Source organism: Geodermatophilus sp. SYSU D01186 (assembly GCF_054050215.1).
In genome coordinates this window covers 1-115,343 of the sequence record NZ_JBJGYW010000007.1, presented here as the reverse complement: position 1 = coordinate 115,343, position 115,343 = coordinate 1, and the positions used below count along the sequence as shown (strand labels likewise).

Here is a 115,343-nt window from a genome sequence, read left to right as displayed (position 1 = left end):
CGGAACTGTGCTCACCGGCCGGCTCCCTTCCGTGTCAGCGTGTCGATGGGCAGCCATCCGCCGCCGTTGCGTTCGACGTCCGGCAGAGAGCGGCGGACCTCGTCCAGCAGATCGGGGAGGAAGAGCAGGACCTGGTCGGGCCGCGCTGCCAGGAGCTCATCCGGGCAGATCACCGGTATCTCGACGCTCGGGATGACACGGTGCTGCTTGGCTGGTGAGGCGTCCGCCACGGCGGGCAACAGGTCAGGGCCGACCCCGGCGGCCACGAGCAGCGGTACGGCGCGCGAGGCGGCCCCGTACCCGAGGACCCGCCGACCGGCGGCGACCTGCGCCTCCAGGTGAGCGCGGACAGCGGCGACCCCCGCCGTCACCTCATCGGCGAGAGCGGTGAGCGCCTCCCGGGACACCTCCGGGTGCGGAGCGGGCGCACACCCGGGTCGTACGGCGGCGTCGCGACGGGCGGCCAGCAACCTCGTCCCGCCATAGAGGGGGTGCAGCGTGGCGGCAACGACCGTCAGCCCTGACTCCGCCAGTTGCCGGGCCGCCACCGCCGTCGACGGGTAGGCGTGGTGGCCGTGTCGGACGGCGTTCCACTGCCCGTGGGCCACCACGGTCTCCAAGGGTGGGAAGACCAGGAGGAGGACACCTCCAGGGCCGAGGCAGGCCAGCCGCTCCTCCAGCCCCGTCCGTTGGTCCTCCTCGTGCATGAGACCGAAGACGTCCACCACGGCGTCCACCGAGTCCGTCCGGTGCGCGTCCACACGCAGGCCGGCGTCCTCCAGCAGGTCAGCCCAGCTCCCGCCGTGCGGGCTGCCGAACTCCCGGATCGACATCCCCGGCTCCAGCAGACCCTGGCCGAGGGTCCAGGTCACCGAGTCCCGGGCATGCGCACGCAGCGCAGCGGGCTCCACCCCGCGGGGCTCCTCCGGGGCCGGTGACCTGTCGGGTAGCTGTACCAGCCCGCAACGGTGGCAGAACCACAGCCGCAGGGGGTGGACCGCCGCGGGCGGGTCTCCGGGGAGCGGGAAGTGGTCACTGGCGGGCTGGAGCCCCAGGTCCAGCACCACCTCGCCGGCCTCGGATCTGCACCATCGGCAGGGACCCAGGGCCGTCATCGGTCCACCTCGGCCCCGCCGCGCGGCAGACTGCCACCGTGCGCATCGAACGGTCGGACCTCCTCGACGTCGTCAGCCTCCTGCCGGAGGCCCGCCACGAGGACGAGCGCGGTTGGTTCATCCGCACGTTGGACGTGGCCGCCGCTGAGCGTGCTGGGATCGACGCCAGGAGGTTCCTGCAGGACAGCCAGTCGAGATCGCGGGAGGGCGTGATCCGCGGGATGCACGGGCGGAGCGGCGCCGGCGAGGCGAAGCTGGTGCGTTGTGCACGGGGCGCCGTCCTGGACGTCCTCGTCGACGCCCGCCGCGGGTCTCCCACGTTCGGTCGGAGCGCCACCTTCCGTCTCGACGACGAGGAGGGGCGTCATCTGTACGTGCCGCCGGGCTTCCTGCACGGCTTCCAGGCACTCACGCAGTGGGCCGACGTCTGCTATCGCATCGACCGGGAGCACGATCCGTCCGAGGATCTCGCGGTGCGCTACGACGACCCCGACCTGGCCATAGCCTGGCCCCTGCCGGTGGCGGTGGTCTCCGCCCGGGACGCGACCGCGGGTAGCTGGCGAGAGCTGGTGGAACGGCTGCACGCCGACCGCGCGTGAGCGGACTCCGCTCAGCGCCACCGCAGGTCCTCGGTGAGCCGGCCCTCCTCCTGCAGCCGGCGCAACCAGGCGAGTCTGGTGAACTGATCGCGCAACATCGCCCGGGTCAGGCCGAACTCGCGATAGGCGGTCGCGAGCTCACGGGCACCTTCCAGGGTCGTCCAGGTGGGCTTGAAGGACGGCACCGCACCGGTGATCTTGCTGAAGTCGACGCGGTACGACCGCGGGTCCCCACCGAACTCGCCGGTGACACGCACGGTGGACCCCGACACGGCCTCGGCGACCACGTCGGCGATCTCGGCGACCCGCCGGTTCTCGCTGTCCATGCCGACGTTGAAGGCCTGGTCGTGCACGGCCGCGCGGGGCGCTTCCAGGCAGGCGAGGAAGGCCTCGGCCACATCCCGGACGTGCACCAACGGTCGCCACGGCGTCCCGTCGGACCTGACCACGATCTCCCCGTCGAGGACGGCCGAGGCGACCAGGTCGTTCAGCACGATGTCGGCACGCAGACGCGGTGAGAAACCGAAGGCGGTGGCGTTGCGCAGGGACACCGGCTCGAAGTCCTCATCGGCCAGGTCGTGCAGGTCGGCCTCGACGCGCACCTTGCTCTCGGCGTACGGCGTCACAGGCGCGAGGGGGGCCGACTCGTCCAGGGGCTCATCGGTCCCCGAGGCGCCGTAGACGCTGCACGTGGAGGCGTAGAGAAACCGACGGACGCCGGCAGCACGGGCAACACGCGCCAGGCGGGTGCTCGCAGCGTGGTTGATGTCGTACGTGACCTCGGGGGCGAGACTGCCCAGTGGGTCGTTCGACAGCGCCGCGAGGTGGCAGACGCCCTCGAAGCCGCTCAGGTCGTCCACCGTGACGTCGCGCAGGTCGCGGCGGATGAGCGGGGGACGCTCAGGCTCCGGACCCAGGGTCGCCCCGACGAAGAGACCACTGTCCAAGCCGACGACCTCATGACCCGCGGTCGTGAAGACCTCGGCCATGACGGTGCCGAGGTACCCCTCGCTGCCCGTGATCAGGACGCGCACGGAACCTCCCGTCCGGTCGCCTCGGAGCACCGTGGCCCGAGGACGATCTTGTCGCAGTGGAAGGCCTCGGCGTAGCGCTCGTGGCACTCGATGCCCCGTAGTCGCATGAGCCCCAGGAAGGCCTCACGATCGAACCAGTCGCGCTCCCGCTGGGACGCGTAGTGCTCGGCCAGGAGCTCGACCTTGCGCTCCGCCAGGACCGAGGGCACGGGGACGTGGACTGCTGGACGACCCAGGTCGCCGTCCCACTTGGCGATCTCGTATCCCAGCACCAGATGACGGCGGAACACCGTGGGCGCGAGCTCGGCCACGAGCCGGTGGTCCTGGTGCAGGTCGTGCCGTGAGGGGGCGAGGACGAGGTCCGCGTCCCCCTGGGCGCGGGCGCGATCACCGGCGTCCTCCAGGGCCTGCTTGACGGCCGACCAGTGTGACGGCAGCCGACCGTCGGGGAGGTCCAGGACGGTGAGGTGCAGTTCGAGGCCGGCGGTGAAGGACTTCAGCGAGTTCGCGGCCTCGGTCTCACGCTCCGGCGTGGAACTCAGTACCAGCGCGTGGACACGCGCCCCCGGGCACCCTTCGGCCAGCCGGAGCAGCAGGGCGCCGGCCCCGATCTCGATGTCGTCGCAGTGCGCGCCGAGTGCGACCACCAGGGGTGGCTGACCGTCCGGGCGACGGGGCTGGTCGAGGGCGAGCACTCAGACCGCCGGCGCCGGGGCCCGCGTGGGATCGGTCTCCCAGACCATCCAGGGACGGTCGCCGTGCTCGAAGTGGGCCTCGAGGTTGTTGCGCTCCTTGATCGTGTCCGTGGGGTGCCAGAAACCGGTGTAGCGGTAGGACAGCAGTTGCCCGCGCCCGGCCAGCGTATGGCAGGCGTCCTCGACGAGGTCGCCGCCCTTCGGGATGAAGTCGAACACGGCTTGGCGTAACACGAAGAACCCGCCGTTCACCCACAGCCCCATGTCGGCCGCCGCACGGATGTCGCGGATCACCCCGTCCTCGCGGATGTCCACGCAGTGGAAGGACCCACCGGGCCGGGCGGCGAGCAGACTCGCGATCGCGTCACTGCGGACGAACCGGTCGATCATGATGGGCAGAGGCGCGTCGGTGAGGACATCCGAGTAGTTGGCCAGGAACACCTCGTCGTCCCTGACCAGGTGGCGGACGCGGCGCAGTCGCTCCCCGATCGCGGAGTCCACCCCGGTGTCGACGAAGTGGATGGTCCACTCCGCGATGTCGGTCGAGTGGATGTCGATGCGGTTGCCGCCTTCACGCAGCACGAAGTCGTTACTCGCCGTCTCCCGATAGTTCAGGAAGTAGTCCTTGATGTGGTGCGCCCCATAACCGAGGCACAGGATGAACTCCGTGTGACCAAAGTGTGCGTAGTACCGCATGACGTGCCATATCAGCGGACGGTGTCCCACCATGATCATGGGCTTGGGGAGATCACTCCCGCCATCCCGCATCCGCAGCCCGTAGCCGCCGCAGAAGAGCACGACCTTCATGCGTTCATCCCCGATCTCATGTGCTCGTGAATCGGTCGGGACGTGACCACGCGTCCTGTGAAGGACTCGCGGAACTCTCCAGTTCCCGGCCGCTCGGGTCAACCCGGTGCGCTCATCAGCGCAGCATCTTTTTGCGGAACTGCACCGCGAGGCCGGGATCGGCGTCCTCGTCAAGGGACGTTGGGCACCCCGGTCCAGGCCGCCGCCTCTACCGGTCGGCACCTCGGCGGGGACTGGCGTCGGCTCGTCGCCAGGTTGCGCACCCAGGTCGCGTACCGCTCGAGTGCCCGAGCGCCCGTCAGGTGGGTGAGCGCGTATGCCCGGGCGGCGGCCCCCATGCCCTCCGCCGTGGCCGGGTCCGCCGCCACCCGCTCGATCGCCGCGAGGATCGACTCTGCGTTGCCCGCCTGGGCGATGAGTCCCGCACCGGAGGCCGTCATCAGGGCCGCGGCGCCGCTGTGGGGATCGGTTGCCGCCACGACGGGCCGGCCGGCGCGGAAGTAACTGGTCAGCTTGCTCGGCACCGACATCTCCACCACCCCCGGCTTCTCATGGAGCAGCAGGACGTCGGCTGCGACGAGCGCGGTCTCGAACCGGCCGTCGGGCAACGGGTCGAGGAAGGACAGCCGTGTGAGCCCAGCGGCGTAATCGGTGAGGGCCGGCCGGCGCGATCCGTCACCCAGGAGGACGACCCGCACCCGGCTCCCCCGTGCCTCGGCCAAGCGGGCAGTGTCGACCAGGCCCTCCAGGCCCTGCTTGACGCCCATGTTCCCGGCGTGCAGGGCGATGACCTCGTCCTCTCCCCAACCCAGTGCCGCCCGCACGGCAGTCTTGTCCACCGACTGCGGCACCGACACGTGCGTCCAGTTCGGGATGACCTGCACCCTGTCCTCGGGGACGCCGGCGGCGATCAGCCTGGCGCGGAAGACCTCGTGGATGACGACGATGGCGTCGACCCGCCTCAGCAGTGCCGCCTCCAGCCAGGCCGTGACCGTGGTGAGCCGGCTCCCACCGAGTCCGGTCTCGGCCAGGGCGGCCCCGTACAGGTCCTGGACCACGACGCCGAGTCGGTAGCGCCGCAGCCCGCGCAGGAGCACCGCCGGCACCAGTGACAGGAGCACAGGACTCACAGCGACGACGACGTCCGCGCGTCGACGAAGCAGTTGGCCGGTGACGCCGAGCGCGAAGACGGATTCCATCACCATCCGTGCGGAGGCGGTGGGTCGCTCTGGGACGGGGTGCCGCAATCGGCGGAGCAGTACCCCGTGGTCGATCTCCGGCCTTCGTCGCCGCTCGTACCCTGCGTGTAATCGCCATTCCGGATAGTGCGGATAGCCGGTCAACGCCGTAACGGCGAATCCCCTCGTCGCCAGGTGGCGCGCGATCCTGGTCGTGTAGGGAGCATTACCTGAGTGCTCGGGGGCATAGTGCAGCCCTACGACCAGTACGCGGTGTTGCGGCTCGTCTCCACGTCGTCGAGACACTGTCGCTCCTCGTCCGTCTGGTCACCGAGAGTGACAAGTCTCAGAATGGTCGATCGGAGCACCGTAGCGGCCTCGACGCCCGGGTAGTGAGCCTCCGCATGGCCGTTAGTGTGCGAAGTCGCGGACCTGCTGCCAGGCGCTGTTGACTTTCCCGGACTGGATCTCGTCCCTATTCTTCCGCCGTGCCCGGCACCCAGGTCATCGACCTCTCCCGAGCTCCGGGAGCCCGCGAGTCCTGGGATGCGCCAGTGTGGAAGGTCCTGCTCTGGAGCGTGGCCGAACTCCTCCTCGTCACCAACCCGTGGCAGGTCAGCTCCTGGCTGCGCCGCCGTGTGCTCGTCGCCTTCGGTGCCCGGATCGGTACGGGTGTGCTCTTGCGCCCACGGCTACGCGTTCGCTTCCCGTGGAAGCTCACCGTGGGAGACCGGAGCTGGATCGGGGAGGACGTCTGGTTGCACAACCAGGACCAGCTGATTATCGGCTCGGACGTGGTGGTGTCCCAGGGCACCTTCATCACCACCGGGTCGCACGCGCATCGTCGTGACATGGCACTGATCACCAGTCCGATCGTCATCGAGGACGGCGCCTGGATCACGGCTCGCTGCGTGGTCCTCGGCGGCAGCCGGATCGGGGTCTCGGCCCTCGTGACCCCCAACACGGTCGTGAGTGGTGAAGTACCCGGTGGCATGGTCTTCGGTACCAGGGGCGGGACCGTGCTGGGGCCACGGTTCGCCGAGACGGGTGCGTACGGCGGCGGCCCGGTGCAGGGCTGAGGCATGCGCGTCCTCGTCGTCGCCCCTTACGTCAGCGCCGACGGTAGCTACGGCGGGCCGGTCTCGGTGGCACTCGACCAGGCCGCTGCGTTGCAGGCCGCCGGCCACTCCGTCACCGTCGCCGCTGGTTGGGACGGTTCCCGGCAGTGCGCGGACCCCGCAGAGCTCCGCCTCTTCCGTGCCCGCAAGCCCCTGCGGCAGTCCTTCGCCGGGCTGTCCGCCCCCGGTCTGCTGGCCTGGGTGGCCCGCAACGCCCAGGACTTCGAGGTCGTCCACGTGCACGTCACGAGGGACCTGGTCACCCTTCCCGCTGCCTGGCTGGCGGAGCGGCGCGGTGTCCCCGTCGTCCTGCAGCCGCACGGTCAGATCCGACCCGACCCGTCCCGTGCCCAGGCCGGCATCGACGTCCTGCTCACCCGACGGGTCTTCCGGCGCGCCGCTGCCTTCCTCGTCCTCACCAGCCACGAGGAGAAGGACCTGCAGGCTCTGGGCGTTGACCTGGCGCGGCTGCACCGCATCGACAACGGTGTACCTCCTGCCGCGCGCCGCGCAGAGCCGCCGGGGGAGTCGCCCCTGGTCCTGTACAGCTCCCGGCTGGCCGAGCGCAAGCGGCCGGAGGCATTTGTGGCTGCGGCCGCGATCGTGGCGGACCGTCGTCCCGATGTCCGGTTCGAGCTGTGGGGGCCGGACGGCGGGAGGCTGGGGGCGACGCTCGCCGAGATCGAGCGGCGCGGGTTGTCCGGCCGGTGCAGCTACCGAGGTGCCACCACGGTCGAGCAGACCCGCGCGCACCTGGCGGACGCGGCGGTCTTCGTGCTCCCCAGTACCGCCGAGCCGTTCCCGATGGCGCTGCTGGAGGCATTGAGCGCCGGGGTTCCCTCTGTGATCACCGATCAGACGGGATTGTCCGAGGCCGCCCGTCAGACCGGGGCGGCGCGGGTCACGGACGGATCGGCAGAGGAGTTGGCGGCAGAGGTCCTCGAGCTGCTCGACGACCCCGCGGCGTGGACCCGGGCCGCTTCGGCAGCCGAGGCCATGGTGGCGGGCCGGTTCGCCATGCCGCGGATCGTCGACCGTCTCCTGGAGGTCTATCGGGTGGCCGCCGCGCGGCACGGCTGAGTACGGCGATCTCCGCCAGGTCCACCGGTGCCCCGGGGCTCCGGCGGCGTACCGGGTGTGACCCCGATCAACCGTCGATCCGCACCAGCCGACCGGAGCGTTCATCCTCGAGGAGTTGGACGTCGGCATCGACCATGGTCTTCACGAGGTCGGGTACCAGCACCTGCGGCTGCCAGCCCAAGTGCTCCTTGGCCTTGGAGTAGTCGCCGATCAGGGCGTCCACCTCGGTGGGCCTTTCGTATCGGGGGTCGTATGCGACGTGCTCCTCCCAGTCGAGGCCGGCATGGAGGAAGGCCATCTCCACGAAGCTCCGCACCGTGTAGGCGGTGTTGGTGGCCAGCACATAGTCCTGGGGCTCGGGGTGCTGGAGCATCCGCCACATCCCCTCCACGTACTCCGGCGCGTAGCCCCAGTCGCGGACGGCGTCGAGGTTGCCCAGGTAGAGCTTGTCCTGCAGGCCGGCCTTGATCCGCGCGACGGCCCGCGTCACCTTGCGGGTCACGAACGTGGCGCCGCGGCGGGGGGACTCGTGGTTGAACAGGATGCCGTTGACAGCGAACACGTCGTAGGCCTCGCGGTAGTTCCGGGTGGCCCAGTAGGCGTACAGCTTGGCCACGCCGTAGGGACTGCGCGGGTGGAACGGTGTCTCCTCGTCCTGGGGTGGGGGGGTGGCACCGAACATCTCCGAGGATGACGCCTGGTAGATCTTGGTGCGTACGCGTGCGGCGCGGACCGCCTCCAACAGCCGCATCGCGGCCACGCCGGTCACGTCTCCGGTGAAGACCGGCTGGTCGAAGGAGACGCGTACGTGGGACTGGGCGCCGAGGTTGTAGACCTCATCGGGATTGATGTCGCGCAGCAGGTTGATCAGGGTGACGCCGTCGATGAGGTCGCCGTAGTGCAAGAACAGGCGGCGGTCCACCGCGTGCGGATCCTGGTAGATGCCGTCCAGGCGCTCGGTGTTGAAGGTCGAGGACCGGCGGATGAGCCCGTGGACCTCGTAGCCCTTGCTGAGCAGCAACTCGGCCAGATATGAGCCGTCCTGGCCGGTGATGCCGGTGATCAAGGCCGATTTTGCCACGACCGGTCCCCATTCTCCGCGAGATCCGAACCGCTCCAGACCCGAGTGGCGGCTAGCCTAGGGCGCCCTGGGCCGCACAAGGAGGGCTTCTCATGCCGATCCCGCGCCTCGACAGGACGGCTCCGACCTTCATCGCCGGACATCGTGGGCTGGTGGGTGGCGCGGTGCTGCGGCACTTCCGCGAGGTCGGGTTCACCGCGTTGCTGACCCGGACGTCGTCGGAGCTGGACCTGCGAGATCCGGTCGCGGTCGAGGCGTTCTTCGCCGAGCAGCGGCCGGCGACCGTGGTGATGGCCGCGGCCAAGGTCGGCGGGATCCTGGCCAACGACACCTTTCCGGCCGACTTCCTCTCGGACAACCTGCGGATGCAGGTCAACGTGTTCGACGCCGCGGTCCGGCACGGAGTCGCCCGGCTGCTGTTCCTGGGGTCCAGCTGCATCTACCCCAAGCACGCGCCGCAGCCGATTCGGGAGGACAGCCTGCTCACCGGCCCGCTGGAGCCGACCAACGACGCCTATGCGATCGCCAAGATCGCCGGGGTGCTCCACGTACAGGCCCTGCGCCGCCAGCACGGCGTCCACTACATCTCGGCGATGCCGACGAACCTCTACGGACCAGGCGACAACTTCCACCCCACCCACTCCCACGTCCTGCCCGGGCTGATCCGTCGGTTCCACGAGGCCAAGGAGCAGTCCGCCCAGTCGGTGACGGTCTGGGGCACCGGGACGCCACGACGAGAGTTCCTGCACGTCGACGATCTCGCTCGGGCCTGCCTGTTCCTGCTGGACCACTACGACGGGCCAAGGCCGGTCAACGTCGGGGTCGGCGAAGATCTATCCATCCGTGAACTGGCTCAGCTCGTGGCGGACGTGGTGGGCTACCGAGGTGCCCTGGAGTTCGACTCCGGCAAGCCGGACGGAACGCCACGGAAGCTGCTCGATGTCAGTACGCTCCACGGCCTCGGGTGGCGCGCGCAGACCGGCTTGCGGGAGGGGCTTGAGCAGACCTATGCCTGGTACCGGGAACAACTGGTCACCGGTGAGCTGCGAGCAGCCTGATGCCTTCGCTCGCCCCCGGGCGGGAGGACACCACGCCGAGACCGCGTTGTTGGCCGGCTGAGGATGGCGCCCCGTGAGCGGCCCCCCGGTCGTCACCGTCGTGGTGCCCACGCACAACAGGCGCCGTCTCGTCCTGCGCACACTGGACTCGGTCGTGAACCAGCGGGACGTGGACCTGCATGTCGTCGTGGTGGACGATGGAGGGAGCGACGGCACGGCCGACGCGGTGAGATCGGCGTACCCGCGATCGGTGGAGGTCGTCGAGCACGGTCACAGTCACGGCGTCTCGGCTGCCCGCAACGCGGGGCTGGCCAGGGCCGACAGTCCGTGGGTCGCCTTCGTCGACGACGATGACCTGTGGGCCCCAGGGAAGCTGCGGGCGCAGCTCGATGCGTTGAGCAGGTCCCCAGGAGCCCGGTGGTCCTGCGTCGGCGCTCTGCACGTCGACTCGACGCTGTCCGTCATGTCCTCGACTGACGTCCCGCCTTCGGGCGACATCTCGGAGCTGATGCTCCAGAACCAATCGGTGCCCGGTGGTGGATCTGGCGTGCTGGTCGACACCGGCCTGGCGCGCCGGGTCGGCGGATTCGACGAGCAGATCTCGATCCTCGCTGACTGGGACTTCTACCTCCGGCTCAGCCTGCACTCACCCGTGGCCGCGGTCGAGGACCACCTGCTCGCCTACTACGTCCACCAGGACAGCATGTACCACGATCCGCGCGGCATCATCCGCGAGCTGTCCTACTTGAAGGAGAAGTACGGCGCCTCGGACGGTCGTCCCTTACGTGCCGATCCTGCGGCCTGGCACGTGTCGTTGGCCAGGATGGCCTACAAGTCAGGCGACCGACGGGAAGCGGTCAGCATCCTCCGGCAAGGACTGGTCAGGATGGGCGTCACGGGTGCGGTGAGACAGGCCAGGGTGGGGCTGCGTCGACGTCGCACGGTCGGCAGGGCCCAGCCGGTGACGCACCCGCCGGAGTGGCTGTCCCGCTACTGCGACTGGCGGGAGTAGTCGACAAGGGCACGCCGGTCGGGGATGACCCCGGTGCGCGCCTTCGGCGGCGGCTCGTTCACCCGTGGATCTGCCCTCGAGCGGCCCACCGCCGACGCAGGGCAGACGGAGCCCGAGGGGACAGCGTGTACAGGTCTCTCAGCAACTTGCCCGGTCGATAGCGGGGAACACCGACGAGAGAACCGGCACGCGCTCGCCAGGCATCTTCGCCACACGTCCAGAACCAGCCGTCCAGATCCAGGGCGGCGGACCGGAGCCGCGGCAGTCCGGTGCGTTTCTCCGCAGGGAGGTGGGAGACGAGCGCGAGGTGCCTGTTCCTCGCATTCCGGTAGGCCCACGGCTGCGTCCAGATCCTGGCGGCGTGATCGGATGGCAACCGGTACACGTCCGTCGTCGCGTGCGCCACGCTGATCAACTGCGCCTCCTCCCTCAGGTACGGGGCGCCATGCCTCTCGCGATCGAGGTTCCAAGCCCAGAGGGCTTCGTACTCCCGGCGGTCCTCGCGCAGACGGGCGGCCGTGGCGCCGACGAGCTCCCCGCCCAGATACGCGAGGTCCCTCGTCTGCCGGCCCCAGTAGGCGGTGGCGATCTGCTGCAGTTCGTGACGACTGAGGCCGTTCACCCGCACGGAATAGGGGTAGTCGATCTCCAGGGCGGCACGTCCGTGCTGCCGCACGGCGTCGTCCACGGCATCCAGCGGGCCGGTGATGAGGCAGTCGCTGTCCAGCAGGAGGCCCACTTCGTCCTCGGCCTCCAGATGGCGCTCCACGACCTCGAGGCAGTCCAAGACGAAGAACTGGTTCTTCCACGACGTCGGGAAGGACGGAGGGGTCTGGTGCTGGTTGTCCGTCTCGACGACTTGGACGCCCACGCCACGCCACATGTCCATGCGGGACCGGGACAGGGCTCGTGCGCCCGCGGGGTTGAGCACCACCAGGAGTCGTACCTGCGGTGCCCAGCGGTACGCCGACGCCACCAGCAGGTCTATGCAGCGGAGATAGGTCCGCCAATGAGCGATGTCGGTGCTGTCCCCCATGGTCTGCGGGTACGTGCCGGCGTTCGGGGCTTCGTCACCGTGGAACCATGTCGCTATCAACATCGATCGCACCGGGTGTGTCTCGTCCGGTGCGGCAGCCCGTAGCCGTCGACGACCTCACCGCCCCGCCATCCCTCGGCGTTCTCGTGTGCAGGCAGGGAGCCGGAGCCGGCGTGGCGCGTGGACCGCACCGGACCTCCCTACCATCCAGCCCCCGGGAAATCCGAGTCGTGGAGCGCCCCGACTGGGAAGCTTCGGCGTAGTCACCACGGTGCCGCAGCTTGCCAGGAGCGGCCGCCCGGCGGCGCGCTCACGGGCCGTCCTGCGCCGCGGCGTTGATGCCCTTAGGAGCCCGCGGTAGCTCGACACGGGCCGACGGAGTCTTCAGGGAGCGGGTGGAGCCCGTCCGGCGCAGCCAGCACTTCGGCCTCGCCGCGTGTCGACGGACACGTCATCAGGCGCACCGGTGGTGATGGACAGGTCACGCCCGCCAGGGGCAACCGAGCAGCGGCGCTGACCCAGAGGGCGAGGCGGCGAGCGCGCGGCCCTCGGACGTTGGGCCGCCGTCAGCGAGGCAGCCGGAAGGATCGTGCGGCTCATCCGACCGGCACGAACACCCGCTCAGTGCGTCCGGCAACGGTGTCCCACCCGAAGGGCGGGTGTGTTCGTCCTCGTCCTGGCCGTACCGGCGCTGCTGGTCGTCGTCCTCGGCTACGCCGTCGGCCACGCGCTGTGGACGGCGGTCGGTGGCCCGGCGCCCGAGGTCGTCGGCTGGCTCACCGGCCTGGTGCTGCTGGCCGCGGTGACGTGGGCGCTGCTGTCGTGGTGGCGCCGGTCGCGGGCCCGGCGGTTCAGCTGACGCAGACCGCCCCGGTGCCGGCGGCGGTGGCCGCGGCGAGTCCCGCGTAGGCGCGGTGCAGGACCTCGCCGGCCGGGACGCCGGGCTCGAGGACGGAGACGCCGGCGCAGACACCCAGCCCGGTGCTGCCGAGCTCGCTGACCGCGCCCACGACGCGGGCGGCCGCGGCCATGGCGCCCCCGAGACCGCCGCTGAGCACGAGGGCGAACTCGTGCGGGCCGGTGCGACCGAGCCAGTCGTCGCCGCGCACGGAGCGGGCGATGATCGAGGTGGCGGCGGCCAGACTGGCCGGAGCGGCGTCCCCTGGCTCCCGCACCCGCAGGACCACGAGGCAGCCGGGCACGTCGTCGACCGCGGCCAGCCGCTGCGCCAGGTGGGCCAGCACCGCGTCGGGCCCGGGCAGGAGGCTCGTGACGTCGTCCTGCGGAGGCGCGACGGCTGTGAGGTCGATCACCGTGTCCATGTCCGGGACATCGGCAGGTGGGCGCCAGGGCTGAACGGATCCGCGGAATCTCCACCCGAACGGGTGCACGAGGGCCCTGCTACTCGGACGGAGGAGCGCGAGGTCACGACTCGGTCGCGCTCCGGGACGGAACCGCGGGGTTCCGCGACCGCAGGCCATACGCTTCCCGGCGCGAGTGGAGACGGCGCCGCGCGGCGCCGGCACGGGGGCGACGGGGGAGCAGGTGGCAGTCGACGACGACGTCGCGGCGGTGGCGTTCGCGGCCGAGACGGAACTGGGGCCGGCGGCGATCCGCGCGGCCGGACGGCGCGCGGCGGAGGCCGCCCGCCACTACCTGCGGACGACGATCACGGAGGTGCGGGCGACCGGGTCGGGGATCCGCTACCTGGCGCAGGGGCCGGGCGGGTTCGAGCGGCAGATGGCGCTGCGGGTGACGTGGGAGGAGATCGGCGGCGGCCGGCGGCGGGTGCACCTCACCGTCGGCGACTACCTGGTCGAGCGCGGCCGGGTGCTGGGCATCCCGGTCGGGCCCGCGAGCGTGCCGGCGTTGGGCTCGGCCCGCCGCTTCGCGAAGGCGCTGCGGGCCGAGCTGGCCGCCGCGCGCCCCGACGTCGACGGTGGGGGCGCGCCGCAGCCGTGCAGTCCCCGGGAGAGAGAGCCGGCCCGGCCGGTCGGGCGCTGACGGACGGTTCCGCGCGGCGACCCTACGAGGCGTGAGGGCGCGCCGATGCGGGGCCCTACGTCCCTCCTACGACTCCTGACGCCTGCCTAGCGTCCGCGCAACGGACGGGGGCGTTCCGGATCCGGTGCTCGGGCGAGGAGTGCCCGGGCCCTGGGGTGACGTCAGGAGGACCTCGTGGCCCCGTCATCCTCCTGGGACAACACCGTCCAGGAACTGTTCGCGGTCGACGACGTCCCTCCGACCATCGAGCTGGCCGGCACCCCGGTGCTGGTCACGGGTGGCACGGGGTTCCTCGGCGCGTACGTCGTCCCGAGGCTGGTGGCCGCCGGCTGCGAGGTCACGGTGGTCGGGCCGGACGCCGGGTGGCGCGAGCCGCTGCGGCAGTCCATCCGGGACGGCGTCGTGCGTCTCCTCGCGGAGGAGGAGTGGTGGCGGCCGGTGGTGGCGCGCCGACTCGCCCGCCGGGCAGCCGGGGTCGAGCAGCTGGTGCACCTGGCGTCCGCGCCGCCGCGGTCGGGCAGGACGACCCCGACGGCCCGTGCCCGCCACGAGGCGGTGGTGAACCTGGCCGGGACGCTGGAGCTGCTCGCGGCTCTGGGTGACCGGCTCGGGCACGTCGTGCTCGGGAGCTCGGTGGAGGTGTACGGGCACGGCCTCGGCGGTCCGGTGGACGAGGGGCTGCGGCCCACGCCGGACGACGCGTACGGGGCGGCCCGGCTGGCGGTGGAGGACCTGCTGCGGGTCGTCGCCGCCGAGGGCGGACCGGTCGCGACGGTGCTGCGGTTCACCACCCTGTACGGGGCGGGGGAGACGGTGTCGCGGGCGGTGCCGGCGTTCGTCCGTGCCGGGCTGGCCGGGCTGCCGGCGGTGATCGCCGGGGACGGGCTGGAGCGCCGCGACTACCTGCACGTGAGCGACGCGGCGCAGGTCGTGGTGCGGGCACTGGCCCGCCCGCCGGGCGTCGCCGGTGGACCGGTGTTCCGCCTGGTCAACGCGGGCAGCGGGACCGTGGTGCGGACGGTCGCGCTGGCCCACCGGGTGTGCCGGGCGGTGGCCGCGCACGCCGGGGCGGAGCCGCCGGGGCCGCAGCACGTGGCCGGTCCGAACGCTGCGGACCTGGTGTGCCGCACCGACCGGGTGCGCGCGGAGCTGGGTTTCCGGCCGATGGTGACGCTGGAGCAGGGGCTGGCCGAGGAGGTCGCCTGGTTCGCCGCCCACGACGAGTGGTGGCGGGACCTGCGCCCCCAGGCGGCGGTCTGAGCGCGGGGGTGCGCGCTCAGGCCTCGCCGCAGGTCGGCACGGCGTCGGCCCACAGCGCCCACGCCGGCAGGTCGGACCGGTAGGCGGCCCGGATCGCGGGTGTGGCCGTGGCGCGCCAGTCGACGCGGCCGCCGACCTCCTGCTCGTCCTTGGCCCACTCGAACCAGTTGACCATCGCCAGCCGGGGCAGTCGCTCGGCCAGTGCCGGGTCGTGCACCTGGCGCCACCAGGCCTGCTTGACCGTCAGCTCGTCGGGACCGGGGCGGCGGGGTGCGTACAGCGCCGCCGTCTCGGGGATGGCGACCGGCTTGCCGTGCGCCTCGCCGTAGATCCCGTAGAAGTCGGGCACCCGGCGCTCGTCCCCGGCCAGGCCGGCGTACTCCCCGGTCAGCTGGGCCACGAACTTGCCCGGCTCGGGCACCTCGTTCTCGCCCCAGGGGTAGGCGCTGCCCCAGTGGTAGAGCGACATGCCCACCCAGTCCACGGCGTCGTCCCCCGGCCAGTAGGGGGCGTAGGGGTCGTCGACGCCGGTGACGGCGCCGTCCCCGTCGGTGTCCAGGGCGGGGGAGTGCCCCTCGTAGCGGCCGCCGGCGAACGGGTAGCCCCCGCCGTAGTTCGGCGCCCACATGGTCGCCGAGCCCGGCGCCCCGGTGTGGACGGCGGCGGCGACGCGGCGGAACGCGGCGACGTACTCCTCGGGTTGCTGGCCCCACGCGTACCAGGAGCCGTTCATCTCGTGCGCGAACCGCACGACGACCGGCACGCCGTGGGCGTTCCAGCCGGCGAGCCTCTCGGCGAGGTCGCGGGCAGCGGTGTCGGTGACGGCGGCCAGCCCGTCGTGCGGTTCGAGGGTGAGCAGGAGCAGGCCGCCGTCGGCACGCAGCTGCTCCACCGCGCCGTCGAGGTTCCGCTCGTCGTCGGTGCCGAGCGGGAAGCCGGCGAAGCTCACCGCGACCGCGGGGGCCTCCCCCAGCTGCCCGGCGTAGTCGGCGAGCGTCTCGTCGGCCCAGTCGAGGTTCGTGCCCAGGTAGGCGCCGGAGGTGGGCACCAGGTCGGCGGCCGGCGTCGGCGCGCAGGTGGCCTCTGGGTCATCGGCAGCCGGATGGCAGCCGGTCAGGGTCAGGACGGCGGCCGCGGCCGCGCCCACGGCGCGCCTCACGCGGGCTCCAGCACGCCGGCGGCGGCGGGGCGGACGGCGTCCCCGGCGTCGGCGGCCCAGGTGAGCGCGCCGACCCCCATGGCGGTGGCGGACAGCGCGGCCAGGGCGCGCCAGTCGCGGACGCGGAACTGCAGCCGGTGCCGGTCCTCCTGCACGGAGCGGACGGTGACCTCGAAGATGATCGGCTCCTGTCGGTCGGGCACCCACATGGCGAGCAGCGTCTCCGTCCCGACGGCGAGGGGCTCCCCGGGCACGCGCACCTGCGCGCCACCGAGGGAGACGTCGACCATCTGGCCGGGCAGGCCATCGAGGGTGGCCGGGAAGGCGATGGGGAAGCGGTGGCCCTCGCGACGCTCGGTGCCGAAGCGGGAGCTGCGGATCCGGGCGATCGCGGTGGCGACGAACCCGGCGGTGACCAGCAGCCACAGCAACGGGACGACGGCTGTGCCGCTGACCGGGTACTCGGTCGGCGTGAGGCCGGCGAGGGTGAGCCCGGCGTAGACGACGGCGGCGAGGAGCACGACGCCGAGGGCGGAGAGCGTCCAGGGCACCCGGGCCCGGGCCCGCTCGTCGCCGGTGCGGCCCTTGGCGGTGACGGCGAAGGTGCCGGTGCCGCGCCGGAGGAGGGAGAGGGTGGCCGCGAGGTTGGACGGCAGCCGCACCATGTCGAACAGCAGCGAGAAGGCGGCGCGGGCGAAGCCCCGGCCGAGCAGCGTGACCGCCGCCTGCTGCAGCACGAACGACGAGCCGGCGAACACCACGAAGTGCCACGGGTCGGCCGCGACCGGGAACAGGCCGGTGGCGAGGACGGCGACCGGCATCAAGGCCAGGCCGAGGGTGCGCCACGAGTCGAACCACGCCGACAGCGAATAGCCGTAGCTCAGCCGCTGGGCGAGGGTGAGCCCCGGCGCGGTGAGCGGGTTGTCGGTGCGCAGCACCTGCATGGCGCCGGCGCCCCAGCGCTGCCGCTGGGCGTAGAAGGCCGCGGGAGTGCCCGCGGCGAGACCGCTGGCCAGGACCTCGTTGTGGTACGCCGTCCGCCAGCCGGCGCGGTGCAGGCGCATCGTGGTGTGGAAGTCCTCGGTGAGGGTCTCGGTGGCCACGCCGCCGACCTCACGCAGCGCCGAGACGCGCAGGACGGCGTTGGTGCCGCACCAGAAGGCGGCACCGGCGTTGTGCTTGCCGGCCTGGATGACCCGGTAGAACAGCGACTCCTCGTGCAGCGCCGACCCCGGCCGGTGGTGCTCGAAGGACGCGGTGTTGTAGAAGTCCTGCGGGGTCTGCACCAGGGCCAGCCGCTCGTCGGCGAAGTAGGGCACGGTGCGGGTGAGGAAGTCCGGCTCGGGCACGTGGTCGGCGTCGAACACCGCGATCAGGTCGGTGGTCACCAGGCGCAGCGCGGAGTTGAGGTTCCCGGCCTTGGCGTGGTCGTGCACCGGGCGGGTGACGTAGCGGGCGCCGAGCGCGGCGGCCATCTCGGCCACCTCGCGGCGGTCGCCGTCGTCGAGGATCCAGGTCTCGTGGTCGCCGTCCATCGCCAGGACGGCGGCGACGGTGGGCAGCAGCACCTCGAGGCGTTCGTTGTAGGTGGCGACGAGCACGGTGACGCTCGGCTGCCGACCGGTCCTCGGCGCGGTGCGCAGCCGCTCGCGGGTGGGTTCCACGTTCCACGTCGTGACCACGAACAGCACGAGCGCGACGAAGCCGTGCAGCTCCAGGACGAGGAACGGGACGCCGAGCCACAGCGCGTCGCCGTCGGGCATGGTCCAGCCGATGCGCCAGACGAGGTAGACGAGGGTGCAGACGACGGCGCCGACGGCAACCGAGTGCAGGAGCGCGCGGCGGGCGGGGCCCTCGGGCGCGGGCAGCTCCCCCTGCGGCCGGGGCCGCCTGCGGACCGGCGCGGTGGGAGGCACGGCGCGGGGGGCGGCGGCGAGCGCCCGGGGCGTGCGGTGCCGCCCTCGGCGAGCGCTGGACGTCTGCATGAGGGGCGCATCGGCGCCCGGCAGGTGGCGGTGGAGGCGATCGCGTCCTGGGTCACCCGTTGGGGGGACGGCGACGGCCCCGCCCGCTGGTGATCAGCAGGCCGATCTCCGAGAGCAGGGCGGCGGCCCACCCCGTCACCACGAAGATGTCGCCGCGGTGGATCCCGTGGTCCTCGCTGAGCCGCACCAGCACCGCGCCGTCGTTGATGTACTCGCCGGTGAGCAGCAGGAACGCGAACACCGTGAGGATCCCGGCCACGACGATCGCGAACAGCAAGCGGAGCACCGGAGAACGGTATGCGCATCTCCCGGCTGCACCCGTGCCCTGGCGCCCGTGTCAACCGTTGGGGTCACGCGGGCGGCAGCAGGCCCGCACGCGCCTTGGCGGTCAGCGCGGTGCGGACGGCGTGATCGACCCGTGCCGAGAAGGCCACATCGGCCTCGGCGCGCGCCAGGACGGCGTCGACCATGGCCGGCGCCGTGCTGGGGTCGACGGTGAGCACCAGGGTGCCGCCGGCGGCGAGGAAGCGGACGGCCCGCTCACCCACCGGGACGCCCTGCACGGCCTCGGCCGCGCCGAGGTCGTCGGAGATGACCACCCCGTCGAAGCCGAGCTGCTCGCGGAGGAGGTCGGTGACGACGACGGGGGAGAAGGCGGCCGGCGCGGTCGGGTCGATCTGCGTGTAGGTGGCAGACGACGTCATGACGAAGGGTGCGGCGTCGCTGCCGGCCAGGTCGCCGAAGGCTGCCACCTGCTCGTCGCCGGGGGTGGTGACGCTGTCGGTGACGTCCGCGCTCTCGTCGGTGTTCTCCTGCACGCGTCCGAGGCCGGGGAAGTGCTTGAGCGTCGCGGTGACCCCGTGGACGGCCAGCCCGTCGACGACGGTGCCAGCGGGTGGGACGACCTCGGCTGCCGTGCTCCCGTACTGACGGCCGTAGGCGCCGATCGGGGCGTTGCCCGCCTCCGTGCCCGCGGGGACGACGTCGACCACCGGGGCGAGGTTCAGCGTGACGCCCGCCGCCGCCAGCGAGGCCCCCATGCCGTCGATGAGTGCGGACAGCTCGGCGGGCGGGAGCCGCCCCTGGTCCACGGCGGGTGGGAGGTCGGCGAAGCCCGGGCCGGAGAGGCTCTGCACCGCGCCGCCCTCCTGGTCGACGGCGACCCACGGGTCGGCGTCGGCACCCTCCGCCCATCGACCTGTGGTCGCGGCGAGCTCCTCGGCGGGCGCGGAGCTGCGGCCCTGGAGGAACACGCCCCCGACGCCCGTCTCGGTGACGAGGGCGTCAGCGGGGGAGAGATCGGTCAACGAGACGCCGACGACGAGGAGCTGGGCGACCTGCTGCCGGCGGTCGAGGCCGGCGAGGGCGGTGTCCACCTGCATCTGCACGGGGTCCGGCGTTGGGGTGGGGTTCGCGGTCGCCGCCGCCGTCGAGCCGCTCTGGGCCGGGCGCGCGGTGGGTGCGCCACCGGAGCAGGCAGTGACGAGGCCCACCAGAGTGACGAGGCCGGCCGGCACGGTGCGGGGGGAAGCCGTCGAACGCATCGATCCCATTGTGGCGTCAACGCCGCTCTCATGGCCGTCATCGCCTGGTGGGCATCACCGCTGGTGGCGGCGCGGTGACCGCCTCCTGGATTTCTTGCGCCGATCCGGAACTGGCCGGACTCGTCAGGATTACGGCAGCTCCCAGTGGATAGGGGTGGCCACTGTCGTCCTGTTCCGTTCCTGGGGGGACCGCCACCGCACGGGGGTCAGTTGATGTCAGCAGTCGGCATCACCCATTCGCCCAGCCGATCTCACGGCTCCGAGGTCGGCGGGGGGTGGTCGCCCTTCGCCGCTCGGATCAGCGGGGAGGGCACCGAAGCCCGCCGCGCGTGGCGAGCGGACTACGTGCGCCGCGCCGTCCTGCTCGATGCTCTCAGCGCTCTCGCGGCCGGTCTCATCAGCTACCTGGCCTGGTTCGGCTGGAACTCCCCGGGGAGCCCGCCACTGGTCAGCGTGCTGGTCCTGCCGCTCCTGTGGCTGCCCACCATCCTGCTCGCGCGCGCTTACGAACAGCGGTTCCTCTGGATCGGTGTCGAGGAGTACCGCCGGGTGTTCGGCGCGGCGGTCGCCCTGCTGGCCGCCGTCGGCACGTTCGCGTGGGCGATGCAGCTCCACCTCGCCCGGGGGTTCGTCGTCGTGGCGCTGCCCATGACCGCTGCCGTCACCCTCGCCCAGCGGTTCGCGCACCGGCACTGGCTGTTCCGCGAGCGCCGCTACGGTCACCTCCAGCAGACGACGCTGCTCGTCGGTCATCCCGTCGCGGTCGCCGACCTCGACGAGCAGCTCCAGCGGGCGACTCACCAGGGGTACCGGGTGGTGGGGTGCTGCCTGCCCGCGGATCAGGTCTCCCCTGGGATGGACGCGTTCAACGGGTTGCCCGTGCTCGGCGGGCTCGACGACGTCACCGACGTGGTGACGCGGTTCCAGGTCGACACGGTCGCCGTCCTGCCGAGTGAGGGTCTCGACGGTGCGTCCCTGCGGCGCCTGGGTTGGCAGCTAGAGGAGACCCCGGCGGAGCTGCTCGTGGCGCCGGCCATCACCGATGTCGTCGGTCCGCGGGTGCACATCCGTCCGGTCGCCGGGCTGCCGCTGCTGCACCTCGAGCGGCCGGAGCTCACCGGGGTACGCCGGTTCATGAAGGCCTGCTTCGACCGGGTGGTGGCCTCCGCGATCCTGATCTTCCTCTCGCCGGCGCTGATCGCAATCGCGCTGGCGGTGCGGCTCACGAGTCCGGGGCCCGTGTTGTTCCGTCAGGAGCGGGTGGGCCACTGCGGGCGGCCGTTCACGATGTTGAAGTTCCGCAGCATGATCCAGGGCGCCCAGCGCATGGTGGACGACCTCGTCGCGGACAGCGACGGCAACGGCGTCCTCTTCAAGAAGAAGGACGACCCCCGGGTGACGCGGGTCGGCAAGGTGCTGCGCCGCTACTCCCTCGACGAGCTGCCGCAGCTCTTCAACGTCCTCCGCGGGGAGATGTCCCTGGTCGGCCCCCGGCCGCCACTGCGCAGCGAAGTGGAGCGGTACGGCCAGGACATGCACCGGCGTTTCCTCGTGAAGCCGGGGCTGACCGGACTGTGGCAGGTCAGCGGCCGGTCCGACCTGTCGTGGGACGACTCGGTGCGGATCGACATCCGCTACGTCGAGAACTGGTCACTGGCGTTCGATCTCATGATCCTGGCCAAGACGGTGCGCGCCGTCGCCCGGGGAGAGGGCGCGTACTGAGGTCGACGGACGGGCTTCCGTGCCGTGACCTGCCGTTCCGGCCACGACCTTCTACGCTCGGCGCACCCGCCGTCCGGCGGGTCCTCGTCGATGTCAGCTGTGGAGAGTGGATGCCGGCCGTGGAGCTGAGCTGGGGAGCGGCGACCGCGGTCGGCCAGCGTGAGGACAACCAGGACCGCTACCTCACCGAGGCGCCGGTCTTCGCTGTCGCCGACGGCATGGGGGGGCATGCCGGCGGTGCGGCGGCCGCGCAGGCCGTCGTCGACGCTTTGCGTTCACTGACCAGTGGTGAGACCACGACGGTAGAGAAGATCCGGCTGGCGCTGCAGCGCGCGGACGGCGAGATCCGTGCCTTCCGCGGCCCGGCCAAGGAGGGCGCCGGGACGACGGTTGCCGGCGTCGCCCTGGTCGACGAGGGCAGCGGGCCGCAGTGGGCGGTCTTCCACGTCGGCGACTCACGGGTGTACCGATGGCACGACGGTGATCTGGAGCTACTGACGACCGACCACTCGGTCGTGCAGGAGCTGATCGACGCCGGTTACATCTCTGACGAAGGGGCGGCAACGCACCCGCAGCGGCACATCATCACGCGGGCACTTGGCGTGGGGCCGCGCAACGAGCCCGACATCGCGCTGCTGCCACTCGTTCCGGAGGAGCGCTTCTTGGCCTGCTCGGACGGGCTGACCGGAGAGGTGGCTGACGAGCGCCTCACCGAGCTGCTGTCCACCGAGGCCGGGCCGGAGGCGCTCGCCGGGGAGCTCGTGGCCGACGCCGAGGCGGTCGGTGCCCGCGACAATGTCACCGTTGTCGTCCTGCAGGTTGCCTCAACCCCACGCGGCTGACGGACACCGCGTTCCGCGATCACTGTTCGGCGGCGCCTGCCCAGATCGGCCGCGGTCGCCAGCTCGGTCTCGACCATCGTCCTGCTCCCGATCGCAATCGACCTCGCGGTTCTGGCGCCGAGTCTCTCGGCCAGTGGGACCGGATCCGGCCCGCAGGGGCCTCGGGAGCCATCTCGACCGGCAGTCCGGACGCGACGCCGATCCGGCCATCGCGGACCCCTACACGGGAGGTTCCTCGGAAGGCGAACACGGGGAGGCCGGCTGGCCTGCGTGACTCGTGCAGCGCATGCCGGCCGTGAGGAGCAACACCTACGGCGATCCCCGGGTGCACCCGCAGCCGGAGAGCTACTGGGGCCACGTGAACCCGGTGGGAGCCCTTGGGGTGTATGACGAGGGAAGCGCTACGCCGAGGCTCTGACCACGGCCTACCGCACCCACCACGGCAGCTTCTGAGCGCGGGCCGTGACGACCACGGGGTAGGCCAAGTCCTGTGGGGTGAGGCTGCGGACGTCGACCTCTTCGACGGCCAGACCTTGGAGGAAGGTCGTTGCGGCGTACACGTTGCCGTGGCTCTCGACGCTGACCGACTCCGAGCCGAAGACGTCGCCGACGAGTCGCTGGACCGCGGCCGGTGTGAGCGACCAGTACCACTGGTCGCCCCACTCCCCACGGTCGATCTGGCTGATCCCGGGGACGGTGAGGAGCAGGACGCCTCCCGGGCGCAGTGCGGCGTGGAGCTGTCGTATGGCGGCGTGCATGTCCCACACGAGGTGCAAGGTCTGAGTCAGGATGATGCAGTCGAAGGTGTCCGAGGGCAGGACCCCGACGTCGCTTATGTTCCCGACGATCGTCGCGAGCGGATTGCCCGCGTGCACGTGCAGGATGTCCTGTGAGGTGATGCGGTCACCGCCGAATCGGCGCGAGTAGGCGTCGTCGCCGACTTCGAGGACACGGCCGGCGACGTCCTCGCGATTCGTGTTGAGGAAGCCCTCGATGAAGAAGCGATCGACCGGCGTCCCCCGGTCCCAGCCGAAGTCCATGCTGATCGGCTCTGGCCGGTCGAGATCGCCCAGCCGGACCCGGCCGCGTGGTCTCGCGCGGAGGGCAGGCACGCGGCGCGCGAGGGCGTCGTGTGCCCATCCCGGGAGACGGTTCACGAGACGGCGGATCGTCGACCGCACGAGAGCCCGCGCGAACCAGGCGGGTGCGAGTCGGGCCGCTGTCAGCGCAGCCGCTACGCCGGGGTCCCGGGAGCGGTCGAGGAGCTCTCGGGCGTACCAGGCGCGCCAGTTGGCGCGCCCTTCCCACCATGCACGGTGGAGTTCCGCGGACTCTTCTGGGCGGGGGCGGTGTCGCGCGTGCACCCGTAGGGCAGCCATCAGCATGGCTGGTACGTGATTCGACATGTTCGCGTTGTGCCAGCGGTACAGGGCAGTCTCCACCGGGTGTGAGGCGATGAGGTGCCTGCAGGCGAGGCGGAGGTAGACGTCGTAGTCCTCACACCGGGGAAGAGTCTCATCGAATCCGCCGGCCGCCAGCAGCAGATCTCGGCGGTACAGCGCGGTGGCGTGCATGGCGACGGAGTTGCCGCGCAGCAACGTCGACCGGGGATTGCAGCCGGCAGGGATGTAGACACGGCCGCCGAGGGGGGCGGCATCCACGGCGACCCGCCGGTGTGCTCCGTAGACGAGAGCCGCCTCCGAGTGGCGTGCGAAGCACTCGAGTCCGGCGGCGACGGCCACCGGGGTCAGAAGGTCGTCGGCATCGAGGAACAGCACGAATGCAGAGCGAGCCGCATGGAGGCCGGTGTTGCGAGCCGCCGCGAGCCCCTGGTTGTCCTGACGGATGAAGATCGTCCCCGCCCACTGGGCGACCACGGACGCAGGATCGTCGGTGGACCCGTCGTCGACGACGATCACCTCGTCCACCGACCTGGTCTGTGCCGCAACGCTGGCCAGCGCGGCTCCGAGGAAGTGAGCGTGTTGGTAGGTCGTCACGACGACTGAGACCGTGACGGGCTCTGTCATCCGCTCCTCCTCGAGATCACGTGCACGGCGATCGACATCACTTCGTCACGACGGACGGGATGCCCCGCGCGTCGTCGACTGCCTGCCGTCCCGGGGTGGGGACGCAGGCGCAGGGATGGCGCAGCGTGATGATCGTCTCCGCCCCACTGCCACTGCTTGCATCGATCCTCGCGCCCAGTCAGTCACTGTCGACGACGGGCCGCCCACGGGCTGGACGCTAACAAGGGGAGCCGCTCGGACGAGAGTCAAGACGAAATGTCACTCCACCGGGGCGGTGCTTCCGGCAACCGTGCGCTGGCCCACCTGCGGTCGGTAACGTTCCCGGGCGTGTCCGCCGACTCGGGCCCCGTATGGACCGTCAACTCCGCCCGGAGCCGGCTGGTCGACTGGGCCGAGCTCTGGCGGGCGCGCGAGATCATCGGATTCTTCGCACTGCGTGACCTGCGGGTCCGCTACAAGCAGGCGGTGCTCGGCGCGACGTGGGTGGTATTGCAGCCGCTGGTGACCGTCGCCGCCTTCACGCTCGTCTTCGACCGCCTGGCCGGCGTCGACACCCGTGGTGTCCCCTACGTCGCGTTCGCCCTCGCCGGGCTGCTCGGGTGGACGTACGTGTCCCAGTGCATCGGTAGAGGCAGTGAGGTGCTCGTGGGCAACACCTCGCTCGTCACCAAGGTGTATTTCCCGCGGCTGACCGCCCCGCTCGCGTCCTTGCTGCCACCGTTCGTCGACCTGTTCGTCGGGTTGCTCCTCCTCGCCGTCGTGTGTCTCGTCCTCGGTGTCCTGCCGACGGCCGGTCTGCTGTTGCTCCCGCTGTGGCTTCTCCTGCTCGCGCTCACGGCGCTGGGACCGACGTGTTTCCTCGCAGCCGTGAATGTCCGCTTCCGCGACGCCCGCCAGATCGTCCCCACAGCGCTGCAGGTGCTCCTCTTCCTCAGCCCGGTCGGGTACTCCGCCGCTTCCCTCCAGGGAGCCGCCCAGTACGCCTATGCGATCAACCCCGTAGTGGGAGTCTTGGAGCTCGGTCGCTTCGTGCTCGTCGGCGGCCCTTGGCCTGGTGCCGTGCTCGCCATCTCGACGGCCGTGGCCGTCGTGCTCGCGGTCACGGGAGTCCGGTACTTCCTGCGCGCCTCGCGCGCCTTCGCGGACGTGATCTGACGTGGACAGGGTGCAGGTGGACCGGGTCAGCAAGCGCTACCTGCTCGGTGAGCAGCGCAACCTGCGCGAGACATTGACCGCGGCGGTCCGGAGGCGGCGTGACGAGAGCCGCGAGCTGTGGTCGCTCCGGGACGTCAGCTTCACCGTCGCCGACGGGGAGGCCGTCGGGATCGTCGGCCGCAACGGGGCCGGCAAGAGCACTCTGCTCAAGGTCCTCATGCGGATCACCACGCCCACCAGCGGAGAGTCCCGCACACGCGGCCGGGTGGCGGCGCTGCTTGAAGTGGGGACGGGCTTCCACCCAGAGCTGACCGGCCGCGAGAACGTCTTTCTCAACGCCGCTGTCCTCGGTATGAGTCGGGCTGAGACGGCTCGGCGCTTCGACGAGATCGTGGACTTCGCCGGCGTCGATCGCTTCCTCGACACCCCGGTCAAGCGTTACTCCAGCGGCATGTACCTGCGGTTGGCCTTCGCGGTGGCCGCGCACCTGGAGCCCGACATACTCGTCGTCGACGAGGTGCTGGCCGTCGGGGATGCGGAGTTCCAGCGCAAGTGCATGAACCGCATGTCCGAAGCCGAAGCCGAAGGGCGCACGGTGCTCTTCGTCAGCCACGACCTGGCCGCTCTGAGCAGGCTCTGCAGCCGCGCCATCTGGCTCGAAACGGGGCGGATCCGGGACGAGGGCCCGACCGCGTCCGTCGTCCGGGACTACCTCACGTCCGGGTTCAGCGGCGGTGGTCATATGGCTTCCCTCAGCGGTGGATCGGCAGCAGGACGTCTCGTCGAGATCCGGGTCGAGCCCCTCGACCGGTCGAACCGTCCTCTCGTGCGGGAGGAGCCGTTCCGTGTGGTGGTGTGTTTCGAGGTCCGGGAAGAACGCGTGGGTCTCGATCTGAGCGTCATCCTCACCAACCAGGAGGGAGTCCGGCTGGTCGACGAGTCGTTGAGTGACTCACGGCAACAGCGGTTCCCCGTCGGCCACCATGAGGTCAACTGCGTCGTCCCACCGATGTTGCCGCACGGCGACTACACCGTCGGCGCATGGCTCGGCACGGCGCACGAGGACGTCCACTACGAACCTGCGGCGCTGTCCTTCACGCTGCACGGAGCTGATGCCGCCCAGCGGGACCGAGCGGTCGTGCTCGGGCTCCAGTTCGAGATCAGGTAGCCGGGACGGCCGCCCGGAGCAGGAGGAGCGGGACGGTTCGCGGTCCCGGCGTCGTCTGCACCTCGATGCTCACCGCGTCGCTCCCGAAGAGTTGACCGAGTTCCGTCGTGAGCCGGCGTTCCTCCTCGGGTCCGGTGAGTATCAACAGGACGCCGCCCGGACGAAGGACCCGGCGCAGGTGGCGGATCGGCCACGGGCGGCGGACCGCATGTACATCGGGGGTGGCCACCACGCAATCCCATCTCGCGGTGGGCAGCTGCGTCCACTCGTGGTGCGGACCGCCAATCCCCTGAGTATTCGGCCACGGCTGCTCGTGCACGGATGTCATCCACAACCCGGACACGGCTGCTGAGCCTCCCAGGGCGAGGACGTCACCGCGGACGTCGGCGCCATGGCGGGCGAGGAGGGTTGCCGCCCGCTGGGCGTGCACACGCGCGGCGGCCGGCGCGCTCAGCCGCGCCCCGACCCTGCGCTCGACTCCACTCACCACCCTTCGCAGACTCTCAGGCGTTCTTCCCCGGACTATGGTCAGCGACCTTGGGCGACTCGCTTCCGGTAGGTGGAAGGGAACCTCCTCTAGCGCTCGGTCGACCAGTTGCGGCACCTCCGGGTCCCTGGGGTCCAATCGGGCGACCTCGGCTCTCAACCAAGTGAGGTACGCCGTGCGTCCACCGTCGTGCGGCTCGGGCCGCGCTGCGTCACGAGCCGTGAGCGAGTTGGGGTGTTGGCGGTACCAGGCTGAAGCAGAGCCGCTCATGACGGCGGTGCCACGCAACTGGAGGGCCGAGTTGATGACCTGGTCCTCGTACGTGCTCGGGAACTTGTCCAGGTCTGCGATGCACTTCCGCAACAGTGCGGTGCGGACCAGCAGCGCGCACGGCGTTGTGGCCAAGCCGCCATGACGCAGCACCGCTGCCAGGAGCCGGGGACCGGGGACGACGACTCCTGGCGCGAAGGCCAGCGCCGAGAGGGTGTCCCGCGCGGTCCTGTCGTTCCAGCTCCGCCACTCCCAGACGCGACCGCAGACCATGTCCGCCTCGGGGTGAGCAGACAGCAAACTGACCTGGTCGGCCATGTGCCCGGACTCCCAGACGTCGTCGGAGTCGAGGAAGGCGACGAGGTCCCCCGTGCTGTGGCGGATCCCCAACGCCCGGCTGGGGCCGGTTCCGCGATTGGCCCTTCCCTCGTGGTTGATGACCCGGACCCGTGTGTCCGTCGCCGCCAGTCGGTGCGCGAGTTGGTCGCTGCCGTCGCTGCCTCCGTCATCGACCAGGACCAGCTCGAGTGGCTCCCAGGTCTGGTGCAGCACGCTCTGCACGGCCTCGTCGAAGAAGGCGCCAGGGTCCTTGAAGGGCATCACCACGGACACCAACGGAGGCGCAGCGGCGGCGCACGGGGCGGTCATGAACGGGATTTCACCAGCCTTCGGCCGGAGGCCCAGTCAATCGAGGGCAGCGAGCTCTCGCTGTTGTGTACAGATGGGTCGTTCACTCGCGTGTCGACCGCCTGTGGGCTGATCCCTGCGGCTGGCCCGCCTGGGCGGGCCGACGACCAGGCGGGCCAGCCGCGGACGCGGCGCTGGGTCAGCGCGGCATCAGCGTGGAGCACGAGAACCTCCGGGACTTGTGGACTGGATGCCTTCAACGCGCTCCACCCCCGGACGTCCTCACCCCACATGATCGATCAATCAGATCCCGTGGTCACACGCGCGCAAACCAACGTCTCCGCTCAGGGCACCTACGAGGTCGGCAGGCCGACACCACGTGCGTGGCGGGACGCCGGCTGCGGCTCCTGGACGACGACGCCCTCCCCGCTCCCGGCCCCAGTGAGCCGATTCTCAGGCGTCGTGTCGGCGTCAGCCTGGGCTCGGCCCCGAGCGCCGCGGCGCCGAGTTGGGTGGACAGCGGAGGACTCGCGGCGTTCCGCCAGCGAAAGTGCGGCGAACAGGACGATCACGCCGACGGCCACGACACCGACCAGCGACCGCACGAGCCCGGACAACACCGCAGCAGGGGCGCTCGGTTCGGCGACGGGCAGCGCCGTTATGAGTGCCTGTTCGTCGGCTCCGTAGATCGTTTGCATCTCAGCCAGCTCCTGCTGCATGCGCTGAGTGACCAGGTCCATCGTGCGATCGGCTTGGGCGGGACTCGTACCGGTAGCCGTCACGCCGATCACCAACCCCGAGGAGCCAAAAGCCGTGGAAGGGCCGATGGCGTACTGGTCATCGGCCCCTGCGTCGACCAGCTCCTGACGCACGGGGATGGACCCCACTCGGTTGGCGAGGACCTGGCCAACCGTGGAGTCGTTGGTGAAGCGCAGGTAAGGGTTGTTGTAGTTGATCTGACCCAGTGCGGGGTCCTCGGCGATCTGCTCTGCCGTGGGCGGCGCAGGCGGGTAGGCCAGCACAAAGGATGCCGTGGACTCGTACTGCCGCGGCGTAAGGACCACCAGGGCAATGCCGCCCAGGACGGTGAGGGCGATGACGCTCAGGCTCAGGGCCCAGTGGCGTCGTAGGATGCGCGCGATTGTCAGCAGGTCCACGGTCAACCCTTCTGTGGCAGGAAAACCGCTTGGGGTGATGACTGCTCACGACTTGCGAGCACCCAGCAGGCGCCGATCGCGCCGACCACCAAGGCGTGTACCCCTGCGTACATGTTGAATGAGAGAGAGTCGAACGTCGCCGAGCAAACCGCCCCGGACGAGGCAGAACCGGCGAGCGCGGCGGCGAGCGTGCGCAGTCGTGGGTCCCCGGACCGTCGACGGGCTGCGAGCGCGACGAGCGCCGGCACCAGCATCCATGCGAGTAGCCCGGTGACTCCGAGCAAGCCGAGTTCGATGAGGCTCTTGAGGTACTGGTTGTCGAGGATGTCAAAGGCGTTGTCAGCGATGTAGGTACCGCCACCGCTGCCGAACACGGGCCGCATCGATACCAACTGCTCAACCAGTGCGTAGTCGTTCAACCGCGTGGCCACGGAGGGATCGTCTTCGCCTTGCGACACAAATCCTACCAGGGTGCCGAGATAGCCCGGCCGGACGAGGAACTGCGCCAAGGCCCCAATCGGGAGGATTATCAAAGCGGTGATCCGCTGTCGTCGCGGCAGGAGCAGCGCAAAAACGAAAGATCCGACGACGGCCGACAGCACGGCGGAGCGTGACACCGATGCGGGAAGGGCGAGCGCCACGAGGCCGACCGGACCCCACTTGTGGAGGACTGCCTTGTCCGGCTGCTGCAGGGCCAAGGCGATCGCGATGGGCAGGACCATACCTGCTACCACGCCGAGCTCGATCGGATGCAAGGCCGTCCCCGTGACACGGTCAAGGAGACCGCGAGCGGTGAACGTGTTGTAGTCGCCATTCAGAGTGAAACCAGGCATTGCCTCGCGGATAAGGCCCGCGAGGTCGAAACGAAAAAGCCATTGCAATGCCGCGACCACGCCTGAGAACGCCGCCCCCAGCACCAGAGCCCGCAGGACTCGCATGAGGGCTCCCACGGACGGCACCAACTCCGCCGTGACGAGGACGACCCCAGCGGTAGCGGCCAAGAGCATGATCCATCGATCGCCACTGAGGCGTTCCGTCTCGGTGAGCCGGTGAAAGGGCACGAAGGCATAGCTCACCAAACTCATGACCGCCAAGAAGGCCAGCACGCCCCGGGTGGGATGTGGTGTGAGCAATGGATCATGACGGTTGAAGAGCGCAGCCAAGGCCCACAGGGCCAATAGGGCGAGCCCGACCAAGCCGGCTACGTATCCCTGCCCTCCGACAGCGCGGATGACCATGTCCGACGGGAAGATGAACAACGCGAGCGCGTAGCAGACGACGACGCCGACGGCCTGCGGACGCCCTGGTCCTGCCGTTGTCGGAACCTGCGACGGGGGCCGGGTGACGGACGCCGCCGGCACGACCCCGGGGGACAGTTCCTGTCCCCCCGTGAGTGCCGAGTTCGGTTCCGGTGCGCGGTGTCGTCCTCCCCGGCTCACGGGGACCCCGCGGACGCGTGCGTCGGGCGGCGCTTCACCGCGCCCGGGAGGCTCATCCGTCGGTGGGGGGAGACGAGCGCCGCCAGTGAGGCGCGTTCCTCGGGGCGGGTGATCCGGAGCAGCGAGTGCAGGACGGCCGTCCCCCAGAACAGGGCCGTAGCGGGCAGTCCATGCCACTTGCGGAAGTAGCGGACGCGGTTGACATTGAGCAGCGCAACGAGCGCCGGCGAGCTGCCGGACCCGCCTCCGCGGTGCCGCACGACGACGTCCGGGGCGTACACGACCCGGTGTCCCTGCTCCCGAAGTCGGCGGAAGTAGTCGGTCTCCTCCGAGTACAGGAAGAACGAGTCGTCCCAGTCGCCGACAGATGCTGCCGCGTCGCGGGACACCAGGACGGCAGCGCCGGTGGCCCACTCGATGTCGTGCACGACCTCATACGCGGCGGGTTCGCGGACGATCTCCGCCAACCAGGACGGCCGGCTGGCCAAGTGGTCTCCCAGTAGAGCTTCTCCCAATGCACGCAGGACGCTGGGTTCCCTCCGCAGGGAGTGTGCACGCACGCCATGGGCGTCTTCTATGCGCGGGACCACCGCGCCGGCGTGCTGGCGTCTCGCGGTCGTGATGAGGTGCTCGACAGATCCCGACCCCAGAACGAGGTCGGGGTTCAGGACGAGCACCCACGAAGTCGGCGGCAGGTGGCGCGCAGCCAGGTTGATACCGCCGGAGTACCCCAGGTTGCCTCCGGCTCGAACCAGTCGGACGTCCCGGTGGCGAGCGACCACGTCCTCGACGTGGTCCCGCGAGTCGTTGTCCACGACGGTGACATGGGTCGACACCTCACCGACCGCCTCGGGCAGTGATGTCAGGAGCGCGTCGAGGTCGTCCGCGCTGTTGTAGGTGACGACGATGATGGCGCAGTCCACAGCTCCAGGGACCTGTCCAGCCCCGACTGGTGCGACGTCTGTCATCGGCCCACCACATGCTCCATCCGACACCCCCGTGACGTCGGGGCGGCCCCGCAGGTCGCGCCTCAGCACGCTCCCGACACGGTACGACGCCCCAGGTCAGCGCACATCTCTGCCGCAGTGCGCCCTCCCCCGAGGAGTGAAGCGACCGGAGGGCGGGGCTCAACCGGTCTCGAACCGGCAGGACGGCTCACCGTCGACCCGGTAAACATGGACGGCTGTCTCGTCGTCGAAGGAGTCGGTGAACCGGCCCGCACTCATCGACACCGTGCGGGACTCGCCCAGGACCGTGGCGGTGGACGAGTCCTCGAAGCAAGGCATGGAGAAACGGACCTCCGCCGGTCCCTGCCCCCGCGAGGCCGCCAGTACGTACAGGGTGTCGTCGTGCAGCTTCACCAGGGTGTCGACCTCGCCATCCACTCGGACGAAGTCCTGCACGGACGGTGCGTTGAGCACAGGGGCAAGATCCGTCACCTGCTCGTTGACACGCGTGACCTCCTCGCGGACGTCGGCATAGCAGGGATCGCGCAGCACGTGCTGGCTGATGCAGGGCCCTCCGAAGCTGTGGTTGAAGTAGACGATGCCGCGGGCGCCGTGTATGAGGCTGCTCCACACGGCCGCACGTACCTGCTCCGGGGTGATGGTGGGATAGCTGTCGTCCGGGAACGGGTGCCCCACCTCTACGAAGGCCCACACAGGCCGGCTGCCCGGCGGTTCGACCAGGGACCGCACGCGGTCGACCGTCAACCCGTAGTTGGCGGCCCGATGACACTGGTCCGGCGGGATCACGGCCTCGGTGCCGAAGAAGTTGCCTCCTTCACCGAGTCCGCACGTGCTCTCGTCCGTGTACCAGTAGGCATCCACCGAGACGACGTCCTGGAAGTCGTTGACGAACCGGGCCGCCTCCTCGTCGCTCTCCCAGAAGGCCACGCCCTTGCCGTAGTTGCTGTACCGGAGCCGGTCGTCGTCGGGCAGGTCCTCGAGGAGGGTCCTCTGGACCGTGTACCCGCACCGTCCGCCCGCCGGTGTGCAGATGTCCCCTTCCCCTGGGCGGAGGCCGGTCCACTCGTCCTCTCCCGGCCCTCCCCACATGTCGACCTCGTCGGAGACGAGCCAGCCCGCCGTCTCCTCGCCGACCTCACCCTTGAGGTCGTGGATGGCGAGCATCCCGGCGTCACCGACCAGCGAGAGATCGCTGTCCTCGGTGAGCCCGACGTACAGGTTGATCCCGGCAGCGGCGTCCTCCCGGGTGTCCTGCTCCGAGGTGACGCTCTCGAGCCAGACGCCGATGGGGAAGTAGGACTCGTCCGAGGGCAGGGAAGGGGAGAACCTCCCGTAGTAGGCCGGCCCCCCGTCCAGCTCCTGCACGTCGAGGAAGTACTCCTCGCGGTGGTCGCGGAGGACCGCGACGGTGCCGGCGGCAACGGCTGCCGCCACCAGCACCGTCGGGACGACGAGCCGCAGTGCCCGCCGGCCCGTATGCGGCGAACGGTGACCCGTGTCGGGAGTGGTGTCCGATCCCTCCTCGGTCACGCGGGCACCTCCTCGAGCGGGGAACCCCCCAGCGTGGTCCCGCCCACTAGCTCGGGAGGTGCTGTGGCGTCTCATCGGCCCCGGCGTCACCCTGCTCCGCCAAGCTGACGACGACGTCCCCGCGCGACGTCCACGAGTAGTCGAGGACCGAGGCCCGGCGTTCGGTCGGCGTGCTGGGTCCTCCATCCGACAGCGTCTGGCGGATCGCCTCGACGAAGCCGTCGGCGCTGGCCGCCACCCGGACCCGGTCGGTGTAGGTCGCCAGTTCGGCGAAGTCGGTGCTGACCACGGGCAGACCCAGCGCCAGATACTCCTTCAGCTTGATCGGGTTCGACGACCAGATCCACGGGCTGTCCAACCAGGGCATGATGGCCACGTCGAACGACGAGCCGTAGCGGGGGATGTCCGCGTACGGACGGCGCCCCAGCCAGTGCACGTTGCCGTGGCTCGCCAGGCTCTCCATCGGATGCGTCGAGTCGCCGATGAGGACCAAGGAGGCCTCGGGGAGCCCCTTTGCCACGGCCTCGAGAAGACCGAAGTCCACGACGAAGTCGTCGAGCGCGCCGAAGAACCCGATGCGGGGGCGCCGAATGCTGCGGACGTCATCGGGAAGCTCGTGCTCCGGACGGGTCACGAAGTGGCCGACGTCCACCCCGTGGTCGATGAAGTACGCGCGGTCTCCGGTGAGCGACCGTTCCTCGGCCATCAGCGCCCGGCTGACGTACACGACGTGGTCGGCCTCCCGGAGCAGGGACTGCTCGAGGTGCTCCAGCGTCGGTCTGTCGCCCTCCGGGTACTCGGAGTGCCGGTCGGACCGGTTGTAGACGAGGGACCGCCGGTGCATGGGGCGGACCACGTCCCATGCGGTCGGCAGCGTCACGACGACGACCGGTTCGGAGATCCGCAGCACGAGGCACACGAGGCGGACCTGTAGCCGCACCAGGGCGGCGTTCACCCTGCGCATCACGGGGGACCCGTAGAACGGCAGGGGCAGCGGCGACATGACGTGGAACGACGGGAGGTCTGGCAAGGGCCGCCGGACGAACTTGGCGACGCTGCGCAGCTTGCGGCTGATCCTTCGTAGCGTGTGGGTGCTCTTACCGGGGGTCGGCATGCGCATCCCGATGCTGTTGACCACGAGCACCCTGCGTCTCGCCGCGATCGCCCGCATCAGCTGGAAGTCCGAGTGCGCCGTGTTGTGGTACCACCAGTCCTGCGCCGAGAAGCAGACGTAGGCCGGATCCTCAGCCGCTGACATGCCGCCATCCTCCCCGAACCGACCGGCGCTGTCGTCGACCGCAGTGGACCACGGAACGGGACGACCCGCCGCCTGACCTCTCGGTGCACCGTCCTCGGCGGCGAGACGGCGGGATCCTGCCGACGGAAGGTGGCCGGGAGTCCACGCTGGTAACCTGCGGCCTCGCCTGCGCCTCTATCCGGCCGCGGGACGGAAGGACCCCCAGCACAGCGACGGAGCAGCCGACGTGCGCCTACAGGACCGATGGCCGTGGACCCCAGGGCTGTCGCCGCTGCCCCTCGATCAGGTGGTCGAGATGCTCGTTGCGGCATCCCGGGCGGGCACCGGCCACCACGTCCTGACGCTGAACCTCGACATCTACCGGCACCTGATCCACCTGCCGGCTCCTCACGCGGAGGGACTGCGGTCCTCGTACACGCTGCTGCTGGCGGACGGCATGCCGCTGGTCTGGGGAGCCGCGCTGGCGCGCTGTCCCGTGCCTGGCCGGGTGACTGGGGCGGATCTGCTGCCCGCCCTCACGCGAGCCGCGCTCGCGGAGGGGCTCCACGTCCACTACACGGGCGGTCCGCCGGGCGCGGCCGAAGGGGCTGCGGCGGTGGTCCCCTCAGAGGAACGAGGCCAGGGGCGCCTGTCGACCAGTGCCTTCCAACTCGCCCGCGACCCAGCGGATCAGTCGTACCGGCAGGCTGCCGGTGCCATCCTGGCGGAACGGCCCGACATCGTCTTCGCGGCCTACGGATTCCCCAAGCAGGACCACCTGGGGGTCGCCGTCCGTGACCTCGATCCCTCCGTCACCGTGATCGGCTGCGGGGCCTCTTTGGAGTTCGCTGCAGGCATGGTGCGTCGAGCGCCAACTGCCCTGCAGCGGACCGGGCTGGAGTGGCTGTTCCGTCTCGGGACCGAGCCTGGCCGGCTGGGGCGTCGGTACCTCGTCGAGGACCTGCCGGTCCTCGTTCCCCTCCTGCGGAACGCCCTCCGTGCGCGTCACCAGCGTGCGGAGAGTCGGACCGACCGTTGACGGACCCCGAGCGGCGCCTGGACGACCCGCCCGGCTTCCCCGGCTCCCGCAGCGGGACCGGGACGACGATGCGCCGTGGCTTCGCCTGGACGGCTCTCGGTCGAGCGCTGGTCCAGGTGGCTCAGCTCGCCAACGTGGTGATCCTGGCGAGGATCTTGACGCCGGTGGACTTCGGGCTCGCGACGGTCACCGCGAGCATCGTCCTGCTCGCCACCTTGATCGCAGACGTCGGCATCTCCACGTCGATGGTGCACTTCAGGACGGCTGGGTCACGATTCGCGGGGTCCGCACTGTCGCTGAATCTCCTGGCTTCCGTGCTGGTCGGCGCGGCACTGGTCCTCGCCGCTCCCCAGCTCTCGAGCTTCTTCGGGGGAGACGACCTGATTCCCCTCATCCACGTCGCTGCAGCGGGCGTGGCGGCGAGCCCTTGGTCCGTCCCTCTGGGGGAGCTGGCAGCCCAGCAGCGCTTCGGTGCCATCGTGGCCGTCGAGGTCGGCGGGGCGGTCCTCGCCTTCGCCGTCAGCCTGGGACTCGCGCTCGTGGGCGCGGGGGCGGTCTCCTTGGTGGCAGGCCCGGCGGTGTCTGCCGTGGTCCAGGCGGTGGTGTTCTACGTCCTGGCCCGTCAGCGCCTACGTCTGTACTGGGACCGTGCCGCGATCCGCGACATGCTGGGCTATGGCCTGCCGCTGGTCGGCTACGGCCTCCTGTCGACTTTCGCGTCGAACGTCGACCGGCTGTCGCTCGCACGCACCGGCTCGGCGTTCTCCGTGGGGCTCTACAGCAGGGCGGCTCAGTTCGCTGCGCTGCCCAACGCGGTCCTGCAGTCGGTGGTCCATCGGGTGATGCTCCCGAGCCTCGCCCGGCTGGGGCCGAGTATCGCTGCTCAGTTCGCGTCATGGCGACGCACGACACACGACTGCATGCTGCTGTCCTGTGGTGCCATCGGCCTGGGCTGTACCACTGCCCAGTTCGTGGTCCTCGTCGCACTGGGCGACCAGTGGCTCGGGGCGGCACAGCCCTTGTCGGTCCTGCTGGCGGGTGCCCCCTTCCTCATCTACCAAGGTCTCGCCACCGTCTTCCTGCAGGCATGCGGACGTACCCGCCTCCAATTGATCCTCGGCGCAGTGACGGCCGTGACGACGATCGTGGCGGCGGTGCTCGCTGCCCCGGCCGGTGCCCTGACCTTGGCGACAGCCGTGAGCGTCGCCGCGGTGGTGTCGACCGTGTCTTGGGCCTACGTGATGGGACGGGTCGCTGGTGAGCGCCCCTTCGCCGGTGCGAGCGTTCTCCTGCGCCCGCTGGCTTTCGCGGCCGTGGTCGCAGCAGTCACTGGGGTGCCGCTCGTGTTCGGCGACGGTCGCGAGTTCGTGACCTTCCTGATCCAGGTGCTCCTCGGCCTGGCACTCGCGGCCGGCGCGGTGGTGATGACCCGCCGGGGGCACCGCGCTTGAGTCGTCGTGCGCTGGTCAGTCCAGGGACCGGACGATTCGGGCGGGTGCCCCGACGGCGACGGTTCGGGGCGGCACGTCCCGGCTGACCACGCTGTTTGCCCCCACGACGGCGCCGCGGCCGATGACGACCCCTGGCAGGACGACGGCGTTCTGGCCCAGCCACGCTCCGCGTTCGACGCGGACCGGCGCCACGCCCGTGATGCCCTGGTCGCGGATGGGCAGGTCTCCGTGGATCCCGTGGGAGTGGTCTGAGATGTAGACGCCGCGTGCGATCAGCACCGAGTCCTCGATGACGACGGACCGGACTGCTGACACGGTCGTCAGGCCGGACACCGATACACGGTCCCCGAGCTGCAGTACGACCTCCCCAGGCCGGTCGGTCTCGGGTGCGGCCTCGAGCCAGCAGCCGGGGCCGAGGAAGACCCTCGAGCCGATGGCCATGTTCGCCGGCCCGCTCAGCCGAAGCGGTCCGTAGGCAACGCTGTGCTCACCGAACGCAGCGAAGGACCGCCTGATCAGGCGGGTGCGAGCGTGCGCGAGAAGTCGCTGGCCCCTGTTGTGCAACTCAGCCCCATTCGGGGTCCAGCGGCCCTGGCGGCTTCGTTCGAGTGTCTGCTCGACGCCGGCAGCCACCGAGGTCACCGTCGGGACCCCAGGGCCGCTCGGCGGACCTCCAGTGGTGTTCGGGACTTCGCCGAGATCATGACCGCCACGTCATCCGGGCTGATCGCATCGAGGAAGGCCGCTGCCGAGTTGTCGTCCAATGGCTTCTCCTCCCAGTACTCATGGCACAGACTGTCGCCAGACTGAAAGGAGCGTGCAGGTGGATCTGCAATCTCTTCGATGTACACCCCGTATAACGTGTATTCCGAGAAGTGCATCTCGCGACCCACTGCGTCGGTCCAAGCTCTGTTCGCCACCTCCCTGATCCGCTGCAGCATGTTCGACACGAGGACGGGGTTGCAGGCTATGAGCGGTGCGATGTAGTCCGAGTGTGGAGGTGGTGCATGTGGCAGACCCAGCATTTTCCTGGCGACGTCATGCCAAATCACATGACGTGGCAGGGTCTCGTTCACAGCTTTGGGCCGGCGGTAGAAGCGCACGGTGTTGTCCTTGCAGAAGATCTCCGCTGAAAATGGCCGGATGAATTCGACATCTGAATCGGCCACCAGGACGACGTCCGCCTCGACTTGCGCAGCCGCCGTCAACTTCAGGATCTGCTGACGAATCCATCCCCGGACCGGTGGGAACGGGCGTCGCAGATTGATCGTATAGTTCATTCGAGGTAGCGATATGAAACCGCTCGGGAGCATGTTCTCGGCGACGTGCAGCCGAGTTCTAGGGCCGCTGAGTTGGTCGAAGAGTTCGAGGTCGTCTCTGGACACCAGTATGTGGTGCTCGACCTCGGCGGGAGCGTATCGAAGCACTGACCGATGAAGATCACGACAGAGTTCGAAGTCGGGAGCATAACTCGGTGTCAGCACGGCCATCGAGGTCATGTAGCGGCTCCGTGGGTCGACCGGTCGTCCTGACCGTGCGCGGGCACATGCTAGCCGCGGACGGCGAGACCCCATCACACCTCATGAAGGGAGGGACCTCGCCCGGGCCCCTCCCATTCGGCGAGTCGGCCGGTCTCAAGCTCAGTTCCTCACACAGGTAGCCCGACTCGTGGCCTGTGTGCACAGGTGCTACACAGCGTGGTTGTCACACGACGACGGTCCGTCGATCCAGAGACTCCGCCTGGGAAGGCGATGCGCACTAACGAAGGCAGAGCATGGTCGTGCCGCGTGCAGAACGGCTGCGGATCAGAGCGCACCGGACCCCGGGTCGGTGAGCCGACCTGGTCGCCTCCTGCGGCGGGCCGCGGGTGCTTCTCGCGCAGCGGTCGTCCATGGGGTTCTCCGCAAGCTGCGCTGGCCGGTCAGTGAGGACCACGGGTTCGACCGCGGCACCCCGGTGGACCGCACCGTGAACGAGCAGTTCCTGGACCACTGGTCGGGGGACCTGCGTGGCCGGGTGAGGGAGACCTCGGACGACGACTTGTGGCGGCTCCCCCCTTCGGGGCTGCGCTCCCTGCTGGACCGTCACATGCCCCGGGAGGCGGGGGGCACCGTCGGGGGCCGGGGCTACGCCGTCGCTGCGGCCGGCTTCCTGCTGGGTCGGATGGGCGAGGATCTCGGGCCTCGCTCGTTCGCATCGGACGACTGGCGCTGCCCCGTCGTCTCGCTTGCCCACGTAGGGCGAACGGGGTCGGCTGCGTGAGGAGCACCCGCCACGAAGTTCGCGCGCTGAAGCCCGGGCGGCCCGCGCCTCTCGGCCGTCGGCTGGTGGTGGTCAGCCCCCACTGTGACGACGCAGTCCTCTCTCTCGGGGCCACCATCGCTGCGCACACCCGACGCGGCGGCACCGTCACCGTGGCCACCCCTCTGGCGGGAGACCCGTCCTCGTCGGCTGCCGCAGGTCCCTGGGACGCGGCGGCCGGTTTTGCCACCGAAGGCGCGGCGGCGATCGCTCGGCAGGCTGAGGACGTTGCAGCGTGCCGCCTCGTCGGTGCGCGTGCGTACCACCTGCCGGATGTGGACGAGCAGTACCCGCGGCGCCTGGACGATGCTCAGTTGTCGGTCGCCCTGACGCCGCTGCTTGAGGGCGCCGACGAGGTGCTGGTCCCCGGCTTCCCGCTCCGCCACGCCGACCACGCCGCGGTCACCGCCCTCGTCCTCAGGGCTCTACCACCCGACCGGGTCGTGCGCCTGTACGTGGAAGAGCCGTACGCGCTGCGCGAGCGCCTGGCCGACCAGCCGGCGGGTGACCAGTGGCCCCTGCTGTTGCAGTGGGGGCCGGTGCCGGGCAGCCGGCGCGGGGTCGTGCAAAAGCTGCGTGCCGCACAGTGCTACCGCAGTCAGTTGCCGCTGCTCTCGGACCCGAGCCTGCACCGGCGCCTGGGGGTGCGACCCGCCGTCCTGCTGCTCGAGCTCCTGCGGACCGCGGTGTCGCGCGGCGAGTGGGTCAGCGAGCCGGTGTCCGCCGGACGTCTGACCCCGGCGCCCGGGGGCAGTGAGCGGCCCTTTTGACCTGGCCCGAGGGGCGGGTTCGGGAGCCGGGCAGGCCTCGGCGGCACCAGCCCTCCGGTGCACAGCAGGACCGGGTATCCGGACCGACCGGCTTGGGGGTTCGTCTCGAGAGAAACGTGGCCGGACCCCGTGGAGGAGGGCCGTGGCGGCCAGCACGTTGCTCCGGACTTCGCGTCCCGGGCGCCCTGACCAACTCGGCGACCCCGGTGCCCGCCGCTACGGAGAGGACCTCGGCTTGGGTGTCCAGCCCGTCGAGGAACGTCGGGCGGTTGGGATTCGGCAGGTCAGAGGAGTCGTAGCTCCCTCGTAGGGCGACCGCGGAACCGCAGCTGCAGCCGGCGAGGAGGGCCGGGTCCCCTTACCTGCCGGTGAAGACCTTCCCAGCCGCCTGCTGCACGCAGCGCCGACGTCCAGGCCACGGGACGGCACGTGGGGGTCCGCACCGCACCGTTGCGCAGGACCGCCGCCAGGTGCCCGGGCGTCGCTCATGGTGCGACGGGCGCGCCGGGCCGGAACGCGGTCAGCCATGCTTCGGCCTCCTGGCGCCATGCCGGGCTCAGGGCACGTTCGTCCCGGCGGTCGCGGTAGCGCTGCAGTCCGGGCCAGACCAGCCCGGCAGCCGCGTTGCGGATTGCGTGGACGGCCGGCCGCCCCAACGGGACGAGCCGGAGCAGCGCCCTGGCTGCGGCCACTCGCCGGCCAGCCCGCAACTGCAGCGCGGACAGATACCACAGGAGGTTCTCGAGGCTGGGCTCGACGCCGCGGGTCGCGATCTCGGTGCGGTACTTCTGCCGGATGAGGTCCAAGTCCCGCAGGGCGCTCTCGACGTTGCTGGCCATGCTCCCGACATGGGTGTAGTAACCGACGAGCGGCCGTGGGACGAAAACAAGCGGTGAGCGCAGACCCAGCCGGATCCACATGTCCCAGTCGGCCAGGTTGGACATCCGCGTGTCGAAGCCCCCGACCTCGCGGACGACTTCCGTACTGGCCAGCACGCTCGATGCTCCGCCCGGGATGATGTTGTTCTTGAGCAGGACGTCGGCGACGTCGGTGGTCTGCGGTACCGGTTCACCGAAGAGGATCTGCAGGTCCTCGCCGTGTACGCGCACCGAGCCGGTGGTGGCCCACTTGGCCCGGCCGTGAGCCTCCAGGGCGTCCAGTTGGGCCCGTAGCTTGGTCGGCGCCCAGACGTCGTCGTCGTCCGAGAAGGCGATCCACGGCGCGGAGCAGGCCTCAATGCCGCTGTTGCGGGCAGCGGACACTCCTCGTGGCACCTCGTGCCGCACGAGCGTCACGCAGGGGTCACCGAGGCCCTGGACGTAATCAGCCGTGTCGTCCGCCGACCCGTCGTCGACGACGACGACCGTCAGCTCGACGTCCTGCTGGGCAAGGACTCCCCGCATTGTCCGCTCGAGCAGCGCCCGACGGTTGTGGGTGGGTACCACGACGCCCACCGCCGCCGGTCGGTGGCTCACGCTGCCACCGCGTCGTCGAGCAGTTCGATGAGCGCGGTGGCCCGGCGCTCCCAGCTGTGTTGCTCCGCAAACGCCCGCCGGGCCTCGACCAGCGCCGGGTCGTGCGCGTCAGCGACCGCACGGAGCGCGGCATCAGCGAAGGACTTCGGGTCCTCCACCTTCGCGATGAGGTCGGTGCCGAGCCAGCGGGTGGCAGGCAGGTCGGTGCTGACCACGGGCAGGCCGGCAGCTAGGTACTCCAGGGTCTTCAACGGGAAGCTGGCCCAGTTGAACGGCGTGTCCGCGTACGGCGTCAGACCGACGTCGATGGCCCCCAGGTAGCTGGGGAGTTCGGCGAACCTCTTCTGCCCGACCGCCTGAACGTTGGGCCGTCGAAGCAGGCGCCTCATCCGGTCCGGTGCGAACCGCCGGTCCACCGGGCCGAGGAGGAGCAACGACATGCTCGAGGCCGCTACCGCCTCGAGCATGTCCATGTTGGTGCGCGCGCTGATGTGCCCGACGACCCCTGCGATGGGCCCGGTCAGCCGGAGGTCGGTAGGTCGCGGAGCGCTGTCCGTGCGCGAGAACGCCTCCACGTCACACCCGTTGGTGAGGAGGACGGGGGAGCGACCTCCGCCCGACCACCTGTGGAGCAGGCACGGCGAGACGGCCACAACGTCCGTGGCCTTGGCCAGCTGACGCACCTCGGCACGCATCAGAGCCGACCGGCGCAGACCCATGAGCTCGGCGCCGGCGACGTAGTCGTCGGTGCCGTAGAAGACGCGGCGCGGTGCATCACACACGTCGAGCAGGTCCTCGAGTGTCGCGACGACCACTGCGGCGACCCGGACCCCGAGCGCCCGGACGGCCTGCTCGACCTGCCGACGGAGCAGAGACGTGGTCGTTCGGTCGACGAACCGGCGGGTGTGTCCCGGGAGGGCTCGGGGCGTCAGGCGGACCAGAGCGTCATCCACCTGCCGGAGCGTCGGCCCCCATCGGCGGTCGAGGAGTCCACCACGCCCGGGCAGGAGGGGCACCGGCGGGTCGACGTACAGCACGGGCGCATGCCGGGACAGCTGACGTGCCATGTGCACGTCCGTGCCCGCGATGCCCTCATAAGAGGTCCCCGCGCAGTACACGATCACCTCCTCATTCTGGCAAGACCGCCGCGGAACCGTGGCGGGTCTCACCAGTTCGGAGTGGGGGCGACCGCGCTCGACCTCCCCGTCCTCATGCATTGAGCCCCCGTTCACGTGGCTTCCGGTGGTGGGTGAGGTGAGCGGGAGGCTGGGTGCGCGATCCTGGAGCTTGCGGTTTGCCGGGCACTCCACCGCGAGGTGAGGAGCACCCCGATCGCGGTCGCCGCGAACGTCCGCACTCCTGTCACGCGCGGCAGCGCTCCGGCGGGCTGGACTTCGGGCTGGTCAGGACCCAGGACGCGACGTACGCCCGGCCCCGAGACATGCGGCCGACCTTAGGGTCGCGGGTGCGACCGAGCCACCGTGGACCGGCATCGCGTTGCGACGGGCCGGTTTCGTACTGCTCACGATCCCGTCCTCGGGTCCGGATCCCGCGGCTACAGGGGAGCTCGTCCGAGGTCGACTCCGTCGTCCTGCCGCTGTTGCTGTAGGTGTGACCAGCAAAGGGCCGGTCTTCTTCCGGCAGGTGCGCAACGAGCGGTGCGGTGAGCCCTTCACGATGCTGGAGTTCGGCAGAATGGTGCAGGGCGCCGACCGCATGGTGGAGGACCTCGCGGCGGTAGCCCAGGGGTAACGGCGTGCTGTTCAAAGATGCGCCGATCCACGGGTCGCCCGCGTGGGGAGTTCATCTGCCGCTATCGCTCGACGAGCTCCCGCAGCTCGTCGACGTCCTCCGTGGGGACGTGTGCCTGGTGGGCCCTCGCCCACCGTGGCGAAGGAGGTCGCGAGCTACGGCGACGACATACGGCGGCGGCCCCTGGTCCAGCCGGGGCTGACCGGTCTGTGGCAGGTCAGTGGGCGGTCGGACCTCTCGTGGGACGGACTCGGGCCGCATCGACGTTCTCTACGTCGAGAACTGGTCCCTGGGGTTCGTCTCATGCTCGTCGCCAAAACTGTGAGCACGGTGCTGTGGGGTTCGGGCGCCTACTGACGCCCGAACGCACGCCGGCTGGACGCGGTGACCCGACCGGGCGACAGGCCTCAAGCCCGAGCGAGGCCCGGTCGACTACCAGCACGGGAGGTCCGACAGGCCACCCGCGTCGGTCGGTGGGACGGAGTGGCAGTGGCTGGAGTCTTCGCTCAGTGGTCGTCGGTACGGAGTCTCACCGTCCTGGCGTCGGTGGTAGTGCTCGGCGGCGGCTGCGCCCATGGCCCCGCTCCCGTCGGTACGACCGGAACAGCTGCCGCGCCGCGTGCCGGTGACGTGCTGCCCTCCGCCCCCGGCAGTTCCGGTGTCCGGGACGGCTCGACATCGGTTCCCGTGCTCGTCGTTGTCGACGATGACGAAGGCCCTGGTGGCTCGCCTTCGGCGGCGGTGGGCGACCCGGGCCAAGCTCGACCTGCCGGGACCACGGTCGCCGGGATGCCGTTGCCTGCAGTGCCGATGCCCGCGTCATCCCCCTCGGGAGCGGCCACGCCTGCAGACGCCTCGACGGCGACAGTGTCCTCACCGGCCGGGAATGGCGCTGGTCGCCACGGTGTGGACGGGCTGCCGCTGGTTGCGTGGGAGGGCGGACCTGAGTACTACGCGCAGTTCCCCAGTGCGGTGGCAGAGGGTTGGACCGATCCGGCCCGCTTCCCGATCGGCGTCTGGTTGGAGTCCGTGACCGACCCCCGGGACGTCCAGCGCGACCTCGCGGCGGGGCTGAACACCTACGTGGTGCTGACGGACAACACGGACCTCGACCTCGTCCGTGGCAGCGGCATGTCCGCGATCACCTCGTTGACCCAGGACCCCCTGGGTGAGGGTGTCGGCACGTTCCTCGCCGACGAGGCGGACATGTGGGCGGGCGCGGGGGACGGCGCCTGGACCGGCAACTACCCCGGGCAGGGCGACATTTGCTCTCCGGCCACCACCTCCTGCGGCATGACGGTCATGAGCGAGATGGCCCGTCGCGCCGAGGGGAGGTCACCCGCCTACGCCAACTACGGCAAGGGGGTCATGTTCTGGGCCGGCGACGCGGACGCCGCCCGCTTCGTCAACGAGTGGCCACAACTGGCGGTGTCCAGTGACCTGTACTGGTACACAGACCCGCACATCTGCACCTCACCGTCCGAGGGCCCGTCCGTCGGGGCCGGCGGTGACGCTTGCCGCAGGGCTGCGAACTACGGCCTGGTTGTCGACCGGATGCGGTACCTGGACGGCCTGGACGGGCTGCGTCAGCCCATCTGGGCCTTCGTCGAGGTCGGACACCCGTTCATCGAGGACGACGCGCCGACGATCACCGGTCCCCAGGTCCAGGGGGCGGTCATGAACTCGGTCATCCACGAGGCCCGCGGCATCGTCTACTTCAATCACAGCTTCGGGGGTTCGTGCATCTCGCAGCACGTCCTCCGGGATTGCGATCCGGGGCTCCGAGCGAGCGTCGCCCAGGTCAATGCCCAACTGAGCCAGCTGGCGCCGGTCCTCAACACTCAGTCACGCAGTTGGAGCTTCAACCCGGCCCTCGACACGATGATGAAGATCGGTCCCGACGGCGCGGTGTACGTCTTCGCCATGCTGGGTCGGGACACCCCGCCCGGGACCTACCGACTCGACCTGCCCAGCGGCGTCCGCTCCGGAACGGCGGAGGTGCTCTTCGAGGACCGGTCCGTCCCCATGCGCGGACGGCAGATGGCGGACACGTTCGAGACGGAGCACTCGTACCACGTCTATCGGTTGAGCCCCTAGGTGTACCCGGCCAAGACGTTGGTGGCGCGCGGGCTGCTTGAACGAAGAACCTCGGCGGGCGGGGTGTGGCTTGTCGAAGGCCCTCATCCACCCAGAGGTCCTCGTGACCCACGCTGATGCCCGCACCACCGTTCATGGCCGGCTGCTGACCGTCGCGCGGCATCAGGCCGGCTGAACCCAGGCGCCCATCGCCGCGGCGATGGGGATCTCCCGCAAGCGCGTGTGCGGATCTGGCTCACCCGCGTCGCGGCCGAGGGCGAGGCAGGACTGGCCGACCGGTCCAGCCGCCCGCGCACCAGCCCCCGGCGCACCCCGGCTGCCGTCGAGGACCACGTCGTCGAGCTCCGCCGCCCGCAGCGTCGGGGCCCGGCCTTCATCGGCGCCGAGCCCGGCGCGCCAGCCCGCACCGTCTCCCTGGTGCTGACCCGCCGGGGGGCGGGCCCGGCTGGCATGTGCCTGGATGCGGCTGCGGGGCGACCTCAATCACATGGGATGAAGGCGCAGGATGCCTGCTCTGCCTTCATGGCTCCGATGGGTCGCTAGCACGGGATGCGGACCAGGCCCGTACGTGTCTCTGGCAATCTGTCTCCCGTGAGTGAGGTCCGTCGTCTGCTCGTAACCGGCGGTGCCGGCTTCATCGGCGCCAACTTCGTCCACCAGACCGTCAAGCGCTTCCCGCGGTACGCGGTGACCGTCCTCGATGCGCTGACCTACGCGGGCGATGAGGGTTCGCTGGCCGGCGTGAAGGACGCGATCAGCTTCGTACACGGCTCCATCACCGACGCCGCGCTCGTCGACGACCTGGTGCGCGACAGCGACGCCGTCGTCCACTTCGCCGCCGAGAGCCACAACGACAACTCCCTCGCCGACCCCGCGCCGTTCCTTCAGACCAACGTCGTCGGCACGTACACGCTGCTCGAGGCGGTGCGCCGGCACGGCGTCCGGTTCCACCACGTCTCCACCGACGAGGTCTACGGCGACCTCGAGCTCGACGACCCGGCGAAGTTCACCCCCGAGACGCCGTACAACCCGTCGAGCCCGTACTCCTCGACGAAGGCCGCCTCCGACCTGCTGGTGCGCGCGTGGGTGCGGTCCTACGGCGTGCGGGCGACGATCTCCAACTGCTCGAACAACTACGGTCCCTACCAGCACGTCGAGAAGTTCATCCCGCGGCAGATCACCAACGTGCTGGTCGGCCGCCGCCCGCGGCTCTACGGCGCCGGCCACAACGTGCGGGATTGGATCCACGTCGACGACCACAACGCCGCGGTCCACAACGTCCTCGAGCGCGGCCGGATCGGCCACACCTACCTCATCGGGGCCGACGGCGAGGTGGACAACCGCACCGTCCTCGCCACGATCCTCGAGCTGATGGGGCAGCCGGCCGACGCCTTCGACTCGGTGACCGACCGGGCCGGACACGACCTGCGCTACGCCATAGACGCCACGAAACTGCGGGAGGAGCTGGGCTGGCGGCCCCGCTACACCGACTTCCGCGACGGCCTGGCCGCGACCATCCAGTGGTACCGGGACAACGAGAACTGGTGGGGTCCGCAGAAGGAACGCGTGGAGGCCGCCTACGCCGCCCGTGGTCAGTGACGACGGTCGTCCTCGGCGCCGGCGGGCAGGTCGGCCGCGCGCTGACCCGCCGGTTCCCCGGCGCGGTCGCCTTGACACGGGCCGACCTCGACGTCGGTGACCCGGCCGCGGTCGCCGCGCACGACTGGGGCGGCGCCGACGTGGTCGTCAACGCCGCCGCCTGGACGGCCGTCGACGCCGCGGAGGACCCCGCGAACCTCGCCGCGGTGCGGGCGGTCAACGTCGATGGCGTCGGCGCCCTGGCCGACGCCGCGCGGGCGCACGGATTCCTGCTCGTGCACTTCTCCACCGAGTACGTCTTCGACGGCGGGCACCCGGGGCCGATCCCGGAGGACGCCCCCGTGCACCCGCTGAGCGTCTACGGGCGGAGCAAGGCCGACGGCGACCGGCTGGTCACCGCACTCGACCGGCACCTGCTGCTGCGCACCACCTGGGTGGTGGGGGAGGGCCGCAACTTCGTGCGGACGATGGCCGGCCTCGCCGACCGCGGCGTCCGCCCGTCCGTCGTCGCCGACCAGGTCGGCCGACCCACGCTCGCCGACGACCTCGCCGCCGCCGTCGCGCACCTCATCGAGCACGGGTCCCCGGGCACCTACAACGCCACCTGCGGCGGGCAGCCGGCGTCCTGGGCCGACGTCGCGGAGGTCGTCTTCGCCGCCCGCGGCCGCGACCCGCACGACGTGCGGCGGGTCAGCACCGCCGAGTACACGGTCGACAAGCCCGGCCTCGCGCCGCGGCCGCTCAACAGCGTGCTGGACCTGACCCGGCTGGAGGCGACCGGCTGCAAGCCGCGCAACTGGCGCACCGCCGTCGAGGGCTACCTCGCGACGCTGGGTTGAGCACCGCCGCGAGCACCTGGCGGGCGCACTCGTCGACGTCGCGCCCGACGGTCCCCACGGTGACCTCGGCGTCGGTGGGCGTCTCGCAGGGGTCGCTGATCCCGGTGAAGGCGGGGTCTCACCGCACCGCGTCCGGGCGTAGTGGCCCTTGCGGGCGCGCGCCTCGCAGGTGGCCAGCGAGGTGGCCACGTGCACGAGCACGAAGCTCCGCGGGCCCGCCTGCGCCAAGGCCAGCCTCGGCTTCGGCGGCGGCTGCCTGACCAAGGACATCCGTGCGTTCCTGGCCCGCGCCGGCGGCGATCAAGGGCGGCCGCGAGTCGCTGGACCTGGACTACACGAGCACCCCGGAGCAGGCCGCCGCCGACTTCGTCCTGGTGCTCACTGCGTGGCGCCAGTACCGCGAGCTCGACCCGTCGCCTTCGCGGAGGTCGTCGCGAGCAAGCGGGTCCTCGACGGTCGCAAACGCCCTCGACCGCGAGGCCTGGACCGCCGCTGGCTGGGCCTACCGCGCCCTCGGTAGCCGCTTCGGCTGAGCGCGCCCAGTGCGGCAGTGCAACTGCTGCCGTGACGGGCTGTGGCGGGGATCTCCCATTCGGGACTTCACGACAATGGGACGGACCAGTACTGTCCCTCTGTCGGTTGAACGTTGAACCGCCGCGCCGACGCTCAGTCATCGTGAATCTCGACTTGTCGATCGCCGGCTCGATCGGGTTTCCGCACGGGGGTACGGGAATTACCACGCTCGACATGCCTGAGGGGGCGCTGCTGCGCTCCCCGGGCTCACACGTCCAGTACGGAAACACCCCGGCGGCCGGCGAGACGCCACGGGCTGATGCGGAGTCCCGCCGCGCCTGGCGCAGGGCCTACGTGCGGCGCATCGCGGTCGGGGACGTGTTGTCCGCCGCCGTGGCAGGGGTCGCCGGCTACCTCGTCCGCTTCGGGGCGGATCCCGCAGTGGCCTGGCTACCGCTGTGGTCGGTGGTTCTGTTCCCGGCGGCCTGGCTCGTCGTCATGCACGCGGCCCGCAGTCACGAGCAGCGGTTCCTGTGGGCCGGCCCCGAGGAGTTCCGGCGAGTGTTGCTCGCCGCCGTCGTACTGCTGGCCGGCGTGGGCACCGTGTCCTGGGCGTTGAAGCTCGAGGTCGCCCGCGGACTCGTCATCCTCGCGCTGCCTCTTGCCGCTGGGCTCACGCTGCTGCAGCGCTACGCCCAGCGGCGGTTGCTGCACCGCGCCCGGGGTCGTGGTCGGCACCTGCAGCGGGTCGTGCTAGCCGGACACCGCGCTGCGGTCGCTGCGCTGCACGAGCAGATGGCCCGCGACGCACACCACGGCTACCAGGTCATCGGCTGCTGCCTGCCGACCGGCACGCCCGGTACGGGAGAGGCCATCTTCGACGGCCTGCCAGTGCTCGGGAGCCTGGACCAGGTCGCCGGGGTGGCCGCCTGTCAGCGGGTGGACACCGTGGCGGTCCTGCCGTGTCCCGAGCTGGACGGCGCCGCGCTGCGCAGGCTGGGTTGGGAGCTGGAGAGCACCACGGCTGAGCTGCTGCTGGCCCCCGCGCTCACCGAGATCGCCGGCCCCCGCGTGTGCATCCGGCCCGTCTCCGGGTTGCCGCTGCTGCACCTGGAGCGGCCCGAACTGGGTGGTGCACGCCGGCTGACCAAGGAGGCGTTCGACCGCTCCGCCGCGGTGCTGGGGCTGCTCTCCCTGCTACCTGTGTTCCTCACGCTGGCGGTGGCGGTCAAGGCATCCAGCCGCGGACCGATCTTCTTCCGTCAGGAGCGGGTCGGCCGCGACGGACGTACCTTCCCGATGCTGAAGTTCCGCAGCATGGTGGTCGACGCCGACCGCATGGTCGATGCGCTGGTCGCCGACAGCGACGGCAACGGCGTCCTGTTCAAGAAGAAGAACGACCCGCGCGTCACGCCGGTTGGCCGGGTCATACGGCGCTACTCACTCGACGAGCTGCCTCAGCTGATCAACGTCCTCCGCGGGGAGATGTCGCTGGTCGGTCCGCGCCCGCCGCTGCAGAGCGAGGTCGAGAGATACGGCCTCGACATGCACCGTCGATTCCTGGTCAAGCCCGGGCTCACCGGTTTGTGGCAGGTCAGCGGCCGCTCCGACCTCTCTTGGGACGACTCGGTGCGCATCGACGTCCGCTATGTGGAGAACTGGTCGCTGGCCTTCGACTTCATGATCCTCTGGAAGACCGTCGGGGCAGTACTGCGCGGCTCCGGGGCGTACTGACGGCAAACCCTGCTGACGCGCGCATCGGCAGCCGGACTCAGGGTTCACCGCGCTCCTGGTCTGCACCGGCAACATCTGCCGGTCGGCGCTGGTCGAGCGGCTCGGGCGTGCCACCCTCGACCAGGTACTCATCCCAGACGCCGCCCCCCGTATGTGAACTCGGGCACCCGGCCCGTGGCCGGCTCTGCCATGCACTCCGACAGCGCCCTTCGTCCTGAAGAGGCTTGGCGGCGAGGCCGGCGACTTCACCACCCGTCAGCCGGCCGACCCACATGGTGATGGACGAGGACCTCGCCTCACCATGATGCGGGGTCACAGGAAGGCGTTCTCGAGCGCGCGCCGCGCGCTCTGTTTCGCGCGCCCATTGTTCCGAAAGCTGCTGGCCCGCTGGATCACGTGGACAAGGACATGGGAAGGGGTTCGCGGACCGCGCCGGTGTGCTCGTCAGCGGGCTCGCCGCGGTGCGGTCACGCAGGCGGAGCAGCAGTGACGCCGACGTCCTCGACCCATCGACCGGTTGCTCGAGGTGCACCAGGAGGGATCATGACCCAGACGTCGGGCAGGGCCTCGCCGCTGAACTCGTCGGCATTCTGGGTGAGTGAGTCGTTGCCCAGGTAGGCCCACATCCGGTCGCAGGCGACGCCGTCGAGGCAGACCACGCTGGCCGAGCCTTCCGTGCCGGTGCCGGTGCCGAGCGCGGGCGCGGTGAAGAACTCCACGTCGTCCGGGTGCAGCCCGCGCAGCGAGTGGGCCAGCGACAGCATGTCGCCGTTGCCCAGCTCGTCGTCCACCGCGACCGCGGAGGTCACGGCGAGCAGGCGGCATCCAGGCGGCCGGGGTCGGTGAAGGTGTCGGAGCCGAACAGCTGGACGAACAGCGACCGCAGGTACTGCTGCTGGTGCCTCACCCGGTCGAAGTCGCCGCCGGCGAGGCTGTAGCGCTGACCCAGGTACCAGCGCCTGGTCGCCGTCGAGGTGGTTCACGCCGGCGGGGAAGGTGTACGGCCCGTTGCTCGTCGTCTCCGCGACGACGACGTCCACCCCGCCCAGGTCGTCGGTGACCTGGATGGGACCCCGGAAGTCGATGGCCACGTAGTGGTCGATCCGGACGGCGGTGAGCTGTTCGACGGTCTGGATGAGCAGCGACGGCCCACCGAACGCGTAGGCGGCGTTGATCTTGTCTTGCCGTACCCGGGGACGTCCAACCCACGAGTCCCGCGGGATCGAGATCAGCTGCGCGTGCTGCCGGTCGCCTGCAAAGCGGGCCAGCATGATCACGCCCGAGTGGCTGCCCGCGGCGACGCCCTCGTCGGCGGTCGCCCGGGTGTCGGAGCCGAGCAGAGGGACGTCACCGGCTCCTCCCCGGCCTGTTCCACCGGCGTCGCCGGCGCGGGGCGCGACTGCTCGTCGAGGTCGGCGAGGACGTCGGAGACCCGGTCGATGTTGCGTACCGATCGGTGAGGTACCAGAGGTACCGCCGACGAGCAGGGTGAGCACCAGGCCGAGGACGCCGAGGCTGACCAGCACCCGCCGCAGCGTGCGACGCCGTCAGGTCGTCTCGTTCTCCCACGGCGACGGCGAGCGGTCGACCGGCGAGAGGCAGCCGGAGACGGCGCGGGACGCCGACGGCCGGCGCGAGACCTTGGCGGAGCGGCGGGAGGCCCGTGGGGGGCGGAGGACGACGGCGGCCGGGACCTCGTGGTGCTCGGCGGCGTGGATGGACCGGCCGATGACGACGGCGCCCGCGACGGCGAGGAGCAGCCACCCGATCCCGATGACCACCATCCAGTGCATGTGCCCCCCAGACCGCCTCGACTCGGCGCTGCGGGGAACCGCGCCCCGCGGCGCTGAGTCAACCGGAGAAGTGGTCGCTTGTCCGCCCCCAAACGTCGGGGAGGCGCGACGGGCTGTGACGTGCGTGACGGACGAGTGCACCACCATTCCGCCGGGTCGCGATCCCGGGCAGACTGCGCACCGTGATCGCGCTGCTCCGGGTTCTCGCCCGCCGCCCGCGGACGGGGCACCGGGAGGTCACCTGGCCGTGTCATCGGCACCGCTTCTCCTGGGCCGGCGACGACGCCTTCAGCAGCTCGAGCCTCTACGCCTGTCGCTGCGGGGTCGTCCGCCCGGGGCTCTGAGGCGAGCTCAGGAGGCCTCCGGCAACCCCGGCGCGCCCTGCTCGGCGGCCCACGCGCTGCGCACCGTGTCAAGCAGGTCTCGCTTCGCGGTCCAGCCGAGCTCGGCGGCGATCCGGTCGACGCGGCCGACGATGTGCCCCGGGTCGCCCGGCCTTCGCGCCACGACCTCGTATGGCACCGAGCGGTCGATCACGGTCGAGATCGTCTCCAGCACCTCGAGGACGCTGCTGCCCACGCCGCGGCCGACGTTGTACGTCGCGATCCGCGGCCGCTCCTCCAGCGCCGCGGCGGCGGCCACGTGGGCCTCAGCGAGGTCCACGACGTCGATGTAGTCCCGGATGCAGGTGCCGTCCGGCGTGGGGTAGTCGCCGCCGAAGACCCTGGCCGGCGTGCCGCGGTGCAGCGCCTGGAAGACCAGCGGCACGAGGTTGTAGGTGCCGGTGTCCTGCAGCTCCGGGGCGGCGGCGCCCACCACGTTGAAGTAGCGCAGGTTCACCACGCCCATCCCGTACGCTGCCCCAGCCGCGGCCAGCACGCGCTCGCCGTAGAGCTTGGACTCCCCGTACGGGCTCTCCGGCCGCGTGGCGGCGTCCTCGTCGACGACGTCGACCGACGGTGTCCCGTACACCGAGCAGCTGGAGGAGAACACCACCCGCGACAACCCGGTCTGGCGCATCGCCTCCAGCAGGCTGACCACCCCGCCGGCGTTCACCCGGGCGTACAGCAGGGGATCACCCACCGACTCCGTCGGAGATTTCTTGCCAGCCATGTGGACCACCCCGGCGGGCGAGGTCCGGCGGATGACGTCGGCGAGGAAGCCCGTGTCGAGCACCGACCCCTCGGCGAACTCCACGCCGTCGGGCACGCGGCAGGTCAGACCGGTGGAGAGGTCGTCGACGACCACGGCGTCCCGGCCCGAGGCCAGCAGTGCGCGGACGACGTGTGCACCGATGTACCCGGCGCCGCCGGTGACCAGCCAGGTCGTTCCCGTCATGGCCGGAGGCTATCCGCCCCGCCGACACCATGACGGAGCGTCGACGGGGGACCACGGAGCGGCGGCCCTAGAGTCCGTCAGGGTGTACGAACGCTCCTCCGACCGGGTGGTCTGCGAACGGTTCAACTTCGACGTCGTCGACTCGACCGTCACCAGGTCGGACGGCGCCACGTTCGGCCGCTCCTGGGCCCGGCACGAGCCGACCGTGGCGACCGTCGCCGTCACCTCCGACCGCCGGGTCCCGCTGATCCGCCAGTACCGCGCGGCCATCGACGCCGACAACCTCGAACTCCCCGGCGGGCGCATCGACGCCACCGACGCCGAGCCGTCGTCCGCCGCGGTCCGGGAGCTGGAGCAGGAGGTGGGCGTGCGCGCGGCCGCCGTCACGCCCCTCGGCAGCTTCCTCAACTCACCCGGCCACTGCAGTCAGCGGACGCTGTTGTTCCTCGCCGAGGACCTGACGGACACCGCCCGCGACCTCGACGCGGAGGAGGAGTCGACGTCGCAGGTGCAGTACGTCGACCTCGCCGACGTCGACGGCCTCATCGCCCGGGGCGACGTGCAGGACGCCAAGTCGATCATCGGGCTGCTGCTGGCCGCCCGGCGGCTGGGGGGCTGAGCGTGGCCTTCGTCGACGACGTCGCCGCCAACCTCGTCAGCGGCATGGTCGCCGGTGGGCTCTCCAGCGCGGCCACGGTCAGCTACCTGAGGGCCAGGGAGTGGCTGCCGGCCCGCCGGCTCTGGCGGCTGAGGGACCCGAAGCACCTCACCGTCATCGTCTCCACCAGCGAGACCCCGCGGCACATCACCGGAAAGGTCCGCCTCGGCACGGGGGTGGGTCAGCTGCGCGGGGTCGCGCTGCTCGCGCCGTCCCTGATCCGCGCCTACGGCTCGGCCCTCGCCCCCGACATGGTCGTGCTCTCTGCCAACGCCGGCCCCGAGGAGGAGGAGGGCGACGTGATCCTGCTCGGCGGCCCCCGCACGAACGCGGTCGCCGCGAAGGTCTGCGAGGTCCAGGGTCTGCCGGTGTACATGTGCGACGCCCCGCGAGCCGACGGCAGCGGCCCGGTGGACAGCCGCATCCACTGGGCGCCGCCCGGCCAGGAGCCGGTGGTGCTCGACACGGCCGACGAGGGGGACTGGGCCTACGGGATGGTGTTACGGCACCGGAACGTCCTCGTCGACACCTCTCCCGGGCGGATGTGGATGATCGCCGGTACCTCCACCTACGGCACGCAGGCGGCCGCCGAGTGGCTGGTGGCCAACACCAAGGTGCTCGCCAAGGCGAAGGACACCGCGGCCTACGTCGTCCGGGCCCGGCTGATCGGCACCCCCGCGCGCGGCATCCGCACGCCCCAGGTGCACCTTGCGGTCGACTATGCCGACCGCTGAGGTCGTCGCCACGCGCGGCAAGTACGACGACCCGGCGCGCAACGAGGACGCCGTCGTCGTCACCGAGCACTTCTTCGCGGTCGTCGACGGCGCGACCGCCAAGCACCCGGTCGCCGGTGGCGAGTCGCCCGGACGGCGGGCGTCGCAGGCGGTCGCGGCGGCCATCCGCGGGCTGCCACCGACCGTCGGCGCGCGCGAGGCGGTCGACGTCCTCACCCGGGCGCTGGCCGCCCTCGGGACGTCGTCCGACGTCGCCGAGCTGCCCTCTGCGAGCGTGCAGCTGCTGTCGGTGCACCGCGACGAGATCTGGGCCGTCGGCGACGGCTGGGCCTCCTGCGACGGGGAGGCCACCCGCTTCGGCCACGAGGTGGAGCGCCGGGGTGCCCGCGCCCGGGCCGCCCTCCTGCGCACGCAGCTGGAACGGACCGGCCTCGCCGAGCTCCTCGAGCACGACCCCGGGCGGGCCATGATCCTGCCCCTGCTCGCCAGCGAGCACCTGCTCACCAACCTCGACCGGGACGACCCCCTCGTCTTCGGCCGGCTCGACGGCCGCCCCGTGCCCGACCGGCTGCTGCGCGTCATCTCCCTGCCTGCGGACTGGCGCCGGGTGGTGCTGGCCAGCGACGGTTACCCCGCTCTCGGCGGCACCTTCGAGGAGTCCGAGCAGCTGCTCGCCCAGCGGCTGCGCGAGGACCCGCTCATGATCGCCGACCCGCCCGCCACCAAGGGCGTGGGCCCAGGGCAGATCAGCTTCGACGACCGCACCTGGCTGGAGGTGGTGCGGTAGCCGTTCCCTGGCGGGGCGACGACGACGCGCGGTCGACGGCGACTTCCGCCATGATCGACTGGCCGCCGGGCCGTCGCACGGCGGGGAGGAGCGCCGGGTCGCGGGACGTGGGAAGCGGTGAGTGCGAACGTGACGAGCACGTCGAGGGGCCCGGCGCGCCCGCGAGAGCGGTCCGTGTGAGCCCGTCGACGCGGCGGCCGGTCTGGGAGCAGCGCTGGCACCCCCTCCGGGAAGAGTGGGTGATCGTCGCCGCGCACCGCCAGGGCCGCCCCTGGCAGGGGCAGACCACCGCGGCCCAGCACGACCGCGTCCCCGAGTACGTCGCCGACTGCTACCTCTGCCCGCGCAACACCCGCGTCTCCGGGGCGACCAACCCCGACTACCGGGGCGTGCACGTCTTCGACAACGACCACCCGGCCATCGGCCCGGACGCGCCCACCGACCTCGAGGTGCCGTCGCCGCCCTACCGCGTCCAGCCGGCGACCGGCGTCGCGCGGGTCATCTGTTACGACCCGCGTCACGACCTCACCCTCGCCCGGATGCGGTTGCCCGCGGTCGCCGCCGTCGTCGACGCGTGGCGGCGGGAGACCTGCGACCTCGGTGCCCGGCCCGGCGTGCGGCAGGTGCTCGTGTTCGAGAACCGGGGCGAGGCCGTCGGCGTCTCCAACCCGCACCCGCACGGGCAGGTGTACGCCACCAACTTCACCTGGAAGACCTTCGACGGCGAGCTCGAGGCGCAGCGGCGGTACGCCCGCGAGACCGGCCGCGGCCTGTTCGCCGACGTCATCGCAGCCGAGCAGGCCGACGGACGCCGGGTGCTGTGGGAGGACGAGCACGCCATCTCGTTCGTGCCGTACTTCGCGCGCTACGCCTACGAGGTCTACGTGGCGCCCAAGCGCAGTGTCCCGCACGTCTCCGCGCTCACCGACGACGAGGCCGAGTCCCTGGCCCGCGCCCTGAAGGACCTCACCGTCCGCTTCGACAACCTCTGGCGCCGGCCCTTCCCGTACGTCATGCCGCTGCACCAGGCCCCGACCGACGGCGGGGACCACCGCGACCACCACTTCCACGTCGGCTTCCTCCCGCCGCTGCGGCAGCCGAACCTGCTGAAGTTCCTCGGCGGGCCGGAGAGCGGCGGTGGCAACTTCCTGAGCGACACGGCACCGGAGGAGAAGGCGGCGGAGCTCCGCGCGCAGCCGACCGTGCACTACCTCGATGCGGAGGACACATGAGCGGAACGCACCCCGGCGGCACGCGTCCGGACGTCGCCGACGTCCACGGCACCGACCTCGAGCGCTGCGCCGCCGCGGTCGCCGCGAGCGGGGAGTTCTTCGTCCCTTCCCGGCCGGTCCACGTGGCGCGCGCGCCGGGGCGGCTCGACGTCATGGGCGGCATCGCCGACTACTCGGGTGCGATGGTCCTGGAGCTGCCTCTCGCGGCCGCCACGCTCGTCGCCGTCCAGGAGGCCGACGACGCCGCCATCACCGTGCGCAGCCCTGCGGCACCGGAGTTCGGGGCCGATGCGGAGGTGCGCGTGCCTCTGGACGTGCTCGCGCCCGATGGTGTGGTTCCCGACTACGACGTGGCCCGCGCGCTGCTCGCCGGGTCTGAGCGCACGCGCTGGGGCGCCTACGTCATCGGCACCCTCGTCGTCCTGGGGCGGGAGAAGGGGGTGCCCCTCGATCGCGGGCTGCGGCTGCTCGTGGACTCCAGCGTCCCCACGGGCAAGGGCGTCAGCTCGTCGGCGGCGCTCGAGGTGGCCACGATGCGCGCCGTCGTCGACGCGCTCGGCGTGGACCTGGAGGGCCGCGAGCTCGCCCTGCTGTGCCAGCGGGTCGAGAACCTGGTCGTCGGCGCCCCGTGCGGCGTCATGGACCAGATGACCGCCGCCTGCGGCCGCGAGGACGAGCTGCTCGCCCTGCTCTGCCAGCCGGCGGAGCTGCAGGACCACGCGCCGCTGCCGGCCGGCATCGAGGTGTGGGGCATCGACTCCGGCATACGCCACGAGGTGGGCGGATCCGACTACGGCGCGGTCCGCGTGGGCGCCTTCATGGGCTACCGGGTCGTCGCCGACCTCATGGGCCTGGACGTCCGGGAGGTGGCCGACGGGCGGGTCGCCGTCGACGACCCCCTCTGGCACGGGTACCTCGCCAACGTGCCGCCGTCCCTGTGGGAGTCCGAGCTGCGCGACCGGGTCCCGGAGAAGATGGACGGCGCCACCTTCCTCGCGCGGTACGGCGGCACCACGGACGACGTCACGCGGGTCGACCCGAGCGCCAGCTACGCGGTCCGCCAACCGACGGCACACCCGATCCACGAGCACGCGCGGGTGCGGCTGTTCCGGGCGCTGCTCGGCGCCCAGCACCTGACCGAGGAGGTGCGCGCGCTGCTCGGCGAGCTCATGTACCAGTCGCACGCGAGCTACTCCGCCTGCGGCCTCGGGTCCAGCGGCACCGACCGGCTGGTGGAGCTGGTCCGGTCCGTGGGGCCGGACGGCGGCCTGTACGGCGCGAAGATCACCGGAGGCGGCAGCGGCGGCGTGGTGGCCGTGCTGGTCCGCGCCGGCGCGCGGGACGCCGTGGAGGACGTCGCCCGGAGGTACGCGGCGGAGACCGGGCGGGCGGCCCGGGTGCTCGGCGGGTCGTCGTCCGGGGCGATGGCGTTCGGCGCGATCCGGATCGACGCCCGGGGCTCCTGACCCGGCCGCCGGCACAGGCTCCTCTCTGTCCGTTCCCGATCGTCAGTAGGCGCCCGAGCACCTCAGGACGGCACGGACGGTGCGCAGGAGGATGGCCAGGTCGAGCCCGAGCGACCAGTTCTCGACGTAGCGGACGTCCAGCTCGACGGCCTCGTCCCAGCTGAGGTCCGACCGGCCGCTGACCTGCCAGAGGCCTGTGATCCCCGGCTTCACCAACAACCTGCGGTGCATGTCCGGCCCGTACTGCTCGACCTCCTTGTCCACGTGCGGTCGGGGCCCGACGAAGGACATGTCGCCCTTCAGGACGTTGATCAGCTGCGGGAGTTCGTCGAGGGAGTACTTGCGGAGGAACCGGCCCACCTTGGTGATCCGCGGATCGCGGCGCAGCTTGAACTGGACCGCGTTCCCCTCGTTCTTCTCCCGTAGGGCGTCGAAGTCCCGGTCGGCGCCGGCGACCATGCTGCGGAACTTCAACAGGTCGAAGTGATGGCCACGCTTGCCCACGCGGCGGTGCCGGTACAGGGCCGGTCCGGGGCTGGTCAGCCGAACCGCCACTGCGATCGCCACCATGACGGGGGAACCCAGGACCAACAAGACCGCCGCGCCGACCCGGTCCAGCAGGCCCTTCAGCAGTCGCCGGTGCCCCCGGAACTCGGGCTCACGGATCTGGATGAGCGGCACGCTCGTCGTCGGGCGGATCTGCAGCCGGTGGGGCGCGACCTCCACGAGCCCCGGGCTGACGATCACGTCGATGTTCGTGCCCTCGAGTCGCCAGGACAGTTCGCGCAGGTACTGAGCAGCGGTCTCGCTCGCCGAGGCGACGACGACTGCGTCGGCGCCCACCTCGTCCACGACCCGGACGACCTCGTCGAGGTGTCCGAGCACCGTGATGCCGCGCACCTCCAGGTTCCTGCGCTCGGTGGTTCGGGGCACGCACGCGCCCACCACCCGCAGACCGGCCGTGGGATCCCGTCGCAACCGCCGGGCGAGGTCGAGGACGGCCACGTCGCGACCGACCACGACGACCTGTTTGGTCATGAGCCCGCGCCGCCGGGCCGCGTGGAGGTGCCACCGGCTGAGCAGTCGGTTCACGAGCGTCAGCACGGTCGCCAAGGGCACACCGATGAGGAGGAGACCGTTCAACGAGCCCAGAGCCGGGACCTGAGCGGCATAGCCCGCCACTGCGATGGCGATGACGCTCGCAGTGCCCACGCGCTTGTACTCGGCGGCGCCGGTTCCGTGCCGCCTCTCGGCGTATGTCCCCAGCACCAGCAGGAGCACGGGCCACGCGAGTGCTCCTGCCGTGACCAGAGCGACTCCCCGGTCCCAGACAGGGCCGGTGAGGGCGACTGCGACGCAGGCGGCAGCAACAGCAGCGACGACATCACCCGCGACCAGGGCAGCGGTGTAGGTCACCAGCCACTCCGGGGGCCGCCGTCGACGAGCGCGGTAGGGGTCGTACACCGGACGTGCCGGTACGGGGAAGGGATACGTCCCCGTTCCTGGGGTTCTCGCCAACGGCGGAACCGGGCGTAGTTGGCTCAGAGGGCGCACCTCGGGCTCGATCACGGGTACGTCGGGGGACGGGCAGTCGACGCCCGTGATGAGGACGCCGTCCAGCCGTTCCCTGAAGGCGTCGCTCATCTCGTCTCTCCCCCCTCCGTACAGAGTGCGGCGCGGTCGCGACCGCACGTGGGAGTCGGCGGGTGTGCAGCTGGCTGCTCGGGCCGGCTCTGGCCGCCTGGTACGTACTCCCGGGAGCAGGTGGTGGGGACGTGTGCGAGGTGCGTGCGTGTGTCGTGTCTCATCGGGCCTTGTCCTCGGCCTGTGTCCGCAGCTCTTCCTCGAGTGCGGGGTGATCAACGGGTGGTGGGTGAGTGGTTCCCGAGGCGGGCGCCGGACGGAGCCGTGAGCCCTGTGTGGTGCGGACGGTCGCGGGTGCGAGTAAGGCACCCGACAGCACCAGCGGGGCTCAGCCGGGGTGGCTACCGGGATCGTCCGCGCACCCGAGAACCCGGCTGGCGGTGCCGAAGGCGACACGGGCAGCGGCCTGGGCCAGGGTGGTGGCGAGGTCGGCGTCGATGATCGCGAGGTCGTCGTCCGTCTGGTTGTTGTGTCCGCCCCCGCCCGTGGTGCTGCTCACGGCCGCGTTCCCAGCAGGCGTCACCGGGGCGGGCGGAGGAGCGAGGGGTGGATGCGAGATCGGGGCCACCGGTGCGATCGGCGGGACGTCGCTGACAGAACCGGTCCCTGCGCCGCCCGCGCTGCCAGAGGTCCCTCGCACCCTGGTGGTGGTGCCGGTCGACCGAGCCGCGGCGTCCGCCTCGACGTGCTCCGTGGCGCACGGGCAGAGGACGGTAGGGGTGAGGAGCGGCACGGTCTGCGGACCCGTCGCCCTCGGCGTCGTCGTGGTGGCCGACACCGCGGATCCGATCCGGGTCGACGTGGTCGTCGCGTCCGGAGGGCGAGTGGTCTGCGACGGGCTGGTCGGCATGGCGCCGTCCTCGGGATCCGATTCCCCCCGGTCCTGAGCCGGCGGCGACTGGTCGGAGGGCGCAGGCGCGGAGGGCGTCGAGGTCTCGTTCGAGGCCCCCGAAGCCGGTCGAGGGTCAGCCGGTTCGGAACCCTGTCCGGCGGGTCCGGTGTCAGCAGGTTTGGGCGCACCGAGGTGGTCGGAACCCGTTCTCTCGTTGTCGCTCCTGAGGACGTCGTCCGACGAGGTGCTCGGCTCGTCGCCGGAAGCGGGAGACCTCACGGCGGTGGACCGGTCGCGCTCGACGTCAGCGCGTTCATCGCTGGTGGGTGCCGCCCGCACGAGGTCCTCGTCCTCGGGGTTCCGCACCTCCGGCTCGGACGGGCGGGCCGGCGCGGGCGCGGAGTCGCTGTCCCGCCCGGGCGCTGTCGCCGGGTTGTCGGGAACAGGCCGCGGCGTGGACGCCGGCGGGTCGGGGACGGGTGGCGTGACAGTTGGCTCGTTCTCCGAACCGGTTCCGGTGGAGGGGCTGTCGGGAGCCGCCGAGGGCCCGGGCAGTTCGGGCTTGGGCTGGATGACGATCGGGTCGTCCTCCGTGCCGGTTCCGCGCGGTGGGGTGTCGGGCGTCGCCGGCAGTTCGGGAGGAGGCGGCGTGACGGCAGGCTCATCGCCGTCACCGGGCCCACTGGACGTGCCCTCTTCCGGGGCGGTCGTCGGCTCCTCCGGGTCCGGGGCGCCCGGCCGAGGGCCGGGCGGGGTGGCGGAAGGGTCTTCCCGGCCGGGCGGTTCCGACATCGGCGGGCCGGTGACGACGTCCGGGTCGGCCACCGGAGTGGCACCGGCGCCTTCGTCCGGCTGCCCCCCCTTTGCGGGGGAGTCGGGGGACTCGGTGTCCCGTGGAGGCGCCGACGGGGACGGGCGCGGGGCGGCCTCGTCAGCCGGTGTGTCGCGGGGCGGTGTGGCGGGGGTGTGGTCGCGGGTCTCGCCGGGCGGGGCGGCGTCCGGGGGCTGACCGCGGTCGCCGGTGTCGGCCCGCTTGTCGTCCTGGGCGGATGGGGAGTCGGGCTTCCGCAGAGGCGTGTCCTGGTCGGTGCCTCCGGGGGTGTCGTCCCGCGACTGGCCGGGCAGCGTGGTGTCCGGGGGCTGACCGCGATCGCCGGTGTCGGCCCGCTTGTCGTCCTTGGCAGAAGGGGAGTCGGGGTTCCGCGGAGGCGTGTCCTGGCCGGTGGCGCCGGGGGTGTCGTCGCGGGTCTGGCCGGGCCCGTCGGCGTCCCCGGACCGGTCGGGCGGCGTGGTGTCCCGTGGCTGGCTGCGGTCGCCCGTGTCGGCCGGCTTGTCCCTCTTGGCGGGGGACGAGTCGGTGCTCCGCGACGGGTCGCGGTCGCCACCGGTGCTCCGGCTGGGCGAACCGTTGTCCGTGTCCCGAGCCGGCGTCGACCGAGTGCTCGTCGACGAGCCGTCGTCCCGGGCCGGCGGGGTCGCGTGGGCCGGGCCCGCCAGGAGGACCAGGATCTGCCATGTGCCGACCAGGAGGAAGGCAGCCACGACGAGACGCCGGCGCCAGGACCACCGCGACGTGGTCGCGCGGCACCCCTCGTGAGCGGTCGTGCCCGGCGACTTCTCACCGGACGACCGCACGAGGCTGCCGTCGATCGACACGACGTCTCCTCTGCGTCAGACGAAGCGCACGGGGCGCACGCCCCCGTGGACGTGGCCGTCGCTCGCTGTCCCCTCGGCGTCGGACCCTCCGTCGCGACCGCGGACACTGGCAACCCCCCGGCGCGCCCTGCACGACACGCCACGGCGGGGTCTCACACAGGGTGCATGGAGCAGGGGCGAGGGGTATCGGAACTGTGTCGACCCTTACAGTGCGCGCACCCCTGCTGGCTCCCGGTTCACCGGGGGTGCCGGTGGGCACCTCGACTGCCGATACACGTCGACGTGGAGGTACTCGTGGGCGTTCTTCTCGTGTGGGTCCTGCTCGCGGTCGTCGTCGCCGTCGTCGTGGGCCGGGGCATCCGGCTGGCCGGCGAGCGCGCCGGCGTCCCGGCGTCGCTGACGACCGCCGACCTGCCCGCTGGCTTCGCCCCGGAGGCCAGCAGCGCCCGACGCTGACGGCCTTCCCCGATCGGGTGACCGGACGGTCAGGTTCCGCCACTGACCTGCCGATGGTCAGGGCGTGTGGCTCTGGGTCGTCGGGGGACTGATCGTCTGGGTGTTGTTCGCCCTGGTCGTGGCCGTGGTCGTGGGCCGCGGTATCCGGGTGGCCGACGTCCAGGCCGGGCACGCCCTCCCGGCCGCTCGGACGCGGCGTCGCCGCATCCCGCTCCCGCCGGTCGGGGTCGCCCTGGCCGCCACCGCCGTCGTCCTGGAGACGATCGGCTACGTCGGCCGGCTCACCGGCGCCAGCGGGAGCACCGCCCGGGCCCTGTCGATGGACGCGCCCTACTCCGTCCCCCGCATGTTCGTGGCGGCTCTCTTCGCCGCGGCCGCGATCGCCGCCGTCGCCGGCGCCGCCCGGGCGCCGGGACGGCGCACCTGGTGGCTCGCCGTCGGTGCGGTGGCCGCCTTCATCGCCGTCGTCAAGGTCGGCAGCACCCTCCACGCCGAGGCCATGACCGCGCTCGAGCGGGCGATGGGTGAACCCGCCGCCGTCGCCGTCAGCGTGCTGGTCGCCGCCGGCGTGATCGCCGTGCTCGCCTTCGTCAGCCGGGCCGAACGACGGGACCGGCGCCGCGTGCTCAGCTGCCTGGCCGGCTACGCCGTGGCCTCGGTCGGCCTCTCCGCCGTCTCCGCTGCCGTCACCGGCCGGCTGGCGATCACCGCGACCTTCCTCGAGGAGTCGGGGGAGGCGCTCGCCGGCGTCGCGGTCCTCGTGGCGGTGCTCGTCGGCGTCGCCCCGCGCCTGGTCCTGCCCGCCGAGTGGGTGCTGCGTCGCGCGGCCGACGCTGCCACCCTCGATGCTCCGCAGTCCCAGCCGGGTGCGGCGCGTAGCTGAGTTCTCACCGAGCGCACGGGTACCTCGTCAGGAACGAGTCAGGCTGCCGTGTCCTTGCGCGATCCGGCTGCCTGTTGTATGGGAACTTGAGTGTTTCGACGCGCTCACGACTCGTATGGTGACTGTCAGTGATACAGCGCCGGAACTTGCTGTGAGTCACACCCCAACAGGTTGACCCGCACACGCTGTCGTCGAACAGTCGCTGCCGGGTGATTGCGGGCAAGAGGCCTGCCACCAGCCACATCGCTGCCCGTGCGGATGTGGCGCGGGGGAGTGGACGTGCTGAGCGCAGGCGGCAAGGAGGAGGCGAGCGGTCACTCCGCGTCACCGCCCTCCGCCGTCCCCGCCGCTCTCCGCCGCCCCTCCTGGGCCACCCGCGCACTCCTCGCCGGGCTCTTCCTGATCGGCCTGTCGGCACTCATGGCCGGCACCGCGTCGGCGAGTCCCGGCGCCCACCGCAGCAGCGGGTCCGACGGCTGGTCCGACCGCAGCTGGGACGGCTCCGGCTTCGCCGGCGGCGCGCACCGCTGGGACGGCCACTCCGGCTACCTCGACCGCTGGCACGACGCCGCATGGGGCGCCGACGCCCGGTCGTCGCGCGACGTCCGGGACGGTGGGTCCGCCGCCGAGGCGTCGCCGGAGGGGCTGACGGCCGACGGCGTCGTCGGGCGCGAGACCCTCGCCGCGGACACTGACGCCGTCGCGCCGGCCGACGCCGCACCGCCCGCGCCGCCCGTCCAGGACGCCGCGCCCCCCGTCGTCGAGCCCCCCGCGCCGGCGCCGCCCGCGGAGACCCCCGCGGACACCGGGGACGCCGGCCCGCCGTCGTCCGGCGGTGTAGTCAGCACGCCGCAGTCGGTGCCCCTGCCCACCGGCCCGCCACCGGCCGGCCCGCCGCCCGCCGCGCCGGCCGATCCTGCTCCCGCGCCCGAGGAGCCTGCCCCCGCCCCCGAGCAGCCTGCCCCCGCGCCGGCGCCGCAGCCCGATCCCGTCGTCCCGCCCTCGGGCAGGGACGTCGCGGCGCCGGTCTGCGACGTCGTGGACGGCGTCCTCCCGGAGCTGCCGCTGGGCCAGGTGCAGCCGTGCCCGACCGACGAGCCGTCGACCCCGGTCGCCGGTGGCGGAGGCACCCAGGCCCCCGCGGGCAACGGCTCGCAGACCCCCTCCGGCAACGGCTCGCAGACCCCCTCGGGCAGTGGCGCGCAGGCGCCGTCGGGCAACGGCGCCCCCAGCCCGCTGCCGGGCGCCGGCACCACGCCGCCGCCCGCGGGCACCGGCACCACCACCCCGCCCGCGAGCGGTGTCCAGCCGCTCCCGGCCACCGACCAGCCGCCGGCGTCCGAGCCCGCTCCGCCGGCGGCCCCTGCTCCCTCGTGCCCGGTGACGCCGGCCCCCGACGCGACGGGCTCGACGGCGGCCGGAGCCGCGGCCGCCGCCCTCCTCGGCGCCGTGACCGACCCCGTTCCCCCCGGGACCGGTACCGCACCGGCCGCCGACCCGGCTCCCGCGCCCGTCGTCGACCCGCTGTGCGCCGCCCCGGTCGCGCCGGCGCCCGGCGCCGCGACGCCCGAGTCCTCGACGCCCAAGCCGGCGAAGGGTGCCGAGCCCGCGACCGACGCGACGGCGCCCGGTACGCCCGTGCCCGCGACCGGCGACGTCCCGGTGCTCGTCGTCCTCGACCGCGTCGCCCAGGAGCTGGTCGGGCCCCTGGCCGGGCCGCCGCTCGACGTGGTGTCCCTGACGCCGCTGTCCGAGGTGCTCGCCTCGCCCGCGGCCCGCGACCTGCGCGTCAAGGGCAGCGCCGCGGTCGGTACCGGCTCGGCGGCCGGTGCCCGCGCCACCGTGCCCGCGAGCGTCTCCGACGCCGGGGACGTCCCCGTCGCGCCGCCCGTGACCTCCACGCCGGTACCCCCGGTCGCCCCCGCCCCGGCTGCGCCCAGCGCGCCGTCCACGGGCGGAACGCACGCCTGCTCGTCGTCGGCCGGCTCGGGGGGCCAGAACGATGCGGTCGGCCTGCCGGCGGCGGTGCTCCCGGTCTCCTGGGTCGCGCCGCCCGCGAGCCACGCCGCGCTCCTCTCCTCCGGCATCGCCGGATCGGTCGTCGGGGGTGCCGACGACCCGGGCTGCAGTCCCGACTGACCCGGTTCCCGACCGGCTGATCCCCTGCGCGCCCTGAGCGACGCGCCCGAGGGCAGCCGGTGCTCCGGCGCGCCCGCCCTCCGTCGCGCGGCGCCGTCGACCGCCTGACCCGTTCCCACGGTCGCGCCCGAACCCCCTCACGCCCGCACGCACACCTGCACCCAAGGACTTCGAACCATGAGGCGATCCACGCCCGGCCTCGGCCGCGGCACGGCCACGATCCCCGTCTTCGCCAGCCCCTCCGGGCGGCGTTGGCGACGGCTGCGCGCCGTCCTGCTGACGCTGCTCCTCCTCGCCGTCGGCTTCGCGGTCGTCGCCGTCCCGAGGATCCTGGCCGCGCCGACCCTCGCCGGTGCGCCCGTCCCCGCCGGCCCCACGCCGGAGGACGTCGGCGACGACGCCCCGATCATCGGTGCCGGCCCGCTGGTGCGGGTCGTCGAGGTGCTGCGCGCCGACGGCGAGACCTACGCGCAGGAGCCGTTCACCGGCGAGGTGGTCGGGCGGCTGGACCGCGACGAGCTTCGGACCGTCGGCGACGCCGACTACGCCCTGCAGTTCTACGGGTACGGCCCGCACGTCCACCGGACGATCTCGCTGACCTTCGACGACGGCCCCGACCCGCGCTGGACCCCGCAGCTGCTGGACCTGCTCAGCGAGAACGGCGTGCCCGCGACCTTCTTCGTGACCGGCGAGCAGGTGGCCAAGAACCCGGCGATCATGCAGCGGATCGTGCGGGAGGGCCACGCGCTCGGGAACCACTCGCTGTCCCACGTCGACGTGAGCGACGCGACGGCCTTCCGGGAGAAGCTCGAGCTCGCCGTCGCCGACCGGATCATGCGGGCGCAGACCGGCCAGGCCGCGCCGTTCTTCCGGCTGCCGTACGAGAGCCCCGACGAGGAGACCGTCCGCGAGGACACCACCGGCATCCTCCGGGCCCAGCAGCTGGGCTACACGGTCGCCTCGCACGACTTCGACACGCTGGACTGGGCACACGCCAGCGGCGAGGAGCCCGGCCCCATCGAGATGCCGCCCCTGGGCGACCAGGACAACATCACGATGCTGCTGCACGACTCCGGCGGCGACCGGTCGATGACCATCGCCTACGTCGAGGACCTCATCGCCGAGGCGAAGGCGGCCGGCTACTCGTTCACGACGATGCCGCAGTCCCAGCCCTCGATCGACACGGTCACGGGGGTGTCGGTCAGCCTCTGGGACCGGTTGGCGCTGTGGGGCGCCGAGGTGCTGTTCGTGCTGCCGCCGGACCTTCTCTACGTCCTCTTCGTCGTCGCGCTGGTCACCATGCTCGGCTTCGGCCTGTTCAACGCCGTCCTCGCCGTCGCCCGGGCGAAGCGGCGGATCCGGCCGGTGAACATGGGCCGGCCGCCGGTCAGCGTGCTCATCGCCGCGTTCAACGAGGAGAAGGTGATCGCGCGGACGCTGGACTACCTGCTGGCGTCGAAGTACCCGATCGGCGAGATCATCGTGGTCGACGACGGCAGCACCGACGGCACGTCCGCCGCGGTGCGCTTGGTCGCCGACCGCGACGAGCGGGTGCGGCTCATCCGGCAGGACAACGCCGGGAAGTGGGCCGCGCTCAACAACGGGTTCGCCGAGGCCCGGCACGAGTTCGTGGTCACGCTGGACGCCGACACCCTGTTCACGCCGACGACCGTGGCCCGGCTCATGGAGCAGTTCCACTCCCCGCGGGTGGGCGCCGTCGCCGGCGTCATCAAGGTGGGCAACTACTCCACCAACGTCATCACCCGGTGGCAGGCGCTGGAGTACGTCACCCAGATCGGGCTCGAGCGTGCCGCCGGCGCCCTGCTCAACGCGGTGATGGTGGTGCCCGGCGCGTGCGCGGCCTGGCGCAAGGCCGCCGTCCTCGAGGCCGGCGGGTACGACAACGCCACCCTCGCCGAGGACTGCGACCTCACCCTCGCCCTGCACCAGCACGGCTGGCAGGTAGAGCAGGCCGACCAGGCGGTCGCCTGGACCGAGGCGCCCGAGACCCTCGACGCCCTGCTCAGGCAGCGGGTGCGCTGGATGTACGGCACCATCCAGGCGGTCTGGCGGCACCGGAACATGCTGCTGCGGCCGCGCTACGGCTGGCTGGGCATGCTGTTCATGCCGATGACGGTGGTCACCCTCGTCGTCCCGCTGGTGTTCACCCCGCTGATCCTGCTGGGCGTCGTGCAGACCCTCGCCGATCAGGGCCCGCTCATGCTGGCGCTCTACTTCGGCCTGTTCGCGGTGGTCTACGGGCTGCTCGCGGTCATCGCGGTCAAACTGCTCGACGAGCGCGCCGAGCACCTGCTGATGGTGCCGGTGTACCGGCTGATCTACGAGCCGCTGCGGGTGTACCTGCTGTACGCCTCGCTGGGGACGGCGGTCCGCGGCATCCGGCTGGGCTGGGGCAAGCTCGCCCGCACCGCCCACATGGACGAGGTCGCCACGGCCACAGCCGCGGCGCCGCAGCCGGTGGCGGTGGGCACGTGATGAGCCACCACCGTCGCGACCCGCTGCTGTGGCTCGCGGTCGCCGCCGCGGTCGTCGTCCTCGTCGTCGGGGCCGTCGTCCTGCGGCCGCGGCTGTTCCCGGGCACCCAGCCGCTGGTCACCGCTGCCTGGCTGCCGGTGTGGGACGAGCGCGCCGCGGGGTCGCTCGAGACCGCACTGGACGAGGGCGGGCTGACCGAGGTCAGCCCCACCTGGGCGGCCGTCGCCCCCGACGGCTCGCTGTCGCTCACCCCGCCGCCGGCCGAGGTCCTCGACCGGCTGGCGGGGGAGGACGACGTCCTGCTGGTCCCGACCGTGCAGAACTTCAGCGGCGGGGAGTGGCAGGGGCAGGCGACCGCCGACCTGCTCGCCGACCCGGCACGGGCCGCCGACCACCGCGCCCAGCTGGTCGAGCTGGCGGTGGCCAACGACTGGGACGGCATCGACGTCGACTACGAGTCGCTGCCGCCCACGGCGGGCCCGCAGTACACCGAGTTCCTCGAGGGCCTGCGGGACGACCTGGACGCGCACGGTCTGCAGCTGACCGTCGCCGTCCCGGCCCGCACCAGCGACGACGACCCCACCGGCCTGGCCTACAGCTACCGGGTCATCGGGCAGATCGTCGACGAGGTGCGGGTCATGACCTACGACCACCACTGGAGCACCAGCGAGGCCGGGCCCATCGCCCCGGTCGAGTGGGTGCAGGACGTCGTCGACCACGCCGTCGACCGCGTCCCGAGGGAGAAGCTGATGCTCGGGTTGCCCACCTACGGCTACGACTGGGTCGGCGACACCGGCACCTCCCTCGCGGCCACCGACGCCGAGGCGCTGGCCGAACGGGTCGGCGCCGAGCCCCGGTGGGACGACGACGCCGCCGCGTGGACCTTCGCCTACGAGCAGGACGGTCAGCAGCACACGGTCTGGTACGAGGACGCGCGCTCGCTGCAGCGCAAGCAGGCGATCGCGGTCGAGGCGCGGCTGCGCGGCGTGGCGATCTGGAGTCTCGGCGGGGAGGACCCGCAGGTGTGGAGAACGGTGACGACCACTACGAGCAAGGGGGTGGAGCAGTGATGGCGCAGCGGGACCGGTACATCGACTTCCTGAGGACGTTCGCGCTGATCCGTGTGATGACCTATCACACGTTCGACTGGGCCTGGCTGCCCATGGCCTTCCCGGCGATGGGCATCATGTTCGCCCTCGGCGGGGGGCTGGTGGCCGCGTCGCTGGACCGCGCCGGCTCCGCCCGGTCGTTCTGGCGCAAGCGCGTGCGCCGGCTGCTGCCGCCCTTCTGGGTGTTCGGCGCGGTCGTCGTGGCCGCCATGTTCGCCGTCGGCTGGCGGGTCGAGAGCAGCATCAACACCTTCGACTGGAGCACCGCCTGGCTGTGGCTGCTGCCGCTGTCGGACCCGCCGTACTCCGCCGACGCCTTCGACTGGGTCGTCCCGCTCTGGTACATCCGGGTCTACCTGTGGTTCATCCTGCTCAGCCCGGCGATGCTGTGGCTGTTCCGCCGCTGGCCGCTGCGGATGATGGCGGTCCCGCCGGTCGTGCTGATCGTGACCGTCCTCGGCCTGGTGGAGCTCGGCGGGCGCACCTACGACAACATCGTCGAGCTGTCGATCTACGCCTGCTGCTGGATGATCGGCTTCGCCCACCACGACGGGAAGCTGCGCGCGCTGCCGCTCAAGCGCACGCTGCTCGCCGGGGTCGCGCTGGTGGGCATCGGCCTCTGGTACGCCTTCACGCACCAGGAGCAGTACGGCACGTACAACATCGACGACGTCCCGCTGGCCAACATGCCCTACTGCCTGGGTGCCGTGCTGATCCTGCTGCGGATCTACCCGAGGTTCACCTGGCTGGACCGGCTGCCGACGTTGGGTGCGATCGTGTCGCTGTTCAACAGCCGGGCGATGACGATCTACCTGTGGGGCAACGTCGCGATCGCGATGGCCCCCGTCGTCCTGGCCCACACCCCGATCTCCGGGTGGGACACCGACGGCGCCCGCGGCATGGTCGTCGAGTACATGACCGCGTGGGCGCTGATCTTCGTCGCCGTCCTGGCCGTCGGGTGGGTCGAGGACGTCGCGGCGGCGCGGCGGCCGCGGCTGCTGCCGTGGGACCGCGTCCGCACGGCCGTCCCGGTGCCGGCACCCCGTCCGGTCGCGGCCGAGCCGCGGCCGGTCACCTTCGCCGACAACGTGGCGCAGGCGCTGCCGGCTCGGCCACGGGTGTCCTTCTCGGACAACGTGGCCCGGGAGGTACCGGCCGCCGAGCAGCCGGCCGCACGCTCGGCGGAGCGGCCGGTGGGGGAGGTGCCTCTGCCGCGGCTCGTGCGCGACTACGGCCGCCGGGTCAGCCTGCCGGACGTCTCGGTGCCCGAACCGCGGGGCGGCGTGTGACCGCCGTCCGCCGCGGGTGACCTCCCGCCCGGGTGCGCCTGCCAGCACGGGGGTGGCCGGCCGTGCACCCGGGCGGGACTGCGGACGCCGGCTGGGCGCCGCCGCGGATCAGCCGCCGGCGCTCAGCCGGTCGTCCGGCCGAGGAGCTGGTCTGCCGGCCAGGTGTTGACCACCCGCTCCACCGGGACGCCGACCTCCACCGCGCGCTCGCAGCCGTTGCCCTGCCAGTCCAGCTGACCGGGGGCGTGGGCGTCGGTGTCGATCGCGAACTCGCAGCCCAGCTCGACGGCGAGGGCGAGCAGCCGCAGCGGCGGGTCCAGCCGCTCGGGCCGGGAGTTGATCTCCACGGCGGTGCCGTGCTCGATGCAGGCCCCGAACACCGCCTCGGCGTCGAACTCGCTCTCCGGCCGCGGCCGCTGCCGGCGTCCCTCCCGCTGTTCGCGGGGGATCAGCAGCCGGCCGGTGCAGTGCCCGAGGACGTCGGTGTGCGGGTCGGCCACGGCGGTCAGCATCCGCTCGGTCATCGCCGCCCGGTCCGCGCGCAGGTCGGAGTGCACGCTCGCGACGACGACGTCCAGCCGGCCCAGCAGCTCGTCGGTCTGGTCCAGCGAGCCGTCGAGGTTGATGTCGCACTCGATGCCGGTGAGGATCCGGAACGGCGCCAGCTCCTCGTTGAGCTCCGCGACGACGTCCAGCTGCCGCTCCAGCCGCTCCGGGGACAGCCCGTTGGCGACCGTCAGCCGGGGCGAGTGGTCGGTGAGCGCCATGTACTCGTGGCCGAGGCCGATGGCCGCCTCGGCCATCTCCCTGATCGGGCTGCCGCCGTCGGACCAGTCCGAGTGCACGTGGAGGTCCCCGCGCAGCGCGGCCCGGAACTCGGCGACGTCGTCGGCCAGCGGCACGAGCTCGCCGTGGGCCTCCTCGAGCCGCGCCAGGTACTCGGGCACCTCGCCGGCGTGGGCCTGGACGATCGCCGCCCCGGTCTTGGGGCCGATGCCGCGCAGGTCGGTGAGGGTCTTCGTACGGATCCGCCGGTCGAGCTCGTCGGGCCCGAGCGTGTCGACGACGGCGGCGGCGGTGCGGAACGCCGCGACTCGGTGCGTGGGCTCGCGGGCGCGCTCCAGGAGGAAGGCGATCCTCCGGAGCGCGGCCGCGGGTGGGAGGGGAGCGCTCAGCGGGAGGCCCTCTTCGCCCGCCGTTCGGCCTTCCTGTGCGCCTTGGCCGCGCGCTTCTGGGCCTTCGCGTAGCTCTTCTCGGTCGTGTCGGCCGCCCGCTTCGCCGCCCGGCGGGCCCGGTAGCCGACCGACGGCTTCCCCTCGGTGTCGACCGCGGCGATCAGCAGTCCGCCGAGCAGGCCGAGGTTCTTGAGGAAGTGGATCGTCTGGCCGGCCTTCTGCTGCGGGTCGTCGTGCTCCCAGAAGCGGTGTCCGGCCAGCGTCGTCGGCACGGTGCTCACCGCCAGCGCGGTGGCCGACAGCCGGGGCAGCTTGCCGAGGGAGAACAGGGCACCGGCGGCGACCTTCACCGCGGCGTCGATCTTGACCCACTGCTCGACGTCCCGCGGGACCTGCACGGGCAGCTGCTCGTCGGCCTTGGCGGTGATCGTGTCGACGACCGGCTTGGCGCCGGCCACCCGCGACTGCGGGTTGCGCAGGGTGTCGATGCCGCCGTAGACGAACGTCGAGGCGAGCAGGGGCCGGGCGATCCGGCGGACCAGCATGGGAGGACCTCTCTCATCGGGGACATTGGGTGCCCCGGTCACGACCGGGACACCCCTGCTCGGACCGTAGTGAGATCACCGCCACTCCGCCTACCGAGTCCCACGCCGCAGCGGCTGGTCGCCGTCAGTCGGTGCGGGAGCAGTACACGGTGAGGCAGGCGCGCTTGCCGAAGGCGAACTCCGTGGCCCGCTCGCCGGTCTCGCCGTCGTAGGCCACCTGCTGCGGCCCCGAGCGGGACACCACGCGCACCTCGCGGACCTGCAGGTCGGCGTAGCCGGAGCTGCGGTCGCTGATGCCCAGCAGCGAGCCGAGGACGGCGCGGGTGCGGCTGAACCGGACGTCGGCGCGCAGGTACTGGACGTCGAGCAGCCCGTCCTCCAGTCGCGGTCGCCAGGCGGGGGCCAGCCCGCGCGGGGTGTAGCGGCAGTTGCCGACGAAGAGGATCCAGACCAGCGCCGGGCGGCCGTCGATCAGCAGCGACACCGGGGTCCCGTGTCGGAGCGTGCGGGCGACGGCCACGGTCATCGCCGCCCACTTGCCCATCCGCCCGGCCAGCGCGTCCCGGCGGCGCACCATCTCGGGATAGCTGCCGAGGCTCGCGGTGTTGAGGAACGGCGTCCCGTTGACCTCGGCGACGTCCACCTCGACGGCTTGCCCGGCGGCCACCGCCTCCGCGGCGTGCTCGAGGGTGTGCACGCCGACGTCCCGGGCGAAGTGGTTGAGGGTGCCGGCCGGCAGCACCGCCAGCGGCAGGCCGTGCTCGACGGCGACCGCCGCGGCGGCCGCGACGCTCCCGTCGCCACCGGCGACGCCCAGTGCCCGGGCCCGTCCCGAGCGCGCGGCCTCCGCCAGCAGCTCGGCGACGCCGGTCTCCGGCGTGGTCTCGTGGACCTCGGCGCGGGGCAGCAGCCGCCGGACGTCCTCGGCGGGGTGGTACCCGTCCGGGCCCGACCGCGGGTTCACCGCGACGACCAGCCCCTCCCCCTCGGGCAGCGCCGGCGCCGACCGCGCCGGTCGGACCCGCGCCGGGGTGGTCGGACGCACCGCCCACCAGTGCCGGCCGGCCGTGGCGACCGCCGCGCCCACGGCCAGGCCGGCGACGACGTCCCCCGGGTAGTGCACGCCCACGTGCACGCGGGAGTAGCCGACCGCCAGGCCCACCGGCGCGAGCGCCGCCCCGGCGAGCGGGCTCTCCATCGCCACGCCCGTGACGAACGCCCCCGCCGACGCGGCGTGCCCGCTGGGGAAGGAGTGGGTGGTCAGCGGGTGGTGCAGGAGCTTCTCCAGCGCGTGCCCGGCGAGGTCGGGACGGCGCCGGCTGAACACCTGCTTGAGGACGGCGTTGACCACGGTGCTGGACACCGCCAACGACCCGAGCCCCCGGATGGCGGCCCGCCGCAGCGCGCCGCGACGCAGGCCGAGCAGCAGGCCGATCGCCATCCAGAGCCGGCCGTGGTCGGCGGCGGTGGTGAGCCGGCGCAGCCAGCGGTCGGCCGGCGAGTCGGGCAGGCCCCCGACGAGAGAGTGCAGGCGGGCGTCCCAGTGCCGGGCACTGCGCATGCCGCTGGACGCTAGCGGTTGTGGAGTGGATCCGTCGGGGTGATGGCGACGGATCCACTCCATCAGGTCCTGCGGCGGGCGCGGTAGGCGGCGACGGTCGAGCGGCTGGCGCAGGTGTTGGAGCAGTAACGGCGGCTGGCGTTGCGCGAGGTGTCGACGTAGACGTTGTCGCAGCCCTCGGCGGTGCACACGCCCAGCCGCTGCCACCCGTGCTGGACGACGACCTGCGACAGGCCCATCGCGACCGTCGTCGTCAGCTGCTCCAGGGCCGAGGCGTCCGCGCGGGCGTAGTGCAGGTGCAGCTCGCCGTCGTGGTCGGTCGCGTACGGCTGGGGCGAGGCGAGGGCGAGCAGCGCGTTGAGCCGCTCGATCACCTCCGGCTGGGACCCGGCCACGGCGACCGCGCGCACCAGATCGGCGGTCTCGGCGGCCTGCGTGGCCTCGGCGGGGGAGAGGTCGAGAGCGGTGCCCGGCTCGAACCACTCGTCGTGGGCGCGCAGGAAGGCGGCGAGCCAGTCGGCGTCCCGGTCGGCGTTGGCCAGGTCGATGGCCAGCTCGACGGCGCTGGACCCGTAGGTGTCGTAGTCCATCAGGCTCCCCGGTCCCCTCCGGCCCCGCGCGACACGTAGGTGGCGTATCTCATTTGACTCCCTACCGCCGCGTCCCTAACCTGTAGGTGGCCAACAGAGTTTGGCCCCCTACTCTTCCTCATCTGCTCGTCCGAAGTGGGTTCGTCGTGCGTTCGTACCTCAGCGTCTGGCGGCTGCCGTCCGCCCCGGTGCTGCTCGTGGCCGGTTTCGCCGGCCGGCTGCCGTCGGCGATGGTCCCGCTGGGGCTGCTGCTCATGGTGCAGCAGCAGACCGGTTCCTACGCCGTCGCCGGTGTCGCGTCGGCCGCCTACGGCCTGGCGATGGCGGTCATGGCGCCGGTCCTCGGCCGGCTGGCTGACCAGCGCACCCCTCGCCCGGTCCTCCTCGCCCAGGCCGCGGCCTACCCGCTGCTCCTGGCGCTGCTGGTCGCCGTCGTCCTCGGTGGTGCGCCCACGGCCGCGATCGTGGCCGCCGCCGCCCTCGCCGGGGCGGCGACGCCGCTGGTGTCGGGCACCGTCCGGGCGCTGTGGTCGCGGGTCGACCCGCGGGTGCGCACCACCGCCTTCGCGCTCGACGCCACCGCCACCGAGCTGGTCTTCGTCGCCGGCCCCACCGTCGTGGCCGCGCTCGCCGTGCTCGCGGCCCCCGCGTGGGCGCTGGGCGTCGCCGGGGCCCTGGCCGTGGCGGGTGCCGTCGGCATCGCGACGTCCCGGGCGATGCGTGGCTGGGTGCCCGCGCCGGCCGCCGAGCGGGCGCACCCGCTGGCCACGGTGCTCACCCCCGGCATGCCCCGCCTGCTGGCCAGTGGTGCGGCGCTGATGCTCGGCTTCGGTGCCCTCGAGGTCGCCATCCCGGCGTGGGCGGACGCCGCGGGCACGCCGGGCATGTCCGGGGTCCTGCTGGCCCTGTGGTCGCTGGGCTCGGTCGCCGGCGGGCTGTGGTTCGGCGCCCGCGTGGTCAGCGTCTCCCTGCCGCGGCAGTACCGCTGGCTCCTGCTCGGCGTCACCATCGGCCTGGCCCCGCTCACCGCGGCGTCCGGCCCGTGGGTGCTGGGCGCGCTGCTCTTCCTGGGCGGGACGGCGATCGCGCCGACCCTCACCGTGCAGAGCTCGCTGGTCGGCACGCTGGCCCCCACGCACGCCACGACCGAGGCGTTCACCTGGCTGTCGACGATGGCCACCGGCGCCTCCGCGATCGGTGCGGCGCTGGGCGGCGCGCTCATCGACGGTCCGGCCGGGGTCTCCGGCAGCCTGCTGCTGGCCGTCGCCGGGGCCGCGCTGGCGGTGACCGTCACCCTGCTGCCCGGCCGGCGACGGGTGGCCGCCGAGCCGGTCGCCGCCTGATCGACGGGCCGGGGGAGGGGCCCCGTGAACCGCCGTCCGAGGCGCTGGTAGTGTCTCTCCTCGGTGGTTCCGGGGGGACTCGGACCCCGGGAGGCTTCGCCTAGTCCGGTCTATGGCGCCGCACTGCTAATGCGGTTTGGGTTAATCCCCATCCCGGGTTCAAATCCCGGAGCCTCCGCGCACGACAACTGAACACCAGGCACCCGTAGCTCAACGGATAGAGCATCTGACTACGGATCAGAAGGTTAGGGGTTCGAATCCCTTCGGGTGCACGTCTGGTTGAGACAGCACCGCGGCCCTGCCCTCACTGAGGACGGGGCCGCGATGTGTTGGTGGCCCCGGTCGCGGGCTGCGGCGTCCCACCGGGACCTCCCCCGCGGATGCTCGTGCTCTGCCCACCACCGTGGGCAGAGCACGAGCATCCGCGGAGGTACCCGGTCGCCGGGCGGTGCGGCTCACCCGGTCCGGACGGGCAGGTGGACGACGGTCCGCGGCTGCTCGACGTCCGGGCTCGGCCAGCCAGCGCTCGCCGCGGGCGTAGGCCTCCGCCACCCCGGCGTGGGGGCCGCGGTGCAGGACGCGCTCGGTGGGGACGACCCGGCCGGCCGCGGTCACCGGTCCGGTCACGGGGAACCCGGCCTCGACGTCGACACCGGTGTCGGTCATGAGGTAGCAGGCGAAGGGCGGGCCGGCAGGGGTGTGCCCCTGGCGGGAGATGGCCGCGAGGGTCTCCTCGAACGCCGCGCCGAGGAACTCCGGCAGCGCCTCCTCGGCGACGTGCCCGCGCACCACCGTGGCCGGCTGCTGCTGCAGCCTGACCTCCTCGACCTGCTGCGTGCTCACCGGTCGCCGTCCGCGGGCAGTGGCGCGAAGGCCGACGCCGGGTGCGGGGTGCGGGCGTGCTCGGCCTGACGCTTCACCGCCACCAGCGTGGCGCGCTGCAGCTGCCGGACGAACGGGCGCAGCAGCAGCCAGTACGCCCCGAAGCGGCGCCGGGCCGTCGCATCGGTGGTCACCGTGCGGCACTCGTAGGTGAGCAGAGTGCGCCCCGCGCCGTGCGGGTGGAGGGAGAAGGCGGCGACGGTCTTGGCGTAGCCCGGGCGGTCGAAGCCGGCGAACTCCTCCGGGCGCAGGCGCACGATCCCGTAGTCGCGCTGCCAGAACCGGCCGACCAGTCCGACGAGGAACTCCACCCCGGGCGCCTCGCGCAGCGACACCCAGCCGCCCTCCTCGCCCGCCGTGGTGTCGCGGATGCGGAATCCCGGCCGGCGGGTGAGCTCGCGACTGCGCAGCACGTTGGGCAGGTCCCGGACGCCGACCATGAGCCGGGTCAGGGGGTTGTCCATCAAGTCGGCGTCCAGCAGGGCCTCGTAGGTCTCCCGCGGTCCGGCGTTCACGACGATGTGCTGCACGACGTTGGTGTCGAAGTGCGGCATCACCTCGTCGATGCGCAGCGAGGCAGGCGTGACGGTGGCCGGCGGTGCGTCCAGGTCGGTCATGGGGCCACCGAAGCGCCGGGCGCCGGGGTGCGGACAGGGCCTCCCGGCCCGGCCGGACCGGGTCGTGGGGCTCCGCCGTGCCGACCGGCGGAGGCGCGGGCTCGCGGGGGTGCGGGTCATGATGCCGGGGACACGGCAGCGGCGGGGGAGGGCATGGCGGATCCCGAGCACCTGCTGGAGCGCCCCGCCCGGCCGCCGGCCGGTCTCCGGCAGGTGGCCCGCGACCTCGGGGCCGTCTACGCCGCCAACGGCCTCATCGGCTTCGTCTTCGCCGCAACCGGCCCGGTCGCCGTCATCCTCGCCGTCGGCGGCGCGGGCGGGCTCAGCCGCGACCAGTTGGCGTCCTGGCTGTTCGGGTGCTTCGCCCTCAACGGCGTCCTCACCGTGCTGGCCTGCTGGCTGTACCGGCAGCCGCTGTCGTTCTTCTGGACCATCCCTGGCACCGTCCTGGTCGGCCCGGCGCTGACGCACCTGTCCTGGCCGGAGGTGGTCGGCGCGTTCGTCGCCACCGGGCTGCTGATCGTCGTCCTCGGCCTCACCGGCTGGGTGCGGCGGCTCATGGCGGTCATCCCGATGCCGATCGTGATGGCGATGGTCGCCGGGGTCTTCCTGCGCTTCGGCTTGGACCTGGTGCACGCGCTGCAGGACGATCTCGCCCTCGCCGGGCCGATGGTGTTCACCTTCCTGGTGGTCAGCGCCCTACCCGGGCTGGCTCGGGTGGTGCCGCCGCTGCTCGCCGTCCTCGCCGTGGGGGCGGTCGCGGTGGCCGTCTCCGGCCGGTTCGACCCCGGTCCGGAGGCCACCTCGTGGGTGGCCGCGCCGGTGTTCCAGGCCCCGGCGTGGTCGGTGCAGGCGCTGCTGGAGCTGGTCGTCCCGCTGGCGATCACCGTCATCGTCGTCCAGAACGGGCAGGGCGTCGCCGTCCTGCGGGCGGCCGGGCACACCCCGCCGGTCACCGTCATCACCGTCGCCTGCGGCGTCTGGTCGCTGCTGACCGCCGCCGTCGGAAGCGTCTCCACCTGCTTGACCGGCCCCACCAACGCGCTGCTGTCGGCCTCCGGGGAGCGGTCGCGGCACTACACGGCCGGCGTCGTCTGCGGGCTGCTGGCCGTCGTCTTCGGCGTGCTCGCGCCGCTGGCCACCGACCTGCTGCTGGGCACGCCGGCGGCGTTCGTGGCCACCCTCGCCGGCCTGGCCATGCTCCGGGTGCTGCAGGCCTCCTTCGTCACCGCGTTCGCGGGCCGGCTGACGCTGGGCGCGCTGGTCACCTTCCTGGTGACCGTCGCCGACGTGACCCTGCTGAACATCGGCTCGGCGTTCTGGGGCCTGGTCGCCGGCGGCGCCGTCGCGGTGCTGCTCGAGCGGGGGGACCTGCGGCAGGCCGCCGCCTGAGCAGGACGCGGACGCTCGAGTTGCGGTCAGGACCGATCCCCTGTAGAGGAGTGCCGCTACAGTTCCGGTGTGCGCGCGACCCGGTGCCCTCGGTGACCGGGACGCCGGACCAGGAGCTGCTGCGGCGCGACGCGATCCTCGACGCCGCGCGCTCGGCCACCGAACGTCTCCTCGGGGCGGACGACGGGTGGCGCCGCCACCTGCCGGAGATCCTCGGGGCGTTCGGGCGGGCCGCGGAGGTCAGCCGGGTGTTCGTCGCCGACCACGTGCTCGACGACCAGGGACGACTGTGCAGCCGGAGCATCGGCGAGTGGGACGCCCCCGGGATCCCCGTCGCCGGGAACGACCCGCAGCTGCAGGCCATGCCGTACGAGCCCGACTTCGGCCGGTGGCTCGACCTGCTCGGCCGCGGCGAGATCGTCTCCGGCGCCGTCCGCGACTTCCCCCAGGCGGAGCGCGCGCTGTTCGAGCCGCAGGGCGTGATCTCGACCGTCGTCGTCCCCGTGTTCGTGGAGGGCGAGTTCTGGGGGCACGTCGGCTTCGACGAGTGCACCGCCGAGCGCACCTGGTCGGCCGCCGAGCAGGCCGCGCTGCGCACCGCGGCCGCGATCATCGGCCTCGCCGTCCGGCTGGACCGCACCCGCGCGGCGCTGCGGGCCGAGGAGGGCGAGCGCGCGCAGGCCATGGCGCTGCTGGAACGGCGGGTCACCGCCCTCGGCCGGGTCGCCGGGAGCCTCACCGTCGACCAGCCGCTGGAGGTGACCGCCGGCGACGTCGTCCGCGTCCTCGTCGAGGCCGGTGCCGGTGTGGCCGCCGCGCTGCACGTCGTCGACGCGACCGGCCGGCTGGCCGTCCTCGCGACGCACGGCCTGCCCGAGGGGTACGAGGAGGGTCTGCAGGCCACGTGGGCGGCCGGCGCCGACCTGCCGACGACGGCCGCGCTGCGCAACCAGGAGCTGCTGCTCACCCGGGACGCCCCGGCCCGCAAGCTCGCCGACCCGCTCGCCGCGCCGCTGCACCGCTACCTGGACGGCGTGCCGTGGGACACCGTGCTCTCCCTCCCGCTGGACTCCCTCGGCCGCAGCCTCGGTGCCCTGCACCTCTACCGGCCGCCCGGTCCCGACCCCGAGGCCGACGAGCTGGCGTTCCTGCGCGCGGTCGCCGACCAGACCGCCGTCGCCGTGGAGAACGCGCGGCTGCTCGCCGACGGCCGCCGGGCCGCCGCGCTGCTGGAGCGCCAGCGTCTGGCCCGGGACCTGCACGACTCGGTCTCCCAGGCGCTGTTCTCCATGACCCTGCACGCACGCACCGCCCAGCTGGCGATGGCCCGGCTCGGCCTGCCCGACGACGGCCCGCTCGGTCGCACCGTCGGCCAGTTGCGCGAGCTGACCCAGGGCGCGCTGGCCGAGATGCGGGCGCTGATCTTCGAGCTGCGCCCCGGCGCGCTGGCCGAGGAGGGGCTGGTCGCCGCGGTCACCAAGCAGGCCGCCGCGCTCGGGGCCCGCGAGGGGCTGCCGATCCTCGTCAGCGGCCCGTCGGAGCGGCCGGTGCTGGCGCCCGAGACCGAGGAGCACCTGTACCGGATCGTGCTCGAGGCGCTGCACAACACCGTCAAGCACGCGCGCGCCGGCGCGGCCGGGGTGACCGTCACCGCTGACGACGGCCTCACCGTCGAGGTCGCCGACGACGGCGTGGGCTTCGACCCCGGCACGCGGCGCGCCGGCTCCCTCGGGCTGGGCACCATGCGCGACCGTGCCGCCGCCATCGGCGCCGACCTCGTCCTCGACAGCGCCCCCGGCCGGGGCACGCGCGTCACCGTCCGACTGCCAGGAGGCAGGCCGTGAGCATCCGGGTGTTCCTCGTCGACGACCACCGGGTGGTCCGCGACGGCATGCGCGCGTTCTTCGCGCTCGTCGACGACATCGAGGTCGTCGGCGAGGCCCCCGACGGGCGGGCCGCGCTCGACCGGCTCGCCGTCCTCGAGCCCACCGGGGAGCTGCCCGACGTCGTCCTCATGGACCTGCTGATGCCCGCGCTCGACGGCATCGCCGCCACCCGCGAGGTCAAGCGGCGCTGGCCGTCGGTGGAGGTGGTCGCGGTGACCAGCTTCCTGGAGGAGGCGCAGGTCCGGGCCGCGCTGGAGGTGGGCGCGAGCGGCTACCTGCTCAAGGACGCCGAGGCCGACGACGTCGCCGCCGCCGTCCGCGCCGCCGCCCGTGGGGACGTGCACCTGGCCCCCGCCGTCGCCCGTGAGCTGACCGCGGCCCTCCGCACGCCGCAGGTCGGGGCGGTCACCCTCACCCCGCGCGAGCGGGAGGTGCTGGCGCTCATCGCCGACGGCCGGACCAACCGGGAGATCGCCGCGCACCTGCAGGTCACCGAGCGCACCGCCCGCACCCACGTGAGCAACATCCTCGCCAAGCTCGGCCTGACCTCCCGCACGCAGGCGGCGATGTACGCCGTCCGCGAGGGGCTGGTACGTCATCCGGCCGAGTCCGTCGGCGGGATGACGCAGCCGGAGTCCGGCCTCCTGCCGCATCCGCGCCGCGCGCCGCGCGGTCAGGCTCTCTCCCCGGGTGGGCTCCCGCCCCGCTGAGGACAGCCGGAGGAGGACGTGTGCCCGTCGGTCCCCTCTGGCTGCTGGTGGCCGACGACGACCCGCGGGTGCGCGCGGCGCTGACCGCGGCACTGTCGGAGGTCGGCGGCCTGGCGCTGCTCGCCGTCTGCGGGTCCGCGGCGGAGCTGAGGCGCTGCCTGGCCTGCGCACGCCCCGACGTGGTGCTCCTCGACGTCCACCTGCCCGACGCCGGCACCGGGCTGGCCGTGCTGGAGGAGCTCGCCTCCGCCGCGGTGCCCGCGGTCGCCATGAGCGCCGCCGGCAGCGTCCGCAGACGGGCGCTCGCCGCCGGCGCCGCCGCCTTCGTGGAGAAGGACGGCGCGCTCGACGGGCTGGTCGCCGCCCTGCTCGCCGCCGGCACGGCCGGGGTGTCGGGCTGGCCCGACACCCCGCAGGCCAGCTGGCGGGATGGGCTGCCGGCCGCCTGACCAGCAGATTCGACCACCGTGCGAGACCGACAGGAGACGAGAGTGGACGGACGCGGCAACCTCGCCGCCCGGATGGGCCGGTGGAGCGCTCGGCACCGGAGGACGGCGGTCGCCGGCTGGCTGGCCTTCGTGCTCGCCGCCGTCGTCCTCGGCGGGATGCTGCCCTCGGGTGAGCTGACCCGCGCCGAGCAGATGGTCGGCGCCCCGGCCGAGGCCCAGCGCATCCTCGACCGCAACGGGTGGACCGAGCCGGCCTCGGAGATGGTGCTCGTCCAGCGGGCGGACGGCGTCCCCGAGGCCGCCGCCACTGCCGCGCTCACCGACCTCGTCGCGGGGCTCGACGCCACCCCCGAGGTGACGAACCTGGTCAGCCCGCTGGACGGTGCCCCGCTGGTCTCGGCCGACGGGCGCTCGGCGCTGGTCACCTTCGACATCGCCGGCGACCCGGAGACCGCCGCCGACCGGATCGGGGCCGTCCAGGACGCCGTCGCCGCCGTCGCCGCCGACCACGACGACGTCCGGGTCGAGCAGTTCGGCGGCACCAGCGCCGACCTGGCCCTCGACGCGGCTCTCGACGCGGACTTCGAGCGGGCCGAGTACCTGTCGATCCCGATCATCCTGGCGGTGCTGCTGCTCACCTTCGGCGCGCTCGTCGCCGCCGTCCTCCCGCTGGTCTTCGCGCTGACCGCGTTCGCCGGCGCACTGGGCCTGCTCGGCTTCGCCAGCCAGCTGTGGCACGTCGACGGCAACGCCCAGACCGTCATGCTGCTCATCGGCCTGGCCGTCGGCGTGGACTACTCGCTGTTCTACCTCAAGCGCGAGCGGGAGGAGCGGTCCCGCGGGCTGTCCGCCGAGGCCGCGCTGGACGTCGCCGCGGCCACCTCGGGCCGGTCGGTGCTGATCTCCGGCATCACCGTCATGGTGGCGATGGCCGGCATGTTCCTCACCGGGTTCGCGGTGTTCACCGGCATGGCGGTCGCGACCATCCTCGTCGTCCTCACCTCGGTGCTGGGGTCGCTGACCGTGCTGCCGGCGCTCATGAGCTGGCTGGGGGACCGCGTGGAGAAGGGCCGGCTGCCGTTCCTGCGCCGCCGGCGGGCCGCCGCCGAGGGCCGGTTCTGGCCCGCCGTGCTCGGCGTCGTGCTGCGCCGCCCGCTCGTGGCGGCGGTGGTCTCCGGCGGGCTGCTGGTCGGCCTCGCCGTCCCCGCGTCCGGGCTGTCGCTGCGCAACGAGGGCATTCCCGACCTGCCGCAGGAACTCGCCGTCATCCAGACGTACGAGCGCATCGCCGAGGCGTTCCCGGGCGGCTCCGACCCGGCCGAGGTGGTGATCGAGGCCGATGACGTGACCACGCCCGCGGTGCAGGCCGCGATCGCCGACCTGCGGACGGCGGCGCTGGCCACCGGGCGGATGAGCGAGCCGATCACCGTGCAGGCCAACGACGCGGGCACCGTCGCCGTCGTCTCCGTGCCGCTGGCCGGGGACGGCGAGGAGCAGGCCTCCCGCGACGCGCTGGCTGCCCTCGCCGACGACGTCGTCCCCTCCACCGTGGGCGCGCTGGGTGACGTCACCGTGGTGACCTCCGGCAGCACCGCCTACTCGGTGGCGTTCGAGGAGCTCATGGCCGACCGGACGCCGTGGGTGTTCGGGTTCGTGCTGGTGCTCGCGTTCCTGCTGCTGCTCGTGTCGTTCCGCTCGGTGGTGGCCGCGGCGACCGCGATCGTGCTCAACCTGCTGTCGGTGGCGGCGGCCTACGGCTCACTGGTGCTGGTCTTCCAGGAGGGCTGGGGCGCCGGCCTCATCGGGCTGGACGCGACGGGGCCGATCGTCAACTGGATCCCGCTGTTCCTCTTCGTGATCCTCTTCGGCCTGTCGATGGACTACCACGTCTTCATCCTCAGCCGGATCCGCGAGGGTCACGACCGCGGCCTGCCCACCCGGGAGGCGGTCCGGACCGGGATCACCTCGTCGGCCGGGGTGGTCACCAGCGCCGCCGGGATCATGGTCCTGGTCTTCGCCTGCTTCGTCGCGCTGTCGATGACGTCGATGAAGCAGATCGGGCTGGGCCTGGCGGTCGCGGTGCTGCTCGACGCGACCCTGGTGCGGGCGGTGCTGCTCCCGGCGGTCATGCGGCTGCTCGGCGAGGCCAACTGGTACCTGCCGCGGTGGCTGGCCTGGCTGCCGCGCCTGGAGCACGAGCCGGCCGCCGTCCCGGCGCCGCCCCTGCCGGCCCCGCGGCCGGCACCCGAGGAGGCCACCGCCCTGACTGGCAGCTGATCCCGCCACGAGATCGCCGATCTCGCGCGCTCCGGGCGTCGAAACCGCGCCAGATCGCCGATCTCGCGCGGTCGAGGCCTCACGACCGGTGCCGGACTACGTCAAACCGCCGAGCCCGGGCCCGGCCACCGAGCCGATGTGCCCGCCTCCCGGCGCGCCCACGATCCCCACCGAGAACCCCACCCCAGGAGTTGAGACCGCCATGTCGGCACCCAGCACCACGTCCGTCGCCCGCCCGCCCGCGCAGCCGGAGCCCGCGGCGGCCACCGTCGACGCCGTCAAGGCCTACGGAACGGGGGAGGCGACGGTCCGCGCGCTGGACGGCGTGACGGTCGCCTTCGACCGCGGCCGCTTCACCGCGATCATGGGCCCCTCGGGCTCGGGCAAGTCGACGCTGCTGCACTGCCTCGCCGGGCTCGACACGCTGACCAGTGGCGACGTGCGGCTCGGCGACCGGTCGCTGACCGGCCTCCGCGACAAGGAGCTCACCCTCCTGCGCCGCGACCGGATGGGCTTCGTCTTCCAGGCGTTCAACCTGCTGCCCACGCTGACCGCGGCCGAGAACATCCGGCTGCCGCTGGACCTCGCCGGGCGGACGGTCGACCAGGACTGGTTCGACACCGTGGTGGCCGCCGTCGGCCTGCAGCAGCGGCTGGACCACACCCCCGCCCAGCTCTCCGGCGGGCAGCAGCAGCGCGTCGCCGCCGCCCGCGCCCTGGTCACCCGGCCGGAGATCGTCTTCGCCGACGAGCCCACCGGTGCCCTCGACTCGAGGAGCGGGGCCGACCTGCTGGCCTTCCTGCGCCGCGCGGTCGACGAGTTCGGCCAGACCATCGTCATGGTCACCCACGACCCCGTGGCCGCCGCGCACGCCGACCGGGTGGTGTTCCTCGCCGACGGCCGCATCCGCGACGAGCTGACCGCGCCCACCACCGACGCCGTCCTCGACACGATGAAGCGGCTGGGCAACTGATGCGGAAGGTCGTCCTCAAGGGCCTGCTGGCCCGCAAGCTCCGGCTGGCGCTGACCGCGGTCTCGATCAGCCTCGGCGTCGCCTTCGTCTCGGGCACGTTCGTGCTCGGCGACACGATGACGGCCACCTTCGACCAGCTCTACGAGGGGCTGACCGAGGGCACCGACGTCACCGTGCGCGGGGAGTCGGCGTTCTCCGACGCCACGACCCTCGGCAACACCAGGCCGTTCGACGCCGCGGTGCTCGAGCGGGTCGAGGCGGTCGACGGCGTCGCCGCTGCCGAGGGGGCGGTCACCGGCTACGCGCTGGTCCTCGACAGGAGCGGGGAGCCCGTGCAGCCGGGCGGCGCCCCGACCCTGGGCACGAGCTTCCCCGAGGTGCCCGAGCTCAGTGGCGGGATCTCCATCCGCAGCGGCTCGGCCCCGTCGTCCCCCGGCGAGGTGGTCGTGGACGCCGCCACCGCGGAGAGGACCGGCTACGCGCCCGGCGACGAGGTCACCATCCTGTTCGCCGACGGACCGCGAGCGTTCACCCTCAGCGGCATCCTCGGCTTCGGGGACGCCGACAACCTGGCCGGCGCCACCATGGCCGCCTTCCAGCAGGACACCGCGCAGCAGGTGCTGGGCAAGGTCGGCGTCTACGACACCGTGGCCGTCCGGGCCGAGGACGGCGTCGGCGCCGAGGAGCTGCGCGACCGGGTCGCCGCCGCGCTGCCCGGCGGCCTGGAGGCGGTGACCTCCGACGAGGTCGTCGCCGAGTCCAGCGCCGCGGTCGCCGACGCGCTCGGCTTCTTCACCACCGCGCTGCTCGGGTTCGCCGCGATCTCCCTGCTGGTCGGCGGGCTGATCATCTGGAACACCTTCTCGATCCTGGTGGCCCAGCGCACCCGTGAGCTCGCCCTGCTGCGGGCGATCGGCGCCAGCCGCCGGCAGGTGCGCACCTCGGTCGTCGTGGAGGCGTTCGTCATCGGCCTGGTGGCCGCCGGCATCGGGCTGGCGCTCGGCGTCGGCGTGGCCGCCGGCCTGCGGGCGGTGCTCGGCGTGGCGGGCATCGAGGTGCCGACGACGAGCCTGCAGGTGCAGCCGCGCACCGTCGTCGCCGCCCTGTTCGTCGGCGTGGTGGTGACCGTGCTGGCCGCGCTGCTGCCGGCCCGGCAGGCCACGCGGGTCGCGCCGATCGCCGCGCTCCGCTCGGTGGACGCCCCGGCGCGGCCGATGAGCCGGCTCCGGGTGGCCACCGGGCTGGTCCTCACCGTGCTCGGCGCCGCCGCGCTGACCTGGGCGGTCGTCGACGAGGGCCGGCCGGCGGTCGCCGGCGCCGGGATGCTGCTCACCCTGGCCGGCGTGCTCGCCCTCGCACCGGCCGTCGCCGTCGGCGTCATCCGGGTCATCGGTGCGGTGGTCGCGCGCCTGGGCGGCACGCCGGCGCAGCTGGCCCGGCGCAACGCGCTGCGGACACCGAAGCGCACCGCCACCACCGCGACCGCGCTGATGATCGGGCTGGCGCTGGTCTCCACCGTGACCGTGGTCGCGTCGTCGATGAAGGCCTCGGTGGCCGACGTCATCACCGACAGCACCCGCGCCGACTTCATCCTCAAGGCCGCCGGCCAGGCCTCCCCGGGGCTGCCCCCGGCACTGGCCGAGGGGCTGCGGGGGGTCGACGGGGTCGACACGGTCGCGCAACTGCGGTTCGGCTCCGCCCAGGTGGACGGCGCGGGCGCGTTCGTCGTCGCGGTCGACCCCGCCACGGTCGAGGCCGCCGCGGACCTCCAGGTGAGCTCCGGCGCGGTCGCCGACCTCGACGACTCCTCGGTCCTCGTCTCCGACGGCGTCGCCGAGGCCCGGGGCTGGGCCGTGGGCGATCGGGTCGAGGTCGTCTACGCGCAGACGGGAGCGCAGGAGCTGACCGTCGCGGGCACCTTCGGCAACACCGCCCTGCTCGGCGGGGACTACGTCACCACCCTCGCCACGCACGGCGCCAACGGCGGCTCGCCGCTGGACGTCGCGGTGCTCGTGGCCACCGTGCCCGGGGCGGACCTGGACGACGTGCGGGCCGGGCTGGAGGCGGCCGCGGCGGCGTACCCGAACGCCCAGCTCGACGACGCGGCGTCGTTCACCGAGTCGCAGGCGGCCACCATCGACCAGCTGCTGGCGATCGTGACGATGCTGCTGGCGCTGGCCGTGGTCATCGCGCTGCTCGGCATCGTCAACACCCTGGCGCTGTCGGTGTTCGAGCGGACCCGCGAGCTCGGCCTCCTGCGGGCCGTGGGCACGACCCGCCGGCAGGTGCGCGCCGTGGTGCGCTGGGAGTCGGTGGTCGTCGCGGTGCTCGGTGCCCTGCTGGGGGCCGTCCTCGGGCTGGCGTTCGGGGCCGCGCTGACCCGCGGCCTGGCCGGGGAGGGGCTGAGCGTCGTGGCGGTGCCCGGCGGGCGGCTGGCGGTCTACGTGCTGGCCGCGGCGCTGGCCGGCGTCCTGGCCGCGGTCGGCCCGGCGCGACGGGCGGCGCGGGTCGACGTCCTCCGGGCGGTCGCCGCCGCCTGACCCCTCTGACGGGATCGCGCGATCTCGCACGCCCCGGCCCCCGGGACCGTGCGAGATCGCGCGAGAGGGCGCCGCAGGAGGTGAGGGGCGGGGGGCCGGTCCTGACGGTCTGGCCGCGTTGGTCGGTCCACCCAGCAGTGGGTGGCCACTCGTTGCCGGCTGCCCCCGCCCGTCCCCTATGTGACTCCGTTCACACGAACGGGTCAAGTGGAGCCCGGCGTGTCGCCCCGTCCGCGCGTCAGCCGACCCGGCGCAGCACCTCGGGGCCCAGCTGGGAGACCGCGGTGTGCCCGGTCAGTGCCAGCGTGAGGTCGAACTCCCCGAGGACGTCGGCGACCACCTGCCGCACGCCGTCCTCACCGGCCAGCCCCAGGCCGTAGGCGAACGGCCGGCCGAGCAGGACCGCGCGGGCGCCCAGCGCCACCGCGGTCAGGACGTCTGCGCCGCTGCGCACCCCGCTGTCGAGCAGCACCGGCGCCCGGTCGGCGACGGCCGCCACCACGTCCGGCAGGGCGTCGAGCGCGGCGATCGACCGGTCGACCTGGCGCCCGCCGTGCGTGCTGACCACGAGGCCGTCCACGCCCTCGTCGAGTGCCCGCCGCGCGTCGTCCGGGTGCAGGACGCCCTTGAGCAGGATCGGCAGCCGGGTGCGGCCGCGGAGCCAGGCCAGGTCGGCCCAGGTGATGGAGGGCCGGGAGTAGATCGCCAGGAACGTCTCGACGGCGGCCCGCGGCAGCGGCGAGCGCAGGTTCTCCCGCAGCGGCCCCGGCCACGCGCGTGCCATCCCGACCAGTGCGCGCACCGCCGACAGCGTCGGCCGCGGCTGCCGGTCGCGGCGGGCGGCGGACCCGGCCTCGACGGGGGCCGGCGCGGCGGCGGCCCGCTCCTCCACCAGCCGCCGGAACACCGGGTCGGAGGTGTACTGCGCGATCCCCTTGCCGAGGGCGAACGGCAGGTGCCCGAGGTCGAGGTCGCGCGGGCGCCAGCCCAGCATCGTGGTGTCGAGGGTGACCACGAGCGCCTCGCACCCGCTGGCCTCCGCGCGGCCCACCAGGCTCTCCACCAGCTCGTCGGACGTCGACCAGTAGAGCTGGAACCACCGGGGCGAGGAGCCCATCGCCGCGGCGCACTCCTCCATGGCCACCGACGCCTGGTTGGAGAAGACCATCGGCACGCCGAGCGCCGCCGCCGCCCGTGCCACCGCGAGGTCGGCGTCGGGGTGCACCAGCTCCAGCGCGCCGACCGGGCCGAGCAGCAGGGGCGCGGGCAGCCGCCGTCCGAACAGCTCCACCGAGGTGTCCCGGACGCTCACGTCGCGCAGCACCCGGGGGACGACGGCCCACCGGTCGAACGCGGCGCGGTTGGCCCGCTGGGTGGCCTCGTCCCCGGCGCCGCCGGCCACGTACGCGTACCCGCGGGCACCCAGGCGCTCGCGGGCGCGGCGCTGCAGCGCGCGGGCCGCGGTGGGGACCCGGGGCCGCCGGCCGTACACGCCGGCGCGGTAGACCTCGTCCTGCCGGCGGCGACCGGTACCCGCTGCTGAGTCCACCGGGCCACCGTAGTGAGGGCGCCGTCACAGGCCCCGGAGCGGTGTCGCCGAGGAAATGTGTCGACACGCCGCAACGACACGCGGGACCGGTCGATGACGCCCCGTCAACCGGGCGTTCCGCCCGTCATCATGGGAGCCGCACCGGCGCATCGCGGATGACGCGGGTCAGCACGATCCAGGGGGAAGTACACGTGCCGGTCCTCACCAGGACCGCGACCATCGCGGGCCTGTTCGCACTCCTCGCCTGTGCCGGTGTCGCCGGCGCCGCGCCCGCGCTCGCCGTCGACGACCCCACCCGCCCCGACGCGCGGGTCACCCACGGCCCCAGCTGCCGGCCCGGCGGCGTCGTCCTGGAGGTCACCGGGGGCGCCGTCGCCTACACCGTCACCCTGACGACCACCCGCGCGCCCGCGGGGGAGGACGTCGCCGAGGTGCAGCCCGGCCAGGTGGTCGTGCTCGGCACCGGCGATGTCGACTGGGGCGAGACGATCGACCCGGGGCTGGAGTACGCCGCGCTCGACGGGTCCGGCACGCACTACGTCGACGACCTCGAGGGGTACAGCTTTACCCGTCCCGCCGCCGAGGACTGCGCGGCCATCGCCCCGCCGACCGCCGCCGCGACCGTGCCGGCCCCCGCCGTCGACGCCGGGTCGCCGGCACTGCCGGGGACCGAGCTGCCCGACGCCGGCACGGCGCCGGGGCCCGGGGGGGCCGCCCCGGACGAGCCCGGCCCCGCGGACCCCGGCCCCGCGGACGCCCTCGACGTGCTGCCGGCGGTCACCGCCTCGGCGCGCGAGGTCGTCGCGGGCGAGGAGGTCACCGTCCACGGGCAGGGCTTCGCCCCCGGGGAGCAGGTCGCCGTCCGCGTGGCCGACGGCGACGTGCTCACCGCGGTGACGGCGGGTGCCGACGGCGCCCTGGACGCCGACGTGCGCATCCCCGCGGCCACCGCCACCGGGGCCGCCGTGCTCGAGCTGGTCGGTGCCGACTCCTCGTCCACCGCCACGGTCGGGCTCCGGGTCGCCGCCGCGCCGACCCCCCTCCCGCGGCCGGACGGCGGGGTCGCGCTGCCGGTCGTCGTCGCCGGGATCGCCCTGCTCGGGGCGGGTGCCGGCCTCGCCGCCGTCACCACCCGGCGGGCCCGGCGGGCGGCCGACCCCACGTCTCCCGGGAGCGCCTGAGCGCGTCGTCGGCGACGATGGGACGGTGCCCCGCCCCGAGGACGCCGTCACGCAGGCCCTCCCTCCCGCCGACGTCGCCCGGGTGCCCGGTGCCGGGCCGCTGCCGGCGGAGACCTGGCTGCGCATCGTGCAGGTGCACGACCGCATCACCCACCGCGTCGACTCCGTCCTGCACCGCCAGCACGGCATCTCCCTCACCGGCCTCGAGGCGCTGCGCCGGATCGCCGAGGCGCCGGGCGAGCGGGCCACCATGGGGGAGCTGGCCGAGGCGCTGGGGCTGTCCCGGGCCGGGGTGACCAGCACCGTCAGCCGGCTGGTGGACGAGGGCCTCGTCGTCCGCGAGCGGGCGGCGGACGACCGGCGGCTGATGCACGCCCGGCTGACCCCGGCGGGGCGGGCCCGCGTGGCCGAGGCCGCCCCCACGCACGACGACCTCGTCGCGCACCTGCTCACCCTCCTGGGGGACGACGCCGCGGTGGTCACCGACGCCCTCGCGCGGGTGTCCGCGGCGGCCCGTATCCGCCGCTGAGCTGCACGGACACCGTTCCGGCGGCTGCGGATGCAGCGTGCGCGGAAAACACTTCGAGCTCGTAGTGTTTCCCGGCACGGGTACCCGGGCAGGACGCGATCATGCAGGTGGGGATCGAGCAGTGCTCCGTGGTCGTGCCGACCGTCGGCCGGCCGTCGCTGGACGCGCTGCTCGACGCCCTGGCGGCCGCCCCCGGCGCCCGCCCCGCGGAGCTGGTCCTGGTCGACGACCGCCCCACCGGAGCCCCCCTGCGGCCGGACCGGCCGGGGCTGCCGCCGGTCCGCGTGGTCCGCACCGGCGGCGGCGGCCCGGCCCGGGCGCGCAACCTCGGCTGGCGCACCGCCCGCACCGAGTGGATCGCCTTCCTCGACGACGACGTCGTCCCCGATCCGGACTGGTACCAGCGGCTCGCCGCAGACCTGGCGGACCTCGCGCCTGACGTCGCGGGCAGCCAGGGGCGGGTCCGGGTGCCGCTGCCCGGCGACCGCCGGCCCACCGACTGGGAGCGCGGCACCGCGGGCCTGGCCACCAGTTCCTGGATCACCGCCGACCTCGCCTACCGCCGCTCCGCCCTCGCCGGGGTCGGGGGCTTCGACGAGCGCTTCCCCCGCGCCTTCCGCGAGGACTCCGACCTGGCGCTCCGCGTCATGGACACCGGCGCCCGGCTCACCCGCGGCACCCGCTGGATCACCCACCCGGTGCGCCCGGTCGACCGGTGGGTGAGCCTGCGCGTCCAGGCGGGCAACGCCGACGACGTCCTCATGCGGCGGCTGCACGGGCCGGACTGGCGCGACCGCGCCGACGCCCCGCTGGGCCGCCGTCCGCAGCACCTCGCGGTCACCGCGCTCGGCGTGGCCGCCGTCGGGCTGGCCGCCGCGCGCCGGCCGCGGGCCGCGGCCGCCGCGGCACTGGCCTGGGCGGCCGGCACCGCCGAGTTCGCCTGGGCCCGCATCGCCCCGGGCCCGCGCGACCGCGCCGAGGTGGGCACGATGCTCGCCACCAGCGCGGCGATCCCCCCGCTGGCCACCTGGCACTTCCTCCGCGGGATCGTGCGGCACCGCCGGGTGCGGCCCTGGCGGGGGCTGCCCGACCTGGTGCTCTTCGACCGCGACGGCACGCTGGTCCGCGACTACCCGTACAACGGCGACCCGGCGCTGGTGACCCCCGTGCCCGGGGCGCGCGCGGCCGTCGACGCGCTGCGCGCCCGCGGGGTGCGGATCGGCGTGGTCAGCAACCAGTCCGGCGTGGCCCGCGGCCTGATCACCCGCGAGCAGGTGGACTCCTGCATGGCCCGGCTCGCGGAGCTGCTCGGGCCGTTCGAGACCATCCAGGTCTGCCCGCACGGCCCCGACGACGGCTGCAGCTGCCGCAAGCCGGCGCCGGGCATGGTGAAGGCGGCCTGCGCCGAGCTGGGCGTCGTCCCCGAGCGGTGCGTGGTCATCGGCGACATCGCCGCGGACGTCGACGCCGCGGCCGCCGCCGGCGCGTCGGCGATCATGGTGCCCACCCCCGTCACCCGGAAGTCCGAGGTCGCCGCCGCCCCGCGCCGCGCCGGCACCCTGACCGAGGCGGTCGACCTCGTCCTGGCGGGGGAGTGGTGAGCCTCCCCCGGGCGGCCCGGCGGGCGGGCACGCGCGAGGCGCAGGCGTGACGCGCACCGTGCTCGTCGCGCGGCTGGACTCCGCCGGCGACGTGCTGGTGCAGGGGCCGATGGTGCGTGCGGTGGCCGCCGGCGCCGACCGCGTCGTCCTCCTCGCCGGGCCCGCCGGCGCCGAGGCCGCCGGCCTGCTCCCCGGGGTCGACGAGGTCTGGACCTGGTCCTGCCCCTGGATCCTCGGCGACCCGCCGCCGGCCGACGCCGCCGACCTCGCCGCGCTCACCGAGCGGGTCCGGGCGCTCGCGCCCGACGAGGCGGTCGTCTCCACGTCCTTCCACCAGTCGCCCCTGCCCCTGGCGCTGGTGCTCCGCACGGCGGGCGTCCCGCGGATCTCCGCGATCAGCGTCGACTACCCCGGCTCGCTCCTCGACGTCCGCCACCGGGTGGACGACGACCTGCCGGAGCCGGAGCGGGCCCTGTCCCTCGCCCGCGCCGCCGGGTTCGAGCTGCCGCCGGGTGACGACGGCCGGCTGGAGGTGCGCCGGCCCCTGCCCCCGGCCGCGCACGAACCGGGGTATGTCGTGCTGCACCCGGGCGCCTCGGTGCCGGCCCGGGCCTGGCCGGCCCAGCGCTGCGCCGAGGCGGTCGAGGCGCTGGCCGCGGCCGGCCACCGGGTGCTGGTCACCGGCGGCCCGGGGGAGCGGGAGCTCACCGCCTTCGTCGCCGGCACCCTCGGCGTCGACCTCGGCGGCGGCACCAGCCTCGCGCAGATGGCCGCGCTGCTCGACGGCGCGGCCGCCGTCGTCGTCGGCAACACCGGCCCGGCGCACCTGGCCGCCGCGGTCGGGACGCCGGTCGTCTCGCTGTTCTCCCCGGTCGTCCCCGCCGCGCGCTGGGCGCCCTACGGCGTGCCCACGGTGCTGCTCGGCGACCAGTCCGCCCCGTGCCGCGACACCCGGGCCCGCGAGTGCCCCGTGCCCGGCCACCCCTGTCTGTCGTCGGTGAGCGCCGCCGACGTCGTCGCAGCCGTCGAGAAGGTGGTCGCCTCGTGAAGGTCCTGGTCTGGCACGTGCACGGGTCGTGGACGACGGCGTTCGTCCAGGGGCCGCACGAGTACCTGCTGCCCGTGACGCCTGGTCGCGGGCCCGACGGGCTGGGCCGGGCGCGCACCTGGGACTGGCCGGCGTCGGCCCGCGAGGTCACCCCCGAGCAGCTGCGCGAGGAGGCCGTCGACGTCGTCGTCCTCCAGCGGGTGCGCGACCTGGACCTGGTCCGCGAGTGGCTGGGCCGAGAGCCCGGCCGCGACCTGCCCGCGGTGTTCCTCGAGCACAACGCGCCGGGGCTGGAGCCCGACGACGGGCCGGTCCCGCACACCCGGCACCCGCTGGCCGACCGCGCCGACATCCCGATCGCGCACGTCACCCACTTCAACCGGCTCTTCTACGACAACGGCCGGGCCCCGACGGCGGTGATCGAGCACGGGATCGTCGACCCCGGCGAGCGCTGGACCGGGGAGCTGGCCCGCGCCGCCGTCGTCACCAACGAGCCGGTCCGGCGCGGCCGCACCGTCGGCGCGGACCTGCTGCCCGGGCTGGCCGCGGTCGCGCCGGTCGACGTCTTCGGCATGGGGCTGACCGGCCTGCACGAGCGGTACGGCCTGGACCCCGACCGGGTCGCCCTGCACGACGACCCGCCGCAGGCGGCGATGCACGCGGAGCTGGCCCGCCGCCGGGTCTACGTGCACCCGGTCCGGTGGACGTCGCTGGGCCTGTCGCTGCTGGAGGCGATGCACCTGGGGATGCCGGTCGTCGGGCTGGCCACCACCGAGGCGGTGGAGGCCGTCCCCCGGGAGGCCGGCGTGCTCTCGACCGACCCGGGGCGTCTCTGGGATGCGGTCCGCACCTACCTGCACGACGAGGACGCCGCCCGGCTGGCCGGCAAGGCGGCACGGGCCGCCGCGCTGGAGCGGTACGGGCTCCCCCGGTTCCTCTCCGACTGGGATGCGCTACTCGAGGAGGTGGTCCGGTGAAGGTCGACCTGGTGTCGGAGCACGCCAGTCCGCTGGCCGCGATCGGCGGCGTGGACGCCGGCGGGCAGAACGTGCACGTCGCGGCCCTGGCGGCCGGGCTCGCCCAGCGCGGGCACGACGTCACCGTGCACACCCGCCGGGAGGACCCCGACCAGCCCGACCGCGTCCCCACCGTCGACGGCTACACCGTCGCGCACGTGACCGCCGGCCCGGAGCTGGTGCTGCCCAAGGACGACCTGCTGCGGCACATGCCCGAGTTCGCCTCGGTGCTGCGGCGCTCCTGGTCCGCCGCGCCGCCGGACCTGGTGCACGCGCACTTCTGGATGAGCGGCCTGGCCTCGGTCGCGGCCGCCGGCTCCATCCCGGTCGTGCAGACCTTCCACGCCCTCGGCTCCGTCAAGCGCCGCCACCAGGGCGCGGCCGACACCTCCCCGCCCCAGCGGATCGAGCTGGAGCGGTCGCTGTGCCGGACCGTCACCCACGTCGTCGCCACCTGCTCCGACGAGGTCTTCGAGCTGCGCCGCCTGGGTCTGGACAGCGACCGGGCCTCGATCGTGCCGTGCGGCGTGGACACCGCCGTCTTCACGCCGAGGGGCCCGGTGGCTCCGCGCACCCCCGGCCGGCAGCGGCTGCTGGTCCTGGGCCGGCTGGTCGAGCGCAAGGGCCAGGAGGACGCCGTCCGGGCGCTGGCCGCGGTACCCGGGGCCGAGCTCGTCGTCGTCGGGGGACCGCGCGCCGACCGGCTGGACGCCGACCCCGAGGTGCAGCGGCTGCGGGCGGTCGCGGCGTCCATCGGCGTCGCCGACCGGCTGGTGTTCGCCGGGGCGGTGGCGCGGGCCGACGTCCCCGCGTGGGTGCGCTCGGCCGACGTCGTGCTCGCCGTGCCCTGGTACGAGCCGTTCGGCATCACGCCGCTGGAGGCCATGGCGTGCGGGCGGCCGGTGGTCGCCACCGCCGTCGGCGGGCTGCAGGACTCCGTCGCCGACGGGGTCACCGGCGACCTCGTCCCGCCGCGGGACCCCGAGCGACTCGGCGCGGTGCTCGCCGCGCTGCTGGCCGACGACGCGCGCCGGGCCGCCTACGGCGCGGCGGGCGTCCGCCGGGTCCGCTCCCGCTACCGCTGGGCCCGCGTGGTCGCCGACACCGAGAACGTCTACCGGCAGGTCCTGGCCAGCCGCCGCCCCGTGGAGGTCGCCCGATGAGTTCCGCCGCCCGCGAGGTCGTCTCCCCCGACACCTGCACCCACCTGACCGGTGCCGACCACGTCGCCTCGCTCACCGCCGCCCTGGGGTCGCTGAGCGGGCAGCTGGACGCCCTCGACCGGTGGGGCCGGCTGATCGCCGACGTCCTGTGCGGGGAGTCCCGCGGCCGGTTGCTGGCCGCGGGCAACGGCGGCAGCGCCGCGCAGGCCCAGCACCTGACCGCCGAGCTGGTCGGCCGCTACCGCGCCGACCGGCCGCCGTTCTCCGCGATCTGCCTCACCGCGGAGACCTCATCGCTGACCGCGATCGCCAACGACTACCCGGCCGACGAGCTGTTCGCCCGCCAGGTGGAGGCGCACGGGCGGGCCGGCGACGTGCTGGTGCTGCTGTCGACGTCCGGCCGGTCGCCCAACGCGGTCGCCGCCGCCCGCCGCGCCCGGGAGTGCGGCCTCACGGTGCTGGCGATGACCGGCCCGGCGCCCAACCCGCTGGCCGCGGCGGCCGACGACGCGGTCTGCATCGACTCCCCGTGGACGGCGACCGTGCAGGAGTGCCACCTGGTCGCCCTGCACCTGGTGTGCGCCGCCTTCGACGCCGCGGTGCTGGCCGAGCCCGCGCGGGTGCCGGTCAGCCGGATCGGCGTGGTCCAGTGACGGGGCCGCTCGTCGTCGTCGGGGACGCGCTGCTCGACGTCGACCTGGTCGGGACGGCGTCCCGGCTCACCCCGGACGCCCCCGTGCCGGTCGTGGAGGACGTCGAGATCCGCGAGCGCCCCGGCGGTGCGGCCCTGGCCGCGGTGATCGCGGCGGGGCTGACCGGCCGCGAGGTCGTGCTGGTCGCCCCGATGGCCGACGACGAGGGCGCGGCCCGGTTGCGGGCGCTGCTCGACGGCCGGGTGCGGCTGGTGGCGATCCCGGCCTCCGGCGGCACCGCGGTCAAGCAGCGGGTGCGCGTCGGCGACCACTCGGTGGTGCGCCTGGACAGCGGCGACCCCGTCGCCACGCTCGGCGCCCTGCCCGACGAGGCGGCCGCGGTGCTCCGCGACGCCGCGGCGGTCCTGGTCGCCGACTACGGCCGGGGGACGACGGCGGCGGCTGACGTCCGGGCCGCGCTGGCGCAGGCCGGGGGCCCGATCGTCTGGGACCCGCACCCGCGCGGCGCCGACCCGGTCCCGCAGACCCGGCTGGTCACCCCCAACGGATCCGAGGCCGCCCGGGTGGCCTCGGCGACCGGGGGCGCCGCCGACGGGGACGGGCTGGCCGCGGTGGGGGCCCGCGCCGAGGCGCTGATCCGGCACTGGGGCGTGGGCGCGGTCGCGGTGACCCTCGGGGCCCGCGGCGCGCTGCTCTCCTACGGCGAGGGCGCCCCGATGGTGGTGCCCGCGGTGCCGGTCACCGGCGGGGACCCGTGCGGCGCCGGTGACTCCTTCGCCGCCGCGGCGGCGCTCGCGCTGGCCGACGGGGCCGTGACCGGGGAGGCGGTGGCCGCGGCGGTGGCGGCGGCCTCGGCGTTCGTCGGCCGCGGCGGCGCGTCGTCCTGGGACCGGCCGCGGCCGGGGACCGGCCCGGTGCCGGGCGCAGGAGGCGGCCCGGACGTCGACGCCCTGCTGGCCGGGGTGCGCGCCGCCGGCGGCACGGTGGTGGCCACCGGCGGGTGCTTCGACCTGCTGCACGCGGGGCACGTCGCCACGCTGCGCGCAGCCCGCGGGCTGGGCGACTGCCTGGTGGTGTGCATCAACTCCGACGAGTCGGTGCGCCGGCTGAAGGGCCCGTCGCGGCCGCTGGTCACCGCCGCCGACCGGGCGCGGGTGCTGGAGGCGCTGGAGTTCGTCGACGCCGTGGTGGTCTTCGCGGAGGACACCCCGGCGGAGGTGCTCGACCGACTCCGCCCGGACGTCTGGGCCAAGGGTGGGGACTACGCGGGTGCCGACCTGCCCGAGGCCGCCGTGCTGCGGCGCTGGGGCGGTCAGGCCGTGGTGCTGCCCTACCTGGACGGCCACTCGACGACCGCCCTGGTCGAGCGATCCCGGGTGTGAAGGGCGCGCCGGTCGCCGTCGTGCTGCGGCCGCTGGGGCTCGGTGACCTGCTCACCGGTGTCCCGGCGATCCGGGCGGTCCGCACCGCCGTGCCCGGGCACCGGCTGGTGCTGGCGACGACGACCGCGCTCGCGCCCCTCGCCCGGCTGGTCGACGCCGTCGACGAGGTCCTGCCCGCCCGCGAGCTGGAGCCGCTGGACTGGTCCGGGCCGCGCCCCGAGCTCGCCGTCGACCTGCACGGCAAGGGCCCGGCGTCGCACGTCGTCGTCGCCGGCCTGCAGCCGGAGCGGCTGGTGACCTTCGCCAGCCCCGGCTACCCCGGCCCGACCTGGTACCCCGACGAGCACGAGGTGCGCCGCTGGTGCCGGCTGGTCGCCGAGGGGCTGGGCGTGGCCGCCGATCCGGACGCGCTGGACCTGGCGGTGCCCGACGTCGCCTCCGCGGCCCCCGACGGCGTCGCCCTGGTGCACCCGGGTGCGGCGTTCCCCGGCCGGCGCTGGCCGCCGGACCGGTTCGCCGCCGTCGCCCGTCACCTGGCCCGGGCGGGGCTGGACGTCCGGATCACCGGCGGCCCTCCCGAGGTGCCCCTCGCCCGCCAGGTGGCCGAGGCGGCCGGGCTGGGGGAGGAGGCGGTGCTCGCCGGCCGGACGTCGACGCTGGAGCTGGCCGCGGTGGTCGCCGGCGCCCGCGTCGTGGTCAGCGGCGACACCGGGATGGCGCACCTGGCGACCGCCTACCGCCGGCCGTCGGTGGTGCTGTTCGGACCGGTCTCCCCGGCACTGTGGGGTCCACCACCGCGGGCACAGCACGTCGTCCTGTGGCACGGGGACGGCACCGGCGACCCGTGGGGCACCGAGCTCGACCCGGCGCTGGGGAAGATCACCGTCGACGAGGTCACCGAGGCCCTCGACGGGTTGCTCTGAGGATGCTCGTGCTCTGCCCACCAGGGTGGGCAGAGCGCGACTGTGCGAGGAACAGGTGTGCCGGGGGAGCCTACGGCGCGGTCAGCCGTCACGCTGGCGGAGGGCGTCGAAGAGGACGGTCTGCAGGGCGGTCGGGTCGACGGCGGAGTACGCCGCGCCGTCGGTCGCCTCCGCGATCCGCTCGAGCGCACCCAGGTCGGCGTCCGGGCCGAGCGCGACGCCGATGACCTTGACCGGCCGCTCGGGGTCGGCCTCGTCGGCCACCGTCGCGAGCAGCTCGTCGAGGGAGATGCCGTCGTCCTCGTCGGTGCCGTCGGTGACCAGCAGGACGCTGTTGACCGCGGCCGGGTCGAAGTCGGCCCGCGCGGCGCGGACGGCGGCGAGCGTCGTGTCGTACAGGCCGGTGCCGCCGGGGGTCAGCCGGTCGGGGATGGTGTCGAGCTGCTCGTCGAGGAGCTCCCGCTGCTCGCGCCCGTCGGCCTGCGCCTCCAGGGGGCGGGTGGGCACCAGCTCGGTCCAGTCCTCGTCGCCCTCGAGCTCGTCGGCGAACACCCACAGGCCCAGCGCGAAGTTGCCCGGCACCAGCGACAGCGCGCTCTTGGCGGCGTCCCGGGCCAGGGTGGCGCGGGTGCCGCCCCCGGCCGGGGCCTCCATGGACGTCGACACGTCGAACACGGTGAGGATGCGCGACGGCGCGGCGAGCTCGGAGAGCTGCCCGAGCAGCGCCTGCACCTGCGCGGGGTCGAGCAGCAGGGCCTCGGGCGCGACCTCCTGGGTGCCGGTGGCGGCACCGGCACCGGTGGGCGGGGCCCCGTCGGCGTCGCGGAACCCGGCGTCCCGGACGGCCGCGCGGGCCGCCTCGGAGGTCAGGGCACGCAGCGCGGCGTCCACCGCGGTGGCGTCGGCACCGGAGGCCGACCCGACCCGCACCACCGGGTAGTCCAGCGAGGGGCTGCCCTCGCGCGGGTAGACCGCGACCAGGGACGGGTCCTCGACACCGGCGTTGGTGGCGACCACCTGCTGCTCGCGCACCGGCACCAGCGGCGCGTCCCCGGCGTTCGCGCTGCCCGCCTCCAGGGCGTCGCCGGGGGAGGTCGAGGGCCCCCGTTCCGCGGCGAGCACCGCCTGGACGACGGCGTTGTCGGCGTCCTCGTCGGCGCCCAGTGCGGTCCGGACGGCGCTGAGCGCGGCCAGCCCCTCGGCGCTGGTGGCCAGGTCGGGGACGGCGAGGGGCCGCCCGCCGGCCAGGGCCTCGCCCCAGCCGGGAGGGGCGTCGGCCCAGCCCAGGGCGTCGACGGCGGCGCGGCTGGTGGCCAGGACGACCGGCGAGCTCGCCACCGACCCGGCGGTCTCCAGCGCAGCCTCGCCGGCGCGGGCCGGCCACAGCGAGGAGTCCGGCACCCAGAGGTGGGGCAGGTCGCCGGCCTCCAGTGCACCCAGGTCCCCGACGGTCTGCAGCGGCTCCTGCGCGGTCACCTCGGCGGCGGCGCAGTCCTCGGCGCGCAGGCCCTCGGCGCCGGAGAGCAGCTGCTCGGCGACCGGCGCCAGCTCGGGGGCCACGGCCACCCGGACGACGTCGCTGCGCGCGCAGTCGCCGTCGCCGGAGCCGACCGCCCACCAGGTGATGCCGGCGGCGACGAGGACCACGGCCGCCCAGCGACGGCGATGAGGACCTGCGGCGTGATGCCCGAGAAGCCCCGGCCGGCGGATGTGTCGGCGTGGCGGCCCATGCGCGCAGTCCCCCGTCGGTCGGTCGGTCAGGGCGTCGTCGGTGACCCCCGCGACCGCCCATCACAGAGTAGATGCGGTTGCTGACTCTGCGGTCACACCGGCCGGGTCGCCGACGACCGCCGCACTACTGCAGGTAGCCCTCGACCTGCTCCTCCGGTCGGGGAGAGGCCTCGTCCGGGTCCTGCCCGTACTGCCGCTTGGCGTCCCGCTGGCGGAGCAGGTCCCACAGCTGGTCGCGGTCCTCCTCGATCTGCCGGAGCCGGGCGCGCTGCTCGTCGGTGTGCTGACCGCTGTCCCGCAGTCGGCGCTCCTCCTCGACCAGCGCCTCGATGCGGCTGCGGATCTCGCTGTCGTCCATGACCGCTCCCTGCCCCTCGCGGCGCGGGTGAAACGGTCAGCGGTCCGGCACGTGGCCCTCGACGAACGCGGCCAGCCGCCGGGTCACCGCTCCACCCGCCCGGCCCAGCGCCAGCAGCGCTGCCCGCTCCAGGGGCACGCGCACACCTCGGCGTCCCGGCGCCGACCCGGTCTGGACGGCGTGCCCGGCGGCGACCAGCTCCGGCCAGGGCCGGGCCAGCTGGGCCTGCACACGGGCCAGCGCCGCCGCCGTCGGCCCGGCGTTGCCCTCCACCATCGCGGTGACGAACGCGGGGTCGCTGGCGATGACCCGGGTGCCGTCGCGGAAGCTCCCCGCGGCCAGGGCCAGCGCCAGCGGACCGGCCTCCCCGGCGGCCGCCGCCAGCGCCGCGGCCAGCAGGTGCGGCACGTGGCTGATCGCGGCCACGGCGTCGTCGTGCTCGGCGGCGGTGGCCGGCACCACCTCCGCGCCGACGGCGAGCGCCACCTCCGCCACCCGCAGCCACCGGGCCAGGTCCGTGTCCGGCTCCAGGCACACCGCCCACCGTGCGCCGGCGAACAGCGCGGGGTCGGTGGCCTCGTGGCCGGACCGCTCCGTGCCGCACATCGGGTGCCCGCCGACGTAGCGGTCGCCGTACGCCGCCCCCAGCTCGGCCAGCACCGGCAGCTTCACCGAGCCGAGGTCGGTGACCGTCGCGTCGGGGTCGACGGTCAGCCCGTCGAGGGCTCCGGCCATCACCGGCAGCGGGACGGCGAGGACGACGACGCCGGTCATCTCCCGGCCGATCCGCACCCCGCGGGCGGCGGCGGCGTCGCGGGCGGCCGGGTCGACGTCCCAGCCGGTCACCGCGCGCCCGGCGGCGACCAGGGCGGCGGCCAGCGACCCGCCGAGCTGGCCGAGGCCGACGACGCCGACCGGCGGCGCGGGCATCGTCGGTACGGGGAAGGAGGCGGTCACGCCGATCCCCAGGGGCGCTCGGTGCGGAACACGCGGGCCAGCGCGGTGGCGACCAGCCGGCCGTCCTGGGCGCGGGCGTCGATCCGGTAGACGGCGGTGCGGCTGCTGCGGTGCACCTCGGTGCCCTCCGCGACCAGCCGGTCGCCGGGGCGTCCCGGGGCGAGGAACTCGGTGTGCACGTCCTGCGCGACCGCGACCGTGCCGTGACTGTTGCTGACCGCCGCGTGGACCACGTCGAGCAGCGCCATGGTCGCGCCCCCGTGCGCGGTCCCGACGGCGTTGAGCAGCTGCGGCCCGACCGTCATCGCGGCGCGGGCGTACCCGGGGCGCACCTGCTCGAGGACGATCCCCAGGTGCCCGGCCAGCGGGTCGGCCGCCAGCCGGGCGAAGAGCGCGGGGTCGACGTCGGCACCGTCGTCCGGTGCGGGATCGGCCATGATCAGAGGCTATGACGCCGCGGTCGTTCCTCCTCACACCGGAACTCAGCGACTACGTACGCGCCACCTCGGAGCCACCGGACGACGTCGCCGTCGACCTGATCGCCGAGACCGCCGCCCTCGCCGACCGCGGGGAGGTGCCGTCGACCTTCCAGATCGCGCCCGAGCAGGGCACCTTCATGCAGCTGCTCACCGGCGCGCTCGGCGCCCGCCGGGCGATCGAGATCGGGACGTTCACCGGCTACTCCGCGCTGTGCGTCGCCCGTGGCCTGCCCGCGGACGGCTCGCTGCTGTGCCTGGACGTCAGCGAGGAGTGGACGGCGATCGCCCGCCGCTACTGGGCGCGGGCCGGCCTGGCCGACCGGATCGAGCTGCGGCTCGGAGACGCCCACGAGTCGCTGCGGGCCCTGCCGGCCGAGCCCACCTTCGACCTGGCGTTCGTCGACGCCGACAAGACCGGGTACGCCGCCTACGTCGACGACCTGTACCCGCGGATGACCGCCAACGGCGTGGTGCTGCTCGACAACACCCTGGCCGGCGGCGAGGTGCTCGACCCGCAGAACGACAACCAGCGGGCGATCGTCGCGCTCAACGCCGCGCTGGCCACCGACCCCCGGTGGGAGACGGTGCTGCTGCCGGTCTCCGACGGTCTGACGATGCTGCGCAAGCGATGACCGACCCCGAGGTGCGCGCCAGCTGGGCGGTGCGGGTGAGCCGGCCGGAGGGCCGCTGGCAGGTGGAGCTGCTCGCCACCGACGCCGGGGACGAGCTGCCGGTGCTCGAGCGGGCCCTGGGCGAGCCCGGCGCCGGCGGCTGGCCGGGGCCGTTCGTGGTCGTCGTCGACTCGCGGCTGTACTTCGTCGTCCTCCGGCACGGCCCCGGCGGACTGGTGCGGGCGCTGATCTCCGACGCCACCATGCAGGAGTGGATCCTGGCCGCCGAGGTGGTGGAGCGCTACGGCATCGCCGTGGACTCCGACGGCGCCTTCGACGACGACGAGACCGGCTGGCCGGGAGGTGACCTGGACGTGTTCTCCGACGACGGGCTGCCCGCCGAGCAGCTGCGGACCATCGTGACCGCCGACGACCTGTGGGCCGACGAGATGGTCGCCGCCATCGCCGCCCGCCTCGGCTTCGCCGACGAGCTGGCCGCGGCAGTGACGCCGTGAGCGGCCGCGTGTCCGCCGTCGTCTTCGACCTGGGCGGGGTGATCACCGAGAGCCCGATGCCGGCGTTCGCCGCCTACGAGGCCGAGGCCGGGCTGCCCGACGGGCTGATCCGGCGACTGAACAGCACCGACCCCGACACCAACGCCTGGGCCCGCTACGAGCGCAACGAGCTGGACGCCGCCGGGTTCGTCGACGCCTTCGAGGCCGAGGCCCTCGCCGCCGGGCACCGGCTCGACGCCTCCCGGGTGCTCGCCGCCCTGGCCGGTGCCGTCCGGCCGGAGATGGTGCGGGCGGTGCGGCGGCTGCGGGACGCCGGACTGTCCCTGGCGCTGCTGTCGAACAACGTCGCACCCATGGAGCGCACCGGCGCCCTCGGGGAGCTGCTCGAGCTGTTCGACGCGGTGGTGGAGTCCTCCCTGGAGGGCGTGCGCAAGCCGGAGCCGGAGATCTACCGGCGCGCGCTGAGCCGCCTGTCCGACGCCCTGGGCCGGCCGGTCGAGGCGGCGGACTGCGCCTACCTCGACGACCTCGGCATCAACCTCAAGCCGGCCCGGGCCATGGGGATGCACACGATCAAGGTCGTCGAGCCGGCCGCGGCGCTGGCCGAGCTGTCGGACGTCGTCGGCATCGACCTGCTCGACGTGGCCGGGACGTGACCACGCCTGCGGCGCACCTGTCTCCGCGGGCAGTTGTGCTCTGCCCACCCTGGTGGGCAGAGCACGAGCGTCCGGCAACCAGATCGCGGCCCGCCCCATCGTGCTCTGCCCACGGTGGTGGGCAGAGCACGAGCTCTCGCAGGGCGACCGGGTGACCCTCGACCTCGACGCCGCGATGGGCCGTGCCCTGGAACTCGCCGCGGCCGCGGTGGAGTGGGGCGACACGCCGATCGGTGCCGTCGTCCTGGACGCAGGCGGCGCGGTCCTGGCCGAGGCGGCCAACGAGCGGGAGAAGCAGGGCGACCCGACCGCGCACGCCGAGGTGCTCGCGCTCCGCGCCGCCGCGCGGGTGCACGGCGACGGCTGGCGGCTCACCGGGACGACGCTCGTGGTCACCCTCGAGCCCTGCACCATGTGCGCCGGCGCCAGCGTGCTGGCCCGCGTCGGCCACGTCGTCTACGGCGCCGACGACCCGAAGGCGGGCGCGGCCGGGTCGCTGTGGGACGTCGTCCGCGACCGCCGGCTCAACCACCGGCCGCAGGTCACGGGCGGGCTGCGGGCCGAGGAGTCCGCCACGCTCCTACGCGAGTTCTTCCGCCGTCAGCGGGGCCTGTAGTCTCTTCGGCGGTGGCGTGTCCGAGCGGCCGAAGGAGCACGCCTCGAAAGCGTGTGAGGTGCAAGCCTCCGTGGGTTCAAATCCCACCGCCACCGCCAGGAGCTACTGACGGAAGTCTCGTCGAGTAGCGACGAGAGTGACGGCGAAGCCGTCCTCGGAGGACCTGACCGACAGGTCGGTGACTCCGGGGGCGGCTTCGTTGTTGTTCGGGGCCGGATGAGCCGCTTCGTCATCGCCAGCCAGCAGCAACGAGGGTCACCGGACTACGACACGCTCTGACCGCGGCAACTGTTCCGAGGGGTGAGGGTCAGCCCGGCGAAGTCGCCCGCGTCGCGCCAGTCCCGCAGCATCTCGAAGAAGGTGTTCCCGGCGGGGAGGTAACGCCCGGCCGCCAACGTGTTCGGGTCGGCGGCATTCCCCTCGTTGTTGCCCGCGGCGGGGGTGCAGGCGTTCAGCTTCGCGATCACCTCCGGGCTCATGCTCCGGCTGCGGACGTGGTGCACGTAGTCGTCCTCCGCCTCCTTGGTCGCCTCGATCACCGCACCGCGCCGCTCGGCCTCGGCGATGACGTGCGCGGCGTGCTTGGTCTGCTCCAGCGCCATGTGCGTGTAGCTGACCGAGAACGCCGTCTGGGTGAAGCCGAAGAAGAACGCGTTCGGGTAGTCATGGGTGTGCATCCCGTGAAGCGTCCGCAGACCCTCGGACCACTTGTCCGACAGCAGCTTCCCGCTGCGGCCGATGATGCGCAGCCCGGTGCCGTAGAGGAAGCCCATGCCGAGGTCGAAGCCGGTCGCGAACACCAGGGCGTCGAGCTCGTAGGCCTCGCCGTCCACCACCACGGCGTGCTCGGTGATCTCGTCCGGGCCCCGGCCGTTGGTGTCGACCAGGTGGACGTTCGGCCGATTGAACGACGTCAGGAACTCGTCGTGGAAGTTGGGGCGCTTGCAGCCGTAGCTGTAGTACGGCTTGAGTGCCGCCGCGACGTCCGGGTCCTCGACGACCTCGTCCACCCGGCTGCGGATCCGTTCCATGACCTCCAGGTCGGCGTGCTCGAGCGGCTTCCCGGACGCCGTGGCCGAGGCGAGGAACTGGGCGATCTCCGTCCAGCCGTCCTGAACCATGTCCGGCTCGCCGTCCGGGGCGGGGTAGCCGGTGGACACCGCGGTGAAGTTCCACATGCGCCGGTACTGCCACCCCGGTTCGAGGTCCTTGCCGAAGTCCTCCGGAGTGGGGGCGTTGTTGCGTTCCCACGGCGCGGCCGGGGTCCGCTGGAACACGAACACCTCCTTCGCGGCCTCGGCGAGCCGCGGGATGACCTGGATGCCGGTCGCGCCGGTGCCGAGGATGCCCACCCGCTTGTCGGCCAGGTTCTCCAGGTTCTCCCCGGTGAAGGCGTGGTCCCACCGGCTGGTGTGCCAGTTGTGGCCCGTGAACGACTCGATGCCCTTGATCCCCGGCAGCTTGGGGTTCTGCAGGCGTCCGGGGGCGACGATGAAGTACCGCGCGCGGACCGTGTCGCCGCGGTTGGTGCTGATCACCCACCGGGAGTCGGTGTCGTCCCAGCGAGCCTCCTGGACCTCGGTCTGGAAGACGGCATCGCGGTAGAGGTCGAAGTGCCGGGCGATCCGCCGGCAGTGCTCCAGGATCTCCGGCTGCCGGGCGTACTTCTCGGTCGGGATGTACCCGGTCTCCTCGAGCAACGGCAGGTAGACGTGCGACTCGGTGTCGCACTGCGCGCCCGGGTAGCGGTTCCAGTACCAGGTGCCGCCCACGTCGCTGGCCTTGTCGATCATCATGATCCGTTCGAGGCCCACCTCGCGCAGCCACACGGCCATCTGGAGGTTGGCCAGCCCGGCGCCCAGCAGCACCGCGTCGACGGTGGCCTCGATCGGGTCGCGCGATCCGTCGGTCTCCGCCCACGGGTCCTCGGCGAAGCGCTCCAGGTCGCCCTCGAGGTGGACGTACTGGTCGAGCCCGTCGGCGCGCAGCCGCTTCGCCCGCTCCTCGGCGTACTTCCGCTGCGCCTCCTCGGGGGTCAACGGCGTCGCGGCGGCCGGCACCGCCGGGGTCACCGGGAGCTCCGGCCGGCGATCAGGGCCGTGTAGATCGACGCCCCGCCGTCGACGACGATGTCCTGACCGTTGACGAACGACGAGCCGTCGCCGGCCAGCCACAGGGCGACGTCGGCCATGTCCTCGGCGGTACCGGCGCGGCGCGACGGCGTCCCCCGGACGAACTGGTCGCGGATCTCCGCCACGGCCTCGTCCACCGATTCCAGGTCGAGGTCGTTGACCACGACCCGCGCCCCCTCGGTGGCGAACAACAGCGCCGCAGCGAGACCCTGGCCGCGACCTGAGCCGGTGATGACGGCGGTCTTCCCCTCGAGCTGCGCCAATGTCGCCTTCCTTCCAGCGGGATGGGTGATCGGACGCCTGAGACGTCGCAGATCACCGTCGCTGGCGAGGCGAAGAGGCGGACATGTGCGGGGGACCATTTTCCGCCGCCGTCGGGTGTGCGGGCGTCCGTGTCCGGCCCGACGCCGCGCCGTTGGCGTCCGTCGCCGGACGCGCAGGCCGAACGGCCCGCCGACCTCTCCGCTCCGTGACGGCAGGAAGGTCTCATGAGGACATCAGCAAGGACGATGCGCGGCCGGCGGGCCAGGTTGCTGGTCAGCGCCAGGCTCCGGTCGTACGTGCGTCAGCCGATCGTCCGGACGTACCGGTCGAGGTCGACCAGCCATCGGCCGTCGTCGGCCTGCGTGAGTCTCACCTCGTGCAGCTCGAGCTCCGCGCTGCCGTCGTCCCGCGTGAAGCGGACCTCCGTGGTCGCGGTGATCGCGCCGTCCTGCTCCTCGACGTCGCGCACCTCGGCCAGCTCCACCTCCGACCACGGGGACCAGAAGTCCCGGTAGTAGTCGGGATCGGCGGCCTCCTGCAGCGTGGGGCCGGTCAGGTCGTACGCGGCGTCGGGGTCGTCGGGCAGCAGCGCGTAGTAGTCGTCCAGCGTCTCCTCGGCCACGGCGGCCGGGTCGTCGGCCGGGTCATCGGCCGGCGCGTCACCGGCGTCGTCGGAGGCCGGGGTGTCCGCCTCGCCGGCCGAGCCGTCAGGTGCGGCGGACGACGGCGGCTCGGCGTCCTGCGTCGGCCGCTGGGTGTCCGCGTCGGCCGACGTCCCGGGCGGGTCGCCGCGGGTGGTGAGCCACAGGGCCCCGCCACCGGCCAGCAGCAGCACGAGGAGCAGCGCTGCCACCAGCAACGGCCGGCGCCGCGCCCGACCGGTGAGCACCGGCGCCGGCTGCTGGGGCGGAGTGGTGCCGGAGGCAGTCCCCGACCGGGGCGCGGCCGACGCAGCGGGGGTGCGCGGCCTCGGTGGTGCGTCCTGGACCGCGGTGTCGGCGGCCCCGGCCGCGACGGCCGGCGCCGCGCTCGTGGACAGCTCCTCGGTGCGCTGCCGGTTGGTCGAGGAGCGCAGGATGGTGCGGGCCAGCAGCACCGTGGTGGGGTCGCCGTCCCGGCCGGCCGCGAGCCGGGCCAGCTCGTCGCGGACCTCGGTCATCGTCGGCCGGTGTGCCGGGTCGTCGGCCAGCATGCGGGTCAGCGGCCCGGTGAGCGAGCCGGCACGGCGAGGCGGCAGGGGGCCGCCCGCGGCGACGCGGTGCAGCAGCCGGAGCGGGTTGTCGTCCATCCCGAAGGGCGGATGCCCCTCCATGCAGGTGTACAGCGTGGCGCCGAGGGAGAAGACGTCGCTCGCGGGCGTCATCTCCTCGCCCCGTGCCACCTCCGGCGCCAGGAACGCCGGCGTGCCGGTGATCTGGCCGGTCTGGGTCAGCGTCACGTCCCCGGAGGCGTGGGAGATGCCGAAGTCGGTGATCTTGACCAGCCCGTCGACGTCGGGCCCCTGGCCGATGAGCACGTTGGCCGGTTTCACGTCGCGGTGCACGATGCCCGCGTCGTGCGTGGCGACCAGCGCGTCGGCCACCTGGGCCCCGATCTGCGCCACCTGGTCCACCCGCAGCACGCCGTCCTCGTGCAGCACCTCCGCCAGGCTGCGCGAGGGCAGGTACTCCATGACCAGCCAGGGGGAGCCGGCCTCGACCGCGACGTCGTAGACCGAGACGGCGTGCAGGTGGCTCAGCCGGGCGGCGATGCGGCCCTCTCGCAGCGCACGCTGGCGCTGCCGTTCCACCGCCGCCGCGTCGGCGCCGGGAGGGGGCAGCACCTGCTTGACCGCGACGTGGCGCCCCAGGCGCTCGTCACGGGCCAGCCAGACCGCACCCATGCCGCCGCCCCCGATGCGGTCGAGCAGCTGGTAGCGGCCGGCGACCAGGTCACCCGGCGCGGTCATCGCCGGTCCGTTCCCGCGCTCGGAGCGCCGGCGCCGGTCAGACGCCGCTGGGGACGCCGAACCGGCGGGCGTACTCCTCCTGCGCCCCGGCCGGCAGCACGTCGTAGAGCTCGCCGAGCTCCTGGGTGGCGTCGGGGGAGAGGTCGTCGAACAGCCGCTTCCAGGTCGGCGGGTCGTCGTAGCTCCGGGTGAGCAGCAGCTCCCACGCCCGTGTCTGCCGGTCGCGCTTGCTGCGCTCGGCGACGAACTCGGACAGGTAGCGGTCCTTCGCGGCGTCCTTCTCCTCCTTGGTCGCCGTCGGCGGCAGGCCGGAGGGGTCGGCGCCGTGGAGCACCGCGACGATGGCCTCCACGACGTCGGGCCGGAGCTGGTCGGTCTCGCTCATGGGGCGTCCTCTCGTGTTGCACCGGCCGTCGATCCCGTTCCGGACCACCCTGCCCCACCCGACCGCCGGGAAACACCGCCCCGTTCCCGGCCGCGTGCCACGCCGCCCGGGTGCCGCGGCTGACCGGCCGGACGGCGCCCGGTATCCTGGCCCGCGCAGTTGGAGGATTCGCCTAGTGGCCTATGGCGCTCGCTTGGAAAGCGGGTTGGGGGCAACCCCTCGGGAGTTCGAATCTCCCATCCTCCGCAGCCGAGGCCGGGCCCCGCACCAGCGGGGCCCGGCCTCCGTGCATCAGGCGCCGGGCCGGGTGACGACGTCCCCGGCGGCCGGGGAACCCAGCCGGCGCAGGTAGAGGCCGGTGACGGCGGCGAGCACCAGCACCCCGCCCATCAGCGCGCCCACCGGGAGTCGCTCGCCGAGGAACGCCGTGGCCAGCGCCGTCGCCGTCACCGGCTCCAGCAGGGTGACGATCGCCGCCACCGCGCCCGGCACCGTCCGCACGCCGCGGAAGAACAGGGCGTAGGCGGCGGCGCTCGGCACCGCGCCCAGGTACAGCAGGGTGAGCAGGGCGACCGGATCGCCGGTCAGCCGCAGCCCGGCGGCCAGCGCGACGGGGGTGAGCAGCAGCGCCCCACCGACGAAGCCGGCCAGCGTCACCGGGACGCCGGCCGGGACCGCACCGCCGGCCAGGGTCACCACGGCGTAGCCGAGGGCCGAGCCGACCGCGAGGAGGGCGCCCAGCAGCACCGCCGTCCCGGCCGAGGCGCCGGCGGTGAGCCCCACCAGCAGGCCCAGACCGGTGAGTGCGGTGAGGAGGGCGACGACGGTCGGCCGGTCCGGGCGGCCGTGGCCCAGCAGGGCCGCGCCCACGGCGATGAGCAGCGGCGCCAGCCCGAGCGCGACGAGCGTGGCGATGCTCACCCCGGCCCGGGCGACGGCGGCGAAGTAGGCCAGTTGGTAGGCGGCCAGCCCGGCCGCGACCAGCGCCAGCCGGACGGCGACCGGACGGGTGAGCGGGACGGCGCTGCCGGCGCGCCGGCGGCGGGTGAGCACGTGCGCGGCGAGCAGGACGGCGGCGCCGATCGCCATGCGGTGCCAGGCGATGTCGAGCGGACCGAGGTCGCTGTGGTCGGCGACGATGCGGCCGCTGACGCCGGCGGTGCCCCAGCAGAGGGCGGCGAGGACGACGAGGACGAAGCCGCCGGTCGCGGGCGTGGCGGGGGAGCCGCTGGTCGCGGCTCGGGTCGGGCTGGACATGACGCTCCTGGTCGCAGATCCGGATCGGGGAGGCGGTCCGGAGCACGGCGCAGCGGCCCGGCAGCGTGCCGGACGGGGTCAGCCCGCGGTGCTCCGGGTCAGGAGCGGGGCGGGGGCAGGACGAGGGCGCGCCGGGGCGTCATGCCGTCGGAGGGTAGCCGGGGGGCCGCGGCCGCGGGCGGGGGTTCGTGACCTACAGTGGGAGGCGACCCCTCGCGTGGCGTCATCCTGTGAACCTCCCCAGGGCCGGAAGGCAGCAAGGATAAGCGGGCTCTGGCGGGTGCGCGGGGGGTCCCTTCGTTCCCGGCCCGGCCTCCGCGACCGGGTCACACCGGCGGTGCGCCGATCCGTCGCCCGGCCCACGTAACCTCGCCTCCGTGGCACTGGCGCTCTACCGGAAGTACCGCCCGGCGACCTTCGCCGAGGTGGTCGGCCAGGAGCACGTGACCACCCCGCTGGTCAACGCCGTCGACGGCGGGCGGATCAACCACGCCTACCTCTTCAGCGGCCCCCGCGGGTGCGGCAAGACCTCCTCGGCGCGGATCCTCGCCCGGTCGCTGAACTGCGAGCAGGGGCCGACGTCCACGCCCTGCGGGGTGTGCGGCTCGTGCGTCGCGCTGGCGCCCGACGGCCCCGGCTCGCTCGACGTCATCGAGATCGACGCGGCCAGTCACGGTGGTGTCGACGACGCCCGCGACCTGCGCGAGCGGGCCTTCTTCGCGCCGGTGAACAGCCGCTACAAGGTCTACATCGTCGACGAGGCGCACATGGTGACCACGCAGGGCTTCAACGCCCTGCTCAAGGTGGTCGAGGAGCCGCCGGAGTTCCTCGTCTTCGTCTTCGCCACCACCGAGCCGGACAAGGTGCTCCCCACCATCCGCTCGCGCACCCACCACTACCCGTTCCGGCTGGTGCCCCCGACGACGCTGCGCGGCCTGCTGGAGAAGACCTGTGCCGCCGAGGGCGTGCAGGTCGAGCCGACGGTGTTCCCGCTGGTGGTCCGGGCCGGTGGGGGCTCGGTGCGCGACTCGCTGTCGATCCTCGACCAGCTGCTGGCGGGGGCCGGGCCCGACGGGGTCACCTACAAGAGCGCCGTCGGGCTGCTCGGCGTCACCGACGACGCCCTGCTCGACGAGACGATCGACGCCCTCGCCGCGCACGACGCGCCCGGCGTCTTCCGCGCGGTCGACCGGGTGGTCGAGGCCGGGCACGACCCACGGCGCTTCGCCACCGACCTGCTCGACCGGCTCCGCGACCTCATCGTGCTGGACGCCGTGCCCGACGCCGGCGGCAACGGGCTGCTCGACTGCCCGCCCGACCGGCTGGACCTCATGACCTCGCAGGCCCGGGCGCTGGGCTCGGCGACGCTGTCGCGGATGGCCGACACCGTCCACGACGGCCTCACCGAGATGCGGGGGACGACGGCGCCGCGGCTGCTGCTCGAGCTGGTGTGCGCGCGGATGCTGCTGCCCGGCACCGACGACTCGGCGGTCGCCACGCTGCAGCGGCTGGAGCGCCTCGAGCGCCGGATGTCGATCGCCGGTGAGCACGCGGGGCGGGCGGGTGGGGGAGCGATCGCCGAGGCGCCCCCGGTGGCGGAGGTCCGCCGCCCGCCGGTGGACGACGTCCCGCCCGCCCCCGCGCCGGCCGGCGGCCCGCGGCGGGAGTTCGTCCGCAGGTCGCAGGCCACGGAGGCCGCGGCACCGGCGACCCCGGCCGCGCCGACCCCGCCCGCTCCGGCGGAGCGGCCGGCGACCCCGCCGCCTGCGGAGCGGCCCGCGACCCCACCGGCGGCGGCCTCCGCGCCATCCCGGCCGGCCGCCGAGCCGCAGCCGTCGGCACCGGCAGCGGCCCGTCCGGCCACCGACGACGGCTGGCCCGCGACCACCCCGCCGGGCTCCGGCGCGCCGGCCTCCCGCCCGGCTCCGGTGGCCGACGGCTGGCCCGCGACCACCCCGCCCGGCTCCGGTGGTGCTCCCGCGCGGAAGCCCGCGCCGCCGGCGGCTCCCGAGCCGGCGCCCGCGGAGGAGCGCCGGCGGCCCCGCGTCGCCGAGGGCGAGCCGGACATCCCCCTCCCGCCGGAGCCCACCGACGACGAGGACTGGCCGCACCAGCCCCACCCCGCCGCGGCTGCCGCGGCGGCCGCCCGCCTCGAGCAGCCCCGGCCGGCCGCGGACCCCGCGCCGCGGGCCGCGGCGGAGTCCTCGCCCGCGCCGCGCGGGGGCGAGCCGACGCCGGTGGTCTCGGCCGAGCCGGAGCAGTCCGCAGGCGAGGGCGAGCTCGGCACCGCCGACGTCCGCCGGGTGTGGCCCGAGCTGCTGAAGGTCGTCCGCGGCCACAAGCGCACGACCGAGGCGCTGCTCAAGAGCGCGCAGGTGCACGACCTCGGCAACGGCACCCTCACCCTCGCGGCCACCTCGCCGGCCCTGGCCAAGATGCTCGGCGACGACCTGAACAAGGACGTCGTCCGGCAGTCGCTGCAGGAGCTGCTCGGCGTGCGCTGGAAGGTGCAGGTCGTCGTCGAGGGCGCCACGTCCCGCGGTGCTGGTCCCGCCGTCGCCCCGGAGGCCGCGCGCGAGGCGGCGCGGGCCGCGGAGGTCGCGGAGGCCCGCGAGCTCATGGCCGAACGGGCCGCCGAGGGTGCGGGGGAGCGCGAGCCGGAGCCGGTGGTCGACCCGGAGCAGGCGGCGCTGTCGCTGCTGCGGGCCCAGCTCGGCGCCCGCCCCATCGACGACTGAAGCAGAGGCCCTCCACGGCTCGCAGGCCCGGGCGCCCCCCTGCGGGGCCCGCCGCGAGCCTGCGAGTGGTGGGGGGCCTTCTTCAGCTCCGGGCCAGGACCTCGTCGAGGCGCTCGTAGCCCTCGCGGACGCCGACCTCCATGCCGCTGGCCACGAACGCGTCGCGGCCCTCGAAGGAGTCCACCAGGGAGGTCGCGGTCAGCCGGGTGCGGCCGTCGCCGAGGTCCTCGAGCACCAGCTTCTCCAGCGCGACGCCGTCGGGCACGCCCTCGAACGTGAAGGTCTGCACGATTAGCTCGTCCGGCCGCACCTCGTGGAAGCAGCCGCGGAAGCCGTACTCCTCGCCGTCCTGCCGGTGCAGGTAGCGGTAGGAGCCGCCGGTGCGGCAGTCGTAGTGGTCGATCGTCATCTCCAGGCCCCGCGGGCCGAGCCACTGGACCAGCAGGTCGGGGTCGGTGTGGGCGCGGAACACCTTCGACGGCGGGGCGTCGAACTCCCGGATGATCCGGATCAGCGGGACCTCGGTGTCGGCGATGATCTGCGTCTCGTGCGTGGAGGTGGTCACGTCGGGTTCCCTTCGGGGCGGGTGCGGGTCGGGGTGTCGTCGTCCGGCATGGACCGGAGGACGTCGTCCAGGCGGCGGTAGCGCTCCTCGGCCTGGCGGCGGTAGCGCTCGATCCACGTGGTCATGAGGTCGAAGACCTCCGCTTCCAGGTGCACCGGGCGGCGCTGGGCGTCGCGGCTGCGGGTGACCAGGCCGGCGTCCTCGAGCACGCGCAGGTGCTTGGAGACGGCCTGGACGCTCACCTCGTAGGGCTCGGCGAGCTCCCCGACGGTGGCGTCGGCCACCGTGAGCCGGGCGACCATGTCGCGCCGGGTGGGATCGGCCAGGGCCGCGAAGACCCGCGACAACGGATCAGCGGCCATCGGGGGGACCTCCCTCCTCGTCAACCAATCGGTTGAGTAAGAGGGTGGCCCGGTGTCGGACTGTTGTCAACCGTCTGGTTGAGGAAGGTGCTCGGCCCGTCGGTCCCGGCGTCGGTCGTACCCGCGGCCTACGCTCGGGGCATGTTCCCCGGTGGTCAGCCCGACATGGCACGCCTGCTCGAGCAGGCGCAGCAGATGCAGCAGCAGCTGGCTGCCGCGCAGGAGCAGCTGGCGCAGGAGACGGTGACCGGCTCGGCCGGCGGCGGGCTCGTCACCGCGACGATGACCGGCCAGGGCGAGCTGTCCGCGGTCACGATCGCGCCCGAGGCGGTCGACCCGTCCGACGTCGAGACCCTGCAGGACCTCGTCGTCGCCGCCGTGCGCGACGCCTCGCGTCAGGTCAACGAACTCACCGCCAGCCGGATGGGGCCGCTCGCCGGCGGCCTCGGCGGCGGCCTGGGGCTGCCCGGCCTCTGAGCCGCAGCATCCCCTCCGCGACTGGAGGATCACCGTGTACGAGGGGGCCGTCCAGGACCTCATCGACGAGCTCGGCCGGCTCCCCGGCGTCGGGCCGAAGAGCGCCCAGCGCATCGCCTTCCACCTGCTGGCGTCCGAGTCCGCCGACGTCGGGCGCCTGGTGGCGGCGCTGCAGCGCGTCCAGGCCGAGGTCCGGTTCTGCGTGACCTGCTTCAACGTCGCCGAGGGTGAGCAGTGCCGGATCTGCCGCGACCCGCGGCGCAGTGACGACGTCATCTGCGTCGTCGAGGAGCCCAAGGACGTCGTCGCCATCGAGCGCACCCGCGAGTTCCGCGGCCGCTACCACGTGCTCGGCGGCGCGATCAGCCCGATCGAGGGCGTCGGCCCCGACGACCTGCGGGTCAAGGAGCTGATGACCCGGCTGATGAACGGCACGGTCACCGAGCTGATCATCGCCACCGACCCCAACCTCGAGGGGGAGGCCACCGCCGCCTACCTCGCCCGGCTGGTCGGGCCGATGGGGCTGGCCGTCTCGCGGCTGGCCAGCGGGCTGCCCGTGGGCGGCGACCTGGAGTACGCCGACGAGATCACGCTGGGTCGGGCCTTCGAGGGCCGCCGCCGCATCGACGCGTGAGAAAGGACCCCGTCCTCCCCACCCCTCGCAGGCTCGGGGCGGTGCCCGAGACGGGGCCAGGGGCCAAGGGGGACCCCGTCCTCCCCACCCCTCGCAGGCTCGGGGCGGTGCCCGAGACGGGGCCAGGGGCCAAGGGGGACCCCGTCCTCCCCACCCCTCGCAGGCTCGGGGCGGTGCCCGAGACGGGGCCAGGGGCC

The 115,343-nt window shown here is 73.2% G+C and carries 104 protein-coding genes, 4 tRNA genes, 1 other RNA gene and 3 pseudogenes; 65 read left to right on the top strand and 47 right to left on the bottom strand.

Features of this window, described 5'->3' with window-relative positions; all coding sequences use genetic code 11:
- Nucleotides 1–11 precede the first annotated feature (11 nt).
- The gene (locus ACI784_RS07635) at nt 12–911 is read right to left on the bottom strand and encodes a hypothetical protein (RefSeq protein ID WP_457013063.1); all 900 of its coding nucleotides are present in this window, start codon (nt 909–911) and stop codon (nt 12–14) included.
- A 36-nt stretch (nt 912–947) separates the two neighbouring features.
- A pseudogene (locus ACI784_RS07630) lies at nt 948–1,115 on the bottom strand (hypothetical protein); the annotation flags it as partial.
- A 38-nt stretch (nt 1,116–1,153) separates the two neighbouring features.
- On the opposite strand from ACI784_RS07630, the gene ACI784_RS07625 reads away from it, so the two are divergent.
- Nucleotides 1,154–1,714, top strand: coding sequence for a dTDP-4-dehydrorhamnose 3,5-epimerase family protein (locus tag ACI784_RS07625; protein WP_457013023.1), 561 nt, complete (start codon nt 1,154–1,156; stop codon nt 1,712–1,714).
- A gap of 11 nt (nt 1,715–1,725) precedes the next feature.
- Here ACI784_RS07625 and ACI784_RS07620 read toward each other — a convergent pair whose 3' ends face one another.
- The 4 genes from ACI784_RS07620 to ACI784_RS07605 form a co-directional block, all read right to left on the bottom strand.
- Nucleotides 1,726–2,748 (bottom strand): NAD-dependent epimerase/dehydratase family protein, encoded by a 1,023-nt coding sequence (locus ACI784_RS07620; RefSeq protein WP_457013022.1) that lies wholly within the window; start codon nt 2,746–2,748, stop codon nt 1,726–1,728.
- Nucleotides 2,736–3,395, bottom strand: a complete 660-nt coding sequence (locus tag ACI784_RS07615; RefSeq protein ID WP_457013021.1) for a PIG-L deacetylase family protein — start codon at nt 3,393–3,395, stop codon at nt 2,736–2,738. The genes ACI784_RS07620 and ACI784_RS07615 overlap by 13 nt, the downstream gene beginning before the upstream one ends.
- A 48-nt stretch (nt 3,396–3,443) precedes the next feature.
- Nucleotides 3,444–4,250 (bottom strand): glucose-1-phosphate cytidylyltransferase, encoded by an 807-nt coding sequence (locus ACI784_RS07610; protein WP_457013020.1) that lies wholly within the window; start codon nt 4,248–4,250, stop codon nt 3,444–3,446.
- A gap of 170 nt (nt 4,251–4,420) precedes the next feature.
- On the bottom strand, nt 4,421–5,734 hold the full coding sequence (locus tag ACI784_RS07605; RefSeq protein WP_457013019.1) for a glycosyltransferase family 4 protein: 1,314 nt from the start codon (nt 5,732–5,734) through the stop codon (nt 4,421–4,423).
- A gap of 182 nt (nt 5,735–5,916) precedes the next feature.
- On the opposite strand from ACI784_RS07605, the gene ACI784_RS07600 reads away from it, so the two are divergent.
- Both ACI784_RS07600 and ACI784_RS07595 read left to right on the top strand, forming a co-directional pair.
- Nucleotides 5,917–6,507 (top strand): hypothetical protein, encoded by a 591-nt coding sequence (locus ACI784_RS07600; protein ID WP_457013018.1) that lies wholly within the window; start codon nt 5,917–5,919, stop codon nt 6,505–6,507.
- A 3-nt stretch (nt 6,508–6,510) separates the two neighbouring features.
- Nucleotides 6,511–7,626: a glycosyltransferase gene (locus ACI784_RS07595; RefSeq protein ID WP_457013017.1), complete on the top strand. Its 1,116-nt coding sequence runs from the start codon at nt 6,511–6,513 to the stop codon at nt 7,624–7,626.
- Nucleotides 7,627–7,693: 67 nt separating this feature from the next.
- On the opposite strand, the gene gmd is transcribed toward ACI784_RS07595, so the two are convergent.
- Nucleotides 7,694–8,707, bottom strand: coding sequence for a GDP-mannose 4,6-dehydratase (gmd, locus tag ACI784_RS07590; protein ID WP_457013016.1), 1,014 nt, complete (start codon nt 8,705–8,707; stop codon nt 7,694–7,696).
- A gap of 92 nt (nt 8,708–8,799) precedes the next feature.
- On the opposite strand from gmd, the gene ACI784_RS07585 reads away from it, so the two are divergent.
- Both ACI784_RS07585 and ACI784_RS07580 read left to right on the top strand, forming a co-directional pair.
- Nucleotides 8,800–9,765 (top strand): GDP-L-fucose synthase family protein, encoded by a 966-nt coding sequence (locus ACI784_RS07585; RefSeq protein WP_457013015.1) that lies wholly within the window; start codon nt 8,800–8,802, stop codon nt 9,763–9,765.
- 73 nt (nt 9,766–9,838) lie between these two features.
- Nucleotides 9,839–10,777: a glycosyltransferase family 2 protein gene (locus tag ACI784_RS07580; protein WP_457013014.1), complete on the top strand. Its 939-nt coding sequence runs from the start codon at nt 9,839–9,841 to the stop codon at nt 10,775–10,777.
- 58 nt (nt 10,778–10,835) lie between these two features.
- On the opposite strand, the gene ACI784_RS07575 is transcribed toward ACI784_RS07580, so the two are convergent.
- Nucleotides 10,836–11,885: a hypothetical protein gene (locus ACI784_RS07575; protein WP_457013013.1), complete on the bottom strand. Its 1,050-nt coding sequence runs from the start codon at nt 11,883–11,885 to the stop codon at nt 10,836–10,838.
- 589 nt (nt 11,886–12,474) lie between these two features.
- Between ACI784_RS07575 and ACI784_RS07570 the strand changes: the two genes are divergently transcribed.
- Nucleotides 12,475–12,672, top strand: coding sequence for a hypothetical protein (locus tag ACI784_RS07570; protein ID WP_457013012.1), 198 nt, complete (start codon nt 12,475–12,477; stop codon nt 12,670–12,672).
- On the opposite strand, the gene ACI784_RS07565 is transcribed toward ACI784_RS07570, so the two are convergent.
- Nucleotides 12,665–13,135: a hypothetical protein gene (locus tag ACI784_RS07565; protein ID WP_457013011.1), complete on the bottom strand. Its 471-nt coding sequence runs from the start codon at nt 13,133–13,135 to the stop codon at nt 12,665–12,667. The two genes, ACI784_RS07570 and ACI784_RS07565, sit on opposite strands and share 8 nt — an antisense overlap.
- Nucleotides 13,136–13,358: 223 nt before the next feature.
- Here ACI784_RS07565 and ACI784_RS07560 point away from each other — a divergent pair, with 223 nt between their 5' ends.
- Complete coding sequence (locus tag ACI784_RS07560; protein WP_457013010.1) at nt 13,359–13,817, top strand: hypothetical protein; 459 nt, start codon at nt 13,359–13,361, stop codon at nt 13,815–13,817.
- Nucleotides 13,818–13,991: 174 nt separating this feature from the next.
- Nucleotides 13,992–15,077: an NAD-dependent epimerase/dehydratase family protein gene (locus ACI784_RS07555; RefSeq protein ID WP_457013009.1), complete on the top strand. Its 1,086-nt coding sequence runs from the start codon at nt 13,992–13,994 to the stop codon at nt 15,075–15,077.
- 16 nt (nt 15,078–15,093) lie between these two features.
- On the opposite strand, the gene ACI784_RS07550 is transcribed toward ACI784_RS07555, so the two are convergent.
- From ACI784_RS07550 to ACI784_RS07535, 4 genes are all read right to left on the bottom strand, one after another.
- On the bottom strand, nt 15,094–16,236 hold the full coding sequence (locus ACI784_RS07550) for a glycosyl hydrolase (RefSeq protein ID WP_457013008.1): 1,143 nt from the start codon (nt 16,234–16,236) through the stop codon (nt 15,094–15,096).
- The gene (locus ACI784_RS07545; RefSeq protein ID WP_457013007.1) at nt 16,233–18,152 is read right to left on the bottom strand and encodes a glycosyltransferase; all 1,920 of its coding nucleotides are present in this window, start codon (nt 18,150–18,152) and stop codon (nt 16,233–16,235) included. Before ACI784_RS07545 ends, ACI784_RS07550 begins: the two co-directional genes overlap by 4 nt.
- A gap of 121 nt (nt 18,153–18,273) precedes the next feature.
- Complete coding sequence (locus ACI784_RS07540; RefSeq protein WP_457013006.1) at nt 18,274–18,507, bottom strand: hypothetical protein; 234 nt, start codon at nt 18,505–18,507, stop codon at nt 18,274–18,276.
- A 64-nt stretch (nt 18,508–18,571) separates the two neighbouring features.
- On the bottom strand, nt 18,572–19,765 hold the full coding sequence (locus tag ACI784_RS07535; RefSeq protein ID WP_457013005.1) for a glycoside hydrolase family 3 N-terminal domain-containing protein: 1,194 nt from the start codon (nt 19,763–19,765) through the stop codon (nt 18,572–18,574).
- A gap of 345 nt (nt 19,766–20,110) precedes the next feature.
- On the opposite strand from ACI784_RS07535, the gene ACI784_RS07530 reads away from it, so the two are divergent.
- Complete coding sequence (locus ACI784_RS07530) at nt 20,111–21,487, top strand: sugar transferase (protein WP_457013004.1); 1,377 nt, start codon at nt 20,111–20,113, stop codon at nt 21,485–21,487.
- Nucleotides 21,488–21,597: 110 nt separating this feature from the next.
- Nucleotides 21,598–22,329: a PP2C family protein-serine/threonine phosphatase gene (locus ACI784_RS07525; RefSeq protein WP_457013003.1), complete on the top strand. Its 732-nt coding sequence runs from the start codon at nt 21,598–21,600 to the stop codon at nt 22,327–22,329.
- A 425-nt stretch (nt 22,330–22,754) separates the two neighbouring features.
- Here the strand turns inward: ACI784_RS07525 and ACI784_RS07520 are convergent, their stop codons facing one another.
- Complete coding sequence (locus ACI784_RS07520) at nt 22,755–24,356, bottom strand: glycosyltransferase (RefSeq protein ID WP_457013002.1); 1,602 nt, start codon at nt 24,354–24,356, stop codon at nt 22,755–22,757.
- Between the two features lie 327 nt (nt 24,357–24,683).
- Between ACI784_RS07520 and ACI784_RS07515 the strand changes: the two genes are divergently transcribed.
- Together ACI784_RS07515 and ACI784_RS07510 are read left to right on the top strand one after the other, a co-directional pair.
- Nucleotides 24,684–25,511, top strand: coding sequence for an ABC transporter permease (locus ACI784_RS07515; RefSeq protein WP_457013001.1), 828 nt, complete (start codon nt 24,684–24,686; stop codon nt 25,509–25,511).
- A 1-nt stretch (nt 25,512) separates the two neighbouring features.
- Entirely contained in the window at nt 25,513–26,679 is a 1,167-nt protein-coding gene (locus ACI784_RS07510; RefSeq protein WP_457013000.1) for an ABC transporter ATP-binding protein, read from the top strand.
- Here the strand turns inward: ACI784_RS07510 and ACI784_RS07505 are convergent.
- The 6 genes from ACI784_RS07505 to ACI784_RS07480 all read right to left on the bottom strand — a co-directional run bounded on the left by ACI784_RS07505 (nt 26,672) and on the right by ACI784_RS07480 (nt 34,415).
- Nucleotides 26,672–28,084 carry a glycosyltransferase family 2 protein gene (locus tag ACI784_RS07505; RefSeq protein WP_457012999.1) on the bottom strand — a complete coding sequence of 471 codons (1,413 nt, stop codon included), beginning with the start codon at nt 28,082–28,084 and terminating at the stop codon, nt 26,672–26,674. The two genes, ACI784_RS07510 and ACI784_RS07505, sit on opposite strands and share 8 nt — an antisense overlap.
- 332 nt (nt 28,085–28,416) lie before the next feature.
- Nucleotides 28,417–29,220, bottom strand: a complete 804-nt coding sequence (locus ACI784_RS07500) for a hypothetical protein (protein WP_457012998.1) — start codon at nt 29,218–29,220, stop codon at nt 28,417–28,419.
- Between the two features lie 2 nt (nt 29,221–29,222).
- Complete coding sequence (locus tag ACI784_RS07495) at nt 29,223–30,479, bottom strand: O-antigen ligase family protein (RefSeq protein ID WP_457012997.1); 1,257 nt, start codon at nt 30,477–30,479, stop codon at nt 29,223–29,225.
- Between the two features lie 176 nt (nt 30,480–30,655).
- Nucleotides 30,656–31,582 carry a glycosyltransferase family 2 protein gene (locus ACI784_RS07490; protein ID WP_457012996.1) on the bottom strand — a complete coding sequence of 309 codons (927 nt, stop codon included), beginning with the start codon at nt 31,580–31,582 and terminating at the stop codon, nt 30,656–30,658.
- Between the two features lie 204 nt (nt 31,583–31,786).
- Complete coding sequence (locus tag ACI784_RS07485; RefSeq protein ID WP_457012995.1) at nt 31,787–33,157, bottom strand: hypothetical protein; 1,371 nt, start codon at nt 33,155–33,157, stop codon at nt 31,787–31,789.
- 46 nt (nt 33,158–33,203) lie between these two features.
- The gene (locus ACI784_RS07480; protein ID WP_457012994.1) at nt 33,204–34,415 is read right to left on the bottom strand and encodes a glycosyltransferase; all 1,212 of its coding nucleotides are present in this window, start codon (nt 34,413–34,415) and stop codon (nt 33,204–33,206) included.
- A 295-nt stretch (nt 34,416–34,710) separates the two neighbouring features.
- Here ACI784_RS07480 and ACI784_RS07475 point away from each other — a divergent pair, with 295 nt between their 5' ends.
- Nucleotides 34,711–35,433: a WecB/TagA/CpsF family glycosyltransferase gene (locus ACI784_RS07475; RefSeq protein WP_457013062.1), complete on the top strand. Its 723-nt coding sequence runs from the start codon at nt 34,711–34,713 to the stop codon at nt 35,431–35,433.
- On the top strand, nt 35,430–36,884 hold the full coding sequence (locus ACI784_RS07470; RefSeq protein ID WP_457012993.1) for an oligosaccharide flippase family protein: 1,455 nt from the start codon (nt 35,430–35,432) through the stop codon (nt 36,882–36,884). The genes ACI784_RS07475 and ACI784_RS07470 overlap by 4 nt, the downstream gene beginning before the upstream one ends.
- A 15-nt stretch (nt 36,885–36,899) precedes the next feature.
- On the opposite strand, the gene ACI784_RS07465 is transcribed toward ACI784_RS07470, so the two are convergent.
- Nucleotides 36,900–37,526: an acyltransferase gene (locus ACI784_RS07465; protein ID WP_457012992.1), complete on the bottom strand. Its 627-nt coding sequence runs from the start codon at nt 37,524–37,526 to the stop codon at nt 36,900–36,902.
- Nucleotides 37,523–38,383: a DUF6492 family protein gene (locus tag ACI784_RS07460; RefSeq protein WP_457012991.1), complete on the bottom strand. Its 861-nt coding sequence runs from the start codon at nt 38,381–38,383 to the stop codon at nt 37,523–37,525. Before ACI784_RS07460 ends, ACI784_RS07465 begins: the two co-directional genes overlap by 4 nt.
- A 759-nt stretch (nt 38,384–39,142) precedes the next feature.
- Between ACI784_RS07460 and ACI784_RS07455 the strand changes: the two genes are divergently transcribed.
- Nucleotides 39,143–39,955 carry a PIG-L deacetylase family protein gene (locus ACI784_RS07455; protein WP_457012990.1) on the top strand — a complete coding sequence of 271 codons (813 nt, stop codon included), beginning with the start codon at nt 39,143–39,145 and terminating at the stop codon, nt 39,953–39,955.
- 485 nt (nt 39,956–40,440) lie between these two features.
- Here the strand turns inward: ACI784_RS07455 and ACI784_RS07450 are convergent, their stop codons facing one another.
- Both ACI784_RS07450 and ACI784_RS07445 read right to left on the bottom strand, forming a co-directional pair.
- Entirely contained in the window at nt 40,441–41,430 is a 990-nt protein-coding gene (locus ACI784_RS07450) for a glycosyltransferase family 2 protein (RefSeq protein ID WP_457012989.1), read from the bottom strand.
- A complete protein-coding gene (locus ACI784_RS07445; protein WP_457012988.1) occupies nt 41,427–42,599 on the bottom strand; it encodes a glycosyltransferase in 1,173 nt (390 codons plus the stop codon). The genes ACI784_RS07450 and ACI784_RS07445 overlap by 4 nt, the downstream gene beginning before the upstream one ends.
- A gap of 442 nt (nt 42,600–43,041) precedes the next feature.
- Between ACI784_RS07445 and ACI784_RS07440 the strand changes: the two genes are divergently transcribed.
- The 9 genes and pseudogenes from ACI784_RS07440 to ACI784_RS07400 all read left to right on the top strand — a co-directional run bounded on the left by ACI784_RS07440 (nt 43,042) and on the right by ACI784_RS07400 (nt 49,964).
- A complete protein-coding gene (locus ACI784_RS07440; protein ID WP_457012987.1) occupies nt 43,042–43,182 on the top strand; it encodes a hypothetical protein in 141 nt (46 codons plus the stop codon).
- Between the two features lie 4 nt (nt 43,183–43,186).
- Entirely contained in the window at nt 43,187–43,384 is a 198-nt protein-coding gene (locus ACI784_RS07435) for a sugar transferase (RefSeq protein WP_457012986.1), read from the top strand.
- 827 nt (nt 43,385–44,211) lie between these two features.
- On the top strand, nt 44,212–45,279 hold the full coding sequence (locus tag ACI784_RS07430) for a hypothetical protein (protein ID WP_457012985.1): 1,068 nt from the start codon (nt 44,212–44,214) through the stop codon (nt 45,277–45,279).
- A 103-nt stretch (nt 45,280–45,382) separates the two neighbouring features.
- Nucleotides 45,383–45,717 (top strand): annotated as a pseudogene (locus ACI784_RS07425) (helix-turn-helix domain-containing protein); the annotation flags it as partial.
- A gap of 153 nt (nt 45,718–45,870) precedes the next feature.
- On the top strand, nt 45,871–46,878 hold the full coding sequence (gene rfbB / locus ACI784_RS07420) for a dTDP-glucose 4,6-dehydratase (protein ID WP_457012984.1): 1,008 nt from the start codon (nt 45,871–45,873) through the stop codon (nt 46,876–46,878).
- A complete protein-coding gene (locus ACI784_RS07415) occupies nt 46,875–47,717 on the top strand; it encodes an SDR family oxidoreductase (RefSeq protein ID WP_457012983.1) in 843 nt (280 codons plus the stop codon). The genes rfbB and ACI784_RS07415 overlap by 4 nt, the downstream gene beginning before the upstream one ends.
- 169 nt (nt 47,718–47,886) lie before the next feature.
- Nucleotides 47,887–47,955, top strand: a pseudogene (locus ACI784_RS07410) (hypothetical protein); the annotation flags it as partial.
- Nucleotides 47,956–47,989: 34 nt separating this feature from the next.
- On the top strand, nt 47,990–48,250 hold the full coding sequence (locus ACI784_RS07405; RefSeq protein ID WP_457013065.1) for a hypothetical protein: 261 nt from the start codon (nt 47,990–47,992) through the stop codon (nt 48,248–48,250).
- A gap of 214 nt (nt 48,251–48,464) precedes the next feature.
- Nucleotides 48,465–49,964, top strand: coding sequence for a sugar transferase (locus ACI784_RS07400; protein ID WP_457012982.1), 1,500 nt, complete (start codon nt 48,465–48,467; stop codon nt 49,962–49,964).
- 467 nt (nt 49,965–50,431) lie between these two features.
- On the opposite strand, the gene ACI784_RS07395 is transcribed toward ACI784_RS07400, so the two are convergent.
- Together ACI784_RS07395 and ACI784_RS07390 are read right to left on the bottom strand one after the other, a co-directional pair.
- Nucleotides 50,432–51,235: an LCP family protein gene (locus ACI784_RS07395; RefSeq protein WP_457013061.1), complete on the bottom strand. Its 804-nt coding sequence runs from the start codon at nt 51,233–51,235 to the stop codon at nt 50,432–50,434.
- A gap of 276 nt (nt 51,236–51,511) precedes the next feature.
- Entirely contained in the window at nt 51,512–51,757 is a 246-nt protein-coding gene (locus ACI784_RS07390; protein ID WP_457012981.1) for a hypothetical protein, read from the bottom strand.
- Between the two features lie 182 nt (nt 51,758–51,939).
- Here ACI784_RS07390 and ACI784_RS07385 point away from each other — a divergent pair, with 182 nt between their 5' ends.
- Nucleotides 51,940–52,101, top strand: coding sequence for a hypothetical protein (locus ACI784_RS07385; RefSeq protein ID WP_457012980.1), 162 nt, complete (start codon nt 51,940–51,942; stop codon nt 52,099–52,101).
- Nucleotides 52,102–52,108: 7 nt separating this feature from the next.
- Here the strand turns inward: ACI784_RS07385 and galE are convergent, their stop codons facing one another.
- Nucleotides 52,109–53,095, bottom strand: coding sequence for a UDP-glucose 4-epimerase GalE (gene galE, locus ACI784_RS07380; RefSeq protein ID WP_457012979.1), 987 nt, complete (start codon nt 53,093–53,095; stop codon nt 52,109–52,111).
- Between the two features lie 82 nt (nt 53,096–53,177).
- Here galE and ACI784_RS07375 point away from each other — a divergent pair, with 82 nt between their 5' ends.
- The 5 genes from ACI784_RS07375 to ACI784_RS07355 all read left to right on the top strand — a co-directional run bounded on the left by ACI784_RS07375 (nt 53,178) and on the right by ACI784_RS07355 (nt 57,972).
- Nucleotides 53,178–53,714, top strand: coding sequence for an NUDIX domain-containing protein (locus tag ACI784_RS07375; RefSeq protein WP_457012978.1), 537 nt, complete (start codon nt 53,178–53,180; stop codon nt 53,712–53,714).
- 2 nt (nt 53,715–53,716) lie between these two features.
- The gene (locus ACI784_RS07370; protein ID WP_456921252.1) at nt 53,717–54,487 is read left to right on the top strand and encodes a hypothetical protein; all 771 of its coding nucleotides are present in this window, start codon (nt 53,717–53,719) and stop codon (nt 54,485–54,487) included.
- Entirely contained in the window at nt 54,474–55,274 is an 801-nt protein-coding gene (locus tag ACI784_RS07365) for a hypothetical protein (RefSeq protein ID WP_457012977.1), read from the top strand. Before ACI784_RS07370 ends, ACI784_RS07365 begins: the two co-directional genes overlap by 14 nt.
- A 176-nt stretch (nt 55,275–55,450) precedes the next feature.
- Nucleotides 55,451–56,506, top strand: coding sequence for a galactose-1-phosphate uridylyltransferase (gene galT / locus ACI784_RS07360; RefSeq protein WP_457012976.1), 1,056 nt, complete (start codon nt 55,451–55,453; stop codon nt 56,504–56,506).
- Nucleotides 56,503–57,972 (top strand): galactokinase, encoded by a 1,470-nt coding sequence (locus tag ACI784_RS07355; protein ID WP_457012975.1) that lies wholly within the window; start codon nt 56,503–56,505, stop codon nt 57,970–57,972. The genes galT and ACI784_RS07355 overlap by 4 nt, the downstream gene beginning before the upstream one ends.
- Nucleotides 57,973–58,014: 42 nt before the next feature.
- Here ACI784_RS07355 and ACI784_RS07350 read toward each other — a convergent pair whose 3' ends face one another.
- Nucleotides 58,015–59,616 carry a sugar transferase gene (locus ACI784_RS07350; protein ID WP_457012974.1) on the bottom strand — a complete coding sequence of 534 codons (1,602 nt, stop codon included), beginning with the start codon at nt 59,614–59,616 and terminating at the stop codon, nt 58,015–58,017.
- Nucleotides 59,617–59,944: 328 nt separating this feature from the next.
- On the bottom strand, nt 59,945–60,115 hold the full coding sequence (locus ACI784_RS07345) for a hypothetical protein (protein ID WP_457012973.1): 171 nt from the start codon (nt 60,113–60,115) through the stop codon (nt 59,945–59,947).
- 2,283 nt (nt 60,116–62,398) lie between these two features.
- On the opposite strand from ACI784_RS07345, the gene ACI784_RS07340 reads away from it, so the two are divergent.
- From ACI784_RS07340 to ACI784_RS07315, 6 genes are all read left to right on the top strand, one after another.
- Entirely contained in the window at nt 62,399–62,560 is a 162-nt protein-coding gene (locus tag ACI784_RS07340) for a hypothetical protein (protein ID WP_457012972.1), read from the top strand.
- A gap of 64 nt (nt 62,561–62,624) precedes the next feature.
- Nucleotides 62,625–63,443, top strand: a complete 819-nt coding sequence (locus ACI784_RS07335) for a hypothetical protein (RefSeq protein ID WP_457012971.1) — start codon at nt 62,625–62,627, stop codon at nt 63,441–63,443.
- Between the two features lie 279 nt (nt 63,444–63,722).
- Nucleotides 63,723–65,582 (top strand): hypothetical protein, encoded by a 1,860-nt coding sequence (locus ACI784_RS07330; RefSeq protein WP_457012970.1) that lies wholly within the window; start codon nt 63,723–63,725, stop codon nt 65,580–65,582.
- Between the two features lie 177 nt (nt 65,583–65,759).
- Entirely contained in the window at nt 65,760–68,078 is a 2,319-nt protein-coding gene (locus ACI784_RS07325; protein ID WP_457012969.1) for a bifunctional polysaccharide deacetylase/glycosyltransferase family 2 protein, read from the top strand.
- Nucleotides 68,078–69,148, top strand: a complete 1,071-nt coding sequence (locus ACI784_RS07320; protein WP_456921260.1) for a glycosyl hydrolase family 18 protein — start codon at nt 68,078–68,080, stop codon at nt 69,146–69,148. Before ACI784_RS07325 ends, ACI784_RS07320 begins: the two co-directional genes overlap by 1 nt.
- Nucleotides 69,148–70,476 (top strand): acyltransferase family protein, encoded by a 1,329-nt coding sequence (locus ACI784_RS07315; RefSeq protein ID WP_457012968.1) that lies wholly within the window; start codon nt 69,148–69,150, stop codon nt 70,474–70,476. Before ACI784_RS07320 ends, ACI784_RS07315 begins: the two co-directional genes overlap by 1 nt.
- 122 nt (nt 70,477–70,598) lie before the next feature.
- Here the strand turns inward: ACI784_RS07315 and ACI784_RS07310 are convergent, their stop codons facing one another.
- The 4 genes from ACI784_RS07310 to ACI784_RS07295 form a co-directional block, all read right to left on the bottom strand.
- Nucleotides 70,599–71,651 (bottom strand): PHP domain-containing protein, encoded by a 1,053-nt coding sequence (locus ACI784_RS07310; RefSeq protein WP_457013060.1) that lies wholly within the window; start codon nt 71,649–71,651, stop codon nt 70,599–70,601.
- Nucleotides 71,648–72,196, bottom strand: a complete 549-nt coding sequence (locus ACI784_RS07305; protein WP_456921262.1) for a DoxX family protein — start codon at nt 72,194–72,196, stop codon at nt 71,648–71,650. The genes ACI784_RS07310 and ACI784_RS07305 overlap by 4 nt, the downstream gene beginning before the upstream one ends.
- 124 nt (nt 72,197–72,320) lie before the next feature.
- Complete coding sequence (locus ACI784_RS07300; RefSeq protein WP_456921263.1) at nt 72,321–73,757, bottom strand: phosphatase PAP2 family protein; 1,437 nt, start codon at nt 73,755–73,757, stop codon at nt 72,321–72,323.
- A gap of 62 nt (nt 73,758–73,819) precedes the next feature.
- A complete protein-coding gene (locus ACI784_RS07295) occupies nt 73,820–74,347 on the bottom strand; it encodes a CGNR zinc finger domain-containing protein (RefSeq protein WP_457012967.1) in 528 nt (175 codons plus the stop codon).
- A gap of 146 nt (nt 74,348–74,493) precedes the next feature.
- On the opposite strand from ACI784_RS07295, the gene ACI784_RS07290 reads away from it, so the two are divergent.
- The 3 genes from ACI784_RS07290 (at nt 74,494) to ACI784_RS07280 (ending at nt 75,962) form a co-directional block, all read left to right on the top strand.
- Nucleotides 74,494–75,690, top strand: coding sequence for an MFS transporter (locus ACI784_RS07290; protein WP_457012966.1), 1,197 nt, complete (start codon nt 74,494–74,496; stop codon nt 75,688–75,690).
- An 89-nt stretch (nt 75,691–75,779) separates the two neighbouring features.
- Nucleotides 75,780–75,868, top strand: a tRNA-Ser gene (locus tag ACI784_RS07285).
- A gap of 21 nt (nt 75,869–75,889) precedes the next feature.
- Nucleotides 75,890–75,962: transfer RNA gene (locus tag ACI784_RS07280), tRNA-Arg, on the top strand.
- Here the strand turns inward: ACI784_RS07280 and ACI784_RS07275 are convergent.
- Nucleotides 75,928–76,533, bottom strand: coding sequence for a hypothetical protein (locus tag ACI784_RS07275; RefSeq protein WP_457012965.1), 606 nt, complete (start codon nt 76,531–76,533; stop codon nt 75,928–75,930). The genes ACI784_RS07280 and ACI784_RS07275 overlap by 35 nt on opposite strands.
- The gene (locus ACI784_RS07270) at nt 76,530–77,189 is read right to left on the bottom strand and encodes a hypothetical protein (protein WP_457012964.1); all 660 of its coding nucleotides are present in this window, start codon (nt 77,187–77,189) and stop codon (nt 76,530–76,532) included. The genes ACI784_RS07275 and ACI784_RS07270 overlap by 4 nt, the downstream gene beginning before the upstream one ends.
- Nucleotides 77,190–77,342: 153 nt before the next feature.
- Between ACI784_RS07270 and ACI784_RS07265 the strand changes: the two genes are divergently transcribed.
- From ACI784_RS07265 to ACI784_RS07235, 7 genes are all read left to right on the top strand, one after another.
- Nucleotides 77,343–78,581, top strand: coding sequence for a benzoate/H(+) symporter BenE family transporter (locus ACI784_RS07265; RefSeq protein ID WP_456921303.1), 1,239 nt, complete (start codon nt 77,343–77,345; stop codon nt 78,579–78,581).
- A gap of 92 nt (nt 78,582–78,673) precedes the next feature.
- Nucleotides 78,674–80,425, top strand: coding sequence for a histidine kinase (locus tag ACI784_RS07260; protein ID WP_456921305.1), 1,752 nt, complete (start codon nt 78,674–78,676; stop codon nt 80,423–80,425).
- Nucleotides 80,422–81,177: a response regulator gene (locus ACI784_RS07255; RefSeq protein ID WP_457012963.1), complete on the top strand. Its 756-nt coding sequence runs from the start codon at nt 80,422–80,424 to the stop codon at nt 81,175–81,177. Before ACI784_RS07260 ends, ACI784_RS07255 begins: the two co-directional genes overlap by 4 nt.
- Nucleotides 81,178–81,197: 20 nt before the next feature.
- Nucleotides 81,198–81,626, top strand: a complete 429-nt coding sequence (locus ACI784_RS07250; protein ID WP_457012962.1) for a response regulator — start codon at nt 81,198–81,200, stop codon at nt 81,624–81,626.
- Between the two features lie 42 nt (nt 81,627–81,668).
- Complete coding sequence (locus tag ACI784_RS07245) at nt 81,669–83,903, top strand: MMPL family transporter (protein WP_457012961.1); 2,235 nt, start codon at nt 81,669–81,671, stop codon at nt 83,901–83,903.
- A gap of 202 nt (nt 83,904–84,105) precedes the next feature.
- On the top strand, nt 84,106–84,876 hold the full coding sequence (locus tag ACI784_RS07240; protein ID WP_457012960.1) for an ABC transporter ATP-binding protein: 771 nt from the start codon (nt 84,106–84,108) through the stop codon (nt 84,874–84,876).
- The gene (locus ACI784_RS07235) at nt 84,876–87,416 is read left to right on the top strand and encodes an ABC transporter permease (protein WP_457012959.1); all 2,541 of its coding nucleotides are present in this window, start codon (nt 84,876–84,878) and stop codon (nt 87,414–87,416) included. The genes ACI784_RS07240 and ACI784_RS07235 overlap by 1 nt, the downstream gene beginning before the upstream one ends.
- A gap of 238 nt (nt 87,417–87,654) precedes the next feature.
- Here ACI784_RS07235 and ACI784_RS07230 read toward each other — a convergent pair whose 3' ends face one another.
- Nucleotides 87,655–88,965 (bottom strand): alpha-hydroxy-acid oxidizing protein, encoded by a 1,311-nt coding sequence (locus tag ACI784_RS07230; protein ID WP_457012958.1) that lies wholly within the window; start codon nt 88,963–88,965, stop codon nt 87,655–87,657.
- A 155-nt stretch (nt 88,966–89,120) separates the two neighbouring features.
- Between ACI784_RS07230 and ACI784_RS07225 the strand changes: the two genes are divergently transcribed.
- The 9 genes from ACI784_RS07225 to ACI784_RS07185 all read left to right on the top strand — a co-directional run bounded on the left by ACI784_RS07225 (nt 89,121) and on the right by ACI784_RS07185 (nt 98,461).
- Complete coding sequence (locus ACI784_RS07225) at nt 89,121–90,146, top strand: hypothetical protein (RefSeq protein ID WP_457012957.1); 1,026 nt, start codon at nt 89,121–89,123, stop codon at nt 90,144–90,146.
- A gap of 25 nt (nt 90,147–90,171) precedes the next feature.
- Entirely contained in the window at nt 90,172–90,675 is a 504-nt protein-coding gene (locus ACI784_RS07220) for a MarR family winged helix-turn-helix transcriptional regulator (protein WP_457012956.1), read from the top strand.
- Between the two features lie 101 nt (nt 90,676–90,776).
- Nucleotides 90,777–92,276 (top strand): HAD-IIIA family hydrolase, encoded by a 1,500-nt coding sequence (locus ACI784_RS07215; protein ID WP_457012955.1) that lies wholly within the window; start codon nt 90,777–90,779, stop codon nt 92,274–92,276.
- A 46-nt stretch (nt 92,277–92,322) separates the two neighbouring features.
- The gene (locus ACI784_RS07210; RefSeq protein WP_456921317.1) at nt 92,323–93,324 is read left to right on the top strand and encodes a glycosyltransferase family 9 protein; all 1,002 of its coding nucleotides are present in this window, start codon (nt 92,323–92,325) and stop codon (nt 93,322–93,324) included.
- Entirely contained in the window at nt 93,321–94,301 is a 981-nt protein-coding gene (locus ACI784_RS07205) for a glycosyltransferase (RefSeq protein WP_456921318.1), read from the top strand. The genes ACI784_RS07210 and ACI784_RS07205 overlap by 4 nt, the downstream gene beginning before the upstream one ends.
- Nucleotides 94,298–95,503, top strand: coding sequence for a glycosyltransferase (locus ACI784_RS07200; RefSeq protein WP_457012954.1), 1,206 nt, complete (start codon nt 94,298–94,300; stop codon nt 95,501–95,503). Before ACI784_RS07205 ends, ACI784_RS07200 begins: the two co-directional genes overlap by 4 nt.
- Entirely contained in the window at nt 95,500–96,156 is a 657-nt protein-coding gene (locus ACI784_RS07195; protein WP_456921320.1) for a D-sedoheptulose-7-phosphate isomerase, read from the top strand. Before ACI784_RS07200 ends, ACI784_RS07195 begins: the two co-directional genes overlap by 4 nt.
- Nucleotides 96,153–97,538, top strand: coding sequence for a D-glycero-beta-D-manno-heptose 1-phosphate adenylyltransferase (gene rfaE2 / locus ACI784_RS07190; RefSeq protein WP_457012953.1), 1,386 nt, complete (start codon nt 96,153–96,155; stop codon nt 97,536–97,538). The genes ACI784_RS07195 and rfaE2 overlap by 4 nt, the downstream gene beginning before the upstream one ends.
- Nucleotides 97,535–98,461, top strand: coding sequence for a glycosyltransferase family 9 protein (locus ACI784_RS07185; RefSeq protein WP_457012952.1), 927 nt, complete (start codon nt 97,535–97,537; stop codon nt 98,459–98,461). Before rfaE2 ends, ACI784_RS07185 begins: the two co-directional genes overlap by 4 nt.
- A gap of 81 nt (nt 98,462–98,542) precedes the next feature.
- Here the strand turns inward: ACI784_RS07185 and ACI784_RS07180 are convergent, their stop codons facing one another.
- From ACI784_RS07180 to ACI784_RS07165, 4 genes are all read right to left on the bottom strand, one after another.
- Nucleotides 98,543–100,108, bottom strand: coding sequence for a substrate-binding domain-containing protein (locus tag ACI784_RS07180; protein WP_457012951.1), 1,566 nt, complete (start codon nt 100,106–100,108; stop codon nt 98,543–98,545).
- A gap of 208 nt (nt 100,109–100,316) precedes the next feature.
- Nucleotides 100,317–100,550: a DUF2630 family protein gene (locus tag ACI784_RS07175; RefSeq protein WP_456921324.1), complete on the bottom strand. Its 234-nt coding sequence runs from the start codon at nt 100,548–100,550 to the stop codon at nt 100,317–100,319.
- Between the two features lie 36 nt (nt 100,551–100,586).
- The gene (locus tag ACI784_RS07170) at nt 100,587–101,507 is read right to left on the bottom strand and encodes a prephenate dehydrogenase/arogenate dehydrogenase family protein (protein WP_457012950.1); all 921 of its coding nucleotides are present in this window, start codon (nt 101,505–101,507) and stop codon (nt 100,587–100,589) included.
- Complete coding sequence (locus ACI784_RS07165; RefSeq protein WP_456921327.1) at nt 101,504–101,944, bottom strand: PaaI family thioesterase; 441 nt, start codon at nt 101,942–101,944, stop codon at nt 101,504–101,506. Before ACI784_RS07165 ends, ACI784_RS07170 begins: the two co-directional genes overlap by 4 nt.
- 11 nt (nt 101,945–101,955) lie before the next feature.
- Between ACI784_RS07165 and ACI784_RS07160 the strand changes: the two genes are divergently transcribed.
- The 5 genes from ACI784_RS07160 to ACI784_RS07140 all read left to right on the top strand — a co-directional run bounded on the left by ACI784_RS07160 (nt 101,956) and on the right by ACI784_RS07140 (nt 104,482).
- Nucleotides 101,956–102,618, top strand: a complete 663-nt coding sequence (locus ACI784_RS07160) for an O-methyltransferase (protein WP_456921328.1) — start codon at nt 101,956–101,958, stop codon at nt 102,616–102,618.
- The gene (locus ACI784_RS07155; RefSeq protein ID WP_457012949.1) at nt 102,615–103,112 is read left to right on the top strand and encodes a tRNA adenosine deaminase-associated protein; all 498 of its coding nucleotides are present in this window, start codon (nt 102,615–102,617) and stop codon (nt 103,110–103,112) included. Before ACI784_RS07160 ends, ACI784_RS07155 begins: the two co-directional genes overlap by 4 nt.
- Entirely contained in the window at nt 103,109–103,768 is a 660-nt protein-coding gene (locus tag ACI784_RS07150) for an HAD-IA family hydrolase (protein WP_457012948.1), read from the top strand. Before ACI784_RS07155 ends, ACI784_RS07150 begins: the two co-directional genes overlap by 4 nt.
- 52 nt (nt 103,769–103,820) lie before the next feature.
- The gene (locus ACI784_RS07145; protein WP_457012947.1) at nt 103,821–104,384 is read left to right on the top strand and encodes a nucleoside deaminase; all 564 of its coding nucleotides are present in this window, start codon (nt 103,821–103,823) and stop codon (nt 104,382–104,384) included.
- A gap of 10 nt (nt 104,385–104,394) precedes the next feature.
- Nucleotides 104,395–104,482, top strand: a tRNA-Ser gene (locus tag ACI784_RS07140).
- Nucleotides 104,483–104,647: 165 nt separating this feature from the next.
- Here ACI784_RS07140 and ACI784_RS07135 read toward each other — a convergent pair.
- From ACI784_RS07135 to ACI784_RS07120, 4 genes are all read right to left on the bottom strand, one after another.
- On the bottom strand, nt 104,648–106,456 hold the full coding sequence (locus ACI784_RS07135) for a flavin-containing monooxygenase (protein WP_457012946.1): 1,809 nt from the start codon (nt 106,454–106,456) through the stop codon (nt 104,648–104,650).
- On the bottom strand, nt 106,453–106,779 hold the full coding sequence (locus ACI784_RS07130; protein ID WP_457012945.1) for an SDR family oxidoreductase: 327 nt from the start codon (nt 106,777–106,779) through the stop codon (nt 106,453–106,455). The genes ACI784_RS07135 and ACI784_RS07130 overlap by 4 nt, the downstream gene beginning before the upstream one ends.
- A gap of 302 nt (nt 106,780–107,081) precedes the next feature.
- A complete protein-coding gene (locus tag ACI784_RS07125) occupies nt 107,082–108,728 on the bottom strand; it encodes a protein kinase domain-containing protein (protein WP_457012944.1) in 1,647 nt (548 codons plus the stop codon).
- Between the two features lie 37 nt (nt 108,729–108,765).
- Complete coding sequence (locus ACI784_RS07120) at nt 108,766–109,113, bottom strand: hypothetical protein (RefSeq protein WP_456921336.1); 348 nt, start codon at nt 109,111–109,113, stop codon at nt 108,766–108,768.
- Between the two features lie 161 nt (nt 109,114–109,274).
- Here ACI784_RS07120 and ACI784_RS07115 point away from each other — a divergent pair.
- Nucleotides 109,275–109,359: transfer RNA gene (locus ACI784_RS07115), tRNA-Ser, on the top strand.
- A gap of 45 nt (nt 109,360–109,404) precedes the next feature.
- On the opposite strand, the gene ACI784_RS07110 is transcribed toward ACI784_RS07115, so the two are convergent.
- Nucleotides 109,405–110,370, bottom strand: a complete 966-nt coding sequence (locus ACI784_RS07110) for a DMT family transporter (protein ID WP_456921337.1) — start codon at nt 110,368–110,370, stop codon at nt 109,405–109,407.
- A 204-nt stretch (nt 110,371–110,574) separates the two neighbouring features.
- On the opposite strand from ACI784_RS07110, the gene ffs reads away from it, so the two are divergent.
- Together ffs and ACI784_RS07100 are read left to right on the top strand one after the other, a co-directional pair.
- Nucleotides 110,575–110,670: signal recognition particle sRNA small type (gene ffs / locus ACI784_RS07105), an RNA gene on the top strand.
- A gap of 77 nt (nt 110,671–110,747) precedes the next feature.
- Nucleotides 110,748–113,108: a DNA polymerase III subunit gamma and tau gene (locus ACI784_RS07100; RefSeq protein WP_457012943.1), complete on the top strand. Its 2,361-nt coding sequence runs from the start codon at nt 110,748–110,750 to the stop codon at nt 113,106–113,108.
- A gap of 82 nt (nt 113,109–113,190) precedes the next feature.
- Here the strand turns inward: ACI784_RS07100 and ACI784_RS07095 are convergent, their stop codons facing one another.
- Nucleotides 113,191–113,673 carry an SRPBCC family protein gene (locus ACI784_RS07095; protein WP_456921339.1) on the bottom strand — a complete coding sequence of 161 codons (483 nt, stop codon included), beginning with the start codon at nt 113,671–113,673 and terminating at the stop codon, nt 113,191–113,193.
- The gene (locus ACI784_RS07090; protein WP_456921341.1) at nt 113,670–114,035 is read right to left on the bottom strand and encodes an ArsR/SmtB family transcription factor; all 366 of its coding nucleotides are present in this window, start codon (nt 114,033–114,035) and stop codon (nt 113,670–113,672) included. Before ACI784_RS07090 ends, ACI784_RS07095 begins: the two co-directional genes overlap by 4 nt.
- 141 nt (nt 114,036–114,176) lie before the next feature.
- Here ACI784_RS07090 and ACI784_RS07085 point away from each other — a divergent pair, with 141 nt between their 5' ends.
- Complete coding sequence (locus tag ACI784_RS07085) at nt 114,177–114,512, top strand: YbaB/EbfC family nucleoid-associated protein (RefSeq protein WP_419752098.1); 336 nt, start codon at nt 114,177–114,179, stop codon at nt 114,510–114,512.
- Nucleotides 114,513–114,546: 34 nt separating this feature from the next.
- Nucleotides 114,547–115,146 (top strand): recombination mediator RecR, encoded by a 600-nt coding sequence (gene recR / locus ACI784_RS07080; RefSeq protein ID WP_456921342.1) that lies wholly within the window; start codon nt 114,547–114,549, stop codon nt 115,144–115,146.
- Nucleotides 115,147–115,343: the final 197 nt, after the last annotated feature.

Coding starts and splice junctions, on each gene's coding strand:
- ACI784_RS07610 (WP_457013020.1), bottom strand. CDS start 4,250: ATGAAGGTCGTGCTCTTCTGCGGCGGCTACGGGCTGCGGATGCGGGAT.
- ACI784_RS07595 (WP_457013017.1), top strand. CDS start 6,511: ATGCGCGTCCTCGTCGTCGCCCCTTACGTCAGCGCCGACGGTAGCTAC.
- ACI784_RS07585 (WP_457013015.1), top strand. CDS start 8,800: ATGCCGATCCCGCGCCTCGACAGGACGGCTCCGACCTTCATCGCCGGA.
- ACI784_RS07565 (WP_457013011.1), bottom strand. CDS start 13,135: ATGGACACGGTGATCGACCTCACAGCCGTCGCGCCTCCGCAGGACGAC.
- ACI784_RS07535 (WP_457013005.1), bottom strand. CDS start 19,765: ATGCGTTCGACGGCTTCCCCCCGCACCGTGCCGGCCGGCCTCGTCACT.
- ACI784_RS07525 (WP_457013003.1), top strand. CDS start 21,598: ATGCCGGCCGTGGAGCTGAGCTGGGGAGCGGCGACCGCGGTCGGCCAG.
- ACI784_RS07520 (WP_457013002.1), bottom strand. CDS start 24,356: ATGACAGAGCCCGTCACGGTCTCAGTCGTCGTGACGACCTACCAACAC.
- ACI784_RS07505 (WP_457012999.1), bottom strand. CDS start 28,084: ATGACCGCCCCGTGCGCCGCCGCTGCGCCTCCGTTGGTGTCCGTGGTG.
- ACI784_RS07480 (WP_457012994.1), bottom strand. CDS start 34,415: ATGTCAGCGGCTGAGGATCCGGCCTACGTCTGCTTCTCGGCGCAGGAC.
- ACI784_RS07475 (WP_457013062.1), top strand. CDS start 34,711: ATGCTCGTTGCGGCATCCCGGGCGGGCACCGGCCACCACGTCCTGACG.
- ACI784_RS07460 (WP_457012991.1), bottom strand. CDS start 38,383: ATGACCTCGATGGCCGTGCTGACACCGAGTTATGCTCCCGACTTCGAA.
- ACI784_RS07400 (WP_457012982.1), top strand. CDS start 48,465: ATGCCTGAGGGGGCGCTGCTGCGCTCCCCGGGCTCACACGTCCAGTAC.
- ACI784_RS07395 (WP_457013061.1), bottom strand. CDS start 51,235: ATGCTGGCCCGCTTTGCAGGCGACCGGCAGCACGCGCAGCTGATCTCG.
- ACI784_RS07390 (WP_457012981.1), bottom strand. CDS start 51,757: ATGCACTGGATGGTGGTCATCGGGATCGGGTGGCTGCTCCTCGCCGTC.
- galE (WP_457012979.1), bottom strand. CDS start 53,095: ATGACGGGAACGACCTGGCTGGTCACCGGCGGCGCCGGGTACATCGGT.
- ACI784_RS07365 (WP_457012977.1), top strand. CDS start 54,474: ATGCCGACCGCTGAGGTCGTCGCCACGCGCGGCAAGTACGACGACCCG.
- ACI784_RS07355 (WP_457012975.1), top strand. CDS start 56,503: ATGAGCGGAACGCACCCCGGCGGCACGCGTCCGGACGTCGCCGACGTC.
- ACI784_RS07350 (WP_457012974.1), bottom strand. CDS start 59,616: ATGAGCGACGCCTTCAGGGAACGGCTGGACGGCGTCCTCATCACGGGC.
- ACI784_RS07325 (WP_457012969.1), top strand. CDS start 65,760: ATGAGGCGATCCACGCCCGGCCTCGGCCGCGGCACGGCCACGATCCCC.
- ACI784_RS07320 (WP_456921260.1), top strand. CDS start 68,078: ATGAGCCACCACCGTCGCGACCCGCTGCTGTGGCTCGCGGTCGCCGCC.
- ACI784_RS07315 (WP_457012968.1), top strand. CDS start 69,148: ATGGCGCAGCGGGACCGGTACATCGACTTCCTGAGGACGTTCGCGCTG.
- ACI784_RS07305 (WP_456921262.1), bottom strand. CDS start 72,196: ATGCTGGTCCGCCGGATCGCCCGGCCCCTGCTCGCCTCGACGTTCGTC.
- ACI784_RS07300 (WP_456921263.1), bottom strand. CDS start 73,757: ATGCGCAGTGCCCGGCACTGGGACGCCCGCCTGCACTCTCTCGTCGGG.
- ACI784_RS07295 (WP_457012967.1), bottom strand. CDS start 74,347: ATGGACTACGACACCTACGGGTCCAGCGCCGTCGAGCTGGCCATCGAC.
- ACI784_RS07270 (WP_457012964.1), bottom strand. CDS start 77,189: ATGACCGACCTGGACGCACCGCCGGCCACCGTCACGCCTGCCTCGCTG.
- ACI784_RS07265 (WP_456921303.1), top strand. CDS start 77,343: ATGGCGGATCCCGAGCACCTGCTGGAGCGCCCCGCCCGGCCGCCGGCC.
- ACI784_RS07240 (WP_457012960.1), top strand. CDS start 84,106: ATGTCGGCACCCAGCACCACGTCCGTCGCCCGCCCGCCCGCGCAGCCG.
- ACI784_RS07235 (WP_457012959.1), top strand. CDS start 84,876: ATGCGGAAGGTCGTCCTCAAGGGCCTGCTGGCCCGCAAGCTCCGGCTG.
- ACI784_RS07225 (WP_457012957.1), top strand. CDS start 89,121: ATGACGCGGGTCAGCACGATCCAGGGGGAAGTACACGTGCCGGTCCTC.
- ACI784_RS07215 (WP_457012955.1), top strand. CDS start 90,777: ATGCAGGTGGGGATCGAGCAGTGCTCCGTGGTCGTGCCGACCGTCGGC.
- ACI784_RS07195 (WP_456921320.1), top strand. CDS start 95,500: ATGAGTTCCGCCGCCCGCGAGGTCGTCTCCCCCGACACCTGCACCCAC.
- ACI784_RS07175 (WP_456921324.1), bottom strand. CDS start 100,550: ATGGACGACAGCGAGATCCGCAGCCGCATCGAGGCGCTGGTCGAGGAG.
- ACI784_RS07165 (WP_456921327.1), bottom strand. CDS start 101,944: ATGGCCGATCCCGCACCGGACGACGGTGCCGACGTCGACCCCGCGCTC.
- ACI784_RS07160 (WP_456921328.1), top strand. CDS start 101,956: ATGACGCCGCGGTCGTTCCTCCTCACACCGGAACTCAGCGACTACGTA.
- ACI784_RS07155 (WP_457012949.1), top strand. CDS start 102,615: ATGACCGACCCCGAGGTGCGCGCCAGCTGGGCGGTGCGGGTGAGCCGG.
- ACI784_RS07125 (WP_457012944.1), bottom strand. CDS start 108,728: ATGACCGCGCCGGGTGACCTGGTCGCCGGCCGCTACCAGCTGCTCGAC.
- ACI784_RS07120 (WP_456921336.1), bottom strand. CDS start 109,113: ATGAGCGAGACCGACCAGCTCCGGCCCGACGTCGTGGAGGCCATCGTC.
- ACI784_RS07110 (WP_456921337.1), bottom strand. CDS start 110,370: ATGTCCAGCCCGACCCGAGCCGCGACCAGCGGCTCCCCCGCCACGCCC.
- ACI784_RS07090 (WP_456921341.1), bottom strand. CDS start 114,035: ATGGCCGCTGATCCGTTGTCGCGGGTCTTCGCGGCCCTGGCCGATCCC.
- ACI784_RS07085 (WP_419752098.1), top strand. CDS start 114,177: ATGTTCCCCGGTGGTCAGCCCGACATGGCACGCCTGCTCGAGCAGGCG.